This is a genomic window from Agrobacterium sp. CNPSo 3708 (assembly GCF_028674915.1).
Classification (GTDB): Bacteria; Pseudomonadota; Alphaproteobacteria; order Rhizobiales; family Rhizobiaceae; genus Agrobacterium; species Agrobacterium cavarae.
In genome coordinates, this window is record NZ_JAQZSF010000004.1 from 1 (window position 1) to 114725 (window position 114725).

At 57.2% G+C, this 114725-nt stretch carries 103 protein-coding genes, 3 pseudogenes and 1 riboswitch; of the genes and pseudogenes, 54 read left to right on the top strand and 52 right to left on the bottom strand.

The features are described from left to right. Positions 1-124: 124 nt before the first annotated feature. Together PVA19_RS10015 and PVA19_RS10020 are read right to left on the bottom strand one after the other, a co-directional pair. Positions 125-856, bottom strand: coding sequence for an AraC family transcriptional regulator (locus PVA19_RS10015; RefSeq protein ID WP_274102288.1), 732 nt, complete (start codon positions 854-856; stop codon positions 125-127). A 78-nt stretch (positions 857-934) separates the two neighbouring features. Next, positions 935-1117, bottom strand: coding sequence for a hypothetical protein (locus tag PVA19_RS10020; protein ID WP_062425355.1), 183 nt, complete (start codon positions 1115-1117; stop codon positions 935-937). 190 nt (positions 1118-1307) lie between these two features. On the opposite strand from PVA19_RS10020, the gene PVA19_RS10025 reads away from it, so the two are divergent. From PVA19_RS10025 to PVA19_RS10035, 3 genes are all read left to right on the top strand, one after another. Further along, a complete protein-coding gene (locus tag PVA19_RS10025; protein ID WP_274102289.1) occupies positions 1308-1892 on the top strand; it encodes an AAA family ATPase in 585 nt (194 codons plus the stop codon). A 74-nt stretch (positions 1893-1966) separates the two neighbouring features. Further along, on the top strand, positions 1967-2479 hold the full coding sequence (locus PVA19_RS10030) for an AAA family ATPase (protein WP_337993150.1): 513 nt from the start codon (positions 1967-1969) through the stop codon (positions 2477-2479). Positions 2480-2488: 9 nt separating this feature from the next. Further along, on the top strand, positions 2489-2938 hold the full coding sequence (locus PVA19_RS10035) for a type II toxin-antitoxin system RatA family toxin (RefSeq protein WP_274102291.1): 450 nt from the start codon (positions 2489-2491) through the stop codon (positions 2936-2938). Here the strand turns inward: PVA19_RS10035 and PVA19_RS10040 are convergent. Both PVA19_RS10040 and PVA19_RS10045 read right to left on the bottom strand, forming a co-directional pair. After that, positions 2926-3429: a CinA family protein gene (locus PVA19_RS10040; RefSeq protein WP_274102292.1), complete on the bottom strand. Its 504-nt coding sequence runs from the start codon at positions 3427-3429 to the stop codon at positions 2926-2928. The two genes, PVA19_RS10035 and PVA19_RS10040, sit on opposite strands and share 13 nt — an antisense overlap. Then, entirely contained in the window at positions 3426-4613 is a 1188-nt protein-coding gene (locus tag PVA19_RS10045; RefSeq protein WP_274102293.1) for a bifunctional 2-C-methyl-D-erythritol 4-phosphate cytidylyltransferase/2-C-methyl-D-erythritol 2,4-cyclodiphosphate synthase, read from the bottom strand. Before PVA19_RS10045 ends, PVA19_RS10040 begins: the two co-directional genes overlap by 4 nt. 254 nt (positions 4614-4867) lie before the next feature. On the opposite strand from PVA19_RS10045, the gene dusB reads away from it, so the two are divergent. The 9 genes and pseudogenes from dusB (at position 4868) to PVA19_RS10090 (ending at position 17043) form a co-directional block, all read left to right on the top strand. Beyond that, positions 4868-5884: a tRNA dihydrouridine synthase DusB gene (gene dusB / locus PVA19_RS10050; protein WP_274102294.1), complete on the top strand. Its 1017-nt coding sequence runs from the start codon at positions 4868-4870 to the stop codon at positions 5882-5884. Further along, complete coding sequence (locus PVA19_RS10055; protein WP_274102295.1) at positions 5881-7026, top strand: two-component system sensor histidine kinase NtrB; 1146 nt, start codon at positions 5881-5883, stop codon at positions 7024-7026. The genes dusB and PVA19_RS10055 overlap by 4 nt, the downstream gene beginning before the upstream one ends. Further along, a pseudogene (ntrC, locus tag PVA19_RS10060) lies at positions 7023-8473 on the top strand (nitrogen regulation protein NR(I)). The gene PVA19_RS10055 and the pseudogene ntrC overlap by 4 nt, the downstream one beginning before the upstream one ends. A gap of 148 nt (positions 8474-8621) precedes the next feature. Further along, positions 8622-10886 carry a sensor histidine kinase NtrY-like gene (locus PVA19_RS10065; RefSeq protein WP_274102296.1) on the top strand — a complete coding sequence of 755 codons (2265 nt, stop codon included), beginning with the start codon at positions 8622-8624 and terminating at the stop codon, positions 10884-10886. Beyond that, positions 10876-12240: a nitrogen assimilation response regulator NtrX gene (gene ntrX / locus PVA19_RS10070; RefSeq protein WP_062425345.1), complete on the top strand. Its 1365-nt coding sequence runs from the start codon at positions 10876-10878 to the stop codon at positions 12238-12240. The genes PVA19_RS10065 and ntrX overlap by 11 nt, the downstream gene beginning before the upstream one ends. Positions 12241-12286: 46 nt before the next feature. After that, positions 12287-13663: a Trk system potassium transporter TrkA gene (gene trkA, locus PVA19_RS10075; protein WP_274102297.1), complete on the top strand. Its 1377-nt coding sequence runs from the start codon at positions 12287-12289 to the stop codon at positions 13661-13663. Positions 13664-13850: 187 nt separating this feature from the next. After that, positions 13851-14093 (top strand): RNA chaperone Hfq, encoded by a 243-nt coding sequence (gene hfq, locus PVA19_RS10080; protein ID WP_027673217.1) that lies wholly within the window; start codon positions 13851-13853, stop codon positions 14091-14093. A 198-nt stretch (positions 14094-14291) separates the two neighbouring features. After that, positions 14292-15620, top strand: a complete 1329-nt coding sequence (gene hflX / locus PVA19_RS10085) for a GTPase HflX (RefSeq protein WP_062425343.1) — start codon at positions 14292-14294, stop codon at positions 15618-15620. A gap of 244 nt (positions 15621-15864) precedes the next feature. Next, on the top strand, positions 15865-17043 hold the full coding sequence (locus tag PVA19_RS10090) for a GGDEF domain-containing protein (RefSeq protein ID WP_162743344.1): 1179 nt from the start codon (positions 15865-15867) through the stop codon (positions 17041-17043). Between the two features lie 16 nt (positions 17044-17059). Here PVA19_RS10090 and mazG read toward each other — a convergent pair whose 3' ends face one another. Further along, positions 17060-17893 carry a nucleoside triphosphate pyrophosphohydrolase gene (mazG, locus tag PVA19_RS10095; protein ID WP_274102299.1) on the bottom strand — a complete coding sequence of 278 codons (834 nt, stop codon included), beginning with the start codon at positions 17891-17893 and terminating at the stop codon, positions 17060-17062. 19 nt (positions 17894-17912) lie between these two features. Further along, the gene (locus PVA19_RS10100; protein ID WP_111850677.1) at positions 17913-18500 is read right to left on the bottom strand and encodes a deaminase; all 588 of its coding nucleotides are present in this window, start codon (positions 18498-18500) and stop codon (positions 17913-17915) included. A gap of 234 nt (positions 18501-18734) precedes the next feature. Between PVA19_RS10100 and cysG the strand changes: the two genes are divergently transcribed. The 5 genes from cysG to PVA19_RS10125 all read left to right on the top strand — a co-directional run bounded on the left by cysG (position 18735) and on the right by PVA19_RS10125 (position 23657). After that, positions 18735-20195, top strand: coding sequence for a siroheme synthase CysG (cysG, locus tag PVA19_RS10105; RefSeq protein ID WP_274102300.1), 1461 nt, complete (start codon positions 18735-18737; stop codon positions 20193-20195). Next, positions 20188-20502: a DUF2849 domain-containing protein gene (locus PVA19_RS10110; RefSeq protein WP_062437505.1), complete on the top strand. Its 315-nt coding sequence runs from the start codon at positions 20188-20190 to the stop codon at positions 20500-20502. Before cysG ends, PVA19_RS10110 begins: the two co-directional genes overlap by 8 nt. A gap of 8 nt (positions 20503-20510) precedes the next feature. After that, positions 20511-22181, top strand: a complete 1671-nt coding sequence (locus PVA19_RS10115; RefSeq protein WP_274102301.1) for a nitrite/sulfite reductase — start codon at positions 20511-20513, stop codon at positions 22179-22181. A gap of 11 nt (positions 22182-22192) precedes the next feature. Then, positions 22193-22699: a DUF934 domain-containing protein gene (locus PVA19_RS10120; protein WP_116493863.1), complete on the top strand. Its 507-nt coding sequence runs from the start codon at positions 22193-22195 to the stop codon at positions 22697-22699. Positions 22700-22844: 145 nt separating this feature from the next. Beyond that, complete coding sequence (locus PVA19_RS10125; RefSeq protein WP_274102302.1) at positions 22845-23657, top strand: ferredoxin--NADP reductase; 813 nt, start codon at positions 22845-22847, stop codon at positions 23655-23657. A 68-nt stretch (positions 23658-23725) separates the two neighbouring features. Here PVA19_RS10125 and PVA19_RS10130 read toward each other — a convergent pair whose 3' ends face one another. Beyond that, positions 23726-24985 carry an MFS transporter gene (locus PVA19_RS10130; protein WP_113327125.1) on the bottom strand — a complete coding sequence of 420 codons (1260 nt, stop codon included), beginning with the start codon at positions 24983-24985 and terminating at the stop codon, positions 23726-23728. A 137-nt stretch (positions 24986-25122) separates the two neighbouring features. On the opposite strand from PVA19_RS10130, the gene PVA19_RS10135 reads away from it, so the two are divergent. After that, positions 25123-25623: a hypothetical protein gene (locus PVA19_RS10135; RefSeq protein ID WP_274102303.1), complete on the top strand. Its 501-nt coding sequence runs from the start codon at positions 25123-25125 to the stop codon at positions 25621-25623. A 35-nt stretch (positions 25624-25658) separates the two neighbouring features. Here PVA19_RS10135 and PVA19_RS10140 read toward each other — a convergent pair whose 3' ends face one another. From PVA19_RS10140 to PVA19_RS10160, 5 genes are all read right to left on the bottom strand, one after another. Then, positions 25659-26795 carry a GGDEF domain-containing protein gene (locus PVA19_RS10140; protein ID WP_274102304.1) on the bottom strand — a complete coding sequence of 379 codons (1137 nt, stop codon included), beginning with the start codon at positions 26793-26795 and terminating at the stop codon, positions 25659-25661. Between the two features lie 164 nt (positions 26796-26959). Further along, on the bottom strand, positions 26960-29824 hold the full coding sequence (gcvP, locus tag PVA19_RS10145) for an aminomethyl-transferring glycine dehydrogenase (RefSeq protein WP_274102305.1): 2865 nt from the start codon (positions 29822-29824) through the stop codon (positions 26960-26962). Next, positions 29824-30186 (bottom strand): glycine cleavage system protein GcvH, encoded by a 363-nt coding sequence (gene gcvH, locus PVA19_RS10150; protein WP_112952526.1) that lies wholly within the window; start codon positions 30184-30186, stop codon positions 29824-29826. Before gcvH ends, gcvP begins: the two co-directional genes overlap by 1 nt. Positions 30187-30201: 15 nt before the next feature. Then, positions 30202-31341 carry a glycine cleavage system aminomethyltransferase GcvT gene (gene gcvT, locus PVA19_RS10155; RefSeq protein WP_274102306.1) on the bottom strand — a complete coding sequence of 380 codons (1140 nt, stop codon included), beginning with the start codon at positions 31339-31341 and terminating at the stop codon, positions 30202-30204. Positions 31342-31496: 155 nt separating this feature from the next. Further along, positions 31497-31584: riboswitch (glycine riboswitch) on the bottom strand. Between the two features lie 127 nt (positions 31585-31711). Then, entirely contained in the window at positions 31712-31897 is a 186-nt protein-coding gene (locus PVA19_RS10160; RefSeq protein WP_274102307.1) for a DUF3008 family protein, read from the bottom strand. Between the two features lie 119 nt (positions 31898-32016). Between PVA19_RS10160 and PVA19_RS10165 the strand changes: the two genes are divergently transcribed. Continuing rightward, entirely contained in the window at positions 32017-32424 is a 408-nt protein-coding gene (locus tag PVA19_RS10165; RefSeq protein ID WP_274102308.1) for a hypothetical protein, read from the top strand. A 77-nt stretch (positions 32425-32501) separates the two neighbouring features. Further along, entirely contained in the window at positions 32502-33503 is a 1002-nt protein-coding gene (locus PVA19_RS10170; RefSeq protein ID WP_274102309.1) for a copper chaperone PCu(A)C, read from the top strand. 66 nt (positions 33504-33569) lie between these two features. Here PVA19_RS10170 and PVA19_RS10175 read toward each other — a convergent pair whose 3' ends face one another. Both PVA19_RS10175 and PVA19_RS10180 read right to left on the bottom strand, forming a co-directional pair. Further along, positions 33570-33998, bottom strand: a complete 429-nt coding sequence (locus tag PVA19_RS10175; protein ID WP_113265805.1) for a plastocyanin/azurin family copper-binding protein — start codon at positions 33996-33998, stop codon at positions 33570-33572. Positions 33999-34134: 136 nt separating this feature from the next. Beyond that, positions 34135-34407 (bottom strand): hypothetical protein, encoded by a 273-nt coding sequence (locus PVA19_RS10180; protein WP_274102311.1) that lies wholly within the window; start codon positions 34405-34407, stop codon positions 34135-34137. A gap of 200 nt (positions 34408-34607) precedes the next feature. On the opposite strand from PVA19_RS10180, the gene crcB reads away from it, so the two are divergent. The 5 genes from crcB to PVA19_RS10205 all read left to right on the top strand — a co-directional run bounded on the left by crcB (position 34608) and on the right by PVA19_RS10205 (position 38072). Next, positions 34608-34985, top strand: coding sequence for a fluoride efflux transporter CrcB (gene crcB, locus PVA19_RS10185; protein WP_062598390.1), 378 nt, complete (start codon positions 34608-34610; stop codon positions 34983-34985). A 62-nt stretch (positions 34986-35047) separates the two neighbouring features. Beyond that, positions 35048-36040 (top strand): RluA family pseudouridine synthase, encoded by a 993-nt coding sequence (locus tag PVA19_RS10190; protein WP_062425328.1) that lies wholly within the window; start codon positions 35048-35050, stop codon positions 36038-36040. After that, positions 36037-36693 carry an HAD-IA family hydrolase gene (locus PVA19_RS10195; RefSeq protein WP_274102312.1) on the top strand — a complete coding sequence of 219 codons (657 nt, stop codon included), beginning with the start codon at positions 36037-36039 and terminating at the stop codon, positions 36691-36693. The genes PVA19_RS10190 and PVA19_RS10195 overlap by 4 nt, the downstream gene beginning before the upstream one ends. Before the next feature lie 12 nt (positions 36694-36705). Continuing rightward, complete coding sequence (locus PVA19_RS10200; protein ID WP_274102313.1) at positions 36706-37491, top strand: ATP12 family chaperone protein; 786 nt, start codon at positions 36706-36708, stop codon at positions 37489-37491. A gap of 83 nt (positions 37492-37574) precedes the next feature. Beyond that, complete coding sequence (locus tag PVA19_RS10205; protein ID WP_112358342.1) at positions 37575-38072, top strand: hypothetical protein; 498 nt, start codon at positions 37575-37577, stop codon at positions 38070-38072. Between the two features lie 17 nt (positions 38073-38089). On the opposite strand, the gene PVA19_RS10210 is transcribed toward PVA19_RS10205, so the two are convergent. Together PVA19_RS10210 and PVA19_RS10215 are read right to left on the bottom strand one after the other, a co-directional pair. Further along, complete coding sequence (locus PVA19_RS10210; RefSeq protein ID WP_274102314.1) at positions 38090-39295, bottom strand: MFS transporter; 1206 nt, start codon at positions 39293-39295, stop codon at positions 38090-38092. Positions 39296-39453: 158 nt separating this feature from the next. Next, positions 39454-40158 carry a helix-turn-helix domain-containing protein gene (locus tag PVA19_RS10215; protein WP_274102315.1) on the bottom strand — a complete coding sequence of 235 codons (705 nt, stop codon included), beginning with the start codon at positions 40156-40158 and terminating at the stop codon, positions 39454-39456. 147 nt (positions 40159-40305) lie between these two features. Here PVA19_RS10215 and PVA19_RS10220 point away from each other — a divergent pair, with 147 nt between their 5' ends. The 4 genes from PVA19_RS10220 (at position 40306) to PVA19_RS10235 (ending at position 44487) form a co-directional block, all read left to right on the top strand. Next, entirely contained in the window at positions 40306-41229 is a 924-nt protein-coding gene (locus PVA19_RS10220) for an NADP-dependent oxidoreductase (RefSeq protein ID WP_274102316.1), read from the top strand. Between the two features lie 444 nt (positions 41230-41673). Beyond that, positions 41674-42690 carry an NADP-dependent oxidoreductase gene (locus PVA19_RS10225; RefSeq protein WP_274102317.1) on the top strand — a complete coding sequence of 339 codons (1017 nt, stop codon included), beginning with the start codon at positions 41674-41676 and terminating at the stop codon, positions 42688-42690. A 139-nt stretch (positions 42691-42829) separates the two neighbouring features. Then, the gene (locus tag PVA19_RS10230) at positions 42830-43849 is read left to right on the top strand and encodes a GlxA family transcriptional regulator (protein ID WP_274102318.1); all 1020 of its coding nucleotides are present in this window, start codon (positions 42830-42832) and stop codon (positions 43847-43849) included. A 176-nt stretch (positions 43850-44025) separates the two neighbouring features. Continuing rightward, the gene (locus PVA19_RS10235) at positions 44026-44487 is read left to right on the top strand and encodes a hypothetical protein (RefSeq protein ID WP_274102319.1); all 462 of its coding nucleotides are present in this window, start codon (positions 44026-44028) and stop codon (positions 44485-44487) included. Positions 44488-44948: 461 nt separating this feature from the next. On the opposite strand, the gene PVA19_RS10240 is transcribed toward PVA19_RS10235, so the two are convergent. Beyond that, positions 44949-45131 carry a hypothetical protein gene (locus tag PVA19_RS10240; RefSeq protein WP_274102320.1) on the bottom strand — a complete coding sequence of 61 codons (183 nt, stop codon included), beginning with the start codon at positions 45129-45131 and terminating at the stop codon, positions 44949-44951. A gap of 1504 nt (positions 45132-46635) precedes the next feature. On the opposite strand from PVA19_RS10240, the gene PVA19_RS10245 reads away from it, so the two are divergent. Both PVA19_RS10245 and PVA19_RS10250 read left to right on the top strand, forming a co-directional pair. After that, positions 46636-47562, top strand: coding sequence for a restriction endonuclease (locus tag PVA19_RS10245; RefSeq protein WP_274102321.1), 927 nt, complete (start codon positions 46636-46638; stop codon positions 47560-47562). After that, positions 47559-48116 carry a restriction endonuclease gene (locus tag PVA19_RS10250; protein WP_274102322.1) on the top strand — a complete coding sequence of 186 codons (558 nt, stop codon included), beginning with the start codon at positions 47559-47561 and terminating at the stop codon, positions 48114-48116. The genes PVA19_RS10245 and PVA19_RS10250 overlap by 4 nt, the downstream gene beginning before the upstream one ends. A 125-nt stretch (positions 48117-48241) precedes the next feature. Here the strand turns inward: PVA19_RS10250 and PVA19_RS10255 are convergent. The 12 genes and pseudogenes from PVA19_RS10255 to PVA19_RS10310 form a co-directional block, all read right to left on the bottom strand. Beyond that, positions 48242-48496 (bottom strand): annotated as a pseudogene (locus PVA19_RS10255) (IS66 family transposase); the annotation flags it as partial. Between the two features lie 148 nt (positions 48497-48644). Then, a pseudogene (gene tnpC / locus PVA19_RS10260) lies at positions 48645-49319 on the bottom strand (IS66 family transposase); the annotation flags it as partial. 299 nt (positions 49320-49618) lie between these two features. Beyond that, positions 49619-54538, bottom strand: a complete 4920-nt coding sequence (locus tag PVA19_RS10265; RefSeq protein ID WP_274102324.1) for a glycosyltransferase — start codon at positions 54536-54538, stop codon at positions 49619-49621. 246 nt (positions 54539-54784) lie between these two features. Beyond that, positions 54785-56650, bottom strand: coding sequence for a TniQ family protein (locus PVA19_RS10270; RefSeq protein WP_274102325.1), 1866 nt, complete (start codon positions 56648-56650; stop codon positions 54785-54787). Further along, on the bottom strand, positions 56647-57675 hold the full coding sequence (locus PVA19_RS10275) for an ATP-binding protein (protein WP_274102326.1): 1029 nt from the start codon (positions 57673-57675) through the stop codon (positions 56647-56649). The genes PVA19_RS10270 and PVA19_RS10275 overlap by 4 nt, the downstream gene beginning before the upstream one ends. Before the next feature lie 80 nt (positions 57676-57755). Further along, entirely contained in the window at positions 57756-60017 is a 2262-nt protein-coding gene (locus PVA19_RS10280) for a hypothetical protein (protein WP_274102327.1), read from the bottom strand. A 160-nt stretch (positions 60018-60177) separates the two neighbouring features. Then, positions 60178-60351, bottom strand: coding sequence for a hypothetical protein (locus PVA19_RS10285; RefSeq protein ID WP_274102328.1), 174 nt, complete (start codon positions 60349-60351; stop codon positions 60178-60180). An 11-nt stretch (positions 60352-60362) separates the two neighbouring features. Beyond that, positions 60363-60959 (bottom strand): hypothetical protein, encoded by a 597-nt coding sequence (locus PVA19_RS10290; protein WP_274102329.1) that lies wholly within the window; start codon positions 60957-60959, stop codon positions 60363-60365. A 106-nt stretch (positions 60960-61065) separates the two neighbouring features. After that, the gene (locus PVA19_RS10295; RefSeq protein ID WP_274102330.1) at positions 61066-61221 is read right to left on the bottom strand and encodes a hypothetical protein; all 156 of its coding nucleotides are present in this window, start codon (positions 61219-61221) and stop codon (positions 61066-61068) included. A gap of 25 nt (positions 61222-61246) precedes the next feature. Continuing rightward, positions 61247-61594, bottom strand: a complete 348-nt coding sequence (locus PVA19_RS10300; protein WP_274102331.1) for a hypothetical protein — start codon at positions 61592-61594, stop codon at positions 61247-61249. A gap of 40 nt (positions 61595-61634) precedes the next feature. Next, complete coding sequence (locus PVA19_RS10305) at positions 61635-62009, bottom strand: hypothetical protein (RefSeq protein WP_274102332.1); 375 nt, start codon at positions 62007-62009, stop codon at positions 61635-61637. Between the two features lie 810 nt (positions 62010-62819). Beyond that, positions 62820-63401: a type II toxin-antitoxin system VapC family toxin gene (locus PVA19_RS10310; protein ID WP_274102333.1), complete on the bottom strand. Its 582-nt coding sequence runs from the start codon at positions 63399-63401 to the stop codon at positions 62820-62822. 89 nt (positions 63402-63490) lie between these two features. On the opposite strand from PVA19_RS10310, the gene PVA19_RS10315 reads away from it, so the two are divergent. Further along, the gene (locus tag PVA19_RS10315; protein ID WP_274102334.1) at positions 63491-63700 is read left to right on the top strand and encodes a hypothetical protein; all 210 of its coding nucleotides are present in this window, start codon (positions 63491-63493) and stop codon (positions 63698-63700) included. 580 nt (positions 63701-64280) lie between these two features. On the opposite strand, the gene PVA19_RS10320 is transcribed toward PVA19_RS10315, so the two are convergent. From PVA19_RS10320 to PVA19_RS10335, 4 genes are all read right to left on the bottom strand, one after another. Then, positions 64281-65969 (bottom strand): CHAT domain-containing protein, encoded by a 1689-nt coding sequence (locus PVA19_RS10320; RefSeq protein WP_274102335.1) that lies wholly within the window; start codon positions 65967-65969, stop codon positions 64281-64283. Positions 65970-65981: 12 nt separating this feature from the next. Beyond that, the gene (locus PVA19_RS10325; protein WP_274102336.1) at positions 65982-66890 is read right to left on the bottom strand and encodes a winged helix-turn-helix domain-containing protein; all 909 of its coding nucleotides are present in this window, start codon (positions 66888-66890) and stop codon (positions 65982-65984) included. A 97-nt stretch (positions 66891-66987) separates the two neighbouring features. Beyond that, on the bottom strand, positions 66988-67509 hold the full coding sequence (locus PVA19_RS10330; protein ID WP_274102337.1) for a restriction endonuclease: 522 nt from the start codon (positions 67507-67509) through the stop codon (positions 66988-66990). A gap of 701 nt (positions 67510-68210) precedes the next feature. Beyond that, complete coding sequence (locus tag PVA19_RS10335) at positions 68211-70277, bottom strand: ATP-dependent helicase (protein WP_274102338.1); 2067 nt, start codon at positions 70275-70277, stop codon at positions 68211-68213. 235 nt (positions 70278-70512) lie between these two features. Between PVA19_RS10335 and ligD the strand changes: the two genes are divergently transcribed. Continuing rightward, positions 70513-73185 carry a DNA ligase D gene (gene ligD / locus PVA19_RS10340; protein WP_274102339.1) on the top strand — a complete coding sequence of 891 codons (2673 nt, stop codon included), beginning with the start codon at positions 70513-70515 and terminating at the stop codon, positions 73183-73185. A gap of 6 nt (positions 73186-73191) precedes the next feature. Here ligD and ku (PVA19_RS10345) read toward each other — a convergent pair whose 3' ends face one another. Further along, a complete protein-coding gene (ku, locus tag PVA19_RS10345; protein WP_274102340.1) occupies positions 73192-74001 on the bottom strand; it encodes a non-homologous end joining protein Ku in 810 nt (269 codons plus the stop codon). A 12-nt stretch (positions 74002-74013) separates the two neighbouring features. Then, positions 74014-74910, bottom strand: a complete 897-nt coding sequence (ku, locus tag PVA19_RS10350; protein WP_274102341.1) for a non-homologous end joining protein Ku — start codon at positions 74908-74910, stop codon at positions 74014-74016. Between the two features lie 202 nt (positions 74911-75112). Between ku (PVA19_RS10350) and PVA19_RS10355 the strand changes: the two genes are divergently transcribed. Genes PVA19_RS10355 through PVA19_RS10365 form a run of 3 tightly spaced genes read left to right on the top strand, consistent with a single transcriptional unit; the run spans position 75113 to position 76319 of the window. Continuing rightward, on the top strand, positions 75113-75289 hold the full coding sequence (locus tag PVA19_RS10355) for a hypothetical protein (protein ID WP_274102342.1): 177 nt from the start codon (positions 75113-75115) through the stop codon (positions 75287-75289). 8 nt (positions 75290-75297) lie between these two features. Next, on the top strand, positions 75298-76098 hold the full coding sequence (gene xth / locus PVA19_RS10360) for an exodeoxyribonuclease III (RefSeq protein WP_274102343.1): 801 nt from the start codon (positions 75298-75300) through the stop codon (positions 76096-76098). Then, positions 76095-76319, top strand: a complete 225-nt coding sequence (locus PVA19_RS10365) for a hypothetical protein (RefSeq protein WP_274102344.1) — start codon at positions 76095-76097, stop codon at positions 76317-76319. Before xth ends, PVA19_RS10365 begins: the two co-directional genes overlap by 4 nt. A 48-nt stretch (positions 76320-76367) precedes the next feature. On the opposite strand, the gene PVA19_RS10370 is transcribed toward PVA19_RS10365, so the two are convergent. Then, positions 76368-77129 carry an SDR family NAD(P)-dependent oxidoreductase gene (locus PVA19_RS10370; RefSeq protein WP_274102345.1) on the bottom strand — a complete coding sequence of 254 codons (762 nt, stop codon included), beginning with the start codon at positions 77127-77129 and terminating at the stop codon, positions 76368-76370. A gap of 333 nt (positions 77130-77462) precedes the next feature. Here PVA19_RS10370 and PVA19_RS10375 point away from each other — a divergent pair, with 333 nt between their 5' ends. Next, positions 77463-78113 (top strand): alpha/beta hydrolase, encoded by a 651-nt coding sequence (locus PVA19_RS10375; RefSeq protein WP_274102346.1) that lies wholly within the window; start codon positions 77463-77465, stop codon positions 78111-78113. 162 nt (positions 78114-78275) lie between these two features. Next, positions 78276-78464 carry a hypothetical protein gene (locus tag PVA19_RS10380; protein ID WP_274102348.1) on the top strand — a complete coding sequence of 63 codons (189 nt, stop codon included), beginning with the start codon at positions 78276-78278 and terminating at the stop codon, positions 78462-78464. 45 nt (positions 78465-78509) lie between these two features. Here PVA19_RS10380 and PVA19_RS10385 read toward each other — a convergent pair whose 3' ends face one another. The 3 genes from PVA19_RS10385 to PVA19_RS10395 all read right to left on the bottom strand — a co-directional run bounded on the left by PVA19_RS10385 (position 78510) and on the right by PVA19_RS10395 (position 80269). Then, positions 78510-78704 (bottom strand): ribbon-helix-helix domain-containing protein, encoded by a 195-nt coding sequence (locus PVA19_RS10385; RefSeq protein ID WP_274102349.1) that lies wholly within the window; start codon positions 78702-78704, stop codon positions 78510-78512. A gap of 307 nt (positions 78705-79011) precedes the next feature. Beyond that, entirely contained in the window at positions 79012-79347 is a 336-nt protein-coding gene (locus PVA19_RS10390; protein ID WP_274102350.1) for a GCG_CRPN prefix-to-repeats domain-containing protein, read from the bottom strand. Positions 79348-79609: 262 nt separating this feature from the next. Then, the gene (locus PVA19_RS10395; protein WP_274102351.1) at positions 79610-80269 is read right to left on the bottom strand and encodes an SOS response-associated peptidase; all 660 of its coding nucleotides are present in this window, start codon (positions 80267-80269) and stop codon (positions 79610-79612) included. A gap of 748 nt (positions 80270-81017) precedes the next feature. Here PVA19_RS10395 and PVA19_RS10405 point away from each other — a divergent pair. Both PVA19_RS10405 and PVA19_RS10410 read left to right on the top strand, forming a co-directional pair. Next, complete coding sequence (locus PVA19_RS10405; RefSeq protein WP_274102353.1) at positions 81018-81500, top strand: thermonuclease family protein; 483 nt, start codon at positions 81018-81020, stop codon at positions 81498-81500. A 110-nt stretch (positions 81501-81610) separates the two neighbouring features. Continuing rightward, positions 81611-81751 carry a hypothetical protein gene (locus PVA19_RS10410; protein ID WP_274102354.1) on the top strand — a complete coding sequence of 47 codons (141 nt, stop codon included), beginning with the start codon at positions 81611-81613 and terminating at the stop codon, positions 81749-81751. 93 nt (positions 81752-81844) lie between these two features. Here PVA19_RS10410 and PVA19_RS10415 read toward each other — a convergent pair whose 3' ends face one another. After that, complete coding sequence (locus tag PVA19_RS10415; protein ID WP_274102355.1) at positions 81845-82120, bottom strand: hypothetical protein; 276 nt, start codon at positions 82118-82120, stop codon at positions 81845-81847. A gap of 271 nt (positions 82121-82391) precedes the next feature. Here PVA19_RS10415 and PVA19_RS10420 point away from each other — a divergent pair, with 271 nt between their 5' ends. Genes PVA19_RS10420 through PVA19_RS10430 form a run of 3 tightly spaced genes read left to right on the top strand, consistent with a single transcriptional unit; the run spans position 82392 to position 87833 of the window. Next, positions 82392-83144, top strand: coding sequence for an ImuA family protein (locus PVA19_RS10420; RefSeq protein ID WP_274102356.1), 753 nt, complete (start codon positions 82392-82394; stop codon positions 83142-83144). Continuing rightward, positions 83065-84576, top strand: a complete 1512-nt coding sequence (locus PVA19_RS10425; protein WP_274102357.1) for a Y-family DNA polymerase — start codon at positions 83065-83067, stop codon at positions 84574-84576. Before PVA19_RS10420 ends, PVA19_RS10425 begins: the two co-directional genes overlap by 80 nt. Beyond that, positions 84573-87833, top strand: coding sequence for an error-prone DNA polymerase (locus PVA19_RS10430; RefSeq protein ID WP_274102358.1), 3261 nt, complete (start codon positions 84573-84575; stop codon positions 87831-87833). The genes PVA19_RS10425 and PVA19_RS10430 overlap by 4 nt, the downstream gene beginning before the upstream one ends. Before the next feature lie 21 nt (positions 87834-87854). Here the strand turns inward: PVA19_RS10430 and PVA19_RS10435 are convergent, their stop codons facing one another. The 3 genes from PVA19_RS10435 to PVA19_RS10445 form a co-directional block, all read right to left on the bottom strand. Then, positions 87855-88277 carry a response regulator gene (locus PVA19_RS10435; RefSeq protein WP_274102359.1) on the bottom strand — a complete coding sequence of 141 codons (423 nt, stop codon included), beginning with the start codon at positions 88275-88277 and terminating at the stop codon, positions 87855-87857. 163 nt (positions 88278-88440) lie between these two features. After that, complete coding sequence (locus tag PVA19_RS10440; protein WP_337993152.1) at positions 88441-89637, bottom strand: HWE histidine kinase domain-containing protein; 1197 nt, start codon at positions 89635-89637, stop codon at positions 88441-88443. Positions 89638-89641: 4 nt separating this feature from the next. Beyond that, entirely contained in the window at positions 89642-89890 is a 249-nt protein-coding gene (locus tag PVA19_RS10445) for a PAS domain-containing protein (RefSeq protein WP_274102360.1), read from the bottom strand. Between the two features lie 224 nt (positions 89891-90114). Here PVA19_RS10445 and PVA19_RS10450 point away from each other — a divergent pair, with 224 nt between their 5' ends. The 3 genes from PVA19_RS10450 to PVA19_RS10460 all read left to right on the top strand — a co-directional run bounded on the left by PVA19_RS10450 (position 90115) and on the right by PVA19_RS10460 (position 91408). Beyond that, entirely contained in the window at positions 90115-90489 is a 375-nt protein-coding gene (locus PVA19_RS10450) for a VOC family protein (protein WP_274102361.1), read from the top strand. A gap of 51 nt (positions 90490-90540) precedes the next feature. Further along, positions 90541-90735: a DUF2256 domain-containing protein gene (locus PVA19_RS10455; RefSeq protein WP_274102362.1), complete on the top strand. Its 195-nt coding sequence runs from the start codon at positions 90541-90543 to the stop codon at positions 90733-90735. Between the two features lie 82 nt (positions 90736-90817). After that, positions 90818-91408, top strand: coding sequence for a hypothetical protein (locus PVA19_RS10460; protein ID WP_274102363.1), 591 nt, complete (start codon positions 90818-90820; stop codon positions 91406-91408). 372 nt (positions 91409-91780) lie between these two features. Here the strand turns inward: PVA19_RS10460 and PVA19_RS10465 are convergent, their stop codons facing one another. Then, complete coding sequence (locus tag PVA19_RS10465) at positions 91781-92494, bottom strand: LuxR C-terminal-related transcriptional regulator (RefSeq protein WP_274102364.1); 714 nt, start codon at positions 92492-92494, stop codon at positions 91781-91783. Between the two features lie 206 nt (positions 92495-92700). Here PVA19_RS10465 and PVA19_RS10470 point away from each other — a divergent pair, with 206 nt between their 5' ends. After that, positions 92701-93264, top strand: a complete 564-nt coding sequence (locus PVA19_RS10470) for a recombinase family protein (protein WP_274102365.1) — start codon at positions 92701-92703, stop codon at positions 93262-93264. A gap of 829 nt (positions 93265-94093) precedes the next feature. Continuing rightward, positions 94094-94621: a GNAT family N-acetyltransferase gene (locus tag PVA19_RS10475; protein WP_274102366.1), complete on the top strand. Its 528-nt coding sequence runs from the start codon at positions 94094-94096 to the stop codon at positions 94619-94621. 66 nt (positions 94622-94687) lie between these two features. On the opposite strand, the gene PVA19_RS10480 is transcribed toward PVA19_RS10475, so the two are convergent. Next, the gene (locus PVA19_RS10480; protein WP_274102367.1) at positions 94688-95146 is read right to left on the bottom strand and encodes a hypothetical protein; all 459 of its coding nucleotides are present in this window, start codon (positions 95144-95146) and stop codon (positions 94688-94690) included. Between the two features lie 521 nt (positions 95147-95667). Here PVA19_RS10480 and PVA19_RS10485 point away from each other — a divergent pair. Continuing rightward, complete coding sequence (locus PVA19_RS10485; RefSeq protein WP_274102368.1) at positions 95668-100008, top strand: NACHT domain-containing protein; 4341 nt, start codon at positions 95668-95670, stop codon at positions 100006-100008. After that, positions 100008-101465, top strand: coding sequence for a hypothetical protein (locus PVA19_RS10490; RefSeq protein WP_274102369.1), 1458 nt, complete (start codon positions 100008-100010; stop codon positions 101463-101465). Before PVA19_RS10485 ends, PVA19_RS10490 begins: the two co-directional genes overlap by 1 nt. A gap of 37 nt (positions 101466-101502) precedes the next feature. Here the strand turns inward: PVA19_RS10490 and PVA19_RS10495 are convergent, their stop codons facing one another. Continuing rightward, a complete protein-coding gene (locus PVA19_RS10495; protein WP_274102370.1) occupies positions 101503-101646 on the bottom strand; it encodes a hypothetical protein in 144 nt (47 codons plus the stop codon). 129 nt (positions 101647-101775) lie between these two features. Between PVA19_RS10495 and PVA19_RS10500 the strand changes: the two genes are divergently transcribed. The 3 genes from PVA19_RS10500 (at position 101776) to PVA19_RS10510 (ending at position 105468) form a co-directional block, all read left to right on the top strand. Then, a complete protein-coding gene (locus PVA19_RS10500) occupies positions 101776-103629 on the top strand; it encodes an ABC transporter ATP-binding protein (RefSeq protein ID WP_274102371.1) in 1854 nt (617 codons plus the stop codon). A gap of 90 nt (positions 103630-103719) precedes the next feature. Continuing rightward, on the top strand, positions 103720-104319 hold the full coding sequence (locus tag PVA19_RS10505; RefSeq protein WP_274102597.1) for a LexA family protein: 600 nt from the start codon (positions 103720-103722) through the stop codon (positions 104317-104319). A gap of 879 nt (positions 104320-105198) precedes the next feature. Further along, complete coding sequence (locus PVA19_RS10510; protein WP_274102372.1) at positions 105199-105468, top strand: hypothetical protein; 270 nt, start codon at positions 105199-105201, stop codon at positions 105466-105468. A gap of 7 nt (positions 105469-105475) precedes the next feature. Here the strand turns inward: PVA19_RS10510 and PVA19_RS10515 are convergent, their stop codons facing one another. Continuing rightward, positions 105476-107365 (bottom strand): DNA cytosine methyltransferase, encoded by a 1890-nt coding sequence (locus tag PVA19_RS10515; RefSeq protein WP_274102373.1) that lies wholly within the window; start codon positions 107363-107365, stop codon positions 105476-105478. A gap of 228 nt (positions 107366-107593) precedes the next feature. Here PVA19_RS10515 and PVA19_RS10520 point away from each other — a divergent pair, with 228 nt between their 5' ends. Further along, positions 107594-108805: a trypsin-like peptidase domain-containing protein gene (locus tag PVA19_RS10520; protein WP_274102374.1), complete on the top strand. Its 1212-nt coding sequence runs from the start codon at positions 107594-107596 to the stop codon at positions 108803-108805. Positions 108806-109218: 413 nt separating this feature from the next. On the opposite strand, the gene PVA19_RS10525 is transcribed toward PVA19_RS10520, so the two are convergent. The 5 genes from PVA19_RS10525 to PVA19_RS10545 are packed head-to-tail and all read right to left on the bottom strand — an operon-like array spanning position 109219 to position 114483. Continuing rightward, the gene (locus PVA19_RS10525) at positions 109219-110223 is read right to left on the bottom strand and encodes a hypothetical protein (protein ID WP_274102375.1); all 1005 of its coding nucleotides are present in this window, start codon (positions 110221-110223) and stop codon (positions 109219-109221) included. Then, entirely contained in the window at positions 110220-111554 is a 1335-nt protein-coding gene (locus tag PVA19_RS10530) for a methyl-accepting chemotaxis protein (protein ID WP_274102376.1), read from the bottom strand. Before PVA19_RS10530 ends, PVA19_RS10525 begins: the two co-directional genes overlap by 4 nt. Continuing rightward, the gene (locus PVA19_RS10535) at positions 111551-112369 is read right to left on the bottom strand and encodes a hypothetical protein (RefSeq protein ID WP_274102377.1); all 819 of its coding nucleotides are present in this window, start codon (positions 112367-112369) and stop codon (positions 111551-111553) included. Before PVA19_RS10535 ends, PVA19_RS10530 begins: the two co-directional genes overlap by 4 nt. Continuing rightward, a complete protein-coding gene (locus tag PVA19_RS10540; protein WP_274102378.1) occupies positions 112356-113888 on the bottom strand; it encodes a hypothetical protein in 1533 nt (510 codons plus the stop codon). Before PVA19_RS10540 ends, PVA19_RS10535 begins: the two co-directional genes overlap by 14 nt. Further along, positions 113818-114483 (bottom strand): thermonuclease family protein, encoded by a 666-nt coding sequence (locus PVA19_RS10545; RefSeq protein WP_337993151.1) that lies wholly within the window; start codon positions 114481-114483, stop codon positions 113818-113820. Before PVA19_RS10545 ends, PVA19_RS10540 begins: the two co-directional genes overlap by 71 nt. Between the last annotated feature and the right edge of the window lie 242 nt (positions 114484-114725).

The window sequence follows — 114725 nt, forward strand, 5'->3', positions numbered from 1 at the left end:
ATTTTCGGAAAAGCACGATGCGTAGATTCAAAAAGATTGAGCGTCCTCTGCGCGGCCAAGAAGCCGCGCGGCGCTCTATGTGCCATGCACAAGAAATGCCTGTCTTGACATAAACTCTTACGGTTCAGGAAATGGCGTTGCGCCGATAGGCGGCAGGCGTGGTGCCGAGCGACTTCTTCATTGCGCGCGTCAAGGCTGTCTGATCGGAGAAGCCCGCCCGTGTCGCAATCTCGGCAATCGGCAAGGGCGAGCCTGAAAGAAGCGCGCAGATTTTCTTCATCCGGACATCGGCAAGCAGAGCGTGCGGCGTGGCATCAAAGTAATCGAGAAACAGAGCGTGCAGACGGCTGGTGCTGATCTCCACCTCGGATGCCATGCGCTCCACCGTCCAAGGTTGGAACGGATCGATCTCGATCAGTGCCTTGAGCGTCAGCAGTCGAGACGCGATGTCGGCCCTTTCGTCCGTGAAGCTTCCGACCAGAAGCTCTGCCCACAACCTCGTTGAGGATGAGTTGTCTTCGCCATCGTGAATGGATCGTCGCATATGGCGCGCGATAGAAGACGATCGATTGGTGAGGTCGATGAACGGCCTGTTGCAGAATCTCTCCAGTGTCGCCTCTGGGACGTATCGCTCGTCGAGATCGACGATCAGGGAGCGGTTGTTGTCCGATGTGACAATGCTGTGCTTGATATTGCCGGTAATCAGAACGGCCTTGGAGGTCGAGAGGCGCTGCTGCAACCCGCCAACCTCGATGTCCATGCTGCCTTGCAGTGGCACGACGATCTGGACGAAGGCATGGCGTTCCTCCGGCCATTCCTTTGAATAGGAACGAAGATCGACAGATGCGGCTGGCATGGCGTTCTCCTTCCCTCAAACAAAAAAGTGGCCTCGCGGCCACTTTCTAACATGAAGCATAAAGGACTGAACAGTAGTTCAGGCCTCGGTCTCCTGCTTCACCGTCGATTCGCCGCGCTTGCGCTTGCGCAGAACCGGCTTGTTCTCACGCGCTTCACACTTTGCTACATCGATAAGGTAAGCCAATACCGGCATACTGTTCATCGAGGCGAGTTGCTTGGCGGATTCGAGAAGGTTGATGATGTTGGCAAAGTCGTCCATCGTATCTCTCGGCTGGACCCTAGGTCCGGTTTATGGTTGAAAAACGCGCCAGACACGAAACCGCGCCAAAAATGATCATCTTGGCTCGGTTGCATCTCATGGCTGCAAACAATCTTCTAATTTAATAGCAATCCACCCAGCAGGGTTGCAATAGCGATTTTCTAAGAACTGCTATGCAGGGGTGATGAGGATGATCATCGTCAATGACACTAAAGAAGCCGCCGAAATCATCAAGGGCTCCCGCCGTCTTCTTGTCATGGGGTGCTCCGGCAACGGCAAAAGCACGCTGAGCAACCAGCTGTCCGAACGGCTCGGACTGCCACACATATCATGTGACCGCGACATTTTCTGGCTGCCGGGCTGGAAGCTGAGACCGAGGCCGGAGATTGTTGAGCGCATGACCGCCTTTGCAGCCGAAGACCGCTGGATTATCGATGGCAACAGCCCCGGCACGCTGCCTCTTCGCCTGCCGCGGACGGAGGCTGTCATCTGGTTGCGCTTTCCCCGCTGGATGTCTTTGACCAGCGTCGTCAAGCGCTGGCTTCGTTACCGTGGCAAAGTGCGACCGGAAATGGCCGAAGGGTGCCCGGAAAAGATCGACGCGAAATTTCTCTCCTATATCTGGAATTTCGAAAAGGCTGAGTCGCCTGAGATCGTTCAGCATATCGAGGCTGCCCGGAGGGATTTACCGGTCATCATTCTCACAAGCTACCAGGATACGAATCGCCTGCTCAGTGATCTCGACTCGGCGATTGGCGGTGAACTGAAGCGGTAGAGCGGGGGGCAGGGATGCCGAATTATATTTCTGATATCGTGGAGGCCGCGAGATTATTGGGACGTGCTTCCCGCGTGCTGGTGGTCGGCTCGTCCGGTGGCGGAAAGACAACGCTCTCGCGGCAGGTCGCGCATCACCTTCAAGCCGAATACTTCTCGATCGACCGAGATGTGCGCTGGCTCCCAAATTGGACGCAACGCGAACAAGGAGAGCAGCATCGCATCATCCGAGATATCGTTGCTCATGATCGCTGGGTGTTGGACGGAAGCAATCCCTCCACTTTCGATATTCGCTTGCCCAGGACCGATGTTGTGATCTGGATGCGCCTTTCCCGCCTCACCTGTTTGGCCGGTATTGGGCGTCGTGTCATGCGCAACTATGGGCGCGTTCGACCAGATATGGCTGACGGTTGCGCTGAACCGTTGCCCAATCTCGAATTCCTAACCTATATCTGGACATTCGAGCAACGTCACGCACCGCTTTTCGAACGCAATTTCGATCTTTACGGTCCAGAGGTCCCGATATTTCAGGTGAAATCTCGACGTGAGGCGGACCGCCTCCTTGATCTTATGCGGAGTGCACATTAATTCCGGCTCATGCCGCAATTTGAAACACGCCGCCTTGTCAAACATTCTCCCGACCGGATGTACGATCTCGTCGCCGATGTGGAGAAATATCCGGAATTTCTGCCTCTCTGTGACGGGCTCACCGTGCGCTCCAAGAAAGAGCGTGACGGCAAGACGCTGCTGGTGGCGGATATGACGGTTGGTTACAAGGCCATCCGCGAGACCTTCACCACGCAGGTGCTTTTGAAGCCGGAAGAGCGTGCTATCGATGTCAAATACCTCGACGGGCCGTTCCGCTATCTGGACAATCGTTGGCGCTTCGAGCCGACCGATGATGGCAGATGCTCGGTCTATTTCTTCATCGACTACGAGTTCAAGAACCGCCTTCTCGGCGCTTTGATGGGGTCGATGTTCGATCGTGCGTTCCGCATGTTCGCCGAAGCTTTCGAAGCCCGCGCCGACCGTATCTATGCGGAATGAGATAGTTCCAAAACCATCTCTAAAGCGGTTCTGACGGTTGAAAGACGGACCTGATCGCGGCCAATATCGCCGTAACGCATTTCACGATGAATGAGCCTGCCATCGCGGCTCTTTGCTGCCAGATGCACCAGGCCAACCGGTTTTGCGGCAGAGCCGCCACCGGGGCCGGCAATGCCCGTGACCGCGACCGAGACATGTGCACGGGAGCGAAATAGCGCGCCATGCGCCATCTGGAGCGCAGTTTCTCTGGAGACCGCGCCATAGGCTTTCAAGGTCGGCTCCAAGACGCCCAGCATGTCCATCTTCGCCTCGTTCGTGTAAGTGACGAAGCCGCGGTCGACGACGGCCGAGGAGCCGGAGATCTCGGTGAGGGCGCCTGCGATCAAACCGCCTGTGCAACTTTCCGCCGTCGACACCATATGTCCTGCCTCAGAGAAGCTTGCGATGATGTGACGGGCCCGTTCCTCGATATCCGCTGGGAAGATGCTCATACCGGCCTCTGCTGATAAACCACCGTCGCAGTCGCGATCGCTGCAATGCCTTCACGCCGTCCGACAAAGCCGATCATCTCGTTGGTGGTTGCCTTGACTGAGCAACGGTCGAGCGAGATCCCGAGAATCTCTGCCAGGTTCTCGCGCATGGCCTGGCGATGCGGTCCGATGCGTGGCGCTTCCGCGATCAGCGACACATCCGCATTCATGATCGTGCCGCCATTGCCGCGCACGACCTTTGCCGCGTGTTCGAGGAAAATCCGCGAGGCGGCACCCTTCCATTGCGGGTCCGATGGTGGAAAATGATCGCCAATATCGCCGGCTCCACACGTGGCGAGCAGGGCATCGGTCAGTGCATGAAGCGCCACATCCGCATCGGAATGGCCCTTGAGCTTTTGATCATGGGCAATGAAGATGCCACAAAGCGTCACACCATCGCCGTCTTCCAACTGATGGACATCATACCCATTGCCGGTTCGTACATCCGGAAGTGCGGCAGAAAGTTTTTCGTCAGCCATGGCAATATCCCGCTTCAAAGTAAGTTTGACATTATCGACAGATCCTTCGACGAGGCTGACGGGCAGTCCGGCCCACTCCGCAATCGAGGCGTCGTCAGTGAAATCGTCTCGGCCCGATGAGGCCGCATCACGGTGCGCTGCAAGGATCGCGCTGTATCGAAAGGCCTGTGGGGTCTGGGCGGCAAACAGGCCGCTGCGGGATACGGTCTCCCGCACCAGCGATGCCTCGCCGCGCTTCAACGTGTCTGTGACCGCAAGGGCAGGCAGCACCGCATCGGCTCCGCTTTCGAGACGTGCAGCTACCCGTTCCAGAAGATCGACATCGATGAAGGGGCGGACTGCGTCATGGATCATCACGTGCGTGACGTCATCTGCGCCAAGCGCTTCGAGCCCTGCAAGAACCGATTGCTGGCGGGTTGCACCGCCGGTGACAACGAGCATCCGCTCAGGCGCAGACAGACCAGCCTCGATCGGCTTATAGAGAGCAACATCGTCTCGGTGAATGACGACGGCTATCTTTGCGGCTTTCTGCCAGCCGAGGAACGTCCTTAGCGTGTGCTCGATAACGGGTTTGCCGCCAATCAACCGATACTGTTTCGGACCCTCTTCCGGTGAGCCTGCGCGTTCCCCGCGACCCGCTGCGACAATGACGACACCGATTTTCATATTGGATTTCCGCATTTCCCCTACGCCGTATCTGCTGTTGTTGCAGATTGACATGCGTGATCTAACGTTTCAAAAGCCGAATGACCAGCCGTGATTGGCGCCTGCTATGAGCTGAAACTCGCCTATTGCTTCGTCATTTGAACATGGCTTGCTCTTACGCAACGAAGTTTCATGAAAAAACACGCAAAAAAGCAGCGCGGGTGCTTGGCAAGCGCGAAAACGCTGTCTAAAAATAATGCAACTTTTCTATCTGCATGAAAGATCGCCAATTGCATCTCCCGGCGCTGTCAGACTCATTTCAGATCGGTAGTGTGGCTGTTCGTAACCGGGCAGTGCTTGCCCCTATGTCCGGGGTAACCGATCTTCCTTTCCGTCAACTGGCTTGGCGCTTTGGTGCAGGCCTCGTCGTGACCGAGATGGTCGCAAGCCGTGAGCTTGTCGCAAACAAGGGCGAGTCCTGGGCTCGTCTCAAGAATGCGGGCATGACGCCGCATATGGTTCAGCTTGCCGGACGCGAAGCCCACTGGATGGCTGAGGCTGCAAAAATCGCCGCCGATAACGGCGCCGATATCATCGACATCAATATGGGGTGTCCAGCAAAGAAGGTGACTGGCGGCTATTCCGGCTCCGCGCTGATGCGCGATCCCGATCATGCTTTGACCCTCATCGAAGCCACCGTGAAGGCGGTCGATGTTCCGGTTACGGTGAAGATGCGGCTGGGTTGGGACGAAAAGTCCCTGAATGCTCCGGACATCGCGGCGCGGGCCGAAGCCGCAGGTGTAAAGCTGATCACCATCCACGGTCGCACCCGCATGCAGTTTTACGAAGGCAAGGCAGATTGGAACGCAATCCGCGCCGTCCGCGACGCCATTTCCATACCGCTGATCGCTAATGGTGACGTGGAAACGCAAAGCGATGTCGCCGAGATATTGCGCCGCTCGGGTGCCGATGCGGTGATGGTGGGACGTGGGGCGCAGGGGCAGCCCTGGTTGCCGGCTGTTCTTGCCGGTCACGCAGCACCTGCGCGGCAGGAGATCGCCAATATCGCTGTTGAACATTACGAGATGATGCTCGACTTTTACGGTCTGGAGGCAGGCCTGCGTCATGCGCGCAAGCATCTCGGCTGGTATCTCGATCGCTTCGCTCCCTCAACCACGGTGGAGGAGAAGGTGCAAATCATGACATCAAAGAACACGAACGAGGTCATCGCTGTGCTGCGCGGCGCACTTGAACGCGGCGCGCAGGACGATGCTTCAAGGAAGGCCGCATGAGCGCTGGAAATTCCTCTGCGTCGGGGGGCAACGCCTTGGCAATGGCCGTTCTGAACGCCGTCCAGAACCCCGTCATTCTGGTGGATGCCGAGGGCTTTGTTGCTTTCGCTAATTGGGAGGCTGAGGCCTTCTTCGGTGCCAGTGCCGCTCATCTGGCGCGCTATCGCATTTCCACCTTCATCCCTTTTGGCAGCCCGCTTTTGGCACTGATCGATCAGGTTCGGGAACGCCGCGCGCCCGTTAATGAGTATCGTGTCGATCTGTCCTCCCCACGCCTTGGCCAAGACAAGCTCGTCGATCTGTATGTCGCTCCCGTTGTCAGCGAGCCGGGCTCGGTCGTCGTGGTGTTCCAGGAACGGTCGATGGCGGACAAGATCGACCGTCAACTGACCCATCGCGCGGCGGCTCGCTCCGTCACGGGCCTTGCGTCAATGCTGGCGCACGAAATCAAAAATCCGCTGTCCGGCATTAGAGGTGCGGCACAGCTGCTTGAATCATCGGTTCCGGATGAGGACAGAGCGCTGACACGCCTGATCTGCGACGAAACCGATCGCATCGTTTCTCTGGTCGACCGCATGGAGATTTTTTCCGACGAGCGTCCAGTGGACCGCTTTCCGGTCAATATCCACTCGGTTCTCGACCATGTCAAAGCCGTTGCCAAGGCCGGTTTTGCCCGCAACATCAAGATCACCGAAAATTACGATCCGTCCCTGCCGCCGGTCTATGCCAACCGCGATCAGCTGGTGCAGGTCTTTCTCAATCTGGTGAAGAACGCGGCCGAAGCAGTCGGTAACCAGACGGACGGCGAGATTATTCTGACCACAGCCTATCGTCCGGGCATTCGCCTTTCGGTGGCGGGCAGCCGAGAGCGCATCTCTCTGCCGCTCGAATTCTGCGTCCACGATAATGGCCCGGGTGTGCCATCCGATCTTCTGCCGCATCTCTTCGATCCCTTCATTACCACCAAGACCAATGGTTCCGGCCTGGGGCTGGCGCTGGTGGCGAAGCTGATCGGCGCGCATGGCGGCATCGTTGAGTGCGACAGCCAGAACCATCGCACAACATTTCGCGTCCTGATGCCGGTTTCGCCTGAAGTTGCACCGGACGACAGCATTATACCGAACACAGGGTCCAATCCATGACAGCAACGATTCTCGTGGCCGATGATGATGCGGCTATCCGCACCGTTCTGAACCAGGCGCTGAGCCGCGCCGGTTACGATGTGCGCATCACGTCCAATGCCGCAACGCTGTGGCGCTGGGTCTCGGCGGGGGAGGGTGACCTTGTCATCACCGATGTAGTCATGCCGGATGAGAACGCCTTCGATCTTCTGCCGCGCATCAAGAAGGCTCGTCCCGAGCTTCCAGTTCTCGTGATGAGCGCGCAAAACACCTTCATGACCGCCATCAAGCATCGGAAAAGGGCGCTTACGACTACCTGCCCAAGCCCTTCGATCTGACGGAATTGATTGCCATCATCGGGCGCGCTCTGTCGGAGCCGAAGCGCAAGCCTGCCAAGCTCGATGACGACATGCAGGATGGCATGCCGCTCGTCGGCCGTTCCGCTGCAATGCAGGAAATTTACCGCGTGTTGGCGCGTCTCATGCAAACCGACCTGACGCTGATGATCACCGGCGAGTCCGGTACCGGCAAGGAACTGGTGGCTCGCGCGCTGCATGATTATGGCAAGCGCCGCAACGGTCCCTTCGTTGCCATCAACATGGCCGCCATTCCACGCGATCTGATCGAATCGGAACTCTTCGGCCACGAGAAGGGGGCCTTCACAGGCGCACAGAACCGCTCGACCGGTCGTTTCGAACAGGCAGAAGGCGGCACGCTTTTCCTTGACGAAATCGGCGACATGCCGATGGATGCACAGACCCGTTTGCTGCGCGTCCTGCAGCAGGGCGAATACACGACTGTGGGCGGCCGCACGCCGATCCGTACCGATGTCCGCATCGTCGCTGCGACGAACAAGGATTTGAAGCAGTCGATCAATCAGGGTCTTTTCCGCGAAGGCCTCTATTATCGTTTGAACGTTGTTCCACTGCGCCTGCCACCGCTTCGTGACCGAGCAGAAGACATTCCCGATCTTGTCCGTCACTTCATCCAGACGGGTGAGAAGGAAGGTCTTGAGGGCAAGCGCTTTGAGGGTGAGGCGCTGGAGTTGATGAAGGCTTACGCTTGGCCTGGCAACGTCCGCGAACTTGAGAACCTGATCCGCCGCCTGATGGCGCTTTATCCACAGGAAGTCATTACCCGCGAGATCATCGAGCAGGAACTCCAGTCGGATGTTCCAGACAGCCCAATCGACCGGACGACCGTTCGCAGCGGCAACCTGACGATCTCGCAGGCGGTGGAGGAGAACATGCGGGAGTATTTCTCGAGCTTCGGCGAGAACCTGCCGCCACCCGGCCTCTATGATCGCGTACTTCACGAAATGGAGTATCCGTTGATCCTTGCAGCATTGACCGCCACGCGCGGCAATCAGATCAAGGCGGCAGATCTGCTCGGCCTCAATCGTAATACGCTCAGGAAAAAGATCCGCGAACTCGGCGTTTCCGTGTATCGCAGCTCTCGTACCACCTGAGGATATTGACAATACGAAGATCGTCGTTGCATTTTCGCCACAAACTGTTGCTTGAAAAACACTGTGACGTCATAGATTCGCAATCCGCGACGAATGACGTTTGGCTGTGGCGTCTCTGCCTATCATGGCGGCTTGGGAATGATGATCGATGCGTAAACCTGTCGTCGAAGGAAAAGCCGACGAGCAAGCGGCGGGCATGTTGATTGCCGACCGCCGCATGTCGTTTGCGCTGCCAGGTCTCGTTCTCGCTGGCGTAGCGTTGATCTGCGCCATCGTGACGCTGATTGTGCTCCTCGGGCTGACGCCGATCGCGCCGACCTCCAACGTCGTCATCGCTTCGGTCGTCATCAACTCCATCTTCGTCATTGGCCTGATGTATCTCATCGGCCGGGAAATCAGCCGTCTGTTGAAGGCCCGCCGCAAGGGAAGGGCCGCGGCTCGGCTGCATGTGCGCATTGTCGTGCTGTTTTCGATCGTCGCGATCACCCCGGCTGTGCTTGTGGCGATTTTCGCCAGTTTGACGCTGAATGTCGGACTGGACCGCTGGTTCGCACTGCGTACCCAGGCGATCGTTGATTCCTCCAGCAATATCGCCCAGGCCTATATGCTGGAAAATGCCGGTTATCTGCAGGGCCAGACGCTCTCCATGGCGACCGACCTCGACCGCAACCGCGCGCTCTTCTATCTCGACCGCACCGGCTTCGTCGATCTGATGACGCGCCAGGCCAAAGGTCGTGGCATGCTTGGCGCCTTCCTCGTCCAGGCGGATGGTGACGCGGTCGTGCAGGCCGATATCGCCACGGAACGCCCGCTACCGGCAATCCCGGCAGATGCGCTTGAAAAGGCCGCGGCAGGCCAGCCAACGCTCATTCCGCCGGGCGTGACCAACCTTGTGGGCGCCATCATCAAGCTTGAGGGGATTGGCGGAACGTTCCTCTACACGGTGCGCGCCGTCGATCCCAAGGTCATGTCGGCCATGCGGCTGATGGAGGAGAACCGCGCAGAATACAAGGCAATGGAATCCGGCCGTGCGCCGCTTCAGATTGCCTTTGCCATTCTCTATCTCGGCTTCGCGCTGATTGTGCTTCTCGCCGCAATCTGGACGGCGATCGCGGTCGCCGACCGTATCGTTCGCCCGATCCGTTTGCTGATCAGCGCCGCTGACAGTGTGGCAACCGGCAACCTGCATGTGCTGGTACCGGTGCGCGCCATCGACGGCGACGTCGGTCGCCTGTCGCGAACCTTCAACAAGATGATTTCCGAAATCCGCAGCCAGCAGGAAGAGATCATCGAGGCGAAGGACGATATCGATGATCGCCGTCGCTTTATCGAAGCGGTGCTCTCAGGTGTCACGGCCGCTGTCATCGGCGTCGATGAGAACCGGGTGATCACCATCGTAAATCCGTCGGCAGAAGAGTTTCTTGCTCTTCCGTCTTCCGATCTTGTCGGTGCGCCGCTCTCTGTCGCAGCACCCGAGATCGAGCATGTGCTGGCGGAAGCGTCGGCATCCGGTCGCGCAGATTTTCGTCAGCAGATCAACATTATGCGCCGCGGCAAGGAGCGCACCTTGAGCGTTCAGGTCACGCGCGAGGATGCCCGCGATGGCCGCGAGTCCCATGTCATCACGCTCGACGATATCACCGATCTTGTCATTGCCCAGCGCTCCACCGCTTGGTCGGACGTGGCACGACGTATTGCACATGAAATCAAGAACCCGTTGACCCCGATCCAGCTCTCGGCAGAGCGCCTCAAGCGCCGCTTCGGCAAGCAGATCGATGACAGCGATCGCGCGGTTTTCGATCAGTGTACCGACACGATCGTTCGGCAGGTCGGCGATATTGGCCGTATGGTGGATGAGTTTTCCGCCTTCGCCCGCATGCCGAAGCCGACCAAGGAACGCTCCGATCTGCGCACCGTCCTCAAAGATGCCACCTTCCTCAGGGAGATGGGTGCAAGCCATGTGAGCTTCAAAACCGAGCTCGGCGATAAGCCGCTGGAAGGCATGTTCGATGCCCGCATGCTCGGCCAGGCATTCGGCAACCTTATCAAGAATGCCACCGAGGCAATCGAATCGGTCGATCCTGCAGAGGGTCGCGAGGGCCGTATCCTGGTCCGTGCGGATTTTGACGAATCGAACAACCGGTTCGTGGTGGATGTCATCGACAATGGCAGAGGTCTGCCGGTCGAAAACCGTCACCGCATCCTCGAGCCCTACATGACGATGCGCGATAAGGGCACTGGGCTTGGTCTCGCCATCGTCAAGAAGATCATTGAAGAACACGGCGGTCATCTCGAATTGCATGATGCGCCCGCCGATTTCGATCATGGCCACGGTGCCATGATCAGGGTGCTGCTCCCGCGTGTCGAAGTGGTTGGCAGCGAAACTGACAAGGAAGTTGCATATGGCATCTGATATTCTGGTCGTCGACGACGAGGCCGACATCCGTGAGATCGTTGCGGGCATTCTGTCTGATGAGGGTCACGAGACGCGCATGGCGCATGACAGCGACAGCGCGTTGGCTGCCATCTCGGAGCGCGTGCCGCGGCTGATCTTTCTCGATATCTGGATGCAGGGAAGCAAGTTGGATGGTCTGGCGCTTCTCGATGAAATCAAGAACCGTCACCCTGACTTGCCGGTCGTGATGATATCCGGTCACGGCAACATCGAGACAGCGGTCAACGCCATCAAACGCGGCGCCTTCGACTTCATCGAAAAGCCGTTCAAGGCTGACCGTCTTATCCTGATTGCCGAACGTGCGCTGGAAAACTCCAAGCTGAAGCGCGAGGTTCAGGAGTTGAAGAAGCGGACTGGCGACGCTGTCGAACTCATCGGCGCGTCTCTCGCCGTTTCACAGCTTCGTCAGACGATCGACCGCGTAGCACCAACCAATAGCCGCATCATGATCCTTGGCCCCTCCGGCTCCGGCAAGGAGCTTGTGGCGCGCATGATCCACAAGAAGTCGTCGCGCGCTACTGGGCCTTTTGTTGCGCTGAATGCGGCCACGATTACACCGGAACGCATGGAGATCGCGCTTTTCGGCACCGAGGGGCTACCGGGGCAGCCACGCAAGGTTGGTGCACTGGAAGAGGCGCATCGCGGCGTCCTCTATCTCGATGAGGTCGGCGAAATGCCGCGCGAGACGCAGAACAAGATCCTGCGCGTGCTCGTCGACCAGCAGTTCGAGCGTGTGGGCGGCGGCAAGCGGGTGAAGGTCGATGTCCGCATCATCTCCTCCACGGCGCTCAATCTTGAGAACCTGATTTCCGAGGGGCTTTTTCGCGAGGATCTCTACCACCGTCTGGCCGTTGTCCCGGTCAAGGTTCCGGCACTCTCCGAGCGCCGAGAGGATATCCCCTTCCTGGTGGACATGTTCATCCGCCAGATTTCGGAACAGGCTGGCATTCGTCCGCGCAAGATCGGCGATGACGCCATGGCCGTCCTGCAGACGCATGATTGGCCGGGCAACATCCGCCAGCTTCGCAACAATATCGAACGCTTGATGATCCTGACCCGTCCGGAAGGCGGCGACACGTCTATTACCGCCGACATGCTGCCCTCCGATATTGGCGACATGCTGCCGAAGATTGCCGCACAGGGCGATCAACACATCATGACGCTTCCGCTTCGCGAGGCGCGCGAAATGTTCGAGCGCGATTACCTCGTGGCACAGATCAACCGCTTTGGCGGCAATATCTCCCGCACGGCTGAATTCGTCGGCATGGAACGCTCCGCGCTCCACCGCAAGCTCAAATCTCTCGGCGTCTGATGGGCATGCGCTCGGCAGGGTTTAGAAATAGGCTCGGAGAGGGCGCATGAGGGTTATCATTTGTGGCGCGGGGCAGGTGGGTTACGGCATCGCCGAACAACTGTCGCGCGAAGACAACGAGGTTTCGGTGATCGATACCTCAGCAGCCCTGATTTCGGCGATCACCGAAACGCTCGACGTGCGCGGCTATGTCGGCCACGGCTCGCACCCGGACGTGCTGGCAAAGGCTGGTGCCGATCAGGCCGACATGATCATTGCCGTCACGCTCTATGACGAGATCAACATCGTCGCCTGTGAAGTGGCGCATGCCTTGTTCAGCGTGCCGACCAAGATCGCCCGGATCCGCGATCAAAGCTACCTGGCGCCCGAATATGGTGACCTGTTCAGCCGCGAGAACATGTCGATCGATGTGACGATCTCTCCAGAGATCGAAGTCGGCAAGATGGTGCTTCGTCGCATTGCTTTCCCGGGCGCCACCGATGTGGTGCGCTTTGCCGATGACAATGTCTCGATGCTGGCAATCGAATGCATGGAGGACTGCCCGGTCGTCAATACGCCGCTGCAGCAGTTGAGCCAGCTCTTTCCCGATCTGGTGGCGACTGTGGTCGGTGTTTTCCGCAACGGCCACCTGAAGTCGGTCGATTCCTCAGAACAATTGCGCACCGGCGACCTCGCCTATGTCATATGTCAACGCCAGCACGCTCGCCGCACGCTTGGGCTCTTCGGTCACGTGGAGAAAGAGGCGAGCCGGATCGTGATCGCCGGTGGTGGCAATATCGGCCAGTATGTCGCGCGTTCCATCGAGGAATTGCAGCCGAAGACCCGGGTCAAGATCATCGAATTCGATCGCGACAAAGCGATCGCGGCCTCGGAGAATTTGAATTCAACGATCGTGCTGCACGGGTCGGTTCTCGACCAGAAAATCCTTCATCAGGCCGACATCCAGGACGCCGACCTGATTGTGACGCTGACCAACAACGACCAGACCAATATTCTGGGCGCGGTGATGGCAAAGCAGATGGGCTGCAAGTCGAACCTCGCTTTGCTGAATGCTACGTCCTTCCACGATGCGGCGAAGTCACTGGCACTGGACGCCTATATCAACCCGCGGGCCGTGACGATTTCACGCGTGTTGCAGCATGTACGCAAGGGCCGCATTCGCTCCGTCTATGCGGTACAGCGCGGCAATGGCGAAATCATCGAGGCGGAAGCGCTGGAAACCTCCCCGCTCGTCGGGCAAGCGCTTCGCGAGATCGATCTTCCCGAGGGGATCCGCATCGGCGCAGTCTATCGCGACAAGACCGTTTTGCGCCCGGATGGTAGCATGAAGATCAAGGCGAAGGACCGGGTCATTCTCTTCGCCTCGGCGGACTCCGTGCGCGATGTAGAACAACTTTTCAGGGTGTCGTTGCAATATTTCTAATTTATCGACAAGCGCACTATGTCGGGAGGCCGGCAAAAAGTAGCATGAGTTTTTCGACATTGCGGAACAGAGCGTGATTTGATACCAGAGTTTCACCCATTGGCAGGGGGCACGGCCAGCGGGATTGCATTATTGATAGTTTGATTTCCCGGTCTCCCATCCGGGCAAAAAAGAAAGAAGCGGCGCCATGGCGGAACGTTCTCAAAACCTACAGGATCTCTTTCTCAACACCGTTCGTAAGCAAAAGATTTCGTTGACGATTTTCCTCATCAACGGTGTCAAGCTGACCGGTGTCGTCACGTCTTTCGACAACTTCTGCGTGCTCCTGCGCCGCGATGGACATTCGCAGCTCGTCTACAAGCACGCGATCTCCACCATCATGCCCGGCCAGCCCATGCAGATGTTCGAGACCGAAGAAGGCGCGGCCTGATTCACCGCTTCTGAGACGGACCCAATCTCCCGGTCCTGCAGCGATCGACAACGGAACTCACGATCGAGCTCCGTTGTTTTTGTCGTGTAGCTGCCTATATTTTAAACTGGCACCAGCAATTGAAAGGGCCAGCACATTTCTACACGCGATACGTCGAACGAATCCATCATTCCCGAGCTCGAAAAGCGGCGCGACGACATGCGCGCCGTCGTCCTCGTCCCGCAGTTGAAGCAGCAGCGTGACCATCGCGAGGCGACGGCGACAGCACCTCTGCGGTCGATGGAGGCAAAGCTCGAAGAAGCCAAAGGTCTGGCTCTCGCCATTGACCTCACCGTCACACAAGGCCTGATCGTCCCCGTCAGCCAGCCGCGTCCAGCGACCCTGTTCGGCACCGGTAAGATCGAAGAAATCGGTCATCTGCTCGATGAAACGGATGCGGGTCTCGTGATCGTCGATCACCCTTTGACGCCGGTTCAGCAACGCAATCTCGAAAAGCAGTGGAACTCCAAGGTCATCGACCGGACCGGTCTTATCCTTGAGATCTTCGGACGCCGCGCCTCCACAAAGGAAGGCACACTGCAGGTCGATCTTGCCCATCTCAATTACCAGAAGGGCCGCCTCGTCAGAAGCTGGACCCACCTTGAGCGTCAGCGCGGTGGTGCGGGCTTCATGGGTGGTCCGGGTGAAACGCAGATCGAAGCGGATAGACGTCTTCTCCAAGACCGTATCGTGCGTCTCGAGCGCGAGTTGGAGCAGGTGGTGCGGACCCGCCAACTGCACCGCGCCAAACGCCGTAAGGTGCCTCATCCGATCGTAGCGCTGGTTGGCTACACCAACGCCGGTAAATCGACGCTGTTCAACCGCATCACTGGCGCGGGCGTTCTGGCAGAAGACATGCTGTTTGCCACGCTCGATCCCACGCTTCGCCGTATGAAGCTGCCGCATGGGCGCACCGTTATCCTCTCGGACACGGTCGGTTTCATCTCCGATCTGCCGACCCACCTGGTCGCCGCCTTCCGCGCAACGCTGGAAGAGGTCCTCGAAGCCGATCTCGTTTTGCATGTGCGCGATATGTCGGATCCCGACAATGCCGCACAGGCGGGCGATGTCATGCGCATTCTTGGCGATCTTGGCATTGACGAAAAGGTTGCCGAGGAACGGATCATCGAGGTCTGGAACAAGGTGGACCGGCTCGAGCCGGAAGCACATGACGCCATCATGCAGAAGGCAGAGGGAAGGGCGAATGTCCGTGCTGTCTCCGCACTGACAGGCGAGGGTGTCGATGCGCTGATGGACGATGTTTCTGTTCGTCTGTCGGGCGTCCTGACGGAAACCACAATCGTGTTGAGCGTCGATCAGCTGCAGCTGCTCTCATGGGTTTACGACAATGCCATCGTCGATGGCCGCGAAGACCGCGAAGACGGTTCGGTTGCGCTCGACATTCGGCTTTCGGGAGAGCAGGGGGCAGCCCTTGAGCGGAAGCTCGGTCTCGGTGCCAAGACGCAGTCGGAAGACTGGGAACGGTGACGGCGATATCTCGCCGAAACCGGTCCCATAAAGTGTGACGCCACTATGCGATGGGGGAGCAGGGCGAAACAACAACTTGAAGCGTGGACGTGAACATGAAGGATCGCGGCACGTTTTAGAATCGATAGCAGCATCGCATATCAACTATGTCCTCAGTCACGGTCGCCTCTTGCGAGGCCTTAAGGTTGGGAATGTCCATTAGCTGATAATCGCGTGGCGAATATGATGTGAGCGGATATTGATGTTGCCGGAATTAGATCTTCCAACTGTCCTCATTCTCCACAAGCTTTCCTTTGTCGTTGCCGGCCTTTGCTTCATCTACGTTCGCTCTCAATCCCGCGAAAGCGTCGGTCTTGGCCTTTTGGCGGTGGGCTTCTTTCTTGTTGCGCTGGCGTCGATCCTTGTTGGAGCTGGATCGCTTGTGCAGGCGCGCGCTTATGTTTTCGCAATGGCGGGGATGCTTGCGGGCCTTGTCGGATACGCCGTCTTCTGGATTGGCATGTGCCGCATCAGCAGGCAGAGGAAGAGAAATCGTGAATGGCTGGTTCTGGCTCTGCCGGTCGTCATCTGCCTGTTGATAATCGCCGCAGGCCTGTACGATTTGCCACATAGCAGAACGATCGCGTTCCAGACTACGGCCGCAGCCTTGCTTTTCGCCTCTGCACTTACGGTTCGCGCCGACAACCTTACAGAGCCGCTCCCCGTCAGAAAGCCCCTGGCGATATCGATCCTCATCGCCGCTGTTCTTACACTGCTCGTAGCGGTCGGGATCGCCTTTCCTCTGAAAGCGATGAACATCGCAAGAAACGCATTTTTCGCCTCCATCATTTGCCATTTCGCCATTGCGTTCTTCGTCATGGCGCTCGTCAAGGAACGCACCGAAGAGCGGTTGAGAGGCTTGGTCGGGCTCGATGTTCTGACGGGCGTGCCGAACCGGCACTCCTTCCGTTCGCGGCTTCCAGAGACCGTTCGCTATGGCGATGCGATCGTGATGATCGACATCGACCATTTCAAGCGGATCAATGATACGTTCGGCCATCTCGCCGGCGATGAGATCCTCGCGCGTGTGGCAAGAGAACTCTTCACCCGCATCCGTCCGGTGGACAGCTTTGCCCGCTTTGGCGGCGAAGAGTTCATCCTTTATCAGCCGGATATTGGCAAGGAAGAGGCGCTGGCCTTTGCTGATTCGCTCCAGAAGGTCGTAAGCTCGATCACGCACGTGATGGACGATCAAACCGTGACGGCGACTTTAAGCATGGGCATCGCGGTGGGCGATGAGAAGACGAGCACCGCAATGTCGCTTCTCAAGAAGGCAGACATGGCGCTCTACGCATCAAAAGCCGCCGGCCGTAACCGTTTGACGCTCTATCGCGCCGAAGACTTCGTCAATGAGCAGTTTATGCGGAGAAACAACGACACCTGAAGCATCAGTGTGACGTTCATCCGAGCTGTCGCTCGATCGCTTTCGCCGCCTGCCACAACTCCTCCATTCGCTCTAGGCTTGCTGCCTCAAGCGTTTCCCCGGAGTCGGCAAGCGAGGTTTCAATGTGACGAAACCGGCGGCGAAATTTGGTGTTGGTGCCGCGCAGTGCGTTTTCGGCGTCGACTTTGACATGCCGACCGATATTGACCATAGCGAAGATCAGATCGCCCAACTCATCGCTGATACTCTCGGACCTGCCTTCGGCAAGCGCCTGTCTCAGTTCCCGGATCTCTTCTTCGATCTTGTCGAGGATCGGCTCTGCCGCTGACCAGTCGAAACCCACGCGCGCCGCCTGTTCCTGAAGCTTGAGCGCCTCTGTCAGCGCCGGCTGGCTGCGCTGAATCGAGCCCAGAAAACCTGCCTTCGGATCGTTGCTCACGCCACGCGAGGCCCGTCTTTCTAGCCGCTCCCGCTTCTCGGCAGCCTTGATCTGATCCCATTGCAGCTTCACCGATTCCGGCGTGTCGGCGTCGGAAACAGCAAAGACATGCGGATGACGGCGGATCATCTTCGAGGTCACGGCTTGGACGACATCGCCAAAGGAGAATGCTCCCATCTCCTCGGCGATACGCGAATGGAAGACGACCTGCAGCAGGAGATCTCCAAGCTCTTCGCAAAGATCGTCCATGTCGTTGCGCTCGATCGCATCCGCCACCTCATAGGCTTCCTCGATCGTATAGGGTTTGATCGTCTCGAACGTCTGGACGATATCCCAAGGACATCCTGTCTCAGGCGCTCGCAACGCCTCCATGATCTCGATGAGACGGGAGATATCTGTCGAGGCTTCCATGGCGATGCTTTCCGGACTGTCAGTTCAAGGGGATATTGTTGTCGGACTTGCCCGACTGGTAGCTGTTGGAGAGGTTGTTATAGACCGCTTTGATCCGCGCCGTCTGCTCCTGCAGCTTCGTTTTCAACGGTTCGTCCTCCGCTGCTACCAGATCGGCAATGAAGTATGAGTGCCAGAAGGCGTTGCTGCGCCGATAGCCGCCAGGCTCCAGACCGAAGACTTCCTTCAGAATCTTCAGATCGTGCGGAATGGCGAAAGCGTCGCGGGAATCTTCATGGCTGAAGAAGGAGTAGAAATTGTCGAAGCCCGCCCAGGTGATCGCCGACATGCACATGGTGCAGGGTTCATGTGTGGAAAGGAAGATCAGGTCTTTCGTGTCCGGCTTTTCGCCCAGTTCGTAGAAACGTTTCAGGGTGTGAACCTCGCCGTGCCACAAAGGATTCTCGAGCTCATTATTGGTTTCGGCGACCACCAGCGACAGATCGGACTTGCGCAGAATGGCCGCTCCGAACACCTTGTTTCCCAGCGCAACACCGCGGCTCGTGAGTGGCAAAATGTCATGTTCGATCACGTCGAGAAGGCGGGAGGCCAAAGATTGCTCTGTCAAGATATGCACCCTTATTCTGTGGCAGTCAGGTTCATGGCTGATTACAGCCAGAAACCACGGAGAAATATAGAATTTTGATAGAAAATACCATCCTTTAGAGACGGTGTGGCCGCTTGGTCCCTACGGTTGCTTTTCCTCAAAAACGTCGCTTGCCGAGAAATAATAATCTACGGCATTATGATGTTGGAATTTTCGTGCCTTCAACCTTTTTAATCGATCGGCGATATTGCGAACATGTTTGAGACAACCGCTTCCCGCACCGAAAACCGTCTGACGACCTTCCCCGCCTTCTTCAAGGTTGAGGGCAAGCACGTTGCTGTCTTCGGCAATGGCGACGAGGCTTACGCCAAGGCGCGGCTTCTTTCAAATACCAATGCGCTGATCGTTGCCTTCTCTGACGATCCACAGTCCGACTACGCCGCCTTCCTCGTTAAAGAGCAGATCAAGGTGGTCGCAGAAGCATTCGCAGTGCATCAGGTGGAGGGCATGACGCTGGTCTTTGCTGCCACGGGCGATGAAGCGCTTGACCGTCAGATCGTGGATGCGGCGCGCGCAAAGTCCATTCCCGCCAATGCCGTCGACCAGCCGGGTTACTGCGATTTCTACACGCCGGGCCTCGTATCGCGCGCACCTCTTGCCGTCGCGATTTGCACGGAAGGCGCGGGACCTGTGCTCGGCCAGATCGTTCGTGCACGCATCGATCAGATGCTGGCGCCGTCGCTCGGTCGTCTAGCACGGCTCGCTGTTGAATATCGCGATGCTGCCGAGGCGAGCATTCCTAAAGGCGCGCTCCGCCGCAATTTCTGGCGTCGCTTCTTCTCCGGCAGCGTGGCAGATGCTGTCGCACTGAACGACGTCGATGGCGCTCACGCCGCAGCCGAAAAGCTTCTTCTCTCCCCTGAAAGCCCGGAAGGCTATGTCTGGTTGGTGGGTGCAGGGCCGGGTGCGGAAGATCTGCTGACGCTGCGGGCGCAACGCGTTCTGATGCAGGCAGATGTGATCGTCTACGACGCGCTTGTGCCGCAGGAAATCGTCAATATGGGCCGTAGGGACGCCGAGCGTCTCTCGGTCGGCAAGCGCAAGGGCTGTCATTCCAAGTCGCAGGAAGATATCAACAAGCTGTTGGTGTCTCTAGGCCAGGAAGGCAAGCGCGTCGTTCGTCTGAAATCTGGCGATCCACTGGTCTATGGCCGCGCGGCCGAAGAAATGGCGGCACTGCGTGAAGCGGGAATCGGGTACGAGATCGTGCCTGGCATCACCTCGGCCTTTGCTGCGGCGGCCGACTTCGAGTTACCGTTGACACTACGCGGTGTTGCATCGTCGCTGATCTTCACCACCGGCCATGATCTTGCGGGCGATATCTTGCCGGACTGGGCTCGTCTTGCGGTCTCAGGTGCGACCATTGCCGTCTATATGGGCCGTAGCGTCGCGGCGTCGGTGGCAACAAGACTGATGAGTGCTGGCCTGAACGCCGACACGACGGTTGCCGTCATTGAGAACGCCAGCCGTAGCTATCGCCGCCTGATGCACGGTACATTGAAGGATTTGCCGGATCTCGAGCATCGCGATGAGTTGACCGGTCCGGTTATGGTGATCATCGGCGATGCGGTCGCCGGTGCGAATTTCGAAAGGTCCGAAGCGCTGGCGGTTTCGCCGCTCAGCGCCCCGATCGGACAGGAGTATGCAAATGGTTGATAAGGTACTGACCGCCAATCGTCTGAGCGATGGCATTGCTGTCTGGCTCGACGCGAACGGACAATGGAACGAGGATCTGCAGTCGTCGCTTGTCGCGCGTCATGCGGAAGCCGTCGCGTCGCTGGAAGAAATCGGCAAGCGAGATTTCTCCGCCAACAAGGTCGTGGACGTCAACATCATCGACGTGGCTGAAGAAGACGGCCGCCTGTGGCCGACGCGCCTTCGCGAGCGCATCCGTGCGGCAGGCCCCACCATCGAATACGCCACGGGCTACAAGCCTGCTGACGCAGCATTTATCGCAGTCTGAGGAAGATCATGTACCGTTATGACGAGTTCGACCACGCTTTCGTAAAGGGTCGCGTGGAGCAGTTTCGCGATCAGGTGGAGCGCCGCCTGTCCGGTGAGCTGGCCGAAGATGCGTTCAAGCCATTGCGTCTAATGAACGGCGTTTATCTCCAGCTGCATGCCTACATGCTGCGCGTTGCAATCCCCTATGGAACGCTGAACTCGAAGCAGATGCGGATGCTGGCTCATATTGCCCGCAAGTACGATCGTGGCTATGGCCACTTCACCACGCGCCAGAACATCCAGTACAACTGGCCACGCCTTGCCGATACGCCTGCTATCCTGGAAGAACTGGCAAGCGTGGAGATGCACGCGCTACAGACCTCCGGAAATTGCATTCGCAACGTCACCGCCGACCACTTTGCAGGTGCTGCGGCAGACGAAGTGGCCGATCCACGCCCCTATGCGGAAATCCTGCGCCAATGGTCGTCGGTGCATCCGGAATTCTCTTTCCTGCCACGCAAGTTCAAGATTGCCGTAACGGGTGCAGAGCGCGATCGCGCTGCGATCCAGGTTCACGATATCGGTCTGCATCTCAAAAAGAACGACAAGGGCGACATCGGCTTTGCGGTCTATGTCGGAGGCGGGCAGGGCAGAACGCCTATGATCGCCAAGAAGATCCGCGACTTCCTGCCAGAAGAGGACCTTCTGTCCTACACCACCGCCATCATGCGCGTGTACAACCTTCATGGTCGTCGCGACAACAAGTACAAGGCGCGCATCAAGATCCTCGTGCATGAAACGGGTGCGGAAGAACTGGCGCGGCAGGTCGAGGCGGAGTTCGTTCACCTGAAAAACGGCGAACTGAAACTTCCCGACGCGGATATCGCTGCGATCACCACTTACTTCGCGCCGCCGCAGTTGAAGGACCGTCCAGAAAGCTGGGAAAGCCTTGCGCGCTGGAAGAAGGCGGATGCGGATTTCGCGCGCTGGGTGGATCAGAACGTCCAGCCACACAAGCACCCCGACTACGGCATGGTGACAATCTCGCTGAAGCCGATCGGCGGCATTCCGGGCGATGCATCTGACGGGCAGATGGATGTTGTCGCAGATATCGCCGCAGAATATGCCTTCGATGAAATCCGCATCAGCCATGAGCAAAATATTATCCTGCCGCATGTCGCACTTGCGGATATGGAGCCGGTCTATCGGGCGCTCCAGGGCGCAGGCCTTGCAACTGCCAATGCTGGTCTCATCACCGATATCATTGCCTGTCCTGGCTTGGACTACTGCGCGCTCGCCAATGCGCGCTCCATACCGGTCTCGCAGGAGATCTCCAGACGTTTCGGTTCTCCAGAGCGTCAGGCTGAAATCGGTGAGCTGAAGATCAAGATCTCCGGCTGCATCAACGCCTGCGGTCACCACCATGTTGGCCATATCGGCCTGCTGGGCGTAGAGAAGAAGGGTGCCGAACTTTACCAGATCACGCTGGGTGGTTCGGGTGATGAGAATTCATCGATCGGCGAAATCATCGGTCGCGGCTTCGAGCCGGAGAAGGTGACGGATGCGGTGGAGACGATTGTCGACACCTATCTTGGCCTGCGCTTAACGAAGGAAGAAAGTTTCCTCGAAGCCTACCGCCGTGTTGGACCGCAGCCTTTCAAGGATGCCCTTTATCCTGCAGCCGCAGAAGCTGCCTGAGGACTATGGAAATGACGAAAATCTGGAGCGAACAAGGCTTCGTCGAGAACGATCCCTGGGTCATCGAGAGCGACGACGTCAAGGCAGGCGAGGGGCAGAATGCGGTCCTGTCGCTCGATGCCTTTCTGACGCGAGCAGCTGAGAGCAATGATGTCGGTCTCGGCGTTCTCATCACGCCGGCGGACGATGTGACGAAACTGGCCCCCTTTATCGATCGCATCGCGCTTGTTGCTGTCAGCTTCCCCGCCTTCAACGACGGGCGAGGCTTCAGCCATGCGTCACTCCTGCGCACGCGCTTGAACTACCAGGGCGAGTTGCGGGCTGTCGGTGACGTCTTGATCGACCAGGTGCCATTGATGCTGAGAACCGGTTTCACCAGCTTCGCAGTCACGAACGAGACGGCGATCCGCCGCCTGTCGGAAAACCGTTTGCCGGGCATCGACGTCTATTACCAGCCGACGGCCAAACCTGCTGCGGAGGGTGAGACCTATAGCTGGCGGCGCCGTGCTGCAGTTTGAAGTCTTGCGCCGAAACATGAGTTATTGATACATATTTCTACCTGCATAGCTCCAATGACGTTCCTGTACCTTCAAAAGGCAGTGCGGATGGTGTATTTCCCCGCCTCAAGAATGTCTGGCTTTTTGTGAAATGGACGGAAGAAGAATGAACGCTCCTGCCAAAACGGAAGAATTTGCGGTCAAGATCCCGGACGGCGTCTACGCCGAAACGGTTCTTTCGGTTGAGCATTACACCGACCACCTGTTCCGCTTCCGTATGACGCGCCCGGCTGGCTTCCGCTTCCGCTCCGGAGAGTTCGCGATGATCGGGCTGATGGTCGGCGACAAGCCGATTTATCGCGCTTATTCGATCGCCAGCCCGGCCTGGGATGAAGAGCTTGAATTCTTCTCCATCAAGGTTCCGGATGGTCCGCTGACCTCCCACCTGCAGGCGATCAAGCCCGGCGATACCGTGCTGATGCGCAAGAAGCCGACAGGGACGCTGGTACTCGACGCGCTGACCCCTGGCAAGCGCCTCTATATGTTCTCGACCGGCACGGGCATTGCGCCTTTCGCAAGCCTCATTCGTGATCCCGAGACCTACGAAAAATTCGAGGAGGTTATCCTCACCCACACCTGCCGCGACGTCGCCGAACTGAAATACGGCTTCGACCTTGTGGAGGAGATCAAGAACCACGAATTCCTCAGTGAGATTGCCGGCGACAAGCTGAAGCATTATGCGACAGTGACGCGTGAGGAATATCCCTTCAAGGGCCGTATCACCGATCTGATTGCCAATGGAAAGATCTTCTCCGACCTTGGTGTTCCAGCTCTCGATCCGGCGATTGACCGCGGAATGATCTGCGGCTCGTCGGCCATGCTGAAAGACACCAAGGAGCTTCTGGAGAAGGCTGGCCTGACCGAAGGCGCCAACAACAAGCCCGCTGAATTCGTCATCGAGCGTGCCTTCGTCGGCTGATACCGTTTTGATATCTAGAGAAAAAGGAGGCCACGTGCCTCCTTTTTTGGCTTCAGCGCTGTCTGGACTCAGGCGTCCTCGGGCTCATTATCGGGAACGATGTCTCGCCGGTAGAAAATAAAGAGCAGAATGGCAATTGCCGCGACACCACCGCCGACCAGATGCGAGAGCGCAAACCCGCCCTCAGTCGTCAGCCATCCGGCCACACCGTTGCTGAGCGACGCACCGATACCCTGAACTGTCATCACGCTTGCCAGGCCGACATTGAAGCGTCCGGTGCCCTTCAGAATTCGCTCCACAGCAACCGGCGTCGCAATGCCAAGAAGGCCAGCACCGATGCCATCCAGGAGCTGGACTGGATAGACGACCCAGAACTGTTCGAAGGACGCTGCCAGCAGTCCGCGTATGGGTAGGGCCGCGAGTGCGATCAGGAACACGGCAGAAAGCCCGAAGCGGCGGATCAGCCATGGGGCGAGCGCTGCTACAAAGATCATGGCGAACTGGGCCACGCCCGTGATGATCGCCGTTGTCTTGAAGGGCGAGTTGAGTTCGACGGCAAAATCCTGAGCAATCAATCGGCCCATCGGGGCATTGCCGAAATGGAAGATCAGCAAAATGATGGCAAGCAGGATAAGCCCGCGCTCGTGCCACAACACGCCAAATCCGGAAGGCCCGGGCTCACCCTCATCGTGACCTAGACCACGCGCCACCTTGTGGTCGATCTGGTTGGGGTCGATTGCCGTGATCGCAATCAGCGTTCCGATGGCGGTAATGACCATCAGGCCAATAACGCCGGAAATGCCGAAATAGGAGACAGCGACATAGGTGGCAAACAACGAGGCAAAATTGCCGCCATGGTTCCAGAATTCATTGCGTGAGATTTGCTTGGAGAACAGCTTCTCTCCAACGAGGCCGAGCGTCAAACCAGCAAGCGCTGGACCGACAGTCGCGCCGACAACCGCCGTCATGATCTGACCACCCCAAACGATGGTCTCAGTCGGAAAGAGCAATGTCAAAAGTGCGCCCGCGGTCACAAGAATGACCGGCCCGGCAATGAGCGCCCGCTTCCAGGTGGTTCCATCGACCAGCGCACCGCAAAGTGGTGTTGCGGCAAGGCCAACAAGGCCGCCAACGGTTGCAATGATCCCCAACTGCATCGGCGACCAGCCATTGGTTGCCAGAAACGCGTCGAGGAACGGGCCTAACCCGTCGCGCGCATCTGCCAGGAAGAAATTCAAAATGGCGAGGGCGAATAATGTGCGGTCGCTGATACCGCTGGACCGGCCAAGAGAGGCTCGGTCCGGGGCAGAAGAGGTGAGGGATGTCATCGGCGCGTTTCCGGATGGAGATGAAGCGAGCCCAGAACGCACGAAAACGTTATTGGTTGCTATGGCCCATAACGATCTAAATTAGGAACTCTATGGACGTCTTCGCCGTTCGCATTCCTTGATAGGGAGCGATCACCATGAAACTAAAGACAGCCGGCCTTTTTGCCTTGGCGGCCATGATCTCCACACCCGCCGCAGCGGACGAAACCTCGTTTCTATCCTCGCTTGGCGGAAGCTGGAAAGGCAGCGGCACTGTCACGACGCGCATCGGCTCTCGCCCGGTCAATGTCAACTGCACCTTCCAGACGACAGCATCCGGACCATCGCTACAGATGAACGGCACCTGCCGTGGTTTCGTCGTCGTGCGCCGTGCAATCTCCGCCGACTTGACGGCTCGTGGCACGCGATACAGCGGAAACTATGTCGGCCCGTCGGGGCGCCCATCTGCCCTCAGCGGCAGCCGGCGAGGCGACAACATCAACCTGACTGTCCGCTGGAACCGTGACATCAACGGCGATCGCGTGGCCGGCATGACCATCAGCAAGCTTGGGCGCGACGGCTTGAGGCTGCGCACGACGGATAAGGACGGCGCTAATGGGCCGACCGTCACCACTGCGGATATCAGGCTGACGCGATAAAGTACGGCGGGACATGCTACAGGGTAGCGAGAGCCTCAGGCGGCTTCGTCGAGATCCGCGACCGTGGTGTTTCTGCCGGCATCCTTCGATGCATAGAGGGCAGCGTCCGCGCGCGCATAAGCCTGATGAAAGCTTTCATCTGGCTTTAGCCGCACGACACCAAAGCTCGCCGTCACCGGAGACTCTAGATCAATATCTGGGTAAAGAGAAGACACACCCATGCGCAGGCGCTCAACGCGCTCGAGCGCCTCTCTCCCGTCGCCGGAAGCAATGAAAAGCGCGAACTCTTCACCGCCCATTCTGCCGGTAAGATCGTGATTGCCTGCCGCGTCCTGCAGATGGCGGGCAAAGCGACGGATGACCTCGTCGCCGGCTGCGTGACCGAGTCTGTCGTTGATGGATTTGAAACGATCGAGATCGGTTGCCACGATAAAGCCGGTTTCATTCGATGCCAAGCGCTGGGAAGCGAGCCGCTCCTCAAAGCCCCGTCGGTTGAGCAGATCGGACATGTAGTCGTACTGTGCTTGCTTCTGCAGCTCTCCCGCGAGATCCGCCGCCAGTATAAAAAGCGTCAAGATTCCCGTCGCCATCATGCCCGTCGGCGTGCCGAGCGATAGGACAATGATGAAAGACGCCTCGGCTATTTCACCATTCGGTCTGGCCATCCAAGCCGCAATGCCGACCGACAGGATGTAGAGCCCAAAGAATGCCAGCGCCAAGCGAACCGGTGAAGACAGGCCTTTTGCATGCCTGGGCAGGAAGACGATCAATCCAACGAAGAGCGCATCGGCCGCTGACGTCATCATCCGCGACGCCATGCGCCACTCGAATGGCTGCTCGCTCCAGAACACCACAATGGCGACAGCAGACAATGCCCATAGCAGTGAGATCAAACGATGATCGAGATTGGCACGGGAACGGAACCCGATCGCCAGAAGCGCGAAACTGCCGATCGAAGCCTGACAGGCGAGCATCGCCATGACGCTCTGATAATCCGGCCAGACCACGCCAAACACCCGGACGCCATGTCCGGCCGCCGAAAACATGAAGGACAACGCCCAGAACGCAGCGTGGAATTGCACTCCAAAACGCCGCCATGCCACGAGCAGGGCAGTGCCGAAAAACAGGCTGACGAAGACAATGCTGAGCGATGTGGCGATAGGAGAGAGCATAGCTAAATTTTTAAAGAAACAGATGTCGACTGCTTCTATACGTCCTATGGCGTGATCCGCACAACGGCTATGCCCGACATGTTGAAACGACGGCTATCAAATCGTGAATCATGGCGGGCTCTAACGAAAGAAGCCCGGATCGCTCCGGGCTTCGTCAGTCGATTTTACTCCGCTGCTTCCTGATACTCGCTCATTGGTGGGCATGTGCAGACGAGGTTGCGGTCTCCATAGACATTGTCGATACGGTTGACCGGCGACCAGTACTTGTCCACGCGGAAGGAGCCAGGCGGGAAGCAACCCTGTTCGCGGCCGTAGGGACGATCCCATTCGCCGACAAGGTCTTCGACCGTATGCGGGGCGTTCTTCAACGGGTTGTTGAGCTTGTCAGCACGGCCTTCCTCGATGTCGCGGGCTTCCTGACGGATCGTCAGCATGGCGTCGCAGAAGCGGTCGATTTCAGCCTTGGTCTCGGATTCCGTCGGCTCAATCATCAGCGTACCAGCGACCGGCCAGCTCATGGTCGGCGCGTGGAAGCCGCAGTCGATGAGGCGCTTTGCCACATCATCCACGGTGACGCCGCAGCTGTCATTGAGCGGGCGCGTGTCGATGATGCACTCATGAGCGACGCGGCCAGCCTCTGACTTGTAGAGTACGTCATAGGCGCCCTTCAGACGCGCAGCGATATAGTTGGCGTTGAGGATCGCCACCTTGGTCGCCTGCGTCAGCCCTTCGCCACCCATCATCAGGCAGTAGCTCCAGGAGATCGGCAGGATCGACGGGGAGCCAAACGGCGCGGCGGAGACTGCACCAGCACGACCGTCGCTTGCCGGGTGACCGGGAAGGTAAGGCGCAAGGTGCGCCTTGACGCCGATCGGTCCCATGCCGGGGCCACCACCACCATGCGGAATGCAGAAGGTCTTGTGCAGGTTGAGGTGGCTGACGTCGGAACCGATGTCACCAGGACGGGAAAGCCCGACCATTGCGTTCATGTTGGCGCCGTCCAGATAGACCTGTCCGCCATGCTTGTGCACGATGTCGCAGATTTCGCGAACCGTTTCTTCAAACACGCCGTGGGTGGACGGATAGGTGATCATGCAGCACGAGAGGTTTTCTGCATACTGCTCTGCTTTTGCACGGAAATCGTCGATATCGACGTCACCGTTTTCCTTCGCCTTGACCGGAACGACTTTCATGCCGACCATCTGTGCGGAGGCAGGGTTGGTGCCATGTGCCGACGTTGGGATAAGGCAGACATCGCGATGCGCGTCGCCACGAGCCAGATGGTAATTGCGGATCGTCAGCAGGCCGGCATACTCACCCTGCGCGCCGGAATTCGGCTGCATGGAGAAAGCGTCGTATCCGGTCACAGCGCAGAGCTTCGCGGAGAGATCGTCGATCATTTCCTTGTAGCCCAAAGCCTGATCGGCCGGGACGAAAGGATGGATGTCGGAGAATTCCGGCCAGGTGATCGGCAACATTTCCGCTGTGGCATTGAGTTTCATGGTGCAGGAACCGAGCGGGATCATCGCCCGGTCGAGCGCCAGATCACGGTCCGAAAGACGACGGATGTAACGCGTCATTTCGCTTTCGGCGCGGTTCATGTGGAAGATCGGATGCGTCATGTAAGCACTTGTACGCAATAGATCTTTCGGCAACCGATAATCCGGCTCGAAGTCGGAAATCGAGAAGTTGCCGCCAAAGGCGCGCCAGACCGCTTCCAGCGTTGCCGGGCGGGTACGCTCATCAAGGCTCATGCCGATCTTGGTGGAGCTCACCTTGCGAAGGTTCACACCTTCGGCAACCGCGGCCCGCAGGATCAGCGCCTGCATGTGGCCGACCTCGACCGTGATCGTGTCGAAGAAGGTATCCGGCTCTATCTTGTAGCCAAGCTTCTCCAGACCCTTGGCCATCAGCACCGCCTTCTGGTGCGTCTGCTGGGCGATTGCCTTGATGCCCTGCGGACCGTGGAAGACGCCATACATCGATGCCATGACGGCAAGCAGCACCTGGGCAGTGCAGATGTTGGAGGTCGCCTTCTCGCGGCGGATGTGCTGCTCACGGGTTTGCAGCGACAGGCGATAGGCACGGTTGCCTCGGGCGTCGACAGACACGCCGACAAGGCGACCAGGCATCGAGCGCTTGTGGGCATCCTTGACCGCCATGAAGGCCGCATGCGGCCCGCCGTAACCGACCGGAACGCCGAAGCGCTGCGAAGAGCCGATCGCGATATCGGCGCCCATCTCACCCGGAGACTTTACAAGCGTCAGCGCCAGCAGGTCGCAGGCAACGGCGGCGATCGCACCTGTCTGGTGCAGGCGGGAGATCAGGCCTGAGAAATCGCTCACATGGCCATGCGTGCCGGGATACTGGAAGATCGCGCCGAAGACATCGACCGGATCGAGATCTGTGAACGGATTGCCGATGACGACTTTCCAGCCAAGCGGCGCGGCGCGCGTTTCGATCAGCGCGATGGTCTGCGGGTGGCAATTGGCATCGACGAAGAATGCGTTCGCCTTGGACTTCGCCACGCGCTGGCACATGGACATGGCTTCGGCAGCAGCCGTTGCTTCATCGAGAAGCGAGGCGTTGGCAACATCGAGGCCGGTCAGGTCGGAGATCATCGTCTGGAAGTTGAGAAGCGCTTCGAGACGGCCCTGCGAGATTTCCGGCTGGTAGGGCGTGTAGGCCGTGTACCAGGCGGGGTTCTCCAGAATGTTGCGCTGGATGACGGGCGGCGTGATCGTGCCGTAGTAGCCCTGGCCGATCAGCGAGGTCAGAACCTTGTTCTTGTTCGCCGTCTCGCGCATGCGGTCGAGTGCTTCGCGTTCGGTCAGCGCGGCACCCCAGGCAAGCGGTTCCTTCTGACGGATGGAGGAGGGCACGGTCGCGTCGATGAGCGCATCGAGGCTCTTGTAACCGACGACGTTGAGCATCTCCTCCATTTCCGCCGGCGACGGACCGATATGACGACGATTGGCGAAGTCATAGGGCTGGTAGTCGGTGAAATGAAATTCAGTGGGCGTGTTCATTACGCGACCAGCTCCTTGTAGGCGGCTTCATCGAGCAGCGCATCGGCATCGGCGGTGTTGGAAAGCTTCAGCTTGAAGAACCAGCCGGCACCCTGCGGGTCGGAGTTGACGAGCGACGGATCATCGACAATCGCCTGGTTGATCTCGACGATCTCGCCGTCCAGCGGACAATAGACATCCGACGCGGCCTTGACGCTCTCGACGGTTGCGGCTTCGCCGTTCTTGGAGAATGTCGCGCCGACTTCGGGCAGTTCAACGAAAACCAGATCGCCGAGTTGTTCTGCGGCGTGCGTGGTAATCCCGACGGTGGCGACATCGCCTTCGATCTTCAGCCACTCGTGTTCCTGGGTAAATTTCAGCATGGGTTTCTCCGCAAATTAGCGCTTATAGGTGGGTGTGATGAAGGGCAGGGCGGCGACGGTGACCGGCAGGTACTTGCCGCGCACCTCGGCGAAGATCGCCGTTCCAGGTGTCGTGTAGTCGGTGGGCACGTAGCCCATGGCAACGGGGCCTTCCACAGTGGGGCCGAAGCCGCCAGAGGTAACCTCACCGATCTCAGTCTTGCCTTCAGCATCGGCAAACAGCTTGGAATGACCGCGCACCGGCGCCTTGCCTTCGGGCTTCAGACCGACGCGGCGACGGCTCGTGCCGTTGCCAAGTTCGCCAAGAATGCGATCGGCACCTGGAAAGCCGCCTTCGCGGTCACCGCCGGCACGACGCGCCTTCTGGATGGCCCATTCCAACGATGCTTCGATCGGTGACGTTGTGGTGTCGATGTCGTTGCCATAGAGGCAAAGACCGGCTTCGAGCCGAAGACTGTCGCGCGCACCGAGGCCGACGGCCTCACAGTCGGGATGTTCGAGCATGGCTTTGGCAATCTCCTCGGCCTTGTCAGCAGGAACGGAGATTTCGAAACCGTCCTCACCCGAGTAACCCGAGCGTGACACGATGCAGGGAACGTCATGCAGCGGAATTTCGCGCACATCCATGAACTTCATGTCGGAGACGCCCGCCCAGAGTTCCGCGAGAACAGCTTCCGCGCGCGGACCTTGAAGCGCGATCAATGCACGATCGTCCAGCAACGTGATCTCGCAGCTGTCGGAAAGATGCGTCTTCATATGGGCAAGATCGGCATCCTTGCAGGAGGCATTGACGACAACGAACACATGCTCGCCGAGATTGGTGATCATCAGGTCGTCGAGGATGCAGCCATTCTCATCGGTGAAGAAGCCATAGCGCTGGCGACCAGCCTTGAGGTTGAGGATATCGACCGGCACCAGCCTCTCCAAAGCAAGGGCGGCATCGTCCACCTTGCCGGACTTAGCCTTCACGATGACCTGGCCCATGTGGGAGACATCGAAGAGACCGGCCGACGCACGGGTATGAAGATGTTCCTTCAGAACGCCCGCCGGATATTGCACAGGCATGTCATAGCCCGCAAAGGGCACCATGCGGGCACCAAGGGACAGATGCAGGGAATGGAGTGGGGTGACTTTCAGCTCGGCTGTATCGGCCAAGGACGCCTCCGGGGTAGCGCGTTCGCGCGGGCTCATGTTCGTGACACTCTGCGAGCGTCGGGTTCAAGAGCCCCCTCTGTCCTTGTCGCCTGAGATTGTTATCCCTTCGGCGAGCCTGCCCTTATAAGTGCAAGGAGGCTTCTCTCCAGAGTTCCGTTCGACCGTTGGTCCTTTTGCCTGAGAGTTTCCGGGGCGGTTGCTCCTTCGGCACCGCATCGAAGCGGTTTCTCCCAACGGTATGGAAGCTCATTATCTGTGAAGCTCTCAGATTGGCAAGGACGAAATGACGCAGGTGAACAGTTTTTTGTTCAACCTGCGTCATTTGCTTGTCATCCGGTCGACCACGCCGTTTCTCGAAGCGGGCCGAAACTTAAGCGTCCTTTTTCTCCGGGAGCTTCTTGCGATTCGTCGAGGCCATATCTTCAAGTTCTTTTTCTGTCATGGACTTAGCCATGCTTTTTGAAGAACCTTGTAAACGGGATTTCGGCATGTCGCCGCGCTTTGCTGCAAGGGCCGCGCCTGCGGCTTTCTGCTGGGCTTTGGATTTTGCTGGCATGTTTCAACTCCTCGGTGATGCGTTGCGTTCTGCAGATAAAACGCCAGCCTTGGGGAGCTGTTCCGCGACACGCCGAGTGGCTCTTTGATTTTGGATCAAAGCGCGGTATCGGAATGACCATGAGGGTGTTCGCAAGAAACAGGGTAAAGACAATCGAGTCTGTGCTGCGCATGGTCTGCGCCGTACTGATGCTGTCTCTCGGCTTCGCGCATAAGCCGGTTCAGGCTGCGCCTGTCGCCGCACTTGATGAAGCCTACCGGTTGCCGGATGGCACCTTTGCCGAGATCTGCTCCGAGCATCTGCCGCAAAATCAATCGCAGCATGGCAAGCACGAAGGTGGTGCGATCCTCTTTTGCGAGGCTTGCCTGCTGGCATCCTCCATTCTTCTGCCAACGCCACTTGCAGATGATGGCCTCAATCCCAATCCGGCGTCGCTCGAAAATACGCTTCCGCAACAGCAAGAAGCGCTCACTCTTTCAGAACTGCGCACCAACCGTGCCCGCGGACCGCCATCCTCAGCTTTCTGATCCCTTCGCAAACAACGCCGCAGCGCGGCACTTCTAAAAAACGGACTGCCAGATAAAGCAGCCGCAAGGATCGAAAGATGACAACCATCAAGCACGCAGCATTCACAGCATTCGCAGCCGCCCTCTCGACCACCTCTGCCTTCGCCCATACGAGCTTCGTCAACGGCACGGCGGAGGAAGACAGCACCATCGTCGCGGCCCTTCAGGTGCCGCACGGCTGTGAAGGCGGTCTTGCGACGACAGAGGTTCAGGTCGTTTTGCCCGAGGGCTTCATCTCCGCCAAACCGCAGCCGAAAGCCGGCTGGGAGCTGGAGATCATCAAGGGCGACTACCAGAAGACCTACAAGAACCACGGAAAAGAGGTGACGAGCGGGCCAGTCGAAATTCGCTGGAAGAGCGGCAACCTGCCGGATGATTATTATGACACCTTCAACATCCAGGGGAAGATCGCAGGTGTTGCGCCAGGCAAGACGCTTCCCTTCAAGGTAAAGCAGCTTTGCGGCGACAAGGGCACCGCAAGCTGGGATCAGATAGCGGCAGAGGGCCAGGATCCTCATTCACTGGACAATCCCGCACCGGTCATCCGCATCACGGCCAAGCAGAATGGTGAAGGCGAGGGGCATGCGCACCATGATCACGGCGCCATGGCAGATACGAGCGCGTCCGCTGGCGTGGTCAAGGTCGGGGAACTGGAACTGTCTCAAGCATCCACCAAAGCCATGTTGCCCGGACAGCCAGTCGGCGGCGGCTTTGTCACCATCCGCAACACGGGCACCTCTGACGATCGGCTTGTTTCGGTCTCGTCACCCCTGGCAGGTCGCGCCGAAATTCACGAAATGGCCATGGCCAATGACGTCATGAAGATGCGCAAGCTGAATGACGGTATCGTCGTGCCGGCCGGTCAGACGGTGGAGCTTTCGCCGGGCGGTCTCCATTTCATGTTCTTCAACGTCAAGAAGCCGTTTGCCGAAGGCGACAAGGTTCCCGTGACACTGACTTTCGAGAAGGCCGGAGAGGTCTCGATCGAGCTTCCGGTCGGACCCGCCAATCCGGGTGAGGCGAAGCACAATCATAATTGACGGCTCTCAAACGATGGCCGCCGGGATGCATCGGCATCTCGACGGCCATCGACGCGCAAATCGTTCTTACTTCGTAACCGTGAGCTTCGCCTGCATTCCGGCCTCGTAGTGACCTTTGATATTGCAAAAGAGCAGGTAGGTGCCGGGCGTCAGCTTGGCTTTCAACTGGCCGTCCTTGCCGGGTTTCAGATCCGCCACTTCGCCAAGGCTCTTCAGCTTCTTTTCATCGATGCGATGTTTTGCTGTGTTGAGCGGGATCGCCTCGTCGGGCGACTTCAGCTTGACGAGAACCATCTCGTGATCTTCCGAGACGGCGTCGTTGTGAACCATGAAGACGGCTTCTCCAGCTTTGACGCTGGGCTTATCGAGTGTCAGCGTCATCGGCTGCCCGCCTTCGCCGCCTTCATGAACCATGATGGCGGTTGCGGCAAATGCCGGAGCTGCGAGGGTAAAGGCAGCGACCGCTGCCATCGTCAATTTTGCTAGGGTCTTCATGATCAACCTCTGTTTCAGTGATTACGAAAAGAGGTTGGGTGATTTGCCTGACAGGAATCTGAACGTCGTTACGAAGGCCGAAGCTTAAAGCATTGCCCTGAAGCATAGGACTGAATCTGAAAGATCGCGACAGCCTTTAGTCGGAGGTGTCCCAATCTTCCTCATAGGCATGGCGAGCCTGCTCCAATGTCGCCTGAGGGTTTTGCCGCCCGGATGTGAAGAGGGAAAGCGAGGGCACCGCGGCTGTCAAATTCATCAATGTATGTTCCGACCCATCGTTGCGCGTGATCTGCTTCAATTCCTTGGCAGCCTTTTCGACCTCCGCTTTGCGCGAAGCGCGCTGCGGAGATTTTGCGCCCTCAGACGCATACGCCGCGATATTCGCGGAAACCGACCAAACCTGCCACATTGCCAGACCTCGATAGTAATAATGGACAGCAATGTAACAGGGCGAGATTTATCTTCGGCTAAACCTTCAGGTTGAATTTGATGTGCATTTTAATCATCAACGGAGCCGGACGATTGTCGCCAGCATATTTCTAAATCCATCGCCATGACTTAAAGCTGACGGGTCATCAGCGTTTAGCATTAGGACCGGAGCGTCTTTGCATGTCGAACATTCTTCTCGTCGCAATCGGCGGGGCCATCGGCTCAGTCGGCCGCTATCTGGTCGGGCTTTGGGCGACGCGTCTTGCCGGGCCGAATTTCCCTTGGGGCACGCTGACTGTGAACGTCGTTGGCGCATTTGCGATCGGCCTTCTGGTCGAAATGGTCGCGCGCCGCTTCGACGCTTCCAATGAGATGCGAGCCTTCATCGTCACCGGTATTCTTGGAGGCTTCACCACATGGTCGTCCTTCACGCTGGACACGATGGTGCTGTTCGAGCGTGGCGAAGTCGGCCTATCAGCGCTCTATCTGCTGGCCAGCCTACTGGTTTCTTTTGCTGCGATCTTCGCCGGGCTGGCCTTGGGCCGCGCTTTGTTTTAAAGGCAAGGCAAAGGCCGCACAGGAACGAGGCGGCAGATCAGAAAAGAAAGACTGGAATTGCCATGGCAGGTATCGAGCACATCAAGGTAGAGGCCGACGAGGCCGGAATGCGTCTCGACCGCTGGTTCAAGATCCACTATCCGGGACTGGGGTTCGGCCAGCTGCAGAAGCTGATGCGATCCGGCCAGGTTCGTGTGGATGGTGGACGGGTCAAGACCGATGCTCGGGTTCAACCGGGGCAGATGGTCCGCGTGCCGCCGCTTGATGTCGATGCCAAGGTCAAGAGCGGTCCCATCGGCTCCAAGGATTTGAAGCATTCGGAAGACGGCGATCTTCTCAAGCGCATGTTGCTGCATGAAGACGACAAGGTCTTTGTCTTCAACAAGCCAGCCGGCATCGCAGTGCAGGGCGGCTCGGGCGTAAACCGCCACATCGACGGTCTTCTGGAAGCCTGGACGAGCCAGAAGGGCGAAAAGCCCCGTCTCGTGCATCGCCTCGACCGCGATACGTCGGGCGTTCTCGTCGTCGCACGTACACGCGGCGCAGCACAGAAACTGACTGCGGCCTTTCGTGAGCGCGATACCAAGAAGACCTATTGGTCGTTGGTCAAAGGCGTGCCGCGCAAACACCAGGACAAGATCTCAAGCTGGCTGGTGAAAGAGCAAACGCCGGATGGCGACCGCATGCGCATTGCCAAACACGGCGAGGAGGGTGCCGACCACGCCATCTCCTATTACCGGGTGATCGATACCGCAGCGCAGAACCTCGCCTGGCTGGAGATGGAGCCCTATACCGGCCGTACCCACCAGTTGCGCGTCCACGCGCTGCATATGGGCCATCCGATTATCGGCGATCCCAAATACTATATCGAAGATCCGAACTGGGATTTTCCCGGCGGCATCCAGAAACGCCTGCATCTGCACGCGCGACACATCGACATTCCCCATCCGTCAGGCGGACGCCTCCGCGTCAGCGCGCCTTTGCCGCCGCATATGGTGCAGACGTGGAATCTTCTCGGCCTCGACGTTGCCGATGGTGACAGGGACGATCAATGAAGCTTGTTCTTTTCGATTGCGATGGCACGCTGGTCGATAGTGTTGGTCTCATCCATGAAGTCATGGCGCGCACCTTTGTGCATTTTGGATATCCACGCCCTGAGGTGTCGCTGACGAAGTCCATCATCGGCCTGACGCTCGACATCGCGATTGCCCGGATGCAGGGCAAGACGCATGTGGATGACGAGGCGACGGCCATGACGGCGCATTATAAGGCGATCTTTGCGGAGACGCGCGCTGAAGCTGGCTTTCAGGAACCGGTCTTCGACGGCATCATGGCGATGATCGCGAAGCTCTCCGAGCGGGAAGAACTCTTGATGGGAGCTGTGACCGGCAAATCCCGGCGCGGCCTCAACCTCATCATGGACACGCACGGCTTTCGCAAACATTTCATCGTGTCGCGCACGGCCGATGACTGCCCCTCGAAGCCCCATCCGGCCATGGTCAGCGAATGCTGCAACGAGACCGGGATGGTTCCGGCCGATACGATCGTCATCGGCGATGCGATCTACGATATGCAGATGGCAAAAGCCGCCGGTGCCAAGGCAATCGGAGTTGCCTGGGGCTATGCCTCCGTCGACGCGCTCTGGGCTGCAGGTGCAGATGCGATCGTCAGCCATCCAAGCGAAATTCCCGGCCACATACCGGGCTGATAAGGACAGAAGATGCGTGATTTGCTGAACGATCTTTCGGAGGGCTTGAGCCATCCAGACCCGATCCGCCGGGCGCAGATCCAGATGCAGAAGCCGCTACCCAAGCGTTTCTACAAGGATGTCACCGTTGAGGAGCTGGACGACGGAACATTTACAATCCGTCTCGACGGCAAGACGCTACGCACGCCAGCGAAACATGCACTTTCCGTACCGACGAAAGCGCTTGCCGTCTTGATGCGCGATGAGTGGGATTTGCAGGCCGACGTCGTAGACCCGGCGACCATGCCGGTCTCCCGTCACATCAATACGGCGATTGATGGCATTGCCAATGATCCACAGGCAGTCTTCGAAGATATCCTTCGCTTCTCTTCCACCGACCTCCTGTGCTACCGCGCGGGCGAGCCGGAAGCCCTTGTCGAACGACAGAGCGAGCAGTGGGACCAAGTCATCGACTGGGCTGCGAACACGCTCGGAGCACGCTTCATCCTGATCGAAGGCGTGATGCACCAGGAGCAACCGCGTGAGGCCGTGGCGGCCTTTGCCGTCACTCTGCGCAAATACGATACGCCGATCGAGCTTGCGGCTCTCCACACCATGACCACGCTCACCGGATCGGCGCTCCTTGCGCTCGCCGTGGCCGAAGGGGAGAAATCCCTCGAAGAGGTCTGGGCACTCGCTCATCTGGATGAGGACTGGACTGCCGAACAGTGGGGCGAGGACGAAGAGGCACAGCAACGCCGCGCCGTGCGCTTCACCGACATGCGCGCAGCGGCGCGTGTCCTCGCTGCAGCGCGGTAAAGGTCGTCGTCACGACTTAGAGCATTTTTAACCACGATGGATGAAGATGCACCCTGAGGGTTACCTTAGGGGAGGCGTCTTTCTTGTATCGGCAACTGAAGCGTTTCGGCATGGTTTTGCTGGCGTCGCTCGCACTCATGTCTTTCAGGCTTGGACCTGAAACGGGCGAGCGAGACCGGCTGATCTATGACGTGCGGGGCGCTTTCGTTGCCGCCCGGCCGGATGTCTCGCCGGAGCTTATGCAGTCGATCCATTATCAGGTCGCCAATGCTATCAACGACACGGTGAGGGTGCGTGCGCGACCCCGCGTCGTGCTGACCATCCGGCTCGAATCCTATACCAAAGGCTCCTTGCTTCTAGGCCAACGTGCCTCGGTGAAGGCCGTAGTGCGCGCAGCGGCGGTGCAGACGGGCGAAGTCATCGCCGAGGCGAAATTTACCGTCACGGCAATTGGTATCGATGCCTCGTCGATAGAGCGGGATCTGGCCTTCGGCGTGGCGGAGCGAGTGATATCCGAGTTCAAGCTGAACCGAACCGCACCATCGACACTTGCCACCGCTTTGTTTCCCGGGAGCCGGTAAGCCCACCACGGCGCGCGTCACACGGTGACGCCAACGACCGGCAACTCGTGTCTTCTGATGGCGATCTCGGCAAGAACGAGTGAAGACAGTCCCGCTGCAAAGAATCCGGCTGCGAGGTAAGTGGTGTCGCCGCTGTAAAAGCTGCCGAAACCAACTGCAAACAGTGTGGCAACGAGGCTTGACCCCGACGCGATCAGGGATGCCCCAAACCCCGCCACGTTTCCAAGCGTCTGCATTGCCAATGCATTGAGATTGCCGAACAGGATACCGATCGCAAAGAAGGCGAGGGATAGCAGCGTCAAGAATACCGCGAAGGGCAACACACCCTCTGCGCCCAAAGTCGCAATCATCATCAACAGAGACACCGCCGTTAAACCAATAAAACCGGCACGCGCCATCGTGACCACGCCAAGGCGCTGGACCAGCCTCGCATTGATGAAAGAGGCAAGGCCCACCGCGAGAGCGAGCGCTGCGAAGTACAGCGGGAAGCTCTCAGTCACGCCGTAAGCTTCAAAGAAGAGATCCGCAGCCGTGCTGAGATAGAGGAGCTGCGCCCCGAAAACCAGTCCGGTGGCGATGATCAGCAACGTTACTCTAGGGCTGGAGACAATGCGCCGCGCGTTCAGGAACAGCAGGCGCGGCCGAAATGGAATACGCCGTACCAAAGGCAGCGTTTCGGGATGCCGAGCAGCAACCCACGCTCCGAGCACCACGGCGATGACGAAATAGGCGACAAACACACTGCGCCATCCAGCTATAGCGATAAGTCCCTGCGCCAGAGCGGGAGCCAGCATTGGGACCAGGATAAACAGCGTGAACATGAAGGACATGACACGCGCCATGGCATCGCCCTCGAACTGGTCACGGATCATGGCGCGGGTCGCAATCTTCGGACCGGAGACGCCCACACCTTGCAGGAACCGGCCAATGAGCACCATTTCCAGAGACTGGGCAAAAAGCGCGACGACTGTTCCGAGGAGATAGACGCAAAGCCCGCCGAGGAGTGCTTGCTTGCGCCCGAATGCATCCGAAAGAGGGCCGATGACAAGTTCGCCAAAGGCCATGCCGAAGATGAACAGCGAGATCACGTGATGGGTGGAGAGTGGCGGCGCCACGCCGAGCTCCAGTCCGATCTGCCTCAGACCCGGCAGCAAAGCATCGATGCTGAGCGAGGTGAGGGAGGTCAGCAAGGCGTAGAAAATCAGGCGGCTGCGGAATGTCATCGGATCGAGTAGCGTTCTATAAGGTAATGGGAGGCCACCATAGCGTGCTTGGCCAGTGGAGCAACGCCACTATCCCGGAGAATTGTTCGGCGGACATAAGCGACGGTAGAAGCAGCAACGGCCGCTTTTGACCTGTGGCCAGGTTTGGCAAGGGCCCGTCACGAGGCGGACGTCGGATCTCCGATAAAGGCCGTCGGCGTCATCGATGTGACCTGCCGGAAGGCGGCCGAAAATGCCGCAGTGCTGGCAAAGCCGGCCTGTGTTGCTACGCGCGCAATCGACTCACCACGAGAAAGCTGCTCCATCGCCCAGACGATCCGGACCCGTTGTCGCCACGCCTTGAGCGTCATCCCTGTTTCCGTTGGAAAGAGCCTGCTTGCAGAGCGCACAGAGGTCGCAGCGCGCGATGCCAGGTCGCTCAGATCAAGAGCGTTGCGATGGTCAGCGATCGCAATCTCAGCCAGCCGCCGACCCAGAGTACTTTGTGGAAGAGGCAAGAAGGTCGGGGCATCCTGCATCGCGGTCAGTTCATACAATATCAGCCTGACGACGAGCTCGGCCTTGTCCGACGCCGGATCGATAGCGACGGCCTCATCAAGCAAGGCGCGAAGCAAAGGTGCGATCCGCGAAACGAAGGCGCGATCGGGGAAAGACGAGGGCGCCCAATCCTGCAATGCCTGCTTATGCAATAGCACCAACCAAAGCTCTGCATCGCTCAGGATGTCGAGCCGATGAGAGACACCCCCAGGGATCCACCCGACAAGCTGCGGCGGCACCAACCAAACACCCCGTTCCGTATGCACCTGCACCATGCCGGAGGCAGCAAAGATCAGTTGCGCTTCGTCATGCGTATGAAGCGGCAAGCCAGCGCCTCTTGGCTTTGAAGCACGGTGAATCGTGAAGAGCTGCTGCACGTCTGTTTGGCCTTTGCGCGATGCCATTTGGCGCCACATCGAAGAAGAAGTTGGCTAACATGAGGAATACAAGGCAATCAAGGCAAGGTTTGATAGATGGAAATGAAAACTGTCCTGATCCGGGAATACGGCTCCAACGATGTCGTAGAGGTCATAGACGTTCTCCGGCCAGAACCGGGGGTGCGCGAAGTGTTGGTCAAAGTACACGCTGCGGGCGTCAATCCGATCGACTGGAAAATCCGCGGTGGCGCCGGTGAACGGATGGGAATGACGCTACCCATACGGCTAGGCAGCGAAGTCGTTGGCACGATAGAAACCTGCGGTGCCGGCGTCAGTCAATTTCAAAAAGGTGATGCAGTATTCGGCATGGTACCATCTGGCGCATTTTCGCAATACGCTGTCATCAACGCAGATCATCTGGTGCTCAAACCGAAAAACTTGAGCGTCGTCGAAGCCGCAGCGATCCCGCTGGCCGGGACAACCGCCTGGCAAGCACTGTTCGACGAGGCGAAACTCTCGGCAGGCCAACGGCTGCTGATCACCAACAGCTCCGGTGGCGTCGGCTCTCTCGCCATTCAATTTGCCAAGGCTCGCGGCGCTCACGTCACCGCAGTCGCCTCTGGCCGCAACGAAAAATTCGTGCGTGACTTGGGCGCCGATCACTTCATCGACTATACACGCCAGGCTTTCGAAGACATTGCCACCGACATGGATGTCGTTCTCGACACGATGGGCGGTAAGGTTTACCATCGGGCATTACAAACCCTGAGGAAGGGCGGCAAGATGATCACGGTCGTGGCATTTCCTCAGGACGAGGCCGAGCAATACGGCGTCAGTGCTAAACGATCCTTCACCGTTCCAAACGCTCTAAGTCTGAAAGAAATTGCCCGCTTGGTCGAGGCAGGGAAAGTCACGCCATATATTGATGCGGTCTTGCCTTTTGCGGACGTTCGAGACGCATTTGCAATATCGGAGGCCGGTCGCACCCGCGGCAAGATCGTTCTTACAGTCCCGGAGTAACCGCTTTCGTCTCGTGTGTTGGCGCTTGAGTTCGATCCGATTCCGCCCATTTTACCATGGGCGAACTGGGCGGCACACGATATGGTCGTCGATATAGTCTGAAGATTTTTGTGCCGCGGGACCCATGCCAAGTTTAATTGTCATTATTGCTGCATTGGCGGGCGTGTCATTGCTGTGCTTGTTTGGCGTTGTTGGCCTTGCCGCATACTCTGCGGCGCAATCTCAGTGCCCCGATGGAAACGACTGTTACGACGCAAAGTTTGCGATGGTCGTCGCAGGAGTTATGGCGACGATCGGACTCCTCTTGGCGATCCCGCTCTGCAGAACCATCTGGCGTGCGCTGCGCCAATCTTGAGCAATCGCGGCGCTCGCTTGCTATGCCCCGCCTTGGAAACGCTGCAGGGCTTCCTAGATAAGTCTGATGCTGAACAAGAGGAGCATCAGATGACTTCTGCACGCCGTATCGTTCTCGCAAGCAGACCCGCTCGGCAACCAGGATCTGATAATTTCCGCACCGAGGCGTTCGAACTTCCCGAGGCAGGCGAGGGCGACGTCACCGTCAAGGCTCTCTATCTCTCCCTCGATCCCTATATGCGTGGTCGCATGAGCGACGCGAAATCCTATGCAGCACCGGTTCCCGTCGGCGGCGTCATGGAGGGAGAGGCGATCTCCGAGGTGGTCAAATCCAGACACAACGACTTTTCACCGGGAGACATCGTCCGCGGCAGGACAGGCTGGAGCAGTCACGCGGTCATCAATGGCGACCAACTCCGTCGCGTCGAAACCCACGGCGCGCCGATCACCACATCGCTTGGCGCACTCGGTATGCCAGGCTTCACCGCATGGGCCGGACTGAAGTTCATTGGCCAGCCCAAGGCAGGTGAAACGGTCGCAGTTGCTGCAGCGTCGGGACCGGTGGGCTCGATGGTAGGACAATTGGCAAAGCTCGCCGGCGCCCGCGCCATCGGTATCGCTGGCGGCAAGGAGAAGTGCGCATTCGTGAAAAACGAGCTTGGGTTTGACGCTGTCGTCGATCACCGCTCGGAGAACTTCGAATCGGACCTGAAAGCCGCTTGCCCCGATGGCATCGATGTCTATTTCGAAAATGTCGGCGGTCGTGTCTGGGATGGCGTGCTTCCGCTTCTCAACCAGTTTGCGCGCGTTCCCGTCTGCGGGCTCGTCGCACACTATAATGGCGCCGGCGCTGGCGATAAGGATCGCCTCCCGGCGACAATGTCGACCATCCTTCGCCAGAGCATCCTCGTGCGTGGCTTCATTCAGATCGAATTCGCAAAGGACCATTTCGACGAGTTTCTGGCGGAGATCGGTCCTCGTGTGGCCGCTGGCGAAATCCATTACCGTGAAGACATTGTGGAGGGCCTGGAGAAGGCGCCCGAAGCCTTTATCGCCATGCTTTCCGGAGGCAATTTTGGCAAGCTGCTGGTCAAGATTGCCGAATGACAGCCCGTTCTGGCACCGCGTGCCGAGGCGCACGGTGCCAGAACACCTTAGTCCCATGGCAGCCCTGCGCTTTGCGCCGCATCACTATTTGCTTGCACGGGCCTTTCAGATCATGTGACAAGATTTCGGAGGATCAAAGATGAAGCACCTCCCAAATCGTCAAGATAGTTTGCCAGCGAAGCGGTTGAAGGTGGGCTTTGTCCTGGCCAAATCCTTCACGCTTTCACCATTTGCCTTGTTCATCGACACGTTGCGGCTGGCAAGTGACGAAACGGACCATTCGGGCCGCGTGTTTGCCGACTGGCACGTGCTCGGGAGTACCAGGCATCTCATCACCTCAAGCTGCGGTGTCCAGATCGCACCGACAAGTGACTTCATCGACCCGTCCAACTTTGATTACATCGTCGTGGTGGGCGGCTTGCTACGCGTGCCCGAACCCGTCGATCACGCCACCATGACCTTCCTGAAATCTGCAGCAGCCAAGGGCGTGAGAATGATCGGTGTTTGCACCGGCTCTTTCATTCTGGCCGAAGCAGGGCTGCTTGACGGCCACGAAGTCTGCGTAAGCTGGCTCCATTATCAGGCCTTTCAGGAGCGTTTCCCGCATCTCGTCGTACGACCCGATCGCTTGTTTCATCTTGAAGGTCGAAGAGGGTCTTGTGCTGGCGGTAGCAGTTCCGCGGATCTTGCAAACGTCATCGTCGAGCGTCACATCGGTCGCGACGCCGCCCGCAATGCGCTGGAAGTTCTCCAGATGGATAGGGTGCGAAGCTCAAACGCGCCGCAATCTCGTCAGCCCCTGAAGATGCAGGTCAAGGAGCCGCGTGTCCTCGCCTCGCTGATTACGATGGAGCAACACCTTTCCGGCGATATAAACACCGAACGGCTCGCCAAGTCCGTCGGTCTCTCCCGCAGACAGTTGGAACGTCTCTTTGAAATAACGATAGGAATGCCACCAGCAGCGGCTTACCGCCAACTGCGCCTCGAGCGAGCCTTTGAGCTTCTGACGAATACCGACCGCGAAATCACCGAGGTCGCCTTCGACGTCGGATACGTCAACCCGTCGCATTTCACCAAGTCTTTCAAACTCGCGTTCGGCGAGACGCCATCGAGTGCCAAGGCGAGGCGAGGGGCGAAAGGTTTGGAGCAGGGTAACTGAAGAGCAAATTGTAAGACTAGGAATTGATCTCGAGACCGAAGCCCGAGGCTACGTTAGATCCCGTGATTGCCGCTGAATCCCAGTTCTAAACTACAACAGACCCGGTGATGGTCCGATACGAGCTAAACGGAGTCACCTTTTTCCTGGGCATCGATAAAGCTCACGATAGGAAATCTATGTCTAAAGGCGTGCTACGGTTCTTCTTCGATTATGGTGCTGGTGGCTGTCTGTGGGCTGGTGATGAAGCGACACTTGCTCGTCTAGATGTAGGGCCAGTTGATGCCTCAACTTTCGACCTCGAAGGAAGAGTTAGTGTACGTCCGCCGCTAGAGCTTTCGGACGTCGCTCAAACTCTTCGGGATCGGTTGGACTTCCAGCACTCCCGCTACCTCAACCCTATATATCCGCCTTATCCAAGCTTGTGGAGCCAAGCGCTTTGTGACCGATTTAATGATGACGTGGACCGCTTACTAGCGATCCTGCGCGTCGAACTCGACAATCAATACGAGATACGTGACGAGCAAATCAGGTACGTGGAAGACCCAGAACTTGGCGAATATCTGACGCAAAATCCCACTCTGTCACCAATCACCGAAATTGAGTCCCGATCGCATAAAGAGAAGAGTTGGTCGACGTGAGTGTTGGGGGCATAGACACCTTGCCGAGCGCAGATTGAAATCATTTACAAATTGCGATCGGATTGATTTAGATCCTTGCTTTTTCGCGTTCAGACTTTGCCGAAGGCTACATGCTTTTCCCTCGCGCTTTACGACGAGGACGCCAGCGTGGCGTCCGGAGTGTTATTTACCTACCGTATCAGGTCTCGCGAACAGGACATGACGCACGACGAGGACAGACAGTTCTACCACGACCACGTGGGCGCCAGACTGGATACACGTTTGCTGCAGCGGGAGGCGTCCGTTGCATGCTGAGATTCCGATTGAAAACATAAGCATAAGTCTGATGAACCAAGGCCTGCGAGCTTTTTAAGGCGCGGCCACTATCAACGATCGCTTAAGAGCTGCGACCGTCGGGAAATAGCGGAACGCCTTTGCTCTGCAAAAGGCGTCTTCAGCAGGTCACCTTTTATGCAGGAGAACTACGGCAGGATGAGCTTGGCAAGTCGACCCACTTCACTCATGTGAAGTCCTGTACCGGGTAGTTCGCGGGTCTCGATCAAAACGTCACCTCCAGCATTCTCCTCGAGCGGGCGGATGCCTGCGGCAAGATAGGCTGCCCGCTTGGTTTGCCATCTGGCAGCATACTGTGGATCGGATAACATTCCCAAGTGTTCCCAGTAATACGTAACGTCGGACCCATCGTCCGCGATCGTGAAGTTTGGCCAGCGCATCTTGCCCCCAAGCAGCACGGGTTGTTCGTAGACGTAAGCTAAGCCCATGCCGTGAAGTTTCTCCGCGATAGCAAGTTCGGATTTGGATCTAACGAATTCCCCCCTGGTCGTGCGATGCAGAAGATGCTTAGCAAGGAAGCGCGGGCCCGAGCTAGTCTTTACCTGAACCGGGCCAGGTTCTGTGAATAGATCCGTCATCCGTCGCGCAATCTCGAAAGCTGATGGGTCCGCATAGCGGCGGAGGGCAGCTAGCTCTCCTTCGTGCAAAATGACGAGCTCGTGCAAAGGCCGTTCCGACACCTTACAAATATTTGCCGACCCTAAATCTGGTGACTCCCTGAAGTAATGGAGTAGGTCAACCTTGAGAAAAACAGGTCACTTCTTTTCTGATTTAGCTCCCGGCGAGCGTGACGCGTTACCCTGCTTGGCAACAAGTTGATGGATTAGCTTCTACATATCGCGTCCGGATGAAACGCAAGCGCTCGTAGCTCTTTACTGTGCACGGGCGGATGCGGGACCTTGGGGAACGGTGACCAGCTAGGTTCCAGCGCCTGCCATACGGTTGGTTGACCTCACTGTTTTACGAGAAGCTTCCGAGATTGCAAGAGGATTGGAAGACCGTCGAGTGGCGGCACAACTGCCTTGCTGAGGACACAACTAGGCTTCTGAATGGGAAATAGAAATATCTAACGGCCGGTCGTAGGCGAGATGAATTCACCCCGCGAACGAGCAGCGATATGGCCCTCAGGGCTAGCCACATGTGTTCGCTATGCGAGCGGTCAACATCGGATCTTAGCGAAGAAAGTCCGAGTGAAGTCACCGACATCGTGGTAGCCGCCCATATATTCGCTGCCGCGTCTGGACTAGGGGCATGCCGTCACGATCTACAGATGATCCCCGAACAGAGAAGACACATAAGTAACGGAATCTGACTCTGTTCGAGCTGCAGCGTGTTCGTTGATGGAGACGGAACCCGCCTCACGAGTCTGAAATTTAGAGAATTCGTCATCATCACGAAGAGTCTCGGCGTTTAGAAGGGGCCAACGAGGTAGACCGCTCCGAGGCTATTGGTGTGGGGCGCGACGGTCTCCGGGTCGGCTTGCTTCATTTCGTGCAGGGGTCGGCGGCGGCAGCGGTTTTACGGCTGGTTTGTTCTCATGTTTCCGATATACGACCGCAAGATCATCGCTATCGATTACTGGAAGGTAGCGGACGCTTAGAAGATGCAAGCAGTGCAAGCTCACCAGCGCTTACCACGAATCCGTACACTTTTATTATAGACCGCTTTGGCAATTTGTTTACACCTGCGTACCAAAGGTTGACGCGAAACATTGGAGTGAAGGGCACAACTAAACCTGAGAAGCGGCGCCTCGTTGGTAGCCACCTTTCTGGAACAGATGGCAACTGTGGAAAAACCTGTTTACTGAGAGAACGCATGATAGACACACCGTCTTTAATCGAAAACCGTCGATGCTTTGTTAGCGGGAATCAGTCTCATGCAATTGAAAGATTGACGGACATGATACGCCTCCGAGGCGTTGATGCCGTCAGCAGCAACGACGTGGGTAGCGGCGTCGTGATTACGAATGAGATCCTCCGTCTGATGAGTAAAGCCGACTACGTCGCCGTCGTCATTTCGGAGGAGTCACATCGAAACTCATATCAGAACGCGCTTTTCGAACTGGGACTAGCTCAAGGCTTGGAAAAGCCCTGTTTCGTGGTGTTTTCCGGAACGCTTGGCATCAACCTGCCGTCTGTTTATATGGTCGCAGTTGAAGACGTCGCAAATCTTGATCCCGTGGCATCGGATCTTGACCGATTTTTGCGCAAGGCTCATCGCTACCCAAAAAGTGAACTTGCCCCAGCATGGCCAGACCCTAAGAATTTGGAGTGGGCACGCAATGAATTGTCTGCCCAACGCGAATTCAAGCGATCTGACCGGCCCCACGCATTCGAGAGACTTTGCGAAAAGCTGTTTAGGTTTACCGGCGCCCAGGTTGAAGACGTTGGAGCCAAAGATCTTGGAGCCGATCTTATCGTTTGGCTCGATGACGTCGCGTTCGAAATGGGTGGTCCCGCGCTTGTTGAGTGTAAAATCTATGGTGGCGGAGCGGGGGGTGTCGCAAAGGTACACGCGGGAACCGTTCCACGCATCGAAGCCGCCATTGAAGGAAGCGAAGCCAAGCTTGGGCTGCTGATATATGATCTCGACGACCCATCGTCAGTGCCTTATCTCTACGATACGCCGATCGTCCAGCCCTTCGCCATTCTCGATTTGATCGATGCAATGGAACGTGGTGACTTGCAGCGGATAATTCTCCAACGTCGCGAAGATACTCTTTTTCGAGGGCGCGGCAAATGAGTATAGACCCCACGTGGATTGCCAACGAACTCACCGAGATTGGCGCTCTTGGGTGCCGAGCCCAGGAAAAAGGACAGCGGCTTGAGAGATTGATTCAAACGATTTTCTCTGAAATTCCTGGATTGGAGTTTGATACGGCTGATCACCGCAACTTCTATCAGACCGAAGAAATTGATCTACTTTTTTGGAACGATCGCGAACGAGACGGGGTCCATTTTCTGGATTGCCCCCTTATCATCGAATGCAAGAGTTCAGCGACACCTGTCTCAGGCAGGGACGTTCGTTATTTCGCAAACACACTAAGCGACAAGGGCCGGAGCAGTGGAATTCTGGTAGCGCTCGCAGGTGTGGCGGGTGATGATGAGCGTGTGACGGCAGGAATTTTCCACATAACGGCCGCACTGCTTACACGTGTTAGCGTTCTGGTGGTGACGCGCGAGGATCTCCTTTCCTGGAGGTCGGCTTCCGATATTGTGCATACTCTGAAGCGTGGCCTGCTGTCACTCGTGCGCGATCAAGTCCTCGCGGTTGATGCCGCAGTGAGACGTCGATAGCAGCCGGGCGTCATCCCGCTGCGCTTCCAATGTAAACGCGATTTTCTCCGCACGTTGACACGATCGTCACCGGTATATCGCGGGTAGTTCTTCGGATCTGGTCGTTGTGCTCGCGGTGTTTTGCTGGCAAAGTTGAACGGTAGGAGGTCGTCAATTCCGACTTCGGGAGCGCGCTGTAGCAACTCATGTAGCACGTGACGCAGGCAGGCGAGCGGGTCGACACCACAAGCGCGGCAAATCAACATGAGACTGTAGATCACGGCGCTGGCCTCGGCACCCTCGACGCTGTCGCTCAACAGCCACGATTTTCTTCCGGTCGCAAAAACTCTGATGTCGCGTTCAAGAATGTTGTTGTCGAGCGGCATTCTGCCGTCACTGGTGTTGGTTTCCATCCGGAACTGAGCCGGTGGGGATGCGGACGAAAACTTGGACCACCAAGAGGTAGTTCATGTATTTCATAAGCGCTCATATCTCTGCACGTTGACGCGTGTCGTTTGACCAGCGTGGCTGTCACGCGTTCGTCTGGGATCAGGCAGTAGCAGTCCTAGCGAAGTTGAATGGCAGTAGGTCGGAGATTTCGGCATTCGATGCGCGCTGCGGCAATTCGCTGAGGATGTGGCGCAAGTAAGCCAAGGGTTCGATACCGCACGCGCGGCAGGTCAGCATAATGCTGTAGACTACGGCGCTGGCCTTGGCTCCGTCCACAGTATCGCTGAACAACCAGAATTTTCTTCCAGTGGCAAATATCCTGATATCACGTTCCAGCAAATTGTTGTCGATCGGCATCCTGCCGTCTTGGGTGTAGCGCGTCAGGTATTCCCATTGGTTCAGGGTGTAGGTCACGGCGTCGCCGATCTTGCTGTCGGGCAAGACCTTCTGCGCTATGGCGTCGAGCCATGCCTTTAGGGCGATCAGAATAGGGACGCTGTGCTGCTGGCGGAAACGGCGAATGCAGTCGGCTTGCGTTTCTCCAGCCTGCGCCCTTTCTCCTCTGGCTTGGCTTTCGATCCGGTAGAGCTGCTCGAAGAACTTCAGCGCCTGCTCCGGTGGTCCGCCGCCTTTCTTCCTTGTCTTCAGGGCATTGACGAAGCGACACCTGGAATGGGCCATGCATCCCAAATGCGTTGCCCCTTCCAACGTTCGCCAGGCGGTATAGCCATCGCTCATCAATATGCCGCGGTAGCCGCCGAGAAAGGCCCGCGGCTAAATCTGGCCGCTAATATCGAAACCCCCGCCTCAAGGCAGGCCGCTACAAGCCGGGCCTTCGATGCTGGATCATAATGGCGTCGCCATCACGCCCCACAAGCCGCACACGCAGTTTCTGCTCTTCGTCACTCATATTTGGCGTCCGCCTCAGGCGGCAGCGGGTAATGTGGGGGTGGAACAGAGGTTACGCTACAGCGGACAGTCTTCATCACCAAATAAAGATTACAATATCCTTGGCTCAAACCTAATCCGTCTATCTTGCTTCGCCGAAATAAAGATTCGACCGACCAGATCCCCTAGAGCTTCAGAAAGTCATTCGTTAAGCTGCGTGCAGCCTTGTCCCAAGTTAGGCGAATCCCGAGTTCCTCTCGCAACTTGGCGGCTCGGGCAAACGCGGCCGGATGGTTTGACAGCACGGCTTCAACGCTCACCGCCCAAGCGTTAATATTCTCCTCGTGACTGCGTGCTACGGGTGCGACACTTGGCTTGAAAAGGTTGGGGTCGAGCCCTTGGTTCAGCGCTGGATCGCATAGGTATTCAGCGAGTCCGCTTTCTGCCGAAATGATAGTCGGCACTCCAGCAGAAATCGCTTCCAGGCCAGTCAGTCCAAATCCTTCCGCAACGGACGGCATAATGATCAACGCTGAAGTGCGATAGTCCTGCACGATTTTAGCTATTTCGGCTGAAAACGATCGTAGTTGCACAAATTGCGAATATTCTTTGAACTCTCCGATATTCTTGAACTCAGCCAGAGCCTTCTCTTTCGTGAAACCGCGCATAACCAACTTTGGCGTCTGTGCAGAATCCCAGTGCCTATCGTTAGCTACCTTCTTGATCACGTCACATGCCAGCAGACCTCCTTTAACGCCAGCATCCTCCATGCGCCCAGACATTAGACAGGCATTCACCTGGAGATTTTGGGGCGCTGGTGACAACTTCAGCAACTCAGGACTGAGGCCCGGCAAAAGCATGGTCATATTCGGCAAAGGTGCTCGCCAAATAAAGCTTCTTTTGATGCGCGGCCCCACGGCTACGACCAAGTCCGCGAGTTCCGCAAGTGCGATCTGGTCCTCGAGTTTCGCCTCGCCGCGTAGCGGATCGAAAAGCGCATCTCCGTGGGGCGTTTTCAACGCTTCATTTTCGTGTGGAATGGTATGCAGAAAATGAACATATCTTGCGTCGAACCTATTGGCCAAAGCTCGTGCGGCGGGGCCGGTTATGTGATCGTGACCAATCAAAAAATCGGGCATGGTGCGGAGGTGGCAAGCGTCGCACAGAAGAAAGCGCGCGCTCTCTTCAAGTTGGACCGAGGCAGGGCATCGGATTAACTCAACCCCATCTGCTTTTGCGTGAAGGACCTCGGCATCAGACGCAGTCGGCACAAGACACAGCACTGTGTGTCCAAGTGCAGCGAGGGAGATGCAGAGCTCGCGGTTAAGCGTCGAAATACCACCATGATGGGAGTACCATTCAGTCGCCACAGCGAGTATCACGCGACGCTGAGCTATTGACAGGGGACCTGAAGGAACTGGTGAGGGCACCGGGAGGTCCATCCCGATAGACACGTCGGAAACGTCATCAGTCTTAGCGCTTGGGGGCGTCGCTGCGAGCGGCTCGGTTGGAGCGCCCATGTAACCGATTCTGGCAAGAATCTCGCCAGGATCCTCACGCCATGTTGCGTTCGCACGAACGACGTTCCTCGCCTGCTTGATCGACCAGTCAAGGATGTCGTCCAATTCAGGCAATGTATCGCGCATGCGGTGCAGTTGCTCGAGCGCGCCGTTCGTTCCCGCGTCGACCAAACGTGATAGCAGAGTGCTGCGCAATTGCTCTATATAGTCGGGTACGCCAAGTATCCGTGCACCAGACACCGTCGGCGTGCGCTCGGGCAGCAGCGTAACCAAATCAATATAGGCTTGAGCCAAGGCATATTCGGGAAGTGCGCCGAAATCAAACGAGCGATCAAAGGAGAGCTCTTCAGCGAACTTTGCCCAGATCGAACGAGCGAGTTCCTCGTCTATCTCGCGCAAGGTAAGCAAATCTAACCACGTCTGCGCCGGGTTTTTACTTAGGAGTTCAATGACACCCTTCTCAATTTGAGGGTGTTCGATTTTTGAACTTTTTTGATCTGCGTGAGACGTCGTCAATGCGTTTTGGATTTGTTGAACTGCGAGCGAATCACCGTTTCGCACAAGATACGCAACAATCTCAGACGCAGCATCGTTGCCTTTGAGATCTTTGGCGTCCCGCAATTCGTGCAAGAGTTCCGAAAGCGGTTTGTCGAGCAGCCCTTCTAAGAGCTGTAGTACACGCACAGTCAGCCCTTTGGAGCCAGGGCCGACGGCTATCCGCTTGACTGCGGCCAGTACTGCTTGAGGCGCAACGCGATACGCGACACGAGACAGATCGCGCTGTGGATCTCCGTCAGTGTGAAAGTCGTTCCCCACGAAGCCAAGCACCGCCGGTGCCCATATGGCCCACGTCTCAGCCGAAAGTCCGTCGAAGGTGCTAACATCGTTGTCGCGCAATAGGCGCAGCGCCCGGAGCCCCGCATTAGCTGGCCGATGACTCGTACTGGTTCCCAACCAACTGAGATCAGTTAACGGAGCGTCGCGAAGATAAACAGGAGCGGTGCACTGAATTCGCTCACGCTCTGCATCGTTAAGCGCCTGCCAACCTGGCGTCGTCGTCAGATCTGTCTCGAACTCGAGGTTCTCATCATATCCGTCGTTTGATCCGTAGAAAAGCTCATGATTCAGTTGCCACCAAAGTGCCGCTTCTCCTGCTTCAATCCGGTCCAATAGATCAACGACCGACGAACGCCAGGATATCCTTGCGTTGGTTTCCTGCTCCTCAACTTCCTGGCTCTCGCGCCGCCGTTCGGCGCTTTTACGCACATACTCGGCATTAGTGGAGCCTAGCTCGATCGAGTAGCGAGTTGCAAGCGCGCGCTGCAACATGGGGACGTGAGATGCGACCTCCCATACACGAGCGAGAGTATCTATAGGTAGCGACTCTGTGAGATCAGCGATTATCTGCGAAAGAGGCCCGCGTAGGTCTGAGCTGGCCGTCTGCACAATGCTGAGATACGCATCGAGATCTGCCGTTCTAACCAAACCGGTGAACCAATGCAAAAGCATTGCTGCGGCACGAGACGGATCGCCCGCCTGACGCAAAATTTGCATAGTGAGTGCAGATCGCACTGCGGAATCATCCGGCCACGGCAAACGTGTCACTGAATCATTTGTGATGAAATGACTAATTTTGAGATCAGCATCAAGGACAAAAGCCGCAAAAGCCTTGCGTACTTCGGCGTCTCCAATCTGGGCAATAATCGCGCGAAACAACTTGACCGCTATTGGCTGCAGTCGATCAACTTCCCTGCGATCTATGTCCAGTAGCCGTTGCAACCAAGCAATAGCGTCGAGCGCTTGGCGCGACGTCAAATCGGGCTGTACGAATCGGTGTAGGAAAAGCTGGTAGGCGCCGAAGAAATTGGGCTTACGGGGAACTGTGAGCGCCCTAAGTAGCTGCTGGAAGGGCAAGGTACTCGGCCAGCAAACCGATAATAGGATGCCACGCAAGCGATCTTCTGTATCACTTTCGAGGTCGCTTGCCAGTATAGGCGCGAGGAGTTGAGGTGCATCTTCTCCGTTCAATCGTGAAATTGCGCGTGCGGCTATCGACCTGATTTGCCCGTCCGCATTTGGGTCGCCAGCCACCTCAAGCAGCTCCGGCGTCAAAGTAATTTCATGCGTTTCGGTAGCAATATCGATCGCAGCACGCCTCTCGAAACGTGGCGTGAAAGTTCCGGCAATAACTGGCCGCAATTGCTCAGCGAGCCTCGGATGTCGCAACGAGCCGAACAACGGTATCAGTTGATCGTATTGATCAAGTAAGTCGCCCTGCGCAAATCGCGTCAGTATCGCTGCGGTCACCCTGTGCCGATCTGCTGGGTCGAGGATGGCGGCTTTCGAGCGCAGCAAAATATCTGGCTGCTGCTCAAGAAGCATATCAAAGAACGGCGCAACCATCGCTGCAGCCCAACCCGCCACCTCAACAACTTGTGGCGCGACACCGCCAGGACCCCCGATCTCGGGTACATTTAGTAACGATAGAATCTGATCAGCCGATAGGCGATGATCCGCCAGATATCGAGCTGTGAGATAATCGACAAAAGTCCTATGAGTCCACTCGAAGACGCCGGGCTCGACTTCAACGAAGAGAGGAGTACGCAGGATCTCTGCAAGCAGGGTGTGCGTCGCAATAACGCTCCCGGCAGTGGAAGGTTCGTGCCCACCTGCGATTCTAGCGACCGAGAAGACATCGGAGGCAACCCCGCCCAAACTGGGGGTGAACCGAGTGATTCCTGAGAAGGTTGTTGTAACAGCGAGGCGACCGGCAACAACCACACGGGCCTCGGGAGGCACGGCCGTGGGTCCCACCAAAGAGCTTTCGACAACGTGCTCAAACAGATCTCCCTTTCTCGCCGGTAGCAATTCATTTCCAAGATGGCTTCGAAGTAGCAGGCTCAACAACAATGGGCTGCTCGCCCACTCTTGCCACTGTTCGCTTAGCAGGAGTTGGGAAAGAATCTCGCGCTTGGCTACCTGCGGCTCTGTTCTCTCGATTGCTGCGAGAATGTCTTCTTTTTCGAGCGGCGCTAACTTTAGCTTCTTAAATTTTCCGATCGGCCAGCGTTGTTCAACTAAGCGGTCGAGGTCTTCGGTCCAGCCACCCGTTCTGCATGTCAAGGCTATCCGCACCAACGCGCTCTTACCACTGCTGGCAAAGATCTGATCTATGAAGTGACTGAGGAGTTGTTCATGCGACGATGGCGGACCTGCGATCTCGTCAATGCCATCGATCAGGATATGCCACGGCCGCTTATCGATCGCCCAGCAACGTTGATGTTCGGACGTAATTAGCATGTCGAGCTTGGCAGAGAACTCCGCATCTCTGGCACGGAGAAGATCGACTTGCTCTCCTTTCCTTTCGAGCCACTCAGCCAGTCCTTCGATTTCATGGGTCTTGCCCATTCCGGGGTCGCCCAAAAGCACAAGACAAGGTGTTTCCGCCACCTCATTCAATGACACACCCGCGCTTTCGGCGGCAGCTTTCGAACGATCCAAGGCAGCGAGGTTTTGACCGTCTGGAAACCAGTGCCGTGTCCAAGTAAACTTGTCTTGATGTTCGTCGATTTGGCGAGTTGTCATGCCCCTAGTTAGCCGATTCGAATGTCGCGGGCTAATCGGCCGAGGAGACTCCAGTCTTTTATCCCTTGAATAGTTTCAACGAAAAAAGCGAACTAATTGGTTCGTTTGTGGCGGCGACTACAGAAGCGATCATGACCAGCGAAGTGAGCTGCTGTTCCTCGAACCTGTTGTTGTCGCGGTCGGCGTTGAAGGGCGGCGGCCGACCGGAGTGGGAGGCGAGCGACATGGCTGATGTGGTGAGCTATTTCAATAGGCAGCTAGATGGGTAGAGGCGATCAGAAGTCCCTGTCCCACCGCCGACCGTGCGACCTCCGAAACATCGTAAAGCGCCTTCTGCGGATCGCTGTGGTTAATCACTGGTTCGATCCCCGCTGCTTCCAGTTCCCGCCGAATGCTCCGTCTGTCGCTGCACAGACGCTGAGCTAGATCGTACAACGAGTGATATCGCTCTTCGAACAGTTCGATGCTCCATGCCGCGAGGTCCGCACGTCGGAGACCGTCGGCATCATCTACTTCGACCACGGACAGGTATCCACGCTCGACGAGCTTACGGACCGTGCTGGGGCTGAGGCGACCGTACATGTCGTAGTCAGCGGCACGAACGGTATTCGGCGGTCGCCCCGACATTACCTCCGTAACCTCAGCGATGTTGAGACGAAGAATATCGATACCTGTCTCGCTTGCGTCCAGCAGAGTTCCCGGCAGCATTCCGGAGCGCAGAAGATCAACGACTCCCAAGAACGTGCAGCCTGCCAGCTCTCGGATGCGAAAGATGTCCGTATAGACTTCTGGTCGAAAGTCGACTCGAGCCGGTAAGCTGGCTAGTCCAGCAATCGCCGCGTCCAATTCGTCGGGATCGTAAAGCGCCGTCTCGCTTTTCGATTTCTGACGGTAAACGAAGGGCGCAAAGACCCCGAGATTTTCCAGCGTGTCGAAATGGCTCTCAAGAAGCTTCAAACGCTGGCACGCCCGCAGCCTGTCGAGCGCCGCGTCGATCCTTCGTGCAAAGACTGACATTTCTGCTACCGGTATCAAAATCATGTTCGGGGATACGCCCGCTTCAAACGGAGGGATAGCGCCAGCATTCCGGAGCAGCTTGGTGAGCGCGGCCGTGGCTATCGAGAACTGCTTGGACGCCGTCTTGACGGAATGCCATCTTCTCTCCGCAAGAGGGCCGAAGACGTCGTCGTCGTGTCCGAGCGGAAGCTCTTCGACGCTTACCCGGCGGATCGCGTCGCGCAGGCGGTCATAGTCGGGCTCCTTCGAGCGTCCTCTTAGCCAGGAATAGAGGGTGCCGTAGACGTTGGTTGGGCGAAGCTCGCCAGTCCGCCTTCGTGTTGAAATAGCAAGTTCTCGCAGAAAATCTTCGAACGGCTTTCCCTCGACGGAAAGACGGTGGTACCCCTCCTGGCGAACAGTGGCCCATTCAGTTTCGCTATGACCTCGATGGTCGAATCTCGTTCCAAACATCGTTGCCGCCCCCACCAATTCGCAGACCGAGCCGACGACATGTAGAGGAAGCATGCCCAGAAAGTCGCGGGCGGGGGCGCGGTCTCCGAGAAGACGCGATGTCATGTAGGCTTCGAACTCGGTCGCGGTCTGCGGAAATGGTTTCGAGCTTTCGACGTCGGCGTCGAACAACGAAATCGAGAAGCCCGGAGCAAGACGTTTCGCTCTGCTTTTGCCAATGGAAATCAGTGCGACGTCGTGCAGAGGACAGGAGGCAATGAAGGTAACCAGCCAAGACAATCTTCCAAATGGTCTTGCCTCGACGCTTCCCAAACCCTGCCGCCGGTCTTCGGCGAGGCAGCAGGGGCAGTACCGATGGTACGTCCGAACTAGGTTCTCGGGTAGAAGCCTCTCGGGACCGATGGTGAAGTAACCACCGGTCCGCACGGTCGCCCGCGCTTCCAAGCGCGGAGCGTCAATGCCCGCAATGTATGCCAACTCCTGCAGCGTAGCCCGCCGACCTTCGGTGATATCGCGAAGCGTCAGCCCCCGATGACGGCAGAAGTCTTCGGTTCGGACTCCGTATGTCGCCGCCAGCCGAGCGACGAGGCTCAACGCGTGCTCGTCGTCGTGAAAGTGGACGCTTCGCGAAAGTCTCGTCATCTTTCGCCTCCACGATGCGCCTTCGGTGCAGTTGCGCGTGAGGGCGCTGCGGGCGACGGCACTTCTTCAGGCTGCTCCTTGGCGTGCGTAGCGCGGGCCGATGCGCCTTTGATCGAGCGCCAGCCGGGCACCGTCAGGATATTCTCCTGCTTCGAGCAACCCGTCATCGTCGCGTATGCGTTGGCAAAGCTAGAGAGGTCGACGATTTCCTTGCCGACAGTCAATGCGTCCTCGACCGCCATCCGGCTCAACTGGATGATGGAGCCGAAGCATCCGCCGCACCCGTGGATAATCCGGAGAGGGAAGTCCCCACCGACGAAGTCGTCGAGCCGCATCCCGGCATGCTCTTCCACAACTTTCTGCACCCAGTGACGAACGTGGCTTGCATGGGCGGCGGTGATTTCGCCCAGGTGCATGGGGATGGAACGGGTGCGGATCTGTTTGTCTTCGCGCAGCCGTTCGAGTGGAGTGACCCCGGCGAGAATGAGCCGGACAGGCCAATCCTTCATCTGCGTGACATGCTTGAAGGTGTCACGCAACCGCTGAAGGTCGGCGCGATTGGTCGTCGAATTGACGGCATGCTGTGCTTCATCGATGAAGATAATGAGCACTCTGTGGCGCTTGAGCTGGTTTCGGAATAGCGGCCACGCATCCTTCTCGCGGATACTTCCTTTCACTGGATAGCCGAGCGTCTCGAGGCCTTCGACGGCCATATTGACCATGTTGGCTGGCGACGGGGAATCCATCCGGAGAACGGGTACGGCGGCATACCCATCGTTGGTCGGGTATGGGGCAAGACCTGGGTCCGCGTCGAGGCAACGGTTGATCAGATCGGTCTTCCCGGAGTGAGACTCGCCGGTGACAATGATCATTCGATGCTGCTTGGTGTGGCCCGTGAAATGGGCCACAAGGCTGCGCTTCATCTTGCGGAAGCGGCTTTCGAACGCGGCATCCCTGAACGTGCGAACGTGCATACCGCAGATCGCCTCCATGCGGTCAGCGATGTGGTTTTCTTCGGCGGGCATCGAGACGCGAAGGTGAGAAAGCGCCTCCGCAAGCTCGGGAGAAAGAACAGTATTGGGCATGTGGTATCCTCCTTTCAGGATCAGTCGATGATGCCGAACTCGTCCTCGGACATGCTGTCGGAAGCCAACTTGGCGTCGGCGATACGGCGGGCTGCGTCCTCGGCAAACAGGCGCTCTGCCACGGCGCGATCGGCGTCGATGGCAGAGGCGCTCGCGTTTGTAAGTCCGAGCAGCGCGGCACTGCTCGCGCGGATTTTCGGCGCCTGGGCGCGGACCTTCTCGCTGAGGCTGCCAGAGGCGTCGACGATGCGGACAAAGCGCCCGATCTTCTCATTCTCGTAGACATACTCAGGAAGGGTGAAGACAGGCGAAGTAAGCTCGAGTGCCGCGTTGGCCACGTCGGCCTCGCTGCCAGCCCATTCGATGGCCTCTGCAACGTCGTCGGCGACAAGCTCAAGGTTTTCCCGGTCGTGGATCCGGAGACGTTCCTTCGCCTTCATCCACTGCCAATAGGTCACATTCTGGAGGCCCTTGATGGTCGCCGGCACGCGCAGGAAGCCGTCTTTCCAGATCACCGAGATCTCGCTAAGGTCATGGCGGTCGACGCGGATGTGGACCATGAGGTGCTCGTCGTCGCGACGAAGCTGCTGGATTTCGTCCGACTGGAACTGGATGTCCTCGTAGACGATGCCCTGCTTGGTGATCGCGCGGACGCCGGGGGTGCCGTAGATGTTGCGGCGGAGATACCCGGTAGGGGCAGGCGGAATCTTCTTGCCGCTCGTCAGCTCCAGCCACGCCTGGCGAGGCGTCGCGCCCCATAGACCAGAGTGCGGCGTATTATGGTATACGTCGACGATCAGCCGGGTGAAGATGTTGGCAAGCTGATCGTTGCGGATGGTGGGGATCGGATGGTCGGCGTACGAGCGGCCCAGTTCGATGACGTTGCCGAACGTGCGACCGTTGAAGTCCTGTAGCCCAAGGAACGAGATCGTGCGGAAGAAGCGCTCGATCGTGCCACGGAGGTAGGGAGTGCGGGCCGGCGGAAACATGTCGGTGACGCCTGCATCCGTGAGGGTTCCGCGAAGTGCGTTCGACCTGTTCCAGCCCGCATTATCGAGACCGATGGTGCGGAACTTGCCCTTCATCTCCCATGGAAACTTGCATCCCGCGGCCTTGGCGAGCGCGGTCTTGTCGCGGCTCGTGAGTTCGAGCGTCGTGCGGGCGGACTCGATAGTCGGCGCCTCGACGAAGACACGGAACGCCAAGATGCACTTCGTGGCGACGTCAATGACCGCGCTGAAGAAGAGGCGAACGGTCGAGAGGACCTTGCGCTCCTCGGCCGTCAGCTCCTCCCAGACGATCGTGCCTTCGAGGATGGTGCGCAGTTCAACGCACCATTCGTCGGCCTCGACCCGGAGCAATGGAATGCCCTTGTCGGCGCCGCCGCGCACGATGGCGAAATAAAGCTGTGCACGCTTCTTGCCATCACGGCCGGCCTTCTTGAAGAAGCTGGGCAGCCGGCGGATCTTGAGACGAAAGCTCGTTTCACCAAGAGGACGCAGCAGTTCCGAACCGTTGGCGGCGCGCTCGCGGTTGAGACGCCGGAACGTCGCGACCATGCGACGATGCAGATGGCTCACCGACGGCTTGGTGCGGCTTGCGTATTTCAGGACGAAGCGGGCATGGAGATGGCGCTCCTCGGAGGTGAAGCGCGAGGTCTTGTCTCCGCTGCGCTTGTCGATCAGGCCGCTGATGTCGAAGTCGGCCGCCTCGTACTTGGCGATCCAGTCGTTGAGCGTCCGCAGCGGCGGCCGTTCGCCCAGAAGGTAGTCGCCGTCGGGCTTTCCTTCGAAACCCGAGGCATCCTTCTTGCCCTTGGACTGCGTGGTCTGCAGCTTTTCACCCACACGCTTCATAGCGGCAGTGATAGACTTCTTGTATTCCTTCAGGATGGCATCCGGCAGGTCTTCGCCCGCGTGCTTGAACTTTCCTTCCTCCTTGGCGCGGATCGCGAGCTGGACCCAGCGCTCCTTGCGCAGGGCCTCCTGGACCTTGTCGTCGCGCATGGCGAGAAGGCTTTCATGGCCGACGATGTTGCGGCGCTTGCCGAGTGTCGGTGAATAGAAGTCTTCATGTACGACCATCTGACCTTTTTCGATCATCTGTTCGGTCTCGTGGATCGTGTAGGAGATGGTACGTCCGGCGCCGTCGACGCGCATGAAGTAGCGGTAGCCGTCGACGTCTGACTCCCACTCGTATTCGACGTTGTTGATAACGATCTTGTCCAGATCGCTGAGACGGGTGGTGGTTTCGATCGGGAAAATGCTGCGTGGATAAGACATCTGCGAGTTCCTTTCTGGGAACGTTGGGCGTGCGGAAGGGTGGCCGCCGGATGGTTCCGGCGGCAGTGCTCGATCAGCCGTCACCGGCTGGCAGGAAAGTTGGACTTAGAGCTTGGCGGAGACGGCGCCCTCACGGCGACGTCCGACTATGCCGTCAGGCTTAGGAATGCGGCCTTTGGAGCGCGATGGTCGTCTCGTCGGCGACAAGGTTGACCATCGAGCTACCGGAGCCGCCTTCGCGTTGCCATTGGCGCCTGGTGCTAGCCAGCGGGATCGCGTCGCCATCGGGGAGGGCGGTCGGGTTGCGGAACGGGCGTGGGTGTACGTGTGCCATTTCGCGACCTCCTAGGACGCAACTGTCTGGATGAAGGGCGCGTCGTCGAAGGTCTCTTCGGGCGAAAGATGTTCGACGAAGCCGCGGTAGATCAGGCAGAACAGTGAATTCTGGACGTCGAAGTCCGGCCCCAGCGCGCGCTCGACCGCCATGATCGTTGTCGGTTCGTGGATGGTACGCATGTAATCGAGTACCACCGCGCAGTGACTTTCGTTGACGTTGTCGCAGGCGATCATGATCCGCTCCGCGTTTCCAGAACGTGCCTCCGTGATCTGGTCGTCGGTGATGACGAGGAAGTCGTCGAAATGCTCCCCTGTGTTCTGCTCCAGGATCAGGTCGCGGATCTCCATGATGCCGCTCTCCTCAAGCGCGATTGTGGGCTTGACGGCGTATGCGATGCGGTAGCCGTCGTCGTACGTGGCCAATCGGTCCACGAGATGCTCGTTGGCCGTCAGGCTGCCTGGACGCCAGTACTTCACCCGCGGAAACTCCTCCCGGAGATCGACGAGATGGGGGTCGCGCAGCAGCATCATCGTGAAGCGGCTCTCCAGGCTGCTGTTGTAGGAGAGAACGCGATTGAACTTGTGAATGTAGTCGTTGCCGATCACGGATCCTCGCTCCTTTGGCTGCTGTCTGTACAATCCCGTTGGCCCCTGCGGCCGAATCCAGGCAACGTCGGTCCTGCCTTCCGCTTCCTCGAACGTCAGCGAAACGTCATATTTGGTAGTGGCCGTCGACGATTGGCACGAGGCGGCCCGTGTTCGGGCGATCTGGCGAGAGGACGCCGGTGGACTTGGGAACCGACTGCAGCTCGAAGCCGAGCTCATGATTTTTGACTTCGCGCAGGATGCGCCGTGTCTTCGTCGCCATTTTCGTTCTCCTTCCGGCCCGCGGCCTAAGACAGGTCGCGGGCCAGACGCTGGCCCTGACGTGTTTCAAAGATGAAGTCCACGCCGTCGAAATCGGACTCATCCGCAGATGTACGTGGTAGCCGAACCAAACGGCCACGATCGAAGTCGTCGAAATCTTCGGGCAAAATCTTCATCTGCCATTCGTCCCCGGTGACACGGGTCACACGAGCCAGGCGCTTTGTGGAAGCGGCAAGAAGGTCGTCGTAGGCAAGCGACTCCGTAAGTTCGCCGAAACGATCCTCCACTTCGTGGAGCTCCGCGATGGCGGAGAGGAGTTCGTCGATGCTCGCGGTTTCGAGCGAACGCTTGGGTTTTGAGAGCATGCGTGTCATCTGTCTGTCCTCGTTCTGAGAAATACCATTGCAGTCGCGATCAAGGCCGCGAGGCTGTCAGGTGAATTGGTGGGAAGTTGTCGGGTGAAGAGCGGCCCGCTGTTGTGAGGCCGTCGCGTAGCGTGACCTTTGCAGGATCTGGCGCACTATTCTCGAGCTCACGAAGAGTCGGGACTCCGGCGCCGAGTACGTTAAGGTCATCGATCGCGCCAATTGAAGCAATGGCGGCGGCAACCAGGGTTCTGGCGTGCAGGTCATCGCGGAGGTTGATGCGTTCGATCTCGTCGAGCACCTGACGCAAAAGCGCGTTCTGCGAACTACCGCAGTTCTCGTTGCGCGGAGAGGTGGAGGTGTTGGCGCTAGAGCGCGGACGGGCCGCGTTGATCGCAGCCCCCTGACACGATAGTTGCGTCAAGGACCTCGAGTTCGGGTGTTGCGAACTGTATCTCGTTCAGGAAGTACTTCATGCCCGTCTCCATCCTGTATCGGTTGCGGCGGCGTCGAATTCGACGAGCTCACCGCGAACCATTGGTTCACGCGACTTCAGTTACGTTCGACGGGGATGCTGGGCCTTGGAATACGCTTCCTCGGAACCTAGCGACCTGCGAACGCGGCTGGGCGACGTTGGAGATGGAGAGTGTTGAAAATCTTGTTCGACATGTCTGCTTCCTCGAATACGAAAAACTTAATTTCGAAGGAGTGCCGGGGCGTCCGTTGTGCCGCGGCATAGATACCACGGCGTCTTACGACGCTTTCCAGCAACCTTGTTGGCCTTGTGTGGGTACCCAGAGCGTCATGATGTCCGATCTCGTATGCTCCCCGATGGAGCGGCAGTTCGAGAAAGAAACAGATCTTCGGAAGTTCGTCAATGAGTTGTAGATTAAAAAAATGCATCGCACGTACCCGGAAAGCGGCCAAATCGCTGTTTCGGCACCGGATCCGAAGAATATCGTAAATACTTCGGTAGGCCGACAAGTCTCATCTGTTTCAGAATGGCTCACGCATCGGGGCAGCTTCTGGTTCAAGTGGAGGTGACATGATCTGGCACCCCAGGCTGTCGACGCCTGACGCGCTAAGGGCGCCTTTGAAGCCATGTGCAGCCTAGGACAGCGAGGACCTTCGACTGAAGCAAGCTCACGCGCCATTCGATACCGCTATCTGTTGCAGTCGGTGGCAACTGCCATGAATTACTGGAATGGCTTCGTTGTTGCAGGATTTATTTGCATCAAGGGGACGCCTGAAGCGGACCTATTACCGAATGCCAGTCCATCTCGTCGGGATTTAGGTTTTCGCCAAGCGACCAACCCTTGGGCGGTGGGACATGCCATTTCCCGGAGGCCGGCGAGTACAGTCCAGGAAGTGCAAAACTTCGGTGGATCCGCATGAAGTCGTTGACGTCGGTCGTGGCGATAGGGATCCCGTAGATGATCGCGGTGGCAGCGATTTCGCAGTCGCATCCAAATTTCATTCTAGGCTTGAAAGAGTGGTTGACCCAGAAATCTTCCAGTTCAGGCGTCATCGTCATCCTGGCCAGGAGCCGCCTGACATCCACGTTGACAGGCGGCAGCCAGATGTCCGTCCCTAACAGCCTGTCGAGCCAAGCCGTATAGGCTCGCTCTCTGGCCGGATCCTTTCTTCCCACGTTGATCGCGCCCCGTTGCAGTTCGAATATCGCGGCGTGTGGCACGGCGAGGGCGCCCGCCGGAATCTGTCTCAAGAAGAAGACGATGTCGTCGTTGAGATTGTCTTTCGTCTTGCGTGCTTCCGTCAGCACGCTGGTATCGAGCAGTACGAAATCCGACGCCACGCCGCGAAATCCTTTCTCGCGGTTATCAATCCGTGGATTGGACGCCGAACATGGTTAACAAATCGATAGGATCCGCGTAGAAGGATTCGATGAGCCAAACTCCGCAGAACCCACGTGCCAATCGCTGGCAGTATCCACTCGACGACAAGGCGTGTGATCGCCTTTTTACGGCGGCGAAGCAGCATGGCCCGCAAATTGTCTTTGACGGCGACGGCGCATTCACTGTTTCCTATGCAAAGACAGCACATGAGGGCAGTGCTCGGGAGTTCTTGACCAACGGCGGTCCTGACGAGGATTGATCGAGACCCGGTGGTTGTCGATCTACCATGCGACGAAAGAGGCGGGCGGCCTGAGCTCTTCGACCTGCTGGCAGGTGACCACAGGGGCACCGCTCGGCGACGGTAAAGTACTGCGCTACATCATCTGCTGAATGAACGGCATCATTCTTACGCTGACCGCGTCGAATTCTTTGCGCCTGCAGCGCAGACACCTTTTCTGTGAACCCGATTGTGTTTCGGCATGGAAATATTCAACGCCGATTGACACAGGACTACCTGTCGCGGCCTCAGTTGTCGCGACATTTCTCACATAACCGCTGTTGGTGCAGAGCCGACATCGTGGACCGATCGCTGTTAGGCGGCTATGCGCCGTCATCACGGACGCCCAAGTAGCATTTTGCTTGTTCTTAAAGGCAGACGGTCTAGTCTCCCATTGGTGCACGTTGCGCCCTCAATCAGCCGAGAAGTTCGAGGTTTGCTATGTTGCGTCGGAAGATTTCCCTCCGTCAGCAACTAAGGCAATTTGCGTGAGACGTGCCGCTATCTCGCGGAACGAGCTGGCTTGACCGAATTCGGCCTGCTGTGCGCAAAGACGCAGCTATTAGAGAAGCTTGTACTTATCAGCCTCGGCACTCATCCCGTTTAGTGATACCTCATTGCGCGCGTGACGGAATGCCTTCTGATAGTCCTCACCATTTGCCACAGCGCGATAAAAGGCACGAGAGAATGCAATCGCCGCGTCGTCGGCGATCGATTGGTCACATCCGATCACCCACGGCACATGCGCTCGAACGATCTTCGCAACATCCTCGGAATAACATGCACTGAGGATCACGCATTTAACCGTATCCGCATGGAGGCCAATCAACTCCCCAAATGATTTGGCGTCGACAGGCGCTGCGTCACCGATACGATCTTCAAAGAACAGCATCCCGGTATCGCCATGTCCACTGAAATGTAGCACCTGCGGCTTCTCGTTAAAAAGAGCGTCTTGAATCTGGTCAACGCGAACAGCCCACTCGTTAACGACTACAACATCGACAACCGCATTCTGAACCATCCTCAATTTGTCCTTGAGATCGCGCACTTCTTCGTCAAGTCGTAGGCGATCGGCGTCCTTTGGCGCTGCCAACAGCATGAGTGCTTTCACGCTCTTTCTCACCGGCTTAGTCTTCTTGATTGACTGCATGAAATCGTCCTCCTCGCCAAAGAGATCGGCTGTGCCCATGCGTAGGTCCTGCAGAAGCAACTTTTTGTAGAGCGGCCGGCCCTCTGCTCCAAGCCGAAGATGGTCGCGTAGCTCTGGGTTCGCATCAAATAGCTTGAGGGCTTCTTCCTCGTACATCACACAAGAGTTGGAGAACCGAGCGAAATGCTCCGCAAGCAGCTTGCGCACGTATTCGACGGACTCCTGCTTGGACCAATCAAGCATGATTCCTTCAAGCCCCTCGTAGTAGACCGAGAGCAGGCCCTTCGCCATCCCTTCACGCGCGTCGGCGTTGGGTAGATACGGTCCGTCAAGCATCAGAGCATGTCGCTTGTCATGATCGCTCTCGCGCATCGCGACAAGCTGCATGATCTTCGCCTGAACGTTCGCTGGCAGTGCATCCACCTGGTGTGTGCTCACGCCCAAGTCGTGCATCCCAAGCTTCTGATTTTCGATGATTGCCCAGACCGAGTACTGTACCACGATATCGTCGGGGTAGGTTCCAAGCGCTTTGATAATCTGTCCGTTGCTGTGCTTCGGATGGAAGAGGTTATCGACATCCCGATTCAGCCCTACGGTTATCAGGGCCAGCTTCAAAATTTCCTTGTCTGCTTTGTCAATGTCGATGCGCACCGCGGAAAGATCAAGTAGCTTTGGATCTGTATTCTGGAGTGCCGCGAGTGTGCGGAGGCACGGATCGCAGTTCTGAAACAGATCAATCTCATCTATTCGACCGCCATGCATGCTCGACAAAGCAGCAATACCAGCCGCAGTAATTTCTGGATCACCATCATAATGCTTCAGAGCCAGTCTAACGGGGTTGTCGGACTTCGTCCTTCGACCCAATTGGCCCAATGCGTTTAGGCTCCAGCGCACGACCTTTCTGTCTTGGTTGCTTTGAAGCAAAAGACCGTCGATGGTGGTCTCAACGGCCTCCAAGTTCTCGGCGTTGAAGCGCGCTCCATTACGGTACATTCGGCAAACGTCTTGCAGCGCCTTCTTCTTACGGCGTGTGTCGCCATGGTCCAGTTCGAACCTGAGAAACGCCGTCTGTTGAGTGGTGATTACCGGTGAGAGCGCCATTCATTACTACTGTTAACGGATACAGTCCAACGCAGCGCGCGACCAAGGTTCGAAGTCGTCGACATTGTTCACCCGCGATGACATATCGAACCAACATACATCATTTAGGGACAGACGCCGAGTGGTAGGCTCGAACCACTCGGGGCACTTCCACTGCATGATCAGCAGTATTGTCGGTTTATCGCCCGAGTAATCCAGCTTCACGATGTCTGTTGTCGTGGGAAGCTCGACCTTTCCCTCGCTCGTGAAAGAGCGCAACGAGAGATCAAGGTCGGTCAGCAGTGCTTCAAGCGCACCCTCGGCCGCACCGTAGTCGCCCTCCGAGAACAACGTGTTGTCGGTAAAGCCAACGATCCCAGGAAATCCGATCGTGCGACGGTTGGCAAATTGGTCGCGGTCATCCCGATATCGTCCTATGCGATAAGAGAGGACGCACTGGGCGCGCCGCACGAGCGAGAACGACCAGATCATGATGAAATCGGATGAGGTGTGCTTCGGATCGACATACTTGACTGCGTCGTGGCGTTCGGCGTCCGCTACGAGGTCACGCCAACTATCAAATTTCGAGAACCGGTCCGACATGACGTATTTCGTCGCTAACGCGAGACTCGGCTCGTTCAATAGGTCTCGAGTTCGCCGCCGCGCGGGGAACGCAGTCTTGAATTTCTGTGGGATCGACGGATCGGACATCAACTCTGTGAGGAAGAATACGCCTGGCTCGGTCCTGTAAAACAGCGTGTGACGACGATTATAAAGTATTTCCTCGCTGAGTCTCGCCTGCAAAGTCTTGAACTGAGTCTTCCCGTACAAATGATCGGGCACGATCCCAGCCCGATACGCCGCGCTTATAATCGCCCGCGCACTCATCGGCCTCTTCGAAGCTCTTAGCACTCGTTCTGCGATGTCGAGATAGGAGTCCATTCACCACCAATTTTACTGGTTCTTTCTACTATAGCAAAGGGAATGCAAGGACGCGACTCTGGAGTGACGATCGGACGCCCAATTGACCTATTGCGCCTCAAGGTTTTGGAAGCGCGGTCGTGGCCCATTCCCTGATGTCGCCGTTAAACAAATCCTGGCCCAAGATGATTTGGCCTCTTGCGTCGCGCCATTCTTGGTAGGGCTTTACCTGTGGCGGCAGCAGAGCCGGCCTCTCGCCATTACTCTCCCGGAGCATCTCTAGAAGGCGATCACCATCCACCAAATCCAGATGAAGCTTGTGTTTTGCGCCAGCGGCTCTTGCAGGCATCGCTTGCGCTACTCGTGTGAAATGGGACGCCGTTGTCACGAAGACGCCATGGTCTACCCGATCAAGGACCATGGCACCTACAAAGTTCCTGACCTCCTTGACGGACTCGGCTTTTGACGTAATACGACGCTTGACTTGGATGGCTCGTCGGATCGCTCCGTCGTCCGCCACAAGATAGAGGTCGATCCCACCGTCCGCACTGTTGGCGTTCGCCGATAACCTGATTACTTGGCCGCCGTGGTGTTCCTGCAGAAGGGAACCGACCAAGTCTTCCGCCTGCTGTGCCGACAACAGGGTCCTGTCCTCCCAACGCTTCACCAAATGTCGCTGAAGAGTTTCGATGGGAAGTGTCGTGTCCCCAAGATTGATCTCAGATTGGAGAGCGTGGGTCAATTCCCACCACGTGGCTCGGGACACCTTGCCAGGAGCGTCGGGGACTGACACTTCGCAATCCTGGCGAAAGTGCCACCAGCCACAAGATGGGCAAATCTCTACCTTGAGCCACCGAAATTGTATTTGTCCTGGTTTGAGTGGCTGGGTAGGCAGTTCGTGCTCGAACGCGAGGAAGCCAATCGAGCAGCAGGGGCAAATCCGTTGCCGCAGTGCGTTTGAGAAGAACATCGCTCCCGCGTCGAGATCCACATGGTCATAGTTGAGAATGCCAGTGTGGACGTTTCGCTTGTACCTAGTCACCACGCAATTTCCCAAAAGGTTCATTCCCTTCGCGCTGGTGCATACCGCATGCAACGCCAGCGTGGAGGCGACTCACTTTTTATAAGAATAAGAATTTCAGAGATCGGACGAAAAAGCGTCAGGCTTTACCGTCGGTCTACAGAAAGATCAGACGAATTAACCCTTTAGATCGATAGTCAGACAACCCAAAGTTGTATAAAGATGGCTCAGTTCTTGACCAACGACGGGCCTGACGACGAGCGATCATTCGTACGCGAGGCATTTCTCCAGCCTCATTGACGTCGGTAACGTAGGGTCTCCTACTTCCACATTCCGCGCATGCGTGCGCCGACATCGATCCTTATCTGCTGAGCGCTTCGCTCTGACGCTCCGGCAGAAACCTTCGGCCAGGCCATGGATTCGAAGTATTGCAGCAGTGTCGACGGAATGAACCGGGATCGCGATGCGTAAACGTGCCGGTCACCCTTGGAGTTCTGGCCGTGTGTGAAAAACTTTAACGGCGTTATGAGCGACAGGCTGTCCTTGGCACGTGTCATGCCGACATAGAGCAAACGCCTTTCCTCCTCGATCTCCTGTGTCGTGCCCGTTCCAAGGTCTGATGGAATGCAGCCATCGACTACGTTCAGCATAAAAACCGAACGCCATTCCTGCCCCTTGGCCGAGTGGATGGTCGATAGGATGAGATAGTCCTCGTCAAGCAATGGCACACCTGCCTGATCGCTGGTCGCATCCGGCGGGTCGAGCGTCAGTTCGGTCAGGAAGCGTTCACGCGAGGGATAGCCGCTGGCAATCTGTTCAAGCTGGAGCAGGTCGGACTTGCGCGCGTCGGCGTCTTCATGGATGCGGTCGAGATGTGGCTCGTACCAGAGACGCGCTTGCTCAATATCCGAAGGCCAGCCATCCTGTGTTTTCCGAAGACCTGCTAGCAGTTGAACGAAGGATGTCCAGTATTCGCCTGTTTTGGGAGGTGGCGGGATTTCGGCTAGTGCTAGCAGCGGCTCGGGATCGGTAGCGATGGTGTCGAGGATGGTGCCGGCCTTCTTGGGGCCAACGCCTGGCAACATCTGAAGAAGACGAAAACCTGCGACCCGGTCACGCGGATTCTGCGCGAAACGTAGGACGGCCAACATGTCCTTCACGTGGGCGCTGTCGAGGAACTTAAGACCGCCGAATTTCACAAAGGGGATGTTGCGACGGGTGAGCTCGACTTCAAGCGTACCGCTGTGGCTGGACGTCCGAAACAACACCGCCTGCTGCTTCAAATTTATCCCGACCTCACGGTTGGCAAGGACTTGCTCAGCGATGTAGTTCGCCTGCTCCGTCTCGTCCTTGACCGTCACCAGCTTTGGCCGTTCAAGCGATTCCCGTTCGGTCCAAAGGTTCTTGGTGAAACGCTCGCGGGCCAGTTCGATAACGCCGTTGGCTGCCGCGAGGATGGGCTGGGTGGAACGATAGTTGCGGTCGAGTGTGATGACATCAGCCGCCGGACTGAAGGACGCAGGAAAGTCGAGAATATTCCGGACCGTGGCCGCGCGGAAGGAGTAGATCGATTGGGCGTCGTCGCCAACCACGGTCAAGCCGCGGCCGCCTGGCTTCAACGCCATCAGAACCGATGCCTGTAACTTATTGGTATCCTGATATTCGTCGACCATCACGTGATCGAAGCGGTTGCCGATATCTTCGGCGAGGTCGGGATCGCTAACCATCTGTGCCCAGTAGAGCAGGAGGTCATCATAATCGAGCACGTTCTGGGCCTGCTTGGCCTCCACGTAAGCTCCGAATAATTCCTTCAACTGCTCGTCCCATGTGGCCACCCATGGATAATGCTGGCGCAGGATTTCGTTGAGCGGCGTCTCGGAGTTCACCGTACGTGAATAGATCGCAAGACAGGTACCCTTTGTCGGAAAACGGCTGTCGGTCTTTGAGAAGCCCAACTCGTGCCGAACGAGGTTCATGAGGTCGGCGCTGTCCTCACGGTCGTGAATGGTGAAGTCGAGATTGAGACCGATCTGCTCGGCATACATCCGCAGCAGGCGCGCACCGATGCCGTGGAATGTCCCGGACCACGCGAGAGCATCCGTCAGGACGCCGGCATTGGCACCCAGAACATTGCGGCAAATGCGCTCGACGCGGCGTGCCATTTCCGAGGCAGCTCTCCTTGAAAATGTCATCAGGAGAATGCGGCGTGGATCTGCGCCGTTGACGATGAGATGGGCAACGCGATGTGCCAGCGTGTTCGTCTTGCCGGAACCTGCCCCAGCGATGATCAGGAGCGGACCTGCGGAATTGCCATAAGGCAAGCCGACGCCGTATTCGACGGCCTTGCGCTGCTGATCGTTCAACTTTTCCAGATACCCGATCGCCATAGAGGTCACTTCATTCTAACAGTGAGAACCTGCTGTCCCTCGAACAAATGCGGAACATACAGCGAGCTTTGTAAATTGGGAAGCACGTTATTCAAATCGCTAATAATGAACATGAGCCGACGCAGGGAGCAGAAACTAACGGTGATCAAAATCGTTTGGGTTTTCGAGATCGGCGTTCTCTGCCTTTGGTGCTGAGTGAAGCGACGCCGTAGTCGCCGAGTATGGAGTTGATGCCTTGACAGACAATCTGAGCAAGTACCGGTCGAAACGCGACTTCAAGCAGACGCGCGAGCCAAGTGGAGAGATCGAGGTCAAGGCGTCGAACCGGCGCCGTTTTGTCATCCAGAAGCATGACGCGACCCGGCTCCATTACGATCTCCGCATCGAGCTCGACGGCGTCTTCAAATCTTGGGCGGTGACGAGAGGCCCGTCCCTCGATCCGGGCGACAAGCGCCTTGCCGTCGAGGTTGAGGATCACCCGTTGGACTACGGCGATTTCGAAGGGACGATCCCGAAGGGTCAGTATGGCGGCGGCACTGTAATGCTTTGGGATCGAGGTTACTGGGAGCCGGAGGGCAACAAGACGCCCGAGCAGGCGCTGTCGAAAGGCGACTTCAAATTTGTGCTGGAAGGTAAACGCCTCCATGGGAGCTTCGTTCTGGTGCGGATGAGAAACGACCGCGACGGCGGCAAGCGCACGAACTGGCTGCTGATCAAGCACCGCGACGAGCACGCTGTCGAGGAGAACGGTGCCGAAATACTGGAGGACAATCAGACATCCGTCGCTTCAGGCCGAACCATGGAGGCAATCGCCGCCGGCAAGGGCAAGAAGCCCAAGCCTTTCATGACGCAGGGCGATACGGTCAAGGCAGACGCGGTATGGGACAGCAACGAGGGCCTTGCGGCGGAGGAGCGCAAGGCTGGCACGAAAACCTCTGCCAAGGCGAAGACGACAAGGTCAAAGCCTGCCAAGTCATCAAGTGCCAAATCAGCCACGCCTGCCTTCATCACACCGCAGCTTTGCGAGAGCTTGACCCGTCCTCCTGCTGGCAAAGGCTGGATCCACGAGATCAAGTTTGACGGCTATCGCGTCCAGATGCGCGTCGTCGGTGGCGAGGTCACGCTGAAGACCCGCAAGGGACTGGATTGGACCTCAAAGTGGCCGGCGATTGCAGAGGCGGCGTCGGCGCTTCCGGATTGCATTATCGATGGCGAGATCTGTGCGCTCGATGAGCAGGGCACCCCGGACTTTGCGGCCCTGCAAGCGGCACTGTCAGAAGGGATGACGGACGATCTCGTATACTTTGCATTCGACTTGCTGTTTGAGGGTGACGAGGATTTGAGGGAGCTCCCGTTGACGGAGCGCAAGTCCCGCTTGGAAACCTTGATGTCGCATGCGGGCGAGGATCCGCGCCTGCGGTTCGTCGAGCATTTCGAGACGGGTGGCGACGCCGTGCTCAAGTCGGCCTGCCGCCTGTCGCTCGAGGGGATTGTTTCCAAGAAGGCAGATGCTCCCTATGTGTCCGGCCGGACGAAGACATGGGCGAAATCCAAATGTCGCGCCGGCCATGAGGTGGTCATCGGCGGCTACGCCAAGACCAATGGGAAATTCCGCTCCCTGCTTGTCGGCGTCTTCAGCGGCAAGCACTTCGTCTATGTTGGTCGTGTCGGGACAGGCTACGGCGCCAAGACGGTCCAGCAGCTTCTGCCGAAGCTTCAGGAGATGGAAACCTCGAAATCCCCTTTCACAGGGATCGGAGCGCCAAAGAAGTCGGAGGATATCGTCTGGCTGAAGCCCGAGCTCGTCGCCGAGATAGAGTTTGCCGGATGGACAGCGGACGGTCAGGTTCGACAAGGTGCATTCAAGGGCTTACGCGAAGACAAGCCCGCCGCAGAGGTCGAAGCCGAAGAGCCCTCAGCACCCTCGGATGCGGATGTCCCCGATCCTGAGACCGAAAAGCCACCGGCCAAACGTTCTCGGAAGGGCGCTAAGGAGGAGGTCATGGGTGTGATGATCTCAAGCCCCGACAAGGCGCTCTGGCCGGACGCGGGCGACAAAAAGCCTGTGACCAAGGTCGATCTTGCTCAGTATCATGAGGCGGTCGGAGCGTGGATGATCAATCATATCAAAGGTCGCCCATGCTCGATCCTGCGGTGTCCTGATGGGATTGGCGGCGAGCAGTTCTTCCAGCGCCATGCCATGCCCGGAACATCCAATCTTCTGGAACTCGTAACGGTCTTCGGAGACAAGAAGCCCTACCTCCGGATCGATCGCGTCGAAGGCCTAGCTGCGATCGCCCAGATCGGCGGCATCGAACTTCATCCCTGGAACTGCTCGCCCGACCAGCCGGAAGTTCCGGGCAGGCTGGTTTTCGATCTCGATCCCGGCCCGAATGTCGAGTTTTCAGCAGTCGTCGAGGCCGCGCGTGAGATACGCGACAGGCTGGAAGAACTGGGTCTTGTCAGTTTCTGCAAGACGACAGGGGGCAAGGGACTGCACGTCGTGACGCCACTCGCCGCGCCGAAGGGTAAGAAGCTGAGCTGGGACGAGGCTAAAGGCTTCGCGCATGACGTCTGCCAGGATATGGCGCGGGATAATCCGGATCAATACCTTATCAAAATGGCGAAGAACCAGCGGGAAGGGCGGATATTCCTCGACTACTTGCGCAATGACCGCATGGCGACGGCGGTCGCGCCGCTGTCTCCACGAGCACGTCCCGGAGCGACGGTGTCGATGCCTTTGAACTGGACGCAGGTGAGAGCCGACCTCGATCCAACGCGCTTCACCGTCAGGACGGTGCCGGGCCTGCTTAGGGCAAGCACGGCATGGGAGGACTACAATGAGGGCCACCGCTCCCTGGAGCAAGCCATCAAGCGACTGAACAAAGCTAGGAGGACGTCCGCCTGACGGCTCCTATTTCCGCCTTGTTTCTGCTGCGACCGACTTCTTTAAAGCGTCCATGATGTTGATGACATTACTCGGCTTCGAAGGTGAAGCGGGCGCCCTCGTTTTGCTTCTGGTGGGCTTCTTCTGCTGTTTCTTTTTCGCCTTGATGATGTCGAGCAGACGGTCCTGCACGGGATCGACGACCATCTTCGCATCCCAGGGCTTCGTCTGCTTTTTGATCAGCTTTTGAATGAGGGGCATCATGTCGGCGTCCGGTTTTTCATCGGCTATGCTGTCGAAGTAGCTGTCCTCGTCGCGGACCTCGTCGCCATACCGCAGCGTCCACAACACAATTCCTTTGCCACGAGGCTCCAGCATGACAGCGCGTTCTCGGCGCGAAATCACCAATCGGGAAATTCCAACCATGTCTTGCGACGCCATGGCGTCTCTGATCACGGCGAAAGCTTCCTGCGCCACCTTTTCGCGCGGGGACAGGTAGTATGGGGTATCAAGCCAAATCCACTCGATCGTGTCCCGTTCGGTGAACGTCGAGATGTCGATCGTGCGTGTGCTGTCGAGTGCGACATTCTCCAGTTCGTCTTCCTCAAGGATGACGTAGTCGTTCTCGCCGCGGGCATAACCCTTGACCTCGTTCTCCTCCTTTACGTCCTTGCCGGTGACGGAATCCACGTAATGACTGACCACACGGTTCTGGGTGGCGCGGTTCAGGGTGTGGAAGCGAACCTTCTCGCTCTCCGACGTCGCCGGCATCATCTGGACCGCGCAGTTGACGAGAGAGAGCTTGAGGTGGCCTTTCCAGTAGGGGCGAACAGCCATGGCAATCTCCTCTTAACCGGCGCGCCGGGTGGGTGCCGTGGTAGGCTTTGCCTTGCCGGCAGCCTTTTTGGCTCTTGACCTGCTTGAACCGGCATTGGCGTTGGCAGCGGTTCTGCCGGATCTGGTCTTCTTGGCGCCCATGCCCGCGCTTTCGCGCAGCGCCTGCAGTAGATCGACGGACTTCGCCACAGGGGCAACCTTTTTCTTCGGAAGAGAGCGGCCCTCGATCTTGGCCTTGACGAGTTCCGTCACAGCTTCCTCATACCGGTCGTCGAAGGTGCTTGCGTCGAAGCTGCCCTTCTTCTTCTCGATGATGAGTTCGGCGATCTCCAGCAGTTCAGGATCGCTCTTGACGTCCGGTTGATCCTCGAACGCTTCCTGCGACGACCTAACCTCGTAGTCGAAGTTGAGAGTGGAAGCGATAAGGCCATTGCCGTGAGGACGAATAAGCACGGTGCGCAGGCGGCGGAACAACACCGTACGGGCAATCGCCGCGACCTTGGCTTTCTTCATGCCCTCGCGAAGCAGGATGTAGGCTTCCGTGCCCATCTTGTCCGGCGTCAGATAGTAGGGCTTGTCGAAGTAAACGGTGTCGATCTCGGAGCACGGAATGAAGGACTCGATCGCCAGGGTCTTGTCGCTTTCCGGAACTGCGGCGGCGACCTCCTCCGGTTCGAGGACGATGTAGTGTCCATTTTCCGTCTCGTAGCCTTTGACCTGGTCGTCCTTCTCGACCGGATCTCCCGTCTCGCTATCGATGAACTCTCGCCTGACCCGGTTCCCCGTCGCCCTATTGAGCGTGTTGAAAGCGATGCGCTCCGAAGCTGACGCCGCGGTGTAAAGCGCAACAGGGCACGACACCTCTCCGAATTTGATGAAGCCTTTCCAATTCGCTCTCGGGGAACCCATGGCACGCGTACTCCTGACACAACCGACGCGATTCAAACCGAATCGCCGCGCGAATCGTTCCGGGCAAAATGAATCGTTTTTCAATGACTTAGCGAGGCGCGCACGCTCGTTATGCGAGTCTCGCCTATGGTGCTGATTCGAATGCATCTTTCGGGCGCGCAGCGCGTTTGCCTTTGCAACCTATTCAAAAAGGAGGTCTGTGATGACCAAGCGAGAACTGATCGATACCGGCACTGACAAGCGTTATGTTCGCCGCGACGAGGACGGGAAGTTCAAGGAGAGCGTTGACGTCTCCCGCTCGCTCTCCGCCGATGCGCGCCATAAAGCGAAGCACGATACGAAACCAGGCGAGGGCGACAAGGGCGACCATAAGCGCTGACCGCATAGGTGAAGATCGCCACGTTCAATGTCAATGGCATCAATGGTCGCCTAGACATCCTCCTTCGTTGGCTTGAAGAGGCGGGACCGGACGTGGTCTGCCTTCAAGAGCTTAAAGCGCCCAACAACAGGTTTCCACGCAAGGAGTTGGAACGCGCTGGCTATGGCGCGATTTGGCATGGCCAGAAATCGTGGAACGGCGTCGCCATCCTCGCGCGAGGTCAGGAGCCGCTGGAAACGAGACGCGGGTTGCCTGGCGGTGAGGACGACGACCAGAGCCGTTACGTTGAAGCCGTTATTGATGGGATTGTCGTCGGCTGCCTGTACCTGCCAAACGGCAATCCTGTCCCAGGCCCGAAGTTCCAATACAAGCTGGAATGGTTCCAGCGTCTGCATTCATACTCGGCCGAACTTTTAGAGCTCGGTGTCCCAGTCGCGCTCGTGGGTGATTTCAACGTCATGCCGACCGATCTCGACGTCTATAAACCTGAGCGCTGGATCGACGACGCGCTCTTTCGGCCGGAAGTGAAGAAAGCCTATGCGGACCTGATGGCCCAAGGTTGGACGGATGCCATACGGCACCTCTATCCAGACGACCGCATCTACACGTTCTGGGCATACTTTAGAAATGCCTTCGCACGCAACGCCGGCCTTCGGATCGACCACTTTTTGCTTAGCCCGGATCTCGCCGACAAACTCGGGAGAGCCCAGGTCGACAAGCATGTCCGGGGCTGGGAGCACGCCAGTGATCACGCGCCAGTATGGATTGAACTGACTGAGAAGACCGCAAAACAAAGGAGAGAGAAATGATCGACGATTGGAAGCGCGAGGTCCGCGCCAAGCTGGAGGAGTTGGTTGATGGCCTCGTTGTGAACGGCGTCAGTTACGAGGACGCCTGCAGTATGATTGTCGTCGAGGTCAACGCACTGATGGTGGCCCATGAGCATGACCCGGATCCCGCAGACGATGAAGCCGTCGATGAGCTGGCCAATGACTGGCCCGCGGCGAAGGAAAGACGACCTGTCGAATAGAACGTGATGCGGCCCCTCACCAAATCTCCTTGAGGGGCCGCTAGAAGCTTACTGGGGCGGCTGACCATTGGATGCCGACATGCCGCCATCCACGGGCAGGTTAACCCCCGTCACGAAGCGAGCATCGTCGCTTGCAAGAAATGCGATCACCGCCGCGACGTCCTCCGGTTCTCCCGGTCCCTCAAGTGCGAACCGTTCGTTGAACTTCGCAATCAGCTTGTCGTCGTCCATCATCTCCTCGGTCATGCCTGTATGTGTCAGGCTTGGGCACACCGCATTGACCCTAACTCCGTCTTTTCCGTGGTCCATAGCCATAGCCCGCGTGAGATTGGTGACAGCACCCTTGGCGGCGTTGTAGGCGGCCATGCCCCAGTCGCCGCCTATGCCGGACACCGAGCTGACGTTGACAATCGAGCCGCGCGACGTCTTCAGATGCGGGATCGCTGCACGGCTGGCGTAGAAGACGCCATCCACATCCGTTGCCATCACTCTACGCCAGTCGTCTGTCGTCAGGGTGCCGACGTCGCCTTCGGCGACGACACCCGCATTGTTGACGAGAACGTCCAAGCGTCCGAACTTCTCGACGGTGCGAGAAATCAGCTCCTTTACCTCGTCCTCATTCGACACGTCCGCCTCGGCGATCATAAATTGATCATCACGGAAAGGCTTCGCGACCTCTTCGAGCTTCAATCTCGTGCGGCCGACCAGTGTCACGACAGCGCCTTCGTCGAGAAAACGCTCGGCTGTCGCCTTACCTATTCCTGAGCCTGCGCCAGTCACGACGACGACCTTGTCTGCAAATCGCTGCATTGAAATCTCCTTGAGTGCGCAGTGGTGCATCCGCTCGAACGGGAGATATGCGGGGTTGTTCCCAATACAGGGGCTCGGCCGTTTCGAGGGACACCATGACCGTAACGAGAATGTCAGCGCCGGTCTGGCAGCGAAGCGGAACGAACATTTGGACTGCAGGTTGATTGGATCCAACAGGAAAGCCCCATGACGTCGTCACATCTTGCGACCCTAGTCTCTCTTTTCATCATCCTTGTCTTTGCAATCTCCCTCGTCGCGAAGCCGGATCGAGTGGTGGCCGCGGACCGAGGAATCAAATTGGCGTCTCAAGCGGTCGACCCTGCTGGGGAGTCAATGCAAATTGCGCAAGCAGAACGCGTGGAGAAAGCAACCGTCGCTCAAAAGGGAGCGGTTCGCGCCGATCATCTGGTGATCCTGTTCCACGGGATCCGAGGACGTGGGTCCGTTATGCAAGCGGTGAGCAATTCCTGGCAGGCGACGCTTCCGGACACGGCATTCGTCGCGCCGGACGCGCCGTTTCCACATAGGTCAGGCGGTCGTCAGTGGTTCGCCGTCGATGACCAGATCATGCGTCCTGAGCGGATCGACGCAGCGCGTCGAGCGTTCGACGGCGTGGTCTCCGAGATCATCAAACGGGAAGGGTTCGAAAACGCGCTCGACCGGGTGGCCTTCGTCGGGGTCTCGCAAGGCGCCATCATGGCGCTGGATGCGGTTGCTTCGGGTCGTTGGAAGGTAGGATCTCTCGTCACCTTCGCCGGGCTGTTGCCGTTACCGCCGACTTCGTCTTCTGCCGGAACGAATGTCTTTATGATGCATGGTTCTGCGGACAGGACCATACCAGCCGCTGCGACGACGACTGCGGCGAACCAACTCAAAGCAGCGGGGTTTGCCGTGACGTCAAAAATCTATCCTGGCGTCGGTCACACGATCTCTTCGGAAGAAGCCCGAGATGCCGCGATCTTTCTTCGCGATCGTTTCAAATAGCGCTGACAAAAGTGGGGCGTCCAGGCTCCCTATTGGAAGTGCGCTACCGAAAAGCGCAGTAGCTATAAGAGGCATCCTTCATCGCACCATGCTCACCGCTTGAGCTTTCCTGATCATGTTGTAACGATGGCTTCGGCCAATTTCGGCTAGGAGGATTCGGGAATGTGGAAGTCAGTTTTGATTGTCGCCGCCCTCGCCACTTTCGCCGCTGCGCCGGCAAGCGCCGAGCAGTGCCGCGATGCGAAAGGCAAGTTCGTCAAGTGCGAGACGACGAAGAAGAAGGTTCAGTGCAAGGATGCCAAAGGCAAGTTCGCCAAGTGCGGCACTGCCGGCGCCACGCCTGTGAACTGAGCGGAGATGGCGGATGGCGGCCTTTAGTTAGGCTGCCATCAGCCCCTAGGAATTGCCATCAGCCTCATCTCCGTCGTTTAGATCCAGGACCGGTATGTAGGCGTTTTGCTCCAACCATTCTCTGACGATGACCCGCAGCATTTCTTCACGGCTGCATCCCAGCTCTTGGGCGATGCTGCGGACGGCTTCTTCGATGTCGTCGCCCAACGTGGGGGCGGGAGAGGGGAAAGAGAATTTCATCCTAGTAGCCACCTGGACGCAGCAACGCCGCACGACGGCCGCAGAGACTTCCGTCGGCCGCACGGTCATATGGCGAGTAGCAGTTGCCGGAATACTTAAGCGGACGCTGAGTGGCGGTGCACGCCGCCATCAGACAAGAGATGAGAATAAGACCCACGGATCGAAAAAGAAACGTTTGCATGCTGTGCTCCCAAGAAGTGTAGAGAGCACAGCCTTGTTTGGGAGTCGATCATAAAAGGACGCGACTGGCATGCTGGCCTTGGCCGCCGCCGGGTACGGCCCGCTTGTCCCAGCGGGCCGTAAGATGTTACCAGCGATCCCGGTAGTCGTATCCGCCTCTTCGCCATTCGCGCTCACGCTCCCAGGCTCTTCGTTCGCGCCACTCGCGCCGCGCCTGACGTTCTCGCCACTCACGACGAGCTTCCCAATCTCCACGACGACCCCACTCGCGTTCGTAGCGCGGTGGACCGTTCGGCCGGCAGAAGCCGCGGGGTGATAAGTGATACCCGCGCCCGCAGGCGTAGTCGACCGTCTGGATGTCTGTCGTGTCCCGCGCCAAAGGTTGCGCCATGGGCATTGCGTTCGCACTTGATCCCATCAGACCACTTAACAAAAGCACCGCGCCTAGAACTAACTTGCGCATTTCCATCACTCCTCGTTTGGTGGAGTGATTTAGCTCTCGATCGCGTGAACGGCGGCTGAATGAATCTTGATCGTTTTGTGGCAGCGTCCCAAAGCTCAACGAGCAGCGGATCGAGAAACGTCCCAATACGGATAGTGCTCCGAGCACCACCACTGCGGGGCGTCGATTTTGTTCTTGGAATAGCCGAGTCCGCCCCACTTCTTGCAGCCCGCATGCGAACAGTAGTGGTTGATATGGATTCCGTCTCCGGCTTTCTCGTCGCTCACAGCAGCGTTCCTTGTGGCGTCGCTTCCTCAATAGGCAGCAGGATCAAGCGCTCATCGGGCAAGGGCCGTTGAAGTGCCTTTGCCTCGTCCCATGGCGCATTCATCCATACGTCCACTTCCTCGCGCGTCGTCAAGACCACCGGCATTGCCTTGGGGTGGATCGGCTTGACGATGTCGTTCGGCTCGCATGTCAGAAAGCCGAATAGCTCGTGATTGCCGTCCCGCGGGTTTTTCATCGATCCGCGCACGCCACGCCAGTCGGTCCAGATGCCGGCAAAGAATGCGAGTGGCTCGCTGTCATCGATCGCGAACCATCGCTTGGTCTTTCGAGGCGTGGTGTCTTCCCATTCGCAGAACCGCGTCCACGGCACGACGCAGCGGCTCTCCGGCCTTAACCATCGGCGCCAGTGTGGCGAGGTGACGTTACGGATGTTGGTAATGCCTGTGTCTGGTCGATCGCCAAGAATGTTTGGCGGGGTGGGCATGCCCCAGGTCAAAGCGACAAGCTCGCGCGCATCGCCGTTGTTTCGAATGACCGGGGCAGGGCGGTCCGGGTAGACTTCCACCTCCGGCTCAAGGTTCAGCCTCTCGCTCATCGCGCCGGCGATATCTCGCATCGCCTCTTGGTTTGTCCGGACTTGGTAGAGATTGCACATGCATCACCTCGGCATTTGGGCTAGAGACAACTCAACGTGGCCCTTGTGGTTGCAGTTGCTGCATCGAAGGAGTCCCTTCAGGTCCCCGAGCGCGCCGCCTTGGGGCCGTTCTCGAGGTGATCAAGTCGAGGTCCTCGAACATCGAAACGAGCCCACGCCAATCCGGGCGCCGCAACATCTCGCATTCCGCACGTATGACGAAAATCTGTTCGCTCTTCAGCGCCTACCGTGTTGCTACCCTCAGCGGGCATCGCGCTCCTCGTCAAGCATCCATCCTCTCGTGTATCCTGCGCTCATGGCCGCGGTTGCCAATGCAAGCTGCTCCCGCAGGTGCCGCACATCCTGCATCAACGTCTCGATCGCAGCTCGGTGGTCCCCATCGTGCCATGCTACGAGGTGGGCAACAGGATCTGCTACAGAATCTTTCCGCGTCGGGCGCACGTTCTCATCTCCGTTTTCGAAGTTCAATTTCCGCATGTCGTTGTCGGAAGCACGCGCCGTTCGTGCTATCTATGTTCTGTTTATGTTCTAGTTTACGGAAGAGTCAACTACGATTCAATGGAGGGGCAAGGGTCTGTCGGAATTTAACAAATATCGGCGTCGACAACTTGGCACCTCGTCGTTCGCCTTTGCCTTTGTAGTCCTGAAGAGATAGTGCGCAGGACGCCATAATCGGTAGCTCTTGAGCTATCTCTTTCACGAAACAAACGGACTACCTCCAAGCCTAGGCTCAATCTGGAATCATGACATGATCAGGACAACCTCGCTCGTATTGGCCTTGGCGTTCACTCCCTCGCTTGCTGCACCGGCCGATATCACCGGTCGTGCAACGGTCATCGATGGCGACACCATCGAGATAAATGGCGTGCGGGTTCGGTTCGAAGGCATCGACGCACCCGAGAGCCGGCAGATTTGCGAGAACGCTGCAGGAAAGACGTACAGGTGCGGTCAGGTAAGCGCGAAAGCTTTGGATGCCTTCCTAGCTAAATCGCGCCCCACGAAATGCACGGCGACTGGTGCCAGCTACGACCGCATCGTAGGCTATTGCGTGCGCGCCGATGGGACGGATGTCAACACGTGGATGGTGCGCAACGGGTACGCCATCGACTGGCCGAAGTACTCCGGTGGCCGGTACGCATCCCAACAAGCGGAAGCCCAAGCGGCGCATGCCGGGATATGGGCCGACGCGTTCGACCTTCCCTGCCGTGTACGCGGCACGCGATGCGATTGAGGCAAGGCAGCGCATGATAGCTCGCCCGTTTGCGCCACTCTTGAGACGGTTGTTGTTTGGGAACGTTCTGTCGTCGGTCCGGTTGGATGGTCAGGAAAAGGAGAAGATCCATGAGTGACAAGAAGCCAGACACGTCGAGCGACGCAGCCCGCACCGGTGAAGATGCGGATAAGGATCGCGAGGAACTCAAGAAGAAAGCCGAGAAAGGCATTGAAGACGCTACCGGCAAGAAGCCGAAGGGCGAGATCTAAACGAACAAATTGAGGTCGGGGAGGATTCCTGCAGTTCGAAGTCTGTCCTCCCCTAATCCTCGGTTTCCTGCTTCTTGCAAAGAGGTCGGGCGCCTAGCCATCTGCATCGGTCGACTGGAGACATCGAAACCGCATCTCGCAGAGGTCGCCATCGGGATGGCAGAGACGGTCGCAACCCATGGCCATGCGCCGGCGGAGTTTGGAGAAGCTCACGCTCGCGCCGAACTTCGCAACAGCAGCCTTTCGTTCTAAGCTATCCACGCGTTCACACCGGATGCACTCGATTTCGATATTGGGCAGCCGGACGTCCTTAAGCGTGTAGCTGCGCTCGCTGTCGAGCGTCGGTCTGATTTTAGGTGTCTTGGCCACTGTACCAACTCCCTTCGGTATCCCTGAGGACTTCGGATATCCACATCCCTCCATGACGACAAAAATATTTTCCACGAAAGGTGCCATGTAGAATCTAGTTACGGTTTTGATTCAACTTCACGAATCTGCAGTGTTGCTAATCTTGAGCCAAGGTTCCTTATTTTCAGGCGTCTTGACGCCGGACAAGATACGGAACAGAAGGAGAACAATCAAGTTCTAGCGACATGATGTCGTCCCTGTTCCACTGCGATTTCGGAAGGATTCGTAACCGATGTCGGCTGCCCGCGATCAAGTGATTACTGATCTGCGAGAGCGCATCTCTTCCATTCAAGGAGAGGGCGTGAAGAAGGCGGGGTGCCTACCTTTCGGCGTCGATGAGATCGACGAAATCCTTCCGGGAGGCGGGCTGGCGTATGGCGCGCTGCATGAATTCGCGGGCGGCGGTTCTGGAACCGTTGACGGAGCGGCGGCCGCGCTATTCGCAGCCGGCATTGCCGCACGCACTAAGGGTCCGATCGTCTGGTGCCTAACGAGGCCTGACCTTTTCTTCCCCGCGCTCGCTCAGGCGGGGCTGCATCCTCGCAGAGTAATCTTCGTCGAAAGCGACAAGGAAGAGGAAGTCGCCGCTAGCATGGAGGAAGCCCTTTCATTCGGAGGTCTTGGCGCAGTTGTCGGGGAAATGGTCAGACTGCCGATGGTCGTCAGCAGACGCCTGCAGCTCGTCGCAGAACGTACAGGCACCATGGCGCTAGTAGTCCGGCGGTGGCGAAGGCAGACCGAGGCTAGCGATTTCGGTCAACCAACCGCTGCCACGACACGGTGGCGCGTGGGTGTACTTCCTTCAGAGGAACTCCCGGTCCCAGGCATCGGGCGGCCCAGGTGGTATCTGGAATTGCTCAGGTCGCGTGCGGGCGAGTGTAGAGAGTTTTGCGTCGGAGCGTGTGATGAGCAGGGTCGTATCGATCTATTTTCCGGATTTGGCCACGGACAGGATCAGGAGGGACGATCCCTCGATACCGGGTGAGCAGCCGATCGCTGTGATTTCCAAGAGTGGATCCAAGCGATGGGTGTCCGCGGCCGATGGCGCCGCAAGGAAGATCGGGGTCCGTGTAGGGATGCCTGCCGCGAAGGCTCAGGCAATCTTCCAGGGTCTTACATTGGTTGATGCTGACCCTGTCGCGGATGCTGTCGCACTCAATCGTATCGGTTTCTGGGCGCTCGCACGCTATTCGCCGATCGTTGCAGTCGACGGCGTTGACGGTCTAGTCATGGATACCGAGGGCGCGGATCATCTCCAAGGCGGAGAGGTGTCGATGACGACCGGTATCGTGAACACCTTCCTGTCGCGAAAGCTGACGGCGAAGGTTGCCGTGGCAGATACCTGGGGAGCGGCTCACGCCTGTGTTCGGGCCATCAACCGCGATACGGTGATCGTGCCTCGCGGTGAAACAGTGCGCGCAGTCGAGAAACTCCCGATCTCTCTGTTGAGGCTCTCCGACAAGATCGTCCAGGATCTCCGTGTTCTTGGCTTCCATTCGATCGGCGAACTCGCGAACACGCCGCGTTCGCCGCTGGCGCTTCGTTTCGGACCGGAAGTCGGCAGGAGACTGGACCAGATGTTTGGTCGAGTATCGGAGCCGATCGACCCCATAAGGACAGCGGATCTCGCTGAGGTCTCCCGTTCTTTCCAGGAGCCGATCGGCGCGGCGGAAACGATCGACAAGTACGTCGGCAGATTGGTGGTCCAACTTGTGACAGAACTAGAGAAGCGCGGACTTGGCGCGCGAAGAACCGACCTCATCGTCCACAAGGTAGACAACACCATTCAGGCAATACGCGCCGGAACTGCGAAGCCCGCACGCGACGTCGGCTGGTTGACGAAACTCTTCAAGGACCGGACCGAGAAGATAGAGCCAGGGTTCGGCATCGAGAGACTTGTCCTTGTCGCCGTCGCGGCCGAACCTTTGGTCGAGGAGCAGAAGGAATCGTCGCTCGTCGAGGAGGAGCATGGCGACATCACTCCGCTGATCGACATCTTTGCGAACCGTGGGCAACGGGTATATCGCGTGGCGCCCGTCCCCTCCGATGTTCCTGAGAGGAGTGTTCAGCGGGTCCCGGCCATTGCGGACGCCGTGGAAAATGCATGGGTAAGCCACTGGCGCAGACCCGTGAGGTTGTTCGACAAACCGGAGCAGATCCAGGCGATCGCTCTCATGCCCGACTATCCGCCCGCCAGCATTACATGGCGCGGAAAGCGTCACCGCGTGAAGCGAGCCGACGGCCCAGAACGCATTTTCGGCGAATGGTGGATGCGGCCGACAGAACTGGAAGCCGTGCGAGACTACTTCGTCATAGAGAATGATGACGGCGAGCGCTTCTGGATTTTTCGCTCTGGAGACGGGATCGACATGGAAACGGGCTCGCATAAGTGGTTCATGCACGGGATTTTCGCATGAAATACTCGGAGCTTCAGGTTACGACGCATTTCAGCTTCCTGCGTGGGGCTTCCTCGGCGCATGAACTGTTCGCGACGGCAAAGGAGCTTGGCATCGAAGCCATCGGCGTCGTGGACCGCAACAGTCTCGCTGGAATCGTGCGCGCGCTAGAAGCATCGCGCGATACTGGAGTAAGGTTAGTCGTGGGTTGCCGGATCGATCTGCAGGACGGCATGTCGATCCTCGTATATCCGACGGACAAAGCGGCATATTCGCGGCTCACACGCCTGATCACACTAGGCAAGAGCAGGGGCGGCAAGAACAACTGCATTTTGCATGTCGATGATCTCGCCCTCTATTCCGAGGGCCTAGTCGGCATTCTAGTGCCCGATCTTGCGGACGACGTTTGTGCCGTCCAACTCCGCAAAATGAACGAGATTTTTGGGAGACGCGCCTATCTCTCGCTCTGTCTCAGGCGACGACCCAACGACCAAATGCGGTTGCACGAGCTTTCGAACCTTGCGGCCAAGTTCAGGGTAAAGACGGTAGTCACAAACGACGTGCTGTTCCACGAGCCGGCTCGCAGGCAGCTTCAGGACATCGTCACGTGCATCCGCACGAATACGACCATCGATGACGTCGGCTTCGACCGCGAACGTCACGCCGACCGCTATCTCAAGCCCCCAGAAGAAATGGAGCGGTTGTTTCCGAGATACCCCGAAGCGCTTGCTCGGACGATGGAGATTGTGAGCCAGTGCACCTTTAGCTTGGAAGAACTGACATACGAATATCCCGAGGAGGCGCTGATCGACGGGATGGACGCCCAGCAGTCGCTGGAGCACTGCGTCCGCGAGTGCATCCCCAACCGTTATCCGGAAGGCCTGCCGCAGAGCGTGCTGCGAGCCGTCAGGCACGAGCTCGATCTGATCAAGGAGATGGAGTACGCGCCGTATTTTCTTACGGTCTACAGCATCGTTCGCTTTGCACGCTCACGAGGAATCCTATGCCAAGGAAGGGGATCGGCGGCGAACTCCGCAATTTGCTACATTCTCGGCGTCACGAGCATCGACCCCGAAACCAATGATTTGCTCTTCGAGCGCTTCGTTTCCAAGGAGCGTAACGAGCCGCCAGACATCGACGTCGATTTCGAACACGAGCGTCGGGAGGAGGTGATCCAGTGGATCTACAAGACATACGGGCGCGATCGCGCGGCGCTGGTCTGTACGGTGACGCGCTACCGCGCCAAGGGGGCGATCCGCGACGTCGGCAAGGCTATGGGTCTGCCGGAGGACGTGACCAAAGCCCTTTCGTCAGGGCTGTGGTCGTGGTCGGAGGAGGTGACGGAGCGCAATGTGCGCGAGCTGAACCTCAATCCCGACGACTACCGTCTTGTGATGACGCTTCGTCTTGCTCGAGATCTCATGGGTGCTCCTCGACATCTCGGCCAGCATGTCGGTGGCTTCGTCCTGACGCGTTCGCGACTTGACGATCTTGTTCCGATAGAGCCTGCGGCGATGGAAGACCGGCAGGTGATCGAATGGGACAAGGACGACGTCGAAGCGCTCAAGATGATGAAGGTCGACGTGCTGGCACTCGGCATGCTCACCTGCATGCAAAAGGCCTTCGATCTTATTCGAGAGCATAAGCACGAGGATCTCGATCTTGCCAAGGTCCGGCAGGAAGACGGGGCGACATATGCAATGATCCGTAAGGCCGACACCCTGGGCACGTTCCAAGTCGAGAGCCGCGCGCAGATGGCAATGCTGCCAAGGCTCAAGCCCAGAACGTTTTACGATCTCGTCGTTCAAGTCGCAATCGTCAGGCCTGGGCCTATACAGGGCGATATGGTCCATCCCTATCTTCGTCGTCGGGAGGGCAAGGAGCCTGTCGAATACCCGACGCCGGAGCTCGAGGCGGTGCTCGGCAAAACGCTTGGCGTGCCTCTATTCCAAGAAAGCGCGATGCGCGTCGCCATGGTTTGCGCAGGTTTCACCGCCGGCGAGGCTGACCAGCTCCGAAAAAGTATGGCGACTTTCAAGTTCACTGGGGGCGTATCGCGGTTTCAAACCAAGCTGATCGATGGAATGGTCAACAACGGTTACAGTAGGGAATTTGCCGAAAAGACCTTCTCCCAGCTCGAGGGGTTTGGCAGCTATGGTTTTCCTGAAAGCCACGCTGCATCGTTCGCGCTTATTGCGTACGCAAGCTGCTTCATCAAGTGCCATTACCCAGATGTTTTCGCGGCAGCGCTCATCAATTCGCAGCCCATGGGCTTCTATGCACCCGCTCAGATTATCGGCGACGCCCAGAAGCACGGCGTCGAGGTACGGCCGGTTTCCGTGCAGCATTCGCGCTGGGACTGTACGCTCGAAGAGATCCCTTACAGCAACCGACATGCCATCCGGCTGGGGATGCGCCAGGTTACCGGGCTGGCGGCTAGGGATGCCGCGAGGATCGTTGCAGCTCGGATCGAGCGGCCGTTCGAGAGTGTCGACGATGTCTGGCGAAGATCCGGGGCTCCGTCCGAAGCGCTAGTACAGCTTGCCGAAGCCGATGCCTTTCGCCCCGCATTCGGCATCGAGCGTAGGGACGCTCTCTGGGCGATCAAGGCGTTGCGCGACGAGCCGCTGCCTCTCTTCGTGGCGGCCGCCGAGCGGGAGATGCAGACGGTCGCCGAGCAGCAGGAGCCGGAAGTCGAACTCAGGCAGATGACCGAGGGGCATAACGTCGTTGAAGACTATCAACACGTCGGCCTGACTCTTCGCGCGCATCCTTTGTCATTTCTGCGACAGGATCTCACCGCTCGCCGAATCGTCACATGTGCTGACGCGATGAATGCCCGTGACAAGAGCTGGCTCTGCGTTGCCGGGCTGGTTCTTGTCCGGCAGAAGCCGGGCTCGGCTAAGGGCGTCATGTTCATCACCATCGAGGATGAGACCGGGCCAGCGAACATCGTCGTGTGGCCGTCGCTTTTCGAGAAACAGCGTCGTATCGTGCTGAGCTCAAGCATGATGGCGATCCAGGGTAAAATCCAGCGGGAAGGGGACGTAGTTCACCTGATCGCGCGGCAGCTTTACGACCTATCTGGCGATCTCTCGTCTCTGTCGGACCGCGACGCCGAGTTTCGGAATCCAAGTGGTCGTGGCGATGAGTTCGCGCATGGCTCTCACGGTGGCGGAGATGTGCGGGACAGGCCGAGGCCGAACAAAGTGCGTGACATCTTCATTCCCGACCTCCACATCGACTCGTTGAAGGTTAAGAGCCGAAATTTTCAGTAAGGTGTCTATGCCATTTAAGTGTCAGCCCAATGAAGAAGCCCGCTGTTTGAGCGGTTCAGGCTTCTTTCCGTCCGGCAGCAGTCGCTGAAGATGATCGTGAACAACGTCTGCACTGAATGGCTTTCTCACGAAAATTGCACCTTCCGGGAGGTCGTCGGCCTTCGGTTCAATCTGTCCCGACGCGGCTATTATCCCAATTTCCGGCCAGGACACCGCGCACCTTCGGGCGAGATAAAAGCCGTCCCGCTCGCTCGGCGGCATCTGCACGTCGGTAAAGAGAAGTTGTACGCTGTCGCCACGCTGTTCCAAGACCGACAATGCTTCCTCTGGCGTCGCCGCCTCCAGCACTCGAAATCCAGCGTCTTCCAAAATATCTGAGGCATCCATTCTTATGAGCGCGTCGTCGTCGACCACGAGTGCAAATGGCGTATGTTCGTCCGACATGCGTGGTTCCTCTCGAGCTGGATGCCAAGACAACGCATCTAACACGAGTTCGATCCCTCCAACGCGAGCGAATCCTGGACTGGCGGATAGGGACGTTCGCCTTCCTTGGAAACCACTCATGTATTTGGAATCGTTTACGCCGGGAAGGATCAATCCTGCATAACTATCTCAAAGGAACCGTAGCGACGAACGACAGTCCTGATCGATCGTAGGCTATATGCGCCACACCACCCGCTTCGCTCACCAGCAACCGCTTGATCAACTGCGTGCCGAAGCTGGTGCGAACCGGCGCCGTGACTGGAGGGCCATGTCGCTCGCGCCATGTCAGTGTCAGTTCTCCATCGGAAGCGGTCACGTTGGCGGTCCATTCGATCTCAACCACGCCGGCATCGTTCGACAGGGCACCGTACTTGGTCGCGTTCGTGGCGAGTTCATGCAGCGCAAGCGCATACGCTGGAACGACGTTTGGAGGCAGATCGATATCTTCGCCGAAGACCGAAAACTTAGTAGGATCGTCCACACCAAACGGTGCGAGCGTCCTCATCAGGAGTGTCCGAAGCGAGGCGTTGCCAAAGTTTTCGGTGACCAGCAGATCATTGGCGGAGACCATTGCGTGTATCCGGGACGACAGCGTGACGCCCACCTCATCGAGAGATGCCGCGCGCCTGACGGTCTGGGAAACGATCGCCTGAAGCGACGCTAGTGTATTTTTGAGGCGGTGGCTCAGCTCACGGGCAAGAAGGGCACGGTGTCCCTGTTCCTGCCGTCTTAGAGTGATGTCCTGGGTTACCCCTGTGATCGAGAGCGGCTTTCCATCGTCAGTGTAGCTCGCCTTGCCTCTAATTTGAACCCATTTGAGTTCGCCGGACGGCGTCAGCAGTCGGTATTCGGCTTCAAGAAGGGATTTGCTTTCGACAGCTTGATTGATCGCCTCGATCTGCAAAAGTCGATCTTCAGGATGGATCGTTTCGCGCAGGTCGGCAAGCGACAGCGGCTCATCGAAGGCCCGCCCGCAGATCGACTTGCATTCTGATGACGCAATAAGCTCCCCAGTGTCGAGGTAGATCGTCCAAATCCCGAGCCTTCCGGCTTCGAGGGCCATTCGCAGACTTTGATCGCTAACTTTCAGCTCCGCGATCTTATCGGCGACCTCGACTTCGAGATCGTCGTTCCGGCGCCCCATTGCGACCAGATCTTCAAGTTCGAGTGTAACATCTTGCTGTGAGGCGACAAAAAACGTGGTGGTACCGTCTTCGATCACCGGGGATACCAAAAGTCTGTTCCAGAACTTGGTGCCGTCCTTGCGATAGTTCAGCAGGTCAACTTCGATTTCCTGCCCCGCGGCTATCGCTGTTCTCAGGCGATCAACGGCTTTGGTGTCCGTTGCATTCCCCCTGCAGGAAACGGCAGTTTTTTCCCACTATCTCGTCTTCGGAGTATCCACTCATCGAGATAAAAGCGGCATTGGCATATACGATGGGATTGTCGGGGAGCCTTGGGTTCGTGACGACCATGGGAGTTCGGGTCGCATTGACCATGGAAAAGAACGGCCCACCGAAGGATCGTGCGTCATTGAAGCCGTCCATGGAAACTATTTCTTGAGCGGAATCCATTCAGACGCTTTCCAGAACGATTTTTCTAGTGTTTACGGCGGTTTACCGAACGTGTCCATGTGGGGAGCAAGACGCGATCTTCAATATTGCGTGTATCCTTCCGATGACCTGTTTCAGAAAGAGCTTTAGTACATAAAGCCTATATGTGGTGCCAATCGAACACTCGCAAGCTTCTTTCGGTTATGTTCGTTGCGGCATATCAACCACCTTATGAATGGCAAGCGATGTTTACCCACGTGATGATCGGCAGCAACGACCTGGACCGTTCGAGAGCATTCTATGACGCCACCTTCGGCGCTCTCGGGTTTGCTCCTGGCAAGATCGATGACCGAGGCCGGCTCGTTTACATCCAGCATGGCAGCCGTCTCATGATAACTGCGCCGATCGACGGCAAGCCGGCGACGGCTGCAAATGGTGGGACGATCGGGTTTTCCGCCTCCACTCCGGAGCAGGTGCAGTCGTGGCACGACGCTGGGGTGACTCACGGAGGTGTGTCGATTGAGACCCCTCCTTCGAAACGTCCAAACGGCACCTTCGTCGCCTATTTGCGTGACCCCGACGGCAACAAGTTGACCGCAAGAACATTGCCGGAAGGCTGACCTAGGCATTAAAGTTTGAACCGTCTCGCCGAAGAGGACTAGGGAAGGGCGATGCCTAAACGTGTTGAGAAATCGAGTCTTCCGTCAAAGGTTTGTCCAGTTTGCAGCAGGCCGTTTTCGTGGAGAAAAAAGTGGGCGAAGAACTGGGACGGCGTAAAGTTCTGTTCTCGAAGATGTCGAGAGACGAGAGGGCCTGAACCGAGGCTTCCCGCGTCTGACGAACCGACTAACGCCTCAATACGATGAAACTGGGCACTCGTGCCCTAGCCGGGTATCATAAGTTTTAATCGCAATGCGACAGCGTCCCCAGAAAGAATGGGGGCTACACATGACTATCGAAAACAACCCAAACATCATCAAAGTCACCGGAACAGTGCGCGAAGCCAATGGCAGGACGTTCATGGGCCATAGCGGACTCGATATCATCGACGATATCTGGCACTACGCTCATGTGATCATTGAAAATGCCGACGGCGAATTGCTGAAATTCCAGCGTGTGACGACCAACGAGAAGATCGATCCCGAGATCGACGTCGGAAACAGATGCACATTTTACTTCCGGCGCATTTGGTCATGGAAGCAGTCCATCTTCCATCTCATCGCGAGCGAAAGCGAAGGCCGCGGCGTCAATCACTTCGCACTCGCAAACACAGGCAAGATCGCGCACGCGGCGACGATGGCGAAGGCCGTTCCGGGCGCCTACATTCTCGGACTGATCATATTCGCTCTGCCAGCAAGCTTGACCATAGGCGCAGGCAATGTCTTCTGGCTCGCGCTCATTCCTCCAATCGCGCTCCTCGTCCTCAACCACACGACGAGCATCGAGCGTGTCCGCGAGGATTCCATCGCGCTTCAAAAGGAACTGGAGCGGAACCGCATCGGCCAGAAATTCGACGGCCGCGAACTGAAGACGATGTGAGGACGCCATGATCGACAGCCATATTCGGAAACGTAGGCTCGTCCTATCCGTCGGCCTTCTACTTGGCGTCACCTTAGTGGCGACGTCCGGTATCGTAGCGGTCAACGTTTCAAACTCTCTTGGACGACCCCTTTGGGATTCGTGGTTGGCCCATTCCGAGCGGCTCACTCATGAAGAGGTACGTGGCGCCCGCATCGAAAACGAAGCGCGCGAGCAAACCTACCGGACTTTGTGCCCAGCGTATTTCGAGACCTCGTCCATGGACAGATGGCTGCGCTACCGCGATCTGCGTTGGTGCGAGTCCTTCCGTGAAAGGATGACCTCGCAGTCGTGAGGAGGATCCGGCTGCGAACCCGGCAATCTGGGATAATGTCACTCGTGTGCATCACGGGCGTGATGCCATCCTTCCTGGAAAGGATCGTCGGCGATGCCGGCGGAAATGGATAGCCCTACAAGATGAGCGAGATTGCGCGCGCCAAACCGAGCCTTCAGGCGCTCGACCCTGTGGTGGATCGTCCTGTCGGATCGAAGGGACGCCTCGGCGATTTCCTTTATGGTCGCTCCTTCAGCCAGCATTTGTAGGATTCCGAAGTCGACGTCCGCCACAGGTGTGCTCGGGGCATCAGGCAAGACGAACTTCACATCGATCAGAACAAGGCACCATTCGCTCGGGCCTGTGGGGTTTCGTTGTGGCAGGATAAGGCGGTCATAGATAGTGACCGTGTCGAGTATGCTGGCCATGATGCGGTCGCTTAGGGGACGTCGGCTCTCGATAGCCTTGACGTAGGCCGGGATCATGATCCTGCGAACGTGCTTTTGGTCGGGGAACTCCGAGAGGGTCCGCGAGTCCTGAAACGACCGGATGGCAGAGGTAACGGTGGGCACTGCGTACCGGTGGATGACATCCAAGGCGAAGTCGTCAGGATTGTTCGCACGAGTATCGACAATTGCGAGAATCATATTCGGCCGCAGCATCTCAAGGATTCGAGCATAGATGCCCGCTGCTTCACGATGGCCATCAGGGTTATAGATCCAGGCGTCGGTCATCAGCCGCGAGACCAACTTGAATGACGCACGACCCTTCATCTACTCGTTCCCATCGGGAGCAGAGGTGCGCCATCAGGCGACAGAAATGAACGGTTTTGTCACGAAGCATCGAATTCTTTTGTTTCATGCTTAAGCCATTGCGAGCGTTGTCGATAATGCACTCTGTGTCCTTGCTCCCGCTGGCTCCGCGAAACCGTTCGTTTCTGTCAAGCCGGTCCATGGGCAAGTGTGATTTGGAAGGACTCATGGCAAGGATTGGATATGCGCGCGTGTCGACTGCCGACCAGCACTTGGACCTGCAGATTAGGGCACTCCGCGCGGCCGGATGCGAGCGAATCGTGGAGGATCACGGAGTATCGGGAGCCCAACAACGACGATCTGGTCTTTCGTCCGCAATGAGAGTCCTGCGAAAAGGGGACGTTTTGGTGGTCTGGAGGCTGGATCGCCTGGGTCGGTCGATCGGGCATCTGATCATAATCATAGACCGCCTCAAGCGCCGCGGGATCGGTTTCCTGTCTCTGACAGAAAACATCGACACCTCGTCGGCGGGCGGAAAGCTGATCTTTCACATTCTCGCAGCTATCGCCGAATTTGAGAAATCCTTAATCCGGGAGCGGACGATAGCTGGTATCGCTGCTGCCAAAGCACGTGGAAAATGTGTAGGTCGACGGCCATCTTTGAATAAGGTGCAGTGCTCAGATATCCGCGCTGCGATCAACGCAGGTATGTCGGTTCGCGACGTCGCCCGTCAGTACAACGTTCACCCCAGAACGATCGTCAGGGGAATAGAGCGTCTAGAGATAGACTAGGTCGCCTCGCGAATTCTACCAAATCGAGCCGGCTGTTGCAGGCACGCAGATTGAGCCAGCACTATTAGAAACGAGGCAACGACTGAGTTGATCGCAGCGCGGATATCTGAGCACTGCACCTCACTCTATCACCTGCGTGGCATCTCCCAGTACGGGCTCACGGTTGGAGATGTTCCAACGGATATCGAACGCTTTGAGGGGAGGATCGGGGTTTGGCTGACATCTTCGCCGACACCGGACGGGTCATGGAGTCGGAGGGGGCCTGAGTAACAAAAAGGGATTTCGTCTGCTTGTCGACGTTCCCGAAGAGGGCGCTCTGAAGAAGTGGAGCGATTGAGCGCCGGCAAAAGTCACCGAGAGAACGCTTAAAGCTCTGAGAACTGCTGATGGCTTCAAGGGAAATGATTTCTACGTCTACTTCGGGTGGATAGTCCCTGAGCGAATCCTTGATGTTGTCGACGTCGCTTCGGGAATGTCAGTCCCCAAATGGGGAACGTTGATTCCGGAGACTGTATGCCTGCCGGGAGTTCCGTTCGGTGAGCGGCGTCGATGGCAGAAGCGAATGTTGAGGACCGTCAGGGAGGCATGCGGAGTAGGTGGTAAGCGGGAACGCGATCATCGAGCCAGAAGTCGTAGAAGAGTTGCGTCGGGGCCGCCTGACATCCCTTCATTGCTCAATCATCCGCAAATCAATACGACTATTGAATCAAGACAGCCTGCCGCCGGCAACGCTCAATTTTTACAACAGTATCGGCCCTAAGCGGTCGTTGCCAGTGCTAGTTGAAGCTCTTAACTTGAGCGATGAGTTCGAGATGTTGATGGGGAGCAAATGGGACCTGCAGAGGCAAGTGGCCTACATCATGTGGCGGTGACTGCAACCGCCGCTGATCATATCGAGAGTTTCCATCAAGCGCTCGATCTTGTGGCGCGGGAAAGGAGATACCTAACGATGATGGAGGCGTTCCCGCTCCCAGATACGCGAAGGTTCGTCCTCGATATGATAAATCATGGAGATCCCCATTTCGTTGCTACAGTCGACGATAAGGTTGTCGGCTGGTGCGACATTTCCCGCCACTTCTTTCCGGCGCATCAACATCGAGGAAGTTTAGCGATGGGCATCATTCCGGCCTACCGAGGGAGAGGTCTCGGAAAACGTCTCGTGTTGGCGGCGCTGAACCAAGCTAGAATTTCGGGTCTTATCCGCGTTGAGCTCTCGGTGCACGCCGACAACACAAGGGCTATAGCTCTCTACGAAAAGACTGGCTTCATCCGTGAAGGTGTTCAGAGGCGCAGCGTCCTGATCGATGGTCGCTTCATCGACACGGTCAACATGGCGCTCATGCTGGACGAGCAATGACTGCAATTGGCGCAACGCTGGCATGACGGCCATTGGCCCAAAGCGGACATGCGAGAGATTTTCATTTCAAGGGCTGGTGGCGCCTCGCTTGTCGCGCTCCTCCCTGATGAACTTAAGATAGGCTTTTTGCTCACCTTTAAAGCCCTGCGCACCGTATAATTCCTCTATACGAGAGAACACGTAAAAGGCCCTGTCCATATCGCCAAGCTTATACATCGCTTCACCCTCCAGCATCAGAACATAATGGTCCTCGTGATTGGGGTCGTCATACATGAGCGCCATGATTTCGATCCACTTCTGACAGCTCCGCTTATCACCGAGATCGGTATAATCGAGGATAAAAGCTGCCGACAGGCTCTGTCCGTAATAGTCCCACGCTCCTTTGGGTTCCGGGATTAGATCCCAAGCGTCTAGTGCAACTGAAAGCGACGATTGTAACGCTCCAGATGCAAAGAGCTTGCGGGATTGCTCCAACAGTGTGTCAATCTCCGTCCGAATTTCGATGTCGATCTGTGGCTTCCGCATCAGCATCTCCCGGCGTGACGTGACGCGACGAACATTAGAGCATCCACCTGCCGTGGCAATGACACAACGACCGGAATTGAGCCAAACCGGTCATTGGCGACCGGATACGACAGCGCAGCTTTGCGCCTTCAATTCTGCCGTTCAGCAGCCCACGCCCCTTATCCAAAACCGGTCATTCCTCCCGAACCCGGAAGACACTTCACCCAAAGCTGCTGGAGAAAAAGTTGTGGCTGTTCTCAAACAATCGGCAAACCCGAAACTACTTCGCAATAGAGCCGGTCGTGCCGCTGGCCGACTATACCCATCACGTCTCCACGTGATCGCGCCGAAGGTGCTGAGGGGCCTCTGATAGTCCGGTTTTTTCGGCTCGTTTTCATCGAAAGGCGGGCGCAAGACTTCTCAAGTCGCAGACGGGATCCAGCGCTACCGACCTTCAGTGTCAAACTGCTAAAATTTTCATTGATATGCAATCCTCAATAGAGAATGGTCGTTTGTCGGCAACCTCTCAGTGATCAAGATTCTTGTCTGAGCTATCAATAAAAAACGCAGCTATAACGCGCACTGGATACGATTATCAGGATCTAATCGGGATTGAGATCCTGATCGAGTACTATCGCGACCCGGATAGATACGAATGGGTGCAACTAGAATCGGAAGACAGCGAGTTCGGCGCACTGGAGGACGTAGTGGCCGCATTGCCGGACGGAACGTTCGAACTAGCCCAGGTCAAATTCACGCCGCGACCCGACATCTATCCGCTCAATTGGGAATGGCTTCTTGAAAAGAAGCCCAAGGGTACGTCTCGTCTTCAAAAGTGGGCAGCGTCCCTTAAGGCTTTGACCATTAAAGGGAAAGTAATATCCGCTTGCCTTAGAACAAACCGGCGGCCGGACGTCGAGTTCGCAAAATCGCTCCGCAACACGTTTATCGATCTCGATGCCATAGACGCCTCGGTAAGAACGAAGATCGAGGGGCAGCTTGGCGGGGCCGACGATACCTTAAGCTTTTTCTCCAACTTTGAATTCAAACATTCGGAGAAAATGATCGATCGGTTGGAGGCCACCCTACGTGGCCGACTGGTACCGTCATCCACGAATAGCGAAGGTTGGCTGCTTCTCCTTCATCAGGCAAGGCGATGGGCATCGCTTCGAAACGAACCGCAGCCCGACGGAAGAATAACGCACAAACATCTCACGCAGATCATTTCCCGAAACAGACCCCAGCCTCTTTCGCAGGATTTTCGCATCCCTCCCGGATATGAACCGCCCAGTCTCCAGTTCCATGAGGACCTCATGAAGCTTGTGGCCGAGCGGCCCGGCATCTGGGCGCTCTGGGGTTCACCAGGCCGCGGAAAGAGCACATATCTCAGCTACGCCGTGGATCAACTGCGTGAGCACGACATCCCCACCATACGGCATCATTACTTCTTATCGCTAACCGATAGTGGTGATCGAAACTACTTCGCGGACATAGCGTCTTCGTTGATGGACCAGATGGTCGTTCGCTACGGCGAGGCTGTGAAGGGCCTCGAGGAGGCTCCGACCGAGCTGAGAAAATGGGTGGAGGCCTGTGGCGCACATTTCGCTACGCAAGCGAAGCCGTTTGTCGTCGTTATCGACGGGCTCGACCACGTAGCCAGGGAATATGCCGATCTTAGTCAAATGAATCAGCTATTTAACGCACTTCTTCCTTGCCCGCCCAACGTCACGGTGCTGGTCGGTACGCAGAAGGTTGCTGCCTCCCATCTTCCTTTTCGGCTGGTGCAACATTCTGTCGACGAATCGTGGATCGAAGTTCCGTCGATGGACCGCGATGCTGTTCATCGTTGGATCATCATGCAGCACAAGGCCGGGCGTGTTCTGCTGAGCGACGTACGTTCGAACCGCGCCGAGCAACACGAGCTCGGCTCAATTGGAGACGCATTCTACAACATCTCGATGGGCCACCCGCTGCATTTGATATATTCGTTCGAAGCGATGGTTCGAGGAGGTCTCGCATTCGATGCCGAAGAGATCGGACGGCTTCCAACTTGTCCTGAGGGCGATATCAGAAAGTACTACGCGGGATTGTGGCGCGAATTGTCCCCTTCCGCCAAGCAGACCATTCACGCAATTGCCGGTTCCGGCTTCCGATGGACCGAAGACGGGTTGCGAAGATGCTTTGGTCCCATTGAGGAGATTGACCATCTCCTGGAATTTGAGCGCTCTGGCGTCGCCCCGTTCCATGGAAGCTTGCTAGCCTTTGCTATCGAGCGAAGTGACCATTCCGTGTCGTTCAAAGCTCTCCTGCCGAGAGTCGAAACGTGGCTTAAGAACGATGCACCCAAGTTTCAAAGATGGGGATGGCTCTGGATCATCCAGGCATTGAATGGGAATGAACAGGACCTGCTCAAGGCTACGACGCGCCAGTGGGCCATAAACTCACTCGTTGAAGGATGGCCGTCCGAGCAAATTGTAGAAATTCTCTCGCGCGCCGAGGAACTGGCCTTCTCGCACGACGACTTCGTCCGCACAACCGAACTTCGCACTCTCAAAACGCGGGTCGAGAACGGACCGGAGTTTCAGGTTCAAAATTTTGGACAGTTCTGCGAAGTCGCTATACGCACCGCTTCCAACGTTGAAAGTGTCGTCTTTTCCGCAGACCAACTTGGCTCATTGGGATCGGACGAGATCGTCACTTTAGCTAAAACAGCGCCTGATCGCTCATCCGACATCGTCGAGGAAGCTTTTGAGGAGCTGCGGCGCCGTGTAAATCTTTGGATCGAGCTACGCCATCGCCCTGATAGTGACTTCGAGCTCTTGGTCCGCCACTTCCTTGAGGTCGCAGCGATCTATCCGCAGACCGACGTGACCCGCGCAATCAAGTTTCTGAAGGGGTTTCGGGTAGATGGAAGCCGAAACAGCTCCTTCAGGACCTTTGTGGCTTTCCTTCGCAGAGAAAAAAGGAGCGATCTTCTCATTCTGGCGGCGAAGGCACTCAAGGGTGAGAAGGATATTTCGTGGCGTCTGCAAATCGAAGATGCTCTCGTGATTGTCGCATCGACGACGGGACAAGATGTCTCCAAGTCGTACGCTCCGCGCTCCCAGGTCAGCCCACTGCTATCGTGCTGGCGCTATTTCCACAAGTCGACAGGTAAACAGCGCCATGCAAGCCTTCCCGATCCATCCGCCTCTATCCGCAAAGAGCACGAGTACGGACGTAATCCAGATGCCGAGAATTATTTCGTTTCCGTGTTCTTCAATGCTCTCGCGAATTGCGTTCATGGCCACGAGGTCGGCGGTACGGTCCCCGATGGGTGGGCGGGGCAGGCTTTTCAGATCCTAACCAACTTGGCGAAGGACATTGCGACGGGCCGCGCGCAGTTGTCATTCGCTTCACCTTATTACGCGGCACGCCGCCTTGATCCGGTTCGCAGCGACCGTGTCACCGACCCGGAGGGTACGCAGTACTTCTCCTTCGTCCATGCACTCCGGGAGATCGCAGTTGGTTTGCATGCAATCAAAACCCCAGCGGGTCGTACCCTGAGAGTGTCCTCGGATGAAATGCGCACGGCACGCTCCTCGAAACATTGGAACGAAGATTCGTGGATGGCCGCTCAGATCGAGAGCAGTCTTCCGCTACTTGAAACCTCAATGGCGCAGCTTGCGTTGGACTCCGCTGTTGCGGTGGAAGCTCGGTCGGTCACTGGATCCAACCAACGGGCAGATCGGTGGATCGAGCTTGCAAGGTACGCGCTTCTGTATGAGTTGCCGGCAACGTCACTTCTGGCACGGGCTGCCAACTGTGTCATCGGTTATGGATGGCGAAAGGATCCATGGATTTACGACGTTTTGGATAGCATCGAGGACGTACACCTCGGCGGCACGAATGTCATGCCGCTGCTAGAAAAGGTCGTGCCGATCACTGAGATGATCACTGAGTTTACTGATGGGAAAGGCACCAACCACGCGAGAGTCGCTCTGATCGAGAAGATTGCTCGTATTAGCCCCGAGCGACTCATTCGGTTTTATTCGCACCACATTGGGAACGACGACCATCATCTTGCAGAAGTCGCCCTCCAGAAACACATCGAGCTAACTGACTTCGCAGTACCCGATTCACGCGCACTCGCACGGTCATTGGTCGAGTTCAGTGATCTGGCGACGCTTGCAAAGCGCACCGATCCCGCATCTCAGGCCGCCACGAACCAGCAGATTCGGTTGCTCGGTGGAATGCCCACCGATCATACGTATCATCCGAAAGATAGCAGCTCCGATTTGCAGAGAATCGCCGCTCCGGATGCGACGAAATACAAAGTTGCTGAGTTCTACAAATTGATTGCTGACCTATCGGACTTCCGAATTGACTACGAAGAACAACGAGCGGCGGCGAAACTTTGGCTGGATCATTGGACCGCCAAGGGTCGTGCGATGCAGGCTCTAAAGGCCATTCGGGGATATCTCGACGCTGCTGGTACAGGTCATTCCAGTAGCATCGTCGAGAAGCTGCTCGATCATGCTTTCGAAGTCAGTTTGGGCGTGGAGGACCGCGAGGAGTCGTATCGTTGGCTGGTGCGCGCCCATGTTGCCCGGCACGGTTGGCAATCGAACTGGACCTCTGAGACTGAGATCAATTGTCGACTTGAGGCGGCTGCAGTGCACTTTCCTGAAAAATGGAAGCAGTACATTCACGACACTTCTGATCAAGCGCCGTACTTGAAACGAGCAGGCGTGTCGTTTGCTGTTGGCTATCGCTACCTGGTGCGCTTTTTGCTCCTTGTCGGGCAGAAGGAACTTGCTTTTGATCTTTCGAAAAACTTCGTCGAAATTCTAGTTGCCGAGGTTTCAGACCAGCCGATCCCTCCTTGCCCGTGGTTTCAGTGATGGATTCGGCGCGTTTTCTTCTCGAACGTCTCAATTGGCCCGTTCGTTTCGCGAGGCTGCAAGCTGCGCGTGAGTACGCAAATCTGCTCGCTGACCCATCCTTCGGAGGGGTCGCGCTTCAGATCTACCTGACCTGGCTTTCGGAGCGTCCGACCGAAAACGAGGTTTGCTCGGGGCTTTCTGTCCTGCTCGCTGCAAGCACAAACCACCTTCCTAGCATTGACGTCGTTTTGCAAAATCTACCGTGCCCGTCTATACTTGCCCATTACATGCTCAAGGAGATCTATGGTCCGGCTGCTCCTGGCGGCGGTTGGGCCTCACGTCATTCGGGTCAAGCACCTCCTTCCTTCGAATCTGGCGAGTATTTTTCGCGTCATCAAGGAGATCAAATACCTCCATCGCTCGGAGCGGAACTTCTCCGGCTAGAACAGTTGTCCGGTCTACCCTTCTTGAAACAGTGGGCCTTTGAATGGGAGCACACGAAAAACTCGACGGACGCAACTCTTTCAGGATTTCCGTACCATTTCCTGAAGGCGACGATGGAGCGATCTGGCGTGTCAGCCCAGCTCGATCAACGTCAAGGCGACATCTATCGGTCGGCCTATCTTCGAACACTCCATTGCGCGGTTGATACTTGGCGCATGCCTTTGGAAGTGGCCTCCCAGGCAGCGACGAAGTGCTTGTCGCTCAATCGCGGTCTAGTCGACGTCGGACCCGTTGATCGCCCCCACTGGCTTGGAGAACTCCCCGATGAGTGCGCTCTCGACGGTGCATTGCTCCAACCGATCATCAAACGGATTCTAAAGGCGGCGATGAACTCTGACGGCTTAGTTCCAGTCCATTTGAAGACGCCGCTTTCATTGAGAATCTCGGAGTTTTCCTCTCTGACGCTGTCATGCGCACTCCTAAGCGAAGACTTTGTACCCGTCCCTGATATGGACATTGCTAATCTTCGATCATCAGCCTGGGATCTTCCCGCTGGATCGCTTTTTGCAGGTCAGTCACGCCAACTCGAAGCCGATGACTACGCCGGGCCGACCTTGCAGGGTACGCGACTGCCTTTTTGCGTCGACATTTTCCCGTTCCCTTTCGGCTACTGGATGGGCGATCTATTTCACCTCGGTTTGAGCCTTCCAGCGAGCTATGTATTCGATGAGCCGATTTCTTATCACTGCAGAGGCGGTCGAATTCTCACAGAGGTGAATGATCAACCAATTGGACGCTGGACGACTTGGAATGATCACTGGACTTACCTTTATCCAAAAGGCGGCAACACGCGCTGCGGTTCCGTTAGCGAAATGCGGCCCGTCGATATAATTACCGCCGCGGATCGTTTTGGGCTGAGAGTGGGGTGGACGGCCGACATCAAAATTTGGCATCGAGAAAAAAGCTACGATGAGCTTAAGCTAATCCAGAAAAGCACTTTTTTTTTGGATGACGGCGAGATCGTTCGCTAAATACTCTTCGTGGGGTTCGGAAGCGCCTAAGCTGCAATTAGCCGTGAAGAAGCAGCGAACCGGCTGCCGCTGATAATTTGATCTGTTCATCGGATGTATGGCTGCAATTGCGCTTCCACGGCCCAAAATCTGCCATTCCTCTCACGGCCCCATTCCAGCCGCCGACCTCGAAGTAGTTCATGTCTCCTCTTGACGCGAAGCAGCCCAATTGTCCTCCCTGGCTTTATTTAAGGTTGAGGTTGCAGCCGCAAGATGATTTGTTCTGGAAGTTGAACCCTCGCCCTCCGTTCCATCCAGAGTTCGAGCGACCATGTCTATTTCAGATGCAATTTACCGCCCATTCGAAAAGCTGATTCAGCCACTGGAGATTCCTTACCGACCGTTACCCTCCGAGGGGCCGGTGAAGGTGCTTCTTCATTTCATATCCATGTTCCGCGGTGTGCTGATCGGCATGGCGCTTTCAGCCATGGCCATGGAGGCCATCAATCTGTCTGTCGTATGGGGGCTTTCGGTCGTCGTTGATGGTGTTACTCAGCAGGGTGCAAGTGCATTCCTGCGGAACGAGTGGCCGCTTTTCGCCTTTCTCGGTTTCCTGATATTTCCAGCAATGCCGGTCGCGTCGTTTCTGCTCAACACGCTCCAGTCGCACACACTCGGTATCGGCATGCCCGCCGCGATCCAATGGCAGGGCCACAAGGCGGTTGAGCGTCAGGATCTCGCATTCTTTCATGACCTCTTTGCGGGTCAAGTCGCTTCACGACTGCAGCAGGTGGCATCTGCCGTCCAGCAACAGATCATAGCTGCATTCCAGACCATTCCGCGTTTCCTGTTGCAGATGGTTGGCTCTGTGATCTTGCTGAGTTCACTGTCATGGCAACTTGCGCTGCCGGTTGTCATCTGGATCGTTCTCAACATCGCATATGCGGTGAGGGTCGTCCCCATCTTTGCCGAAAGCGCTCGTCGGACTGCCAAGCAGCGGAGCCTTCTGGCTGGTGCAATCACCGACCTCTATACCAACATGCAAATGATCAAGCAGTTCGCCGCCGAAGATAGCGAGGCGGGCGCGATCCGGCGCGCCATTATGAAGACTGTAAAGACCCAGCAGAGGGAGCAGCGCATCTACCGCACCTCGGAGGCGACGGTGGTCATCCTCAACACGCTGCTCTGGGTGAGCATGCTGACGATCGGTTTTTCTGGTCTCCTCAAGGGCTTTCTTACCGTTGGCGAGTTCGTCGGTGCGGTCTACATTCTCCAGCGCCTGTCGGCGCAAATCTTCACCTTCCTGCAAGTGGGCCAGCAGGTCTTTCAGGCGATCGGCACCATCAAGGACGCCATGCCCGTCATGACGACGCCGCCAACCATCACGGATCGGTCCGATGCCACCGATCTCCAGGTTGAAGCAGGCGAGATACGGTTCGAGAATGTCAGCTTCGCCTACAAGTCGGGTAAAACGGTCATCGATTCCTTGTCGCTGACCGTCAGGCCCGGCGAAAAGGTTGGACTCGTCGGCGTTTCAGGGGCTGGCAAGACAACACTCGCAAGCCTTCTCCTGCGCTTCTACGATGTGAAGGATGGCGCGATCCTTGTGGACGGGCAAGATATTCGTGCGGTCACCCAGGCGAGCCTGCGGCGTGCGATCGGCGTGATAGCCCAGGATGTCGCTCTGCTTCACCGGTCTGTGGGCGACAACATCCGGTACGGGCGGCCGGAGGCTACGCGGGAAGAGATCGAGAGAGTGGCGAAGATGGCAAGCGCCGATGGCTTCATCGCCGATCTCACCGATGGCGAGGGCCGCAAGGGGTATGACGCCTTCGTTGGAGATCGCGGTATCAAACTCTCGGGCGGCCAGCGTCAGCGGGTGGCCATCGCCCGCGTACTTCTGAAGGATGCGCCAATTCTGGTGCTGGATGAGGCAACATCGGCATTGGATAGCGAATCCGAGGCTGCCATTCAGGAAAAGCTGAACCTCGCCATGGAGGGTAAAACGGTGATTGCCATCGCGCATCGCCTCTCCACGATTGCTCGGATGGACCGGATCGTTGTGCTCGACCAGGGACGCATTGTAGAAGAGGGCAGGCCAGAGAAGTTGATGGGAGGAGACGGGTTGTTTGCCCGCCTGTGGGAACGGCAGACGGGTGGCTTCATTCCCGAGCAACTGACCTGATCCTGAGAAGTTCTGTGCGTAAACGAGACGCCTCATGACCGCCTGACTAAGGTGATGATCGTCCATCAACATCGTGGTAATGCCATCAGCATGGGTATTGTGGGCGAGAATCTGAGATCGATCAGGAAGATCAAAAGCCTTTCGCAAGTGAGAGTTGCGGAACTGTCTGGCGTGAGCCAGCAGCTCATCTCGCAGCTCGAGACCGGCTTGACTGAAAAGACCACGGAGCTTCCCGCCCTTGCCCGAGCCCTCGGCGTCGGCGTTCATGAGCTCGACCCATCCTATACGCCGGATGCGGAGGGCATTCCCACCTTGAGCGTGCCTTATCTCGCCTGGGTCAGTGCCGGCGCCATGATCCGCGATGACATCGCTGACGAAGCCCTCGGTCTTATCCGAGTGGCGGATTTACCGGCGTCTGGAGACTGGATTGCCTTGAAGGTCAGCGGCGATTCCATGGATAGGATCTCCCCGCCGGACTCCATCATCTTCGTCAATCGCAGCGACCGCAACCTCGTTCCCAATGGCTGCTACGTCATCTCGGACGTGGAAGGCAACGCCACCTACAAGCGCTATCGCTCCGGCCCCATGCGCTTCGAGCCCGTCTCCACCAATCCCCAGCATGAACCGATCTTCCCTGACAACGACCCTATCATCGTCGGGCGCGTCCGCCGCTCGATCGTTGATATTTGAAGCTTCCCAGCGAGTTTGTCGAGTTCGGCGCTAAGCACTATCTGTAGACCTCGACTATGCTCCTTTTGAAAAAGCCAGTAGGTTTCCCACGTGCGAAGGTCATTGAACATTTGCAGCGACGTCCAGGCGTCCGGTACTGCACCACTTAAGTTTCAGCGCTCTCCACGAAATCAGGAGCATTCAGTTGCCAAGGAGCAGCTTTGTATGAAAGTTCGATGCGTGAAGCTGATCGATGACGTCGGGCACGTCCTTGATCAATCCCCGTGGCTACAGATTGGGAAAGTGTACCACGTCTTGGCGATCAACGTTTCGGAAGGCGACGGGACTAGATTCGCAATTCAGTCGGGTTCAAAGCCAGACGAGTTTCCGTCCCTTAGTCATCATATGTCGTCTTGCTTCGAGGTGATCAGCACTAGCATCCCAAGCAACTGGAGGCCGTAGGTAGATGGAGCGGGCAACATAGGCATATCACCTGCAGCTTGGCAGGTGCCAAAGTTCGCGGATGATCTCGCCGACTGCGCCCCTTGGGTACTGGAGACCTACTTTCGAGGGCGTGATCTCATCATAGAGGAAGACCCCTAGCATTTAAGAACCGTCCTTCCTGAGACGTGCATCGAGGTTGGAAGTCACCGGGTTTGATCCAACGTGTCCGTCGCAAGCCTTAGGAGCGCCAGTGCCACATCCTTATTCACACCAATGCGAAGATCAAATTCTGGTACCTCAATTGCGTGACATACCTCATTTAGACTCGCTTGGAAGATAGCGAGCTCGGCGCGTGACACCGTGATGAACTCGTTTGATCCGTTTCTATTTTCGATTTTCATTGGCAACTCGTAATTTGGATGAAATATGCAATCGATTTGAGAAAGGGGGCATGTCATGCCGGATCATCGTCATCTGATCGAACAAAAGGTACAGGATATCCTTCTGCACGATTGGGATCCGATCGGTGTATCGGAGCTTGATGGAGCTCTGGATGAATATGATCTCTATGCTCGTTCCCTATCCGATATGCTTCTCGCTGGCGCCAGTGAAGGCGAACTTTATCGATACCTTGCGTGGGCAGAGTTTGAGCATATGGGCTTGCCAAGACAAGGAACCCGAGCACCAGTGGTCGCGCAAAAGCTATTTCGGCTGACCGAAACGTGAATCTGGCTTATGCGGTTTCGTTTATCTCTTCTACCTTGTTCGCCCCAGTCCATTTCATGTCGATAGAGGGTGGCACAATTGCTTTCCGGACCGGTCCGTTACCTCCCATCATCGCACCCCAGTCGATTTCCCACCCTTGTAGAGCAGATGACATAGCTAGGCCCATTGCTTGCCCTACGGCCGGTACGACCGCGTTACCGATCTGATCGGCCACGGCCCCGATACCCCCGACGAAGTGCCAGTCCTCCGGAAATCCCTGAAGTCTCGCGCGCATTTCGTTCGTCAGTCCAGGTACGAAGCCTTTCTTTGAAGCCTCTTCGTCAGTCGGCGCCGCTTTCGCTGGAGGTGCGTATCGAAGTTGCTGCTTGCCGGAACGAATTGCCTCTCCTTCACGCGCGCTTCCCTGATATCCTCGGATCGTATCCGACAGGTAGTCGCGATCTCTCATCGACTTCAGCCATGCTTCCGCGCCTGACCAGCCGTTTTCGCCCATCAGGTCGGCGAGGGCGATGCCTACGTTCGTGTGAAGCTCTGGAAACTTCCTCGGCATCCGGAAGGTGCCGGCCAAGTCTTTGCGTAGCCCCAGCAACATGATGCGGGATCTGTTCTGAGCGACGCCGTAATCTCTCGCATTGATTCGGTGGATTTCCGTCGGGTATCCGGCCTTCGAAAACTCGCGCAGAAGGAAAGCAACGTAGTCTGAGTGGCGCGAGTGGAGAAAGCCTTCAACGGTCTCAAACATGAATGCCTTGGGCGCAATTTCACGGACGGCGCGAAGGCCTTCTCTCATCAGGTCGTTCTTGTCGTACTGCCCTTTCTTCTGGCCTACTGTGCTGAAGGGAGTGCAGGGAAGGCCCCCGGTCAGCAGGTCTATCCCCCGATCGCGGTATTGGGTGAAGTCCATTTTCCGGACGTCAGCCTCTACGACATTCCAATGTGGCCGGTTCGCACGAAGAGTAGCCGTAGCGTTTCTGTTTTTTTCGATCAGGGCAACATTCTCGAAACCGGCGCGTTCCAAGCCCAGCGCTAGCCCGCCGGCACCTGCACACAGTTCGATAACGCGGGGACGATAGTGCCGCGGAGGAACTGTGGCTAGCGGTTTGCGAGTCAGACCGCGTACTGCCATTCGGCTTTGGCCCGATAGCGACGACAGTGCGCTCGTCTCCACCGGCCCGATTTCGCTGAGCTGCCCGGACGCAAAGTCTCCAAGCACTTTTCGGGCCATCGCGATGCGGAATGCTGGTGTCGCTGGTCTAATTGAAGCCACATCATTCCTGGCGTCGCCGAAGAGGAGGTTACATTCAACGTGGAGAACTCCGGCCCGTTGGCGGAACTCTCGCTCTGCAACGGGGGACCTCTCGCCGTCAGCTCGAAAGTGCTTCCTCAGTTCTTCCACCAAGGAGGCTATACGTCCCTCGAAGGAGGCAGCACTCGCCTTCGCCTGTCGTCGTATGGCTGCCGCGACAGCCTTCTTGTTTGCGGCGGTCAACGCTTCAGCGGGCGTCAATTTGGCGTCGGCCAACCGCCTCCTGATCAGGGCGACATCCCTCGTATCGATCCGCGTGCCGATCTCCATCCTTTCGAGGATCTCCTGACGGGCGTCCTGGTCTGCAGCGACCAGAGCTTTGACTACAGGGAACGACGCCCGCGCCTTGCGAAGGACATCCTCCGAGCCCTTCAGGGTCTTCGCGAATCCCATATACGTCGACAGCTCGGTGACTGGCAGATTGCATCGAGCCTTGAGAAAGGCTTTCGCTTCCGCGGCTGGGACGATTTCTGTCAGCTTCTCTATCTCAACTGCCATCGCCAAGACACGGTCGGTCATCTGCCGCTGCAGGTCGGTTATCCGCTTGATCGCCAGTGAGAGCGCCTGCGCCTTTTGATCGATGTCTGCCAATGGGTTGTCCCTGTTTGAGACGTGCATACGACATCGAACCTTTCAACGCTGGTAATCGGATCGCTAAAATGCGAGCGACCGCGGAGGCTTCAGAAAGCTTTTTATCCTCGAGAATGAAAGAGCGCCTTAGGCTGCTAAAAGCTGATCTCGCCCTCTAAGCCGGTGCCACTTTTTCGTTGCAGACCTACTAATTTACAATCTAGTGTCGCCAAGGTTGGGGACTTTACAATGACAAATTGGTCGAGAGCGCTCTGCGCATTCATTCTCGCATGCGGAGTTGCGTCGAATTCGTGGGCAGACGATCCGGTATCGTCTGGTACCGGGTTTGCAGTGACGGCCGACGGCTGGCTTATGACGAACGCTCATGTCGTTCACGGCTGCGAACGTGTGGAAGTTAAAGGGAAGGGCGTCGCGGACGACCCCAGGGTCGATGAGACGAACGATCTTGCGCTCATCCGGATTCCTTCGGGTGACAGCTTGACGCCCATTGTCTTCAGGAAGGCGCCCGTTCGCCTAGGCGAGGACATAGTCGCGATAGGCTATCCTCTGGCTGACATTCTGTCCGACAGCGTTAAGATCACCACGGGTAACGTCAACGCACTCGCCGGCCTTCGTAACGATACCCGTTACATCCAGATATCCACTCCCATCCAGCCAGGCAACTCCGGTGGACCTGTGGTCGACCGCGACGGCTTCCTACTGGGAATTACCACAGCGACTTTTTCAAAAAAGACGGCGGACGAGATTGGCATAACTGCCCAGAACATCAATTTCGCCATCCGAGCGTCCGTGGCCGATCTTTTCATGCAGTCGCAGTCGCTGACTGCCAGCAGCGGCGAGCGCGCTCCTGACGCGCAGCCCATCGCGACTGCCGACCTGTCGGAAAAGATCACGCCTTCGGTCTTTCAGGTTCTCTGCTACGGGAAACCTGAGGTGCAGGCCTCCTCGAAGGTGGAGAGTGCGCCAGCGAGCCTCCCGACGCCCGGACATGCTTCAACGGAGTTGGTCAATGCGAGGGGTTATGATGCTATCGGCTTCGATTACCGGATGCTGAAGGACGTTTCGTACAGCGAATGTAACGCTACGTGCACTGACGATGGTCAGTGCAGGGCGATCACTTACAATACGAAGCACCGCGCATGTTTTCTGAAGAACAACGTCGTTGCGCTGATCCGCAACGCGGATGCGGTTGCTGCATATGCGCCGTCGATGGCTGACGGCGTGATCATCTCCGATTTCACGAGCTACTCCGGCGTCGATCTCCCTGGCGGCGACTACAAGCGGATCCGCAAGAGCAACTACCTCGAATGCTTCACCACCTGCATCAGCGAAAACCAGTGCAAGGCCTTCTCCTATATCCCCAAGAAATCGGAATGCTGGCTCAAGAGCAGCATAGGCAAGCCGCGTGCAGCCAACGGAGTGGAGCTCGGCCTGAAGTGAGTGCTCAGTCTTCTGTCAGTCGCGTCTCCGCTGTCGCGATCCTTATTCTCGTTGGGCTGGGTACAGCGACGTCTCACTCCGCAAACACTCCATGTAGTGGAAGCAAAGGAGGCATCGCCGGCTGTCGCGGGGAGACCTTCATCTGCAACGACGGCTCGGTAAGCGGAAGCAAGCGTTCTTGTTCCGCGTATATGGGCGGCGCCCTTGGGCTGCTCGGCGGTGAGAAAGAGAACATGTCTCGGGCGGAGGAGGGCGAGTGTTCATGTCGGTCAGGGTTGTACTGCACTGGGCCTAGGGGAGGGCGCTATTGCACTACCGATAGTGGTGGGAAGAGCTATTTAAAGAAATAAATGGGACGGTTAGCATGGCTTTCTGAGCGGTAGACACGCTATCAACGTAAAAGTCGACTGACACTAATTTAAACCAGCATCCCGGCGACGAATTCGAATCTCGATCCTTCGTCTAGTTTCCAAGTTTCCAGCTACGCCGTTTGTCAGAACGTCTCCAGGAAGAATGAGCTGGGCCCCGGAGAGAGGTAGCACCGTGACGCCTTTCAAGGCGGGATTTGCCCTCAAGACGTTGGCGACTGCAATCGCTCTTGCTAGGCCGAGGCCCGCGTTATCTGCAGGCTCGAGCGAGGTAATCGGCGCTGATGTGTTCAATGCGTTGATCGACGTCATGTCCATGTTGGACGTAGGCCTCGACACAGGCTGTTCATCAGTATGGCCGATAACCTCGACGATATCCGCACCATAGCTCTCAAGATTGTCCGCGATCTGAGATGAAATCGAACCGCTAAGCTTCTCACCAAAAGCCTTGGTGAGCTCTGCACTCCCTGAACGGAAGTAGTTTCCGTTGGCTTCGCTGAGGCTGATTATCGGAGGCCATTCATGCGGTTTGAAGCCTTCAGTTGACAGAGCTAGCTGTTTTTCCAAAGTTTCGTTTTTGGCAGTGAGTTCCCTGACCGACTGTTCGAGGTCTGCTGCCTTCAGACGGGCAACTTGAGCTGCAGCACCTTCGCTCTGGAGCTGCGAAATCTTTTTCTCGAGCTCTTCGCGACCCTTCGCCGACAAGCTCGTCTCGATCACCTGCAGCGTATCCTTCGCCACTACAAGTTCCCGCCAGTCTTCAGGTCGCTTGGTCGTTGCCGAAAGTCCAATCTGTCTCGTGGCAGCTTCTAGTTCCCGCTGCAGGCGCAGGACTTCTTCCCGTTCAGAACCTGACTTAAGCATTTGTTCCGCCTGTTTCGCCTGCGCAGCAATGGCATCAGCAGCCTTTTGGCGCTCGGCCGCTATGACCGCGGCAGCGACGAGCAGGAGGCAGAAAATTACAAGTAGGAGCGACTCCGCCATCGTGAAGCCGAGAATAAGCCCGCGGTTGTAGCCCTTGGCTTCAATTCTGGACGCGCTCTCACTCATCGCCGCCACCAACTGCGTGCCGGCTTGGAGCCATCTTCTGCGGTTTCATCAACTGCCGCAGCCGGTTTGGAACCTTCATGGGTAAAGTGGACCGTCTCCACGATATTGTCGGCCTTTGTGCGCGCTTCGACCGGCGGCGGACTAACGGACGCCGCCGCACCTTGGGAAGGCGCGGAAATGAGGATGCTTCCGATCGACTTGGTCAGGTTTTCGATCCTCTCACCGTTGGCTATCGAATTAGAAGCTGCGACCTTCAGAGAGGGTGCAACATTTTCGATAGTGCTGAGAAGGTCACCGAGAGCCTGAGAAGCTTTCTCGTCGGCTGCGCTGGAAGACGTGAGTTCTTTCGATAGCTTGTCGAGAGAAGCTGCGGTGCTTTTGAACGCGGACAGGGCGGTCACAATTTTCTTCGCAGTTTCTTGCGTGGTTCGGGCATTCTGAGCGATTGCTACGGTTGACGTCGAAACAAGCTCTTTAAGCTCGGAAACCGTTGGAGACACCTCGATCCTGATGACTTCATCGGGAGATTTAGCTGCGCTGTATCTCTTTTCGAGATTTTCCAGCGTCGCCGCAAGCGCAACGAGCTTGTCTTCGACCACTCCCATCGACTTCTCTAAACGTGATGAGAGGTCGGTGGTTGTCTTGCTATTTTTCTCAGTGATTTCAGAGAGATTTGATTGAGTTTGCTCAAGCGTCGCCATCAAGCGCGTTGCCGTCTCATCGATCGTAGTCGTTGCCTTCAGCGACATCGCTTCAAGTGACGACCTAACGGCCTCACCGTTTAGCGCGGCCTGCTTGGCGATCTCTTCGAATCCTTCCGACAGCATCTGGTTGCTGGTACGGCGGTAGGTCGAGAACTCCATCGCCGAAGAGTCTAGTTCGCTCCTAACCCTGCGGGTCATCTCTGCAAGTTCGTGCCGGACAGCTCTTTCTATGTCTACGGGATCGCGGCGCATCTGATTGAAGAATATTCGTAGCGCGATACCTGCGATGGTGGATACGATCGCGACGCCGAAATTCCTTACGACGTCTTCGATCGACGCCTGTCCTGTGAACTTGAACAGGGAGATGCCGAGGCTGGTGAGCGTGAAGATGAACCCCATATAGTAGAGATTGTCGCCGGCCTGCTCGTTTAGCAGTCTGAGGCCCGGCAACATGTTCAGGGCAAAATATGCTAGCATGAGCAAGACTGGTATCACTGTGACCAAGACGATATCGAGGTCGTACAGCTTTCCAAACCAGATTGTCGTCGCTCCGATGATCGTCAATCCGACAAACACCGCAATTGGGCCGTTGTGGCGAATAGCATCCCTGGTGGAGACGGAGCTCATTTCATGCCTGCCAATCTCTCGTATCCGAGCAGTTCGCCTTCGTTAGATCTAATCCACGATACCCAGAATTCGGCAATGTCGTCCGCCGAAGGCGCTCCGGGACGCTGAAACGCCAGAATCTTGACCTCAATGCCCGCCAACGGGGTCCTATAGAGATCGCGCGCAGCACTCTTCGTAAATGTTTCGTAGCCGACGCCGCTTCTGTACATTGAGTACGTCGGCGTGTGCTCGAGCATGTCAGATGCGACATATAGCTGCTTAGGCAGACCATCCAAATCCGGCTTGGAAAATCCTTCGATGACTATCCGTTGTATGCCTGCCATGATCGGTGACTGGCTTGATGTCGAACCGGTGTTGGAATTCGGTATTATGCTATTGAGGGGATCGCCGAAGGCTGTCTTCCAACGGTCGCGGATCTTCTTCGGGTTCGACGTCCAGGGATCGGCCGACGCCTCGTCACCAGGGTTGCATCCGCTGAACGTCCTTGTCAGAGCCCCTTCCTTTTCCGTCAAAGCAAAGACCTCTATAAGGCCGCCTTTGGGAACTTGCCCGACGATCTTCTGAAACTGGTTCTGCAGGTCAGCCTTTGTCACTTCGGAGACTGGGTCGGTAGCATCCAGCAAGAACGCGGTGACCGATTTAGGTCCATCTGCTGGGCAGAGATTTTCACCGAGCTCCGCCTCGTTTCCGGCGCGGAGCTTCAAGTAGACCATGGACGAAGCAGCGGCGCCGATGAAGAGCACCAGTACGACGATCGCAATCCAAGCCCAGACTGACGAGGAGCTTTTGCGCCTTCTACGTCTATGCCGGGCCATTGGACGTCTCCGGGAATAGATTGTCTAGTTGGTGGTAAGCCGTGACGGCGGCTTCGAATTCGACGCTTATCTGTTTCATCTGGGCTTTGAGCTGATCCTGGGCTTCTTGGATACGTTCGGCGAGATCCTTGTCGCTCCAGTCGTTCTCGGTGCTTAGAGTGATGTCGCGCCTCATCATCGTGTAATGTGACTTGAAATGCACGGGCTGGGCTGTTGTTCGCGCCTGTCTGTTAGCCTCCCTGTAGTACGCAAGGAGCTTTTGTGCCACCAGCTCTAGATGATCCTGATGTTCCGCGAAAAGGCCGACCATCCGCGCGCGTGCATCGAGGATAGAGGCGGACTCCTTCCTCCGCGTGGACAGTTCGCGGACGATCCACTCCACCTTCTCATTATGATCGTTTCGGATGTCGGTGAGCTCGTCGATCAGGTCCCTTTTGCGATCTACATACGCTTGGCGGGCAGCGACATAGCGCTCGTGTGTGCCGGCGTATCCGGGGTAGGGATCCGAGATCAGTAGGGAGTCGATCAAAGCTATCAACGAGAAAATCATTCCCGTGACGAAGAGAACCCACGAGTCGATGTCGCTCATCGCAAGCGGCGCCTCATTTAGACGCCGCATCACTTCGGGCCCTATGGCGTCGACCATCGTCGCGGAGACTTCTCGATAATGCGCCATCACCAAATTGACCGACACGGCGACAACGAGCCATGCAGCTATCCCCGCCAATCCCACCATTCTCCAGAGGAAAGATCGGTGCACGATGCGAGGCACCACGTATAGGCCAAGTAGGACCGTCAGGATCACGTTCGCGAAAGCAAAGGCGAGGGCGTACATAATACCGCCAAGGAAACCCTGATTGCTACCAACTGCAAGGAATGTCCCGTTGACCCATGTCTCCACGATCAGGAGCGCAGCGATAACCAGCCATTTAGCCGTGGTTGCGACGCCGCCCTTGGTTCTGGCTACGCGCTTCTGAAGGCCGTTCTTTTCGCGAAATTCCGCGAGTTCGACGTCGCGCTCTCTTAGGTCCTTGCGTAGACCGTGAAGTTCGTCCCGTCCTCCAGCAACCTCAACTTTGAAATCTGCCACGCTCGCATGATTTGCCAGTTGGATCTGCCCGAAGTGACCGTCGAAATCCAAGTTTCTGAGACGGGTAGCGTAGGTTGAAAGCTGATCTTCGACAACTTGATAGGAATCGTCCCTTTGGCTCTCAACTCGGTCCACAATAGACCGCTCGACGTCGTCCATTTCTGTTGCGTCAGTCGGTGGCAGGTTCTGTCGGCCATTGCGGTCAGCCTTCTCCGAAAGCTCTAGAGTTTTGGATAGCTTTTCAGCGTCCATCGGAGGAAACGGATTTGTCGTCACGCGAAAGTCATGACTTGAATCGCGCAGGGTTTCGAAGAGCTTGTTCAGTGAGTCAAATTTTGGTGCCATGTAATCTTCTTCTTCAATAACCCCAGCTTGGGGCTCGCCAACCTGCAGCAATCGCCTCATCTTCGGAGCAGAACCACCGCTCACCTTTGTTTTCGTCGATTTTGGTCTTGCCGTAGTCTTTTGACCAAGGAACGTGGTATATCTTTTCCTGCTTCCGGCTCACATTGCCTTTGATTGGACATGCAGGATCTGGCGCTGAGTTGTCTGAGGACCTCCATCGTTGGGAACGATAATCCCACGGCGTCTCAGTCGCTGCCTGCCAGACCCCGACACGAGCGCCTGCCGCGATAGTCTCAAGTGGAGCGTAGTCGAGAGAGTATCGTCGGAAAGCCCAGGCCATTCCGCTTCGAACCATTTCAGCGTTGATATCTTTATTACCTGCGAAGCAGACGGCAAGCGTTCTTCCGTAAGCGTCCTGGCCTCGATCATCGCAAGTGACTGATCCGGTGACGATAAGTTTCTTGATGAGAGCAATCGCTGCTTGGCCGCAATCCCACCGAGATCCCACTTGATCAGCGCATGTCTGGCTAGCTTCCGGAGCGTCGATTCCATGAAGGCGATATCGCACGCCATTCACATCCAAGGTGTCTCCGTCAACAACTCTGACATTAGAGGCGCATGCGTTTGCAGGTAGCAGTGCTACCAACACGATTACGAAAAGACATTTCAATGAGAGCACCCCGATATGTAGAGGATACTACTACAACTTCTGCTCTAGTAGCAATCTGGCTAACCAGGTTCCCCCGTATAAATTGAGCTTACGGGAGACGTCTTGACTCTCGTGGCTGCTGATCAAGGGGGGAAGGTTCGTTGTGGGCGGAAGACGCAAGAGCCGTCGCGCAGCCCGTGTGCCGGGACATGAAGCACTCAAGAAGGTAATTGTCGAGCGCGCGTCGACCCTCGGGGGTAGGACGCTAGAAG

What these genes read in the sequence shown, in the direction of transcription:
- PVA19_RS10015 (WP_274102288.1), bottom strand. Translation starts at nt 856, where the DNA reads ATGCCAGCCGCATCTGTCGATCTTCGTTCCTATTCAAAGGAATGGCCG.
- PVA19_RS10020 (WP_062425355.1), bottom strand. Translation starts at nt 1,117, where the DNA reads ATGGACGACTTTGCCAACATCATCAACCTTCTCGAATCCGCCAAGCAA.
- PVA19_RS10025 (WP_274102289.1), top strand. Translation starts at nt 1,308, where the DNA reads ATGATCATCGTCAATGACACTAAAGAAGCCGCCGAAATCATCAAGGGC.
- PVA19_RS10035 (WP_274102291.1), top strand. Translation starts at nt 2,489, where the DNA reads ATGCCGCAATTTGAAACACGCCGCCTTGTCAAACATTCTCCCGACCGG.
- PVA19_RS10040 (WP_274102292.1), bottom strand. Translation starts at nt 3,429, where the DNA reads ATGAGCATCTTCCCAGCGGATATCGAGGAACGGGCCCGTCACATCATC.
- PVA19_RS10045 (WP_274102293.1), bottom strand. Translation starts at nt 4,613, where the DNA reads ATGAAAATCGGTGTCGTCATTGTCGCAGCGGGTCGCGGGGAACGCGCA.
- dusB (WP_274102294.1), top strand. Translation starts at nt 4,868, where the DNA reads ATGAAAGATCGCCAATTGCATCTCCCGGCGCTGTCAGACTCATTTCAG.
- PVA19_RS10055 (WP_274102295.1), top strand. Translation starts at nt 5,881, where the DNA reads ATGAGCGCTGGAAATTCCTCTGCGTCGGGGGGCAACGCCTTGGCAATG.
- PVA19_RS10065 (WP_274102296.1), top strand. Translation starts at nt 8,622, where the DNA reads ATGCGTAAACCTGTCGTCGAAGGAAAAGCCGACGAGCAAGCGGCGGGC.
- ntrX (WP_062425345.1), top strand. Translation starts at nt 10,876, where the DNA reads ATGGCATCTGATATTCTGGTCGTCGACGACGAGGCCGACATCCGTGAG.
- trkA (WP_274102297.1), top strand. Translation starts at nt 12,287, where the DNA reads ATGAGGGTTATCATTTGTGGCGCGGGGCAGGTGGGTTACGGCATCGCC.
- hfq (WP_027673217.1), top strand. Translation starts at nt 13,851, where the DNA reads ATGGCGGAACGTTCTCAAAACCTACAGGATCTCTTTCTCAACACCGTT.
- hflX (WP_062425343.1), top strand. Translation starts at nt 14,292, where the DNA reads ATGCGCGCCGTCGTCCTCGTCCCGCAGTTGAAGCAGCAGCGTGACCAT.
- mazG (WP_274102299.1), bottom strand. Translation starts at nt 17,893, where the DNA reads ATGGAAGCCTCGACAGATATCTCCCGTCTCATCGAGATCATGGAGGCG.
- cysG (WP_274102300.1), top strand. Translation starts at nt 18,735, where the DNA reads ATGTTTGAGACAACCGCTTCCCGCACCGAAAACCGTCTGACGACCTTC.
- PVA19_RS10110 (WP_062437505.1), top strand. Translation starts at nt 20,188, where the DNA reads ATGGTTGATAAGGTACTGACCGCCAATCGTCTGAGCGATGGCATTGCT.
- PVA19_RS10115 (WP_274102301.1), top strand. Translation starts at nt 20,511, where the DNA reads ATGTACCGTTATGACGAGTTCGACCACGCTTTCGTAAAGGGTCGCGTG.
- PVA19_RS10120 (WP_116493863.1), top strand. Translation starts at nt 22,193, where the DNA reads ATGACGAAAATCTGGAGCGAACAAGGCTTCGTCGAGAACGATCCCTGG.
- PVA19_RS10125 (WP_274102302.1), top strand. Translation starts at nt 22,845, where the DNA reads ATGAACGCTCCTGCCAAAACGGAAGAATTTGCGGTCAAGATCCCGGAC.
- PVA19_RS10130 (WP_113327125.1), bottom strand. Translation starts at nt 24,985, where the DNA reads ATGACATCCCTCACCTCTTCTGCCCCGGACCGAGCCTCTCTTGGCCGG.
- PVA19_RS10135 (WP_274102303.1), top strand. Translation starts at nt 25,123, where the DNA reads ATGAAACTAAAGACAGCCGGCCTTTTTGCCTTGGCGGCCATGATCTCC.
- PVA19_RS10140 (WP_274102304.1), bottom strand. Translation starts at nt 26,795, where the DNA reads ATGCTCTCTCCTATCGCCACATCGCTCAGCATTGTCTTCGTCAGCCTG.
- gcvP (WP_274102305.1), bottom strand. Translation starts at nt 29,824, where the DNA reads ATGAACACGCCCACTGAATTTCATTTCACCGACTACCAGCCCTATGAC.
- gcvH (WP_112952526.1), bottom strand. Translation starts at nt 30,186, where the DNA reads ATGCTGAAATTTACCCAGGAACACGAGTGGCTGAAGATCGAAGGCGAT.
- PVA19_RS10160 (WP_274102307.1), bottom strand. Translation starts at nt 31,897, where the DNA reads ATGCCAGCAAAATCCAAAGCCCAGCAGAAAGCCGCAGGCGCGGCCCTT.
- PVA19_RS10165 (WP_274102308.1), top strand. Translation starts at nt 32,017, where the DNA reads ATGAGGGTGTTCGCAAGAAACAGGGTAAAGACAATCGAGTCTGTGCTG.
- PVA19_RS10170 (WP_274102309.1), top strand. Translation starts at nt 32,502, where the DNA reads ATGACAACCATCAAGCACGCAGCATTCACAGCATTCGCAGCCGCCCTC.
- PVA19_RS10175 (WP_113265805.1), bottom strand. Translation starts at nt 33,998, where the DNA reads ATGAAGACCCTAGCAAAATTGACGATGGCAGCGGTCGCTGCCTTTACC.
- PVA19_RS10180 (WP_274102311.1), bottom strand. Translation starts at nt 34,407, where the DNA reads ATGTGGCAGGTTTGGTCGGTTTCCGCGAATATCGCGGCGTATGCGTCT.
- crcB (WP_062598390.1), top strand. Translation starts at nt 34,608, where the DNA reads ATGTCGAACATTCTTCTCGTCGCAATCGGCGGGGCCATCGGCTCAGTC.
- PVA19_RS10190 (WP_062425328.1), top strand. Translation starts at nt 35,048, where the DNA reads ATGGCAGGTATCGAGCACATCAAGGTAGAGGCCGACGAGGCCGGAATG.
- PVA19_RS10195 (WP_274102312.1), top strand. Translation starts at nt 36,037, where the DNA reads ATGAAGCTTGTTCTTTTCGATTGCGATGGCACGCTGGTCGATAGTGTT.
- PVA19_RS10200 (WP_274102313.1), top strand. Translation starts at nt 36,706, where the DNA reads ATGCGTGATTTGCTGAACGATCTTTCGGAGGGCTTGAGCCATCCAGAC.
- PVA19_RS10210 (WP_274102314.1), bottom strand. Translation starts at nt 39,295, where the DNA reads ATGACATTCCGCAGCCGCCTGATTTTCTACGCCTTGCTGACCTCCCTC.
- PVA19_RS10220 (WP_274102316.1), top strand. Translation starts at nt 40,306, where the DNA reads ATGGAAATGAAAACTGTCCTGATCCGGGAATACGGCTCCAACGATGTC.
- PVA19_RS10225 (WP_274102317.1), top strand. Translation starts at nt 41,674, where the DNA reads ATGACTTCTGCACGCCGTATCGTTCTCGCAAGCAGACCCGCTCGGCAA.
- PVA19_RS10230 (WP_274102318.1), top strand. Translation starts at nt 42,830, where the DNA reads ATGAAGCACCTCCCAAATCGTCAAGATAGTTTGCCAGCGAAGCGGTTG.
- PVA19_RS10235 (WP_274102319.1), top strand. Translation starts at nt 44,026, where the DNA reads ATGTCTAAAGGCGTGCTACGGTTCTTCTTCGATTATGGTGCTGGTGGC.
- PVA19_RS10240 (WP_274102320.1), bottom strand. Translation starts at nt 45,131, where the DNA reads ATGTTATCCGATCCACAGTATGCTGCCAGATGGCAAACCAAGCGGGCA.
- PVA19_RS10245 (WP_274102321.1), top strand. Translation starts at nt 46,636, where the DNA reads ATGATAGACACACCGTCTTTAATCGAAAACCGTCGATGCTTTGTTAGC.
- PVA19_RS10250 (WP_274102322.1), top strand. Translation starts at nt 47,559, where the DNA reads ATGAGTATAGACCCCACGTGGATTGCCAACGAACTCACCGAGATTGGC.
- PVA19_RS10265 (WP_274102324.1), bottom strand. Translation starts at nt 54,538, where the DNA reads ATGACAACTCGCCAAATCGACGAACATCAAGACAAGTTTACTTGGACA.
- PVA19_RS10270 (WP_274102325.1), bottom strand. Translation starts at nt 56,650, where the DNA reads ATGACGAGACTTTCGCGAAGCGTCCACTTTCACGACGACGAGCACGCG.
- PVA19_RS10275 (WP_274102326.1), bottom strand. Translation starts at nt 57,675, where the DNA reads ATGCCCGCCGAAGAAAACCACATCGCTGACCGCATGGAGGCGATCTGC.
- PVA19_RS10280 (WP_274102327.1), bottom strand. Translation starts at nt 60,017, where the DNA reads ATGTCTTATCCACGCAGCATTTTCCCGATCGAAACCACCACCCGTCTC.
- PVA19_RS10285 (WP_274102328.1), bottom strand. Translation starts at nt 60,351, where the DNA reads ATGGCACACGTACACCCACGCCCGTTCCGCAACCCGACCGCCCTCCCC.
- PVA19_RS10295 (WP_274102330.1), bottom strand. Translation starts at nt 61,221, where the DNA reads ATGGCGACGAAGACACGGCGCATCCTGCGCGAAGTCAAAAATCATGAG.
- PVA19_RS10300 (WP_274102331.1), bottom strand. Translation starts at nt 61,594, where the DNA reads ATGACACGCATGCTCTCAAAACCCAAGCGTTCGCTCGAAACCGCGAGC.
- PVA19_RS10315 (WP_274102334.1), top strand. Translation starts at nt 63,491, where the DNA reads ATGAGCCAAACTCCGCAGAACCCACGTGCCAATCGCTGGCAGTATCCA.
- PVA19_RS10320 (WP_274102335.1), bottom strand. Translation starts at nt 65,969, where the DNA reads ATGGCGCTCTCACCGGTAATCACCACTCAACAGACGGCGTTTCTCAGG.
- PVA19_RS10325 (WP_274102336.1), bottom strand. Translation starts at nt 66,890, where the DNA reads ATGGACTCCTATCTCGACATCGCAGAACGAGTGCTAAGAGCTTCGAAG.
- PVA19_RS10335 (WP_274102338.1), bottom strand. Translation starts at nt 70,277, where the DNA reads ATGGCGATCGGGTATCTGGAAAAGTTGAACGATCAGCAGCGCAAGGCC.
- ku (WP_274102340.1), bottom strand. Translation starts at nt 74,001, where the DNA reads ATGGCTGTTCGCCCCTACTGGAAAGGCCACCTCAAGCTCTCTCTCGTC.
- ku (WP_274102341.1), bottom strand. Translation starts at nt 74,910, where the DNA reads ATGGGTTCCCCGAGAGCGAATTGGAAAGGCTTCATCAAATTCGGAGAG.
- PVA19_RS10355 (WP_274102342.1), top strand. Translation starts at nt 75,113, where the DNA reads ATGACCAAGCGAGAACTGATCGATACCGGCACTGACAAGCGTTATGTT.
- PVA19_RS10365 (WP_274102344.1), top strand. Translation starts at nt 76,095, where the DNA reads ATGATCGACGATTGGAAGCGCGAGGTCCGCGCCAAGCTGGAGGAGTTG.
- PVA19_RS10370 (WP_274102345.1), bottom strand. Translation starts at nt 77,129, where the DNA reads ATGCAGCGATTTGCAGACAAGGTCGTCGTCGTGACTGGCGCAGGCTCA.
- PVA19_RS10375 (WP_274102346.1), top strand. Translation starts at nt 77,463, where the DNA reads ATGCAAATTGCGCAAGCAGAACGCGTGGAGAAAGCAACCGTCGCTCAA.
- PVA19_RS10380 (WP_274102348.1), top strand. Translation starts at nt 78,276, where the DNA reads ATGTGGAAGTCAGTTTTGATTGTCGCCGCCCTCGCCACTTTCGCCGCT.
- PVA19_RS10385 (WP_274102349.1), bottom strand. Translation starts at nt 78,704, where the DNA reads ATGAAATTCTCTTTCCCCTCTCCCGCCCCCACGTTGGGCGACGACATC.
- PVA19_RS10390 (WP_274102350.1), bottom strand. Translation starts at nt 79,347, where the DNA reads ATGCGCAAGTTAGTTCTAGGCGCGGTGCTTTTGTTAAGTGGTCTGATG.
- PVA19_RS10395 (WP_274102351.1), bottom strand. Translation starts at nt 80,269, where the DNA reads ATGTGCAATCTCTACCAAGTCCGGACAAACCAAGAGGCGATGCGAGAT.
- PVA19_RS10405 (WP_274102353.1), top strand. Translation starts at nt 81,018, where the DNA reads ATGATCAGGACAACCTCGCTCGTATTGGCCTTGGCGTTCACTCCCTCG.
- PVA19_RS10410 (WP_274102354.1), top strand. Translation starts at nt 81,611, where the DNA reads ATGAGTGACAAGAAGCCAGACACGTCGAGCGACGCAGCCCGCACCGGT.
- PVA19_RS10420 (WP_274102356.1), top strand. Translation starts at nt 82,392, where the DNA reads ATGTCGGCTGCCCGCGATCAAGTGATTACTGATCTGCGAGAGCGCATC.
- PVA19_RS10425 (WP_274102357.1), top strand. Translation starts at nt 83,065, where the DNA reads ATGAGCAGGGTCGTATCGATCTATTTTCCGGATTTGGCCACGGACAGG.
- PVA19_RS10430 (WP_274102358.1), top strand. Translation starts at nt 84,573, where the DNA reads ATGAAATACTCGGAGCTTCAGGTTACGACGCATTTCAGCTTCCTGCGT.
- PVA19_RS10435 (WP_274102359.1), bottom strand. Translation starts at nt 88,277, where the DNA reads ATGTCGGACGAACATACGCCATTTGCACTCGTGGTCGACGACGACGCG.
- PVA19_RS10445 (WP_274102360.1), bottom strand. Translation starts at nt 89,890, where the DNA reads ATGGATTCCGCTCAAGAAATAGTTTCCATGGACGGCTTCAATGACGCA.
- PVA19_RS10450 (WP_274102361.1), top strand. Translation starts at nt 90,115, where the DNA reads ATGTTTACCCACGTGATGATCGGCAGCAACGACCTGGACCGTTCGAGA.
- PVA19_RS10455 (WP_274102362.1), top strand. Translation starts at nt 90,541, where the DNA reads ATGCCTAAACGTGTTGAGAAATCGAGTCTTCCGTCAAAGGTTTGTCCA.
- PVA19_RS10460 (WP_274102363.1), top strand. Translation starts at nt 90,818, where the DNA reads ATGACTATCGAAAACAACCCAAACATCATCAAAGTCACCGGAACAGTG.
- PVA19_RS10465 (WP_274102364.1), bottom strand. Translation starts at nt 92,494, where the DNA reads ATGAAGGGTCGTGCGTCATTCAAGTTGGTCTCGCGGCTGATGACCGAC.
- PVA19_RS10470 (WP_274102365.1), top strand. Translation starts at nt 92,701, where the DNA reads ATGGCAAGGATTGGATATGCGCGCGTGTCGACTGCCGACCAGCACTTG.
- PVA19_RS10475 (WP_274102366.1), top strand. Translation starts at nt 94,094, where the DNA reads ATGGGACCTGCAGAGGCAAGTGGCCTACATCATGTGGCGGTGACTGCA.
- PVA19_RS10480 (WP_274102367.1), bottom strand. Translation starts at nt 95,146, where the DNA reads ATGCGGAAGCCACAGATCGACATCGAAATTCGGACGGAGATTGACACA.
- PVA19_RS10490 (WP_274102369.1), top strand. Translation starts at nt 100,008, where the DNA reads ATGGATTCGGCGCGTTTTCTTCTCGAACGTCTCAATTGGCCCGTTCGT.
- PVA19_RS10495 (WP_274102370.1), bottom strand. Translation starts at nt 101,646, where the DNA reads ATGAACTACTTCGAGGTCGGCGGCTGGAATGGGGCCGTGAGAGGAATG.
- PVA19_RS10500 (WP_274102371.1), top strand. Translation starts at nt 101,776, where the DNA reads ATGTCTATTTCAGATGCAATTTACCGCCCATTCGAAAAGCTGATTCAG.
- PVA19_RS10505 (WP_274102597.1), top strand. Translation starts at nt 103,720, where the DNA reads ATGGGTATTGTGGGCGAGAATCTGAGATCGATCAGGAAGATCAAAAGC.
- PVA19_RS10510 (WP_274102372.1), top strand. Translation starts at nt 105,199, where the DNA reads ATGCCGGATCATCGTCATCTGATCGAACAAAAGGTACAGGATATCCTT.
- PVA19_RS10520 (WP_274102374.1), top strand. Translation starts at nt 107,594, where the DNA reads ATGACAAATTGGTCGAGAGCGCTCTGCGCATTCATTCTCGCATGCGGA.
- PVA19_RS10525 (WP_274102375.1), bottom strand. Translation starts at nt 110,223, where the DNA reads ATGAGTGAGAGCGCGTCCAGAATTGAAGCCAAGGGCTACAACCGCGGG.
- PVA19_RS10530 (WP_274102376.1), bottom strand. Translation starts at nt 111,554, where the DNA reads ATGAGCTCCGTCTCCACCAGGGATGCTATTCGCCACAACGGCCCAATT.
- PVA19_RS10535 (WP_274102377.1), bottom strand. Translation starts at nt 112,369, where the DNA reads ATGGCCCGGCATAGACGTAGAAGGCGCAAAAGCTCCTCGTCAGTCTGG.